Genomic DNA, 90,145 nt, shown 5'->3' on the forward strand with positions numbered 1-90,145 from the left:
TCCTTTCGGGCCTGATTCCCGGTCGAAATCGGGATTGTCTTTCCGGCCCTTCGGCCGTTCCGACGTTTCAAACTCTAGCGGATTTCCCCGGCGACTCATAATCGAGTCTTGGAAATGGATTTCGGCATGCCGAAATCGTTCCCGTTGAGGATGGCCGTGCTGAGTTTGGTTGCCGCATCTGCGGCGGGAGTTGTCATCGCAGAACCGTTACGGCCCCGCGACAACTCGAAGAACCTTACGGAACGATGAACTCCGTGTCAACTTCACCCCACAGCCCCGGCGGAGCCGCCCCTCCCACCTGCGGAATCCTCCGGTTTCAGCGGGGCGCCGGGCTCCTCCGCCGGGCCGCTAGTCCAGATCAGTAAGCCGGCCACCGGCGTCCGGTTGGGTGTGCTCCACCCTGCGAAGCACACGGATCAGTAGCTCCCCCAGCACTCCGCGCTCGTCTGCCGAGAGGTCCTGGAGGAGGTCCTCCTCAAAGCTGGACGCCATTCGCATGGCTTCCAGCCACTTCGTACGACCCTCGTCCGTCAGTTCGACGATCACACGGACCCGGTTGTTCTCGTCCCGGTCGCGCGTAACCAGACCCTCGCTGGCCATGCGGTCGATGCGATGGGTCATGGCCGCCGGGGTGAGGCCCAGGCGCTTGGCCAGTTCCCCCGGTCCCATGCGATAGGGGCTGCCGGCGAGGACCAGGCTCTTCAGCACCTCCCACTCGGCGTTGCTGATGCCGAGGGCGGCGACCTGGCGGCCGTACGCGACGCTCATCCGGCGATTGAGCCTGCCCAGCGCGGAGACCACCTTCTCGACCTGTGGGTCCAGGTCTCCGTACTCCCGCTGGTACGCGGCGATCTGCTCATCGAGGGTCGGTTCAAGTGTGGGGCCGGTCGCTGCTTGGCCTTCGGGGCTCGCGTTAGGCATACGCCGGAGTATCGCATGGCCTCGTTGGCATTGAAGTCCTTCCATGTGTACTCTTAACTGTCGAACTTTAATATTGAAGTCTTCAGGCCTTAGGCCTACTCCTTTGAGGCAGGTGAGTGTGACCAGGGTGATGGGTGCAGCGATGCGCCGAATCCAGGCAGGTAGCGCGCTGAGCGCGTTCGGACTCGGTTTCACGGTCCCGTATCTCTACGTCTATGTGGCGCAGGTGCGGGATCTTGGCGCGACGACGGCAGGTGTCGTCCTCGCGGCCTTCGCAATGGCCGCCCTCGTCGCTCTCCCCTTTACCGGGCGCGTGATCGACCGCCGTGGGCCGCTGCCGGTACTGGTGGTGGCTTCGCTGCTCGCATCGGTGGGGGCGTTGTCGATCGGGCTCGCGAACGGCGTCACGACCGTGGTGCTCTCCGCCGCGCTGCTGGGAGCCGGTACGGCGGTCATTCAGCCGGCACTGGCCACGATGATCGTCTGGTGCTCGGGCGCTTCGAGCCGAACGCGGGCCTTCGCCATGCAGTTCTTCCTGCAGAACCTGGGCCTCGGTCTCGGTGGATTGATCGGCGGCCAGATCGTCGACAAAAGCCGACCGGACAGCTTTCTGCTGTTGTTCGGTATTGAGTCCGTGATGTTCCTGGTGCTGGCCGGAATTGCACTCACCGTACGAATGCCACGGCCGGTGTCGCTCCCAGGGGCACTCCCCGTAGACACCGAGGCCAAGGCCAAGAGCGGTATGCGCGCCGTGCTGGGGCACAAAGCGATGGTTCAGCTGTCGGTACTCGGGTTTGTTCTGTTTTTCGCCTGCTACGGGCAGTTTGAATCAGGACTCGCCGCGTACGGGACGGAGGCAGCCGGGATTGAGCCGTCCACGCTCGGTACGGCGCTTGCCGCGAACACCGCGGTCATCGTGATCGCTCAGTTTGTGGTGTTGAGGTTTGTCGAGCAGCGCAAGCGCTCGCGGATGATCGCCGCGGTGGGGCTGATCTGGGCGGTCGCGTGGGTGATCGCCGGGTATGCGGGTCTTGGGACGAACAGCCAGGCGATGGCGACCGCGGCGTTCATCTCTACCTACGCGCTCTTCGGGCTGGGCGAGGCGATGCTGTCGCCCACCGTCGCGCCGCTGGTCGCCGATCTGGCGCCGGAGTCGATGGTCGGGCAGTACAACTCGGCGTTCGCCCTGGTCAAGCAGCTTGCCTTGGCGCTCGGCCCGGCGGTGGGAGGGCCGATGGGAGCAGCGTTGCACGGCCCGTACATCGTGACGTTCGTGCTCTTCTCGCTCGGTATCACCGTGCTGGCGGTACGGCTGGGCAAGGAGCTCACCCCGCTACAGAATCAGCCGTCCCTCGCGGTGAAGTCTCGGGTCGTGGCGCAGCACAAGCCGAGTGAGCCGGTGGAAGCCGCGGCCTGACGGCCCGTACCCACGCTAGGCGGGCAGGGCGAACTCGCACCAGACCGCTTTGCCCCCGCCCGGGGTCCGGCGGCACCCCCAGGACGAGGCGATCGTCGCGATGATGGAGATACCGCGGCCCGCCTCGTCCTCTGTTTCGGCGCGGCGGCGACGCGGCAGATGGTCATCACCGTCCGTGACCTCGATGATGAGTCGGCGATCGGTGCGGCGGAGTCTGAGGCGCATGGGTGGGGTGCCGTGTTTGAGGGAGTTGGCGACCAGCTCGCTGGTGGCCAGGACGCCCAGGTCATGGAGCTCGGGGGAGAAACGCCAGGAGGCGAGAACTCCGGAGGCGAAGGCACGAGCCCGGGGCGCTGCCTCGGTGCCGCCGAGCAGATCCAGCGCGGCGTTGTGGAAGAGCTCGGCGGAGCCGTCCTTGCGTGCGGGGTGCTGGACCACCAGGACTGCCACATCGTCATCGTGCTCAGCGGTCACGCCGAGCGCGCGAAAGAGCCGGTCACAGACGACTTGGGGCGTACCGGTGGCGCCGGACAGGGCCCGCTCCAGCGCTGCCACCCCCTCGTCGATGTCCTCATCACGGCGCTCGACCAGACCGTCCGTATAGAGGACAGCGCTGGAGCCGGGCGGAAGGGCGATCGTGCCCGAGGTGTGGAGCCAGCCGCCGGTGCCGAGGGGCGGACCGGTCGGATCGGCCGCGCGGCGGACCGTGCCGTCCTCGTCGCGCACCAGGATGGGGAGATGGCCTGCGGAGGCGTAGACCAAGAGGCCTTCGTTGGGGTCGTGGACCGCGTAGACACAGGTGGCGATCTGACTGGCGTCGATCTCGGCGGCCAGTCCGTCGAGCAGTTGCAGTACTTCGTGCGGGGGTAGGTCGAGCCGGGCGTACGCCCGTACGGCGGTGCGTAGCTGGCCCATGACGGCGGCGGCACGCACTCCGCGGCCCATCACATCGCCGATGACGAGTGCGGTACGACCGGCGCCGAGCGTGATCACGTCGTACCAGTCGCCGCCGACCGCGGCGTCTTCGCCGCCCGGCTGGTAGGTGGCGGCGATCCGTAGATCGTCGGGCTGCTCCAGTTCTTGCGGGAGCAGGGATCGCTGGAGCGTCACCGCCATATCGCGCTGACGGCGCTCGCTGGCGCGCAGCCGCTCGGCGGCCTCCGCGTGATCGGTGACATCGGCGGCGAAGACGACCACGCCGGTGATCTCGCCCGCGCGGTGGGGATTCTCGACGGGCAGGCAGGTGACCGTGTACGAACCACCGGTATGGATCTTGCGGGACTTGACCGTGCGCGGCTTGCCGCTGCGAAGGACCTGGTCCATGAGCGGGGGCAGTCCCAGCTCGGCGAGCTCGGGGCAGGCTTCGGCGGCGGGGCTACCGATCGGACGGGGGCCGAAGGCAGCGGTGTACGCGTCATTCACATAGGCGACCCGGTGGTCAGGGCCGTGCATCAGAGCGACCAGCGCGGGCAGCTGGCCGAAAATCCCCCGGGCCGGGAAGTCCTCCAGGGTGGGCGTGTCGCGGACGGGCTCCGGCTGCTGGTCAGACTCACCGCGGGCAGCGGGAACCGACCCCTCGCCACCGCTTTCTCCCCGGCTGTCGGTGCGCTGGGCCGGGCGCGGAGGGGCCGTGGAGATCCCGCGGTCGGTCCTCCGCGAGGCGGCGCGGCGCTGCGTACCGGGGAGCCTTGCGCTCCAACGCGTGAAGTTCACTGACTTTCTAGCCTCAATGGTTGTCGGCAAGGGTCACAGGGTCACTCTGTGCAGATGTGAGCCCACCTATGGTCACACGTCCAGTGTGACCGAACGGACTGACAGTCGGTGTCGGCCAGGTGTCCATCTGGTTCCGGCCAGTGCCCGCCCGCGGTGGTGATCGGGACTGAGCCTGACAGGAAGGGGAGGCGGTCAGCCCTCCCGCGGGTCGACGGACGGTGGTTCATCCGTTGGCCCTGACCGCTGGTCTCGGTCGTTGGCCGGTCGATGTTCCTGGTCGGGGGCTGAGTCCCGGCCCTGTGCCTGGTTTCGGTTCAGGTCGGGGGTGTCCGGCTTCTCCGGCGGCAGGTTCCTCTGCGAGGTGGGAGGCTCTTTCGCCGTCGGCGCGGGGCGGGTGCTCGGTCCTGGGTGGCGGCCCGGCGGCGAGGTCGGCTGGTGGGGGCCGCCATGCGGTCTGCGCGGGGCGCCGTCCGGGCCGTGGCCTGGGCGGTTCCCTCCTGCGGCCACCTCGAACTCGGCGCGTGGGTGCTCCAGCGAACCGAGGGAGACGATCTCCCGTTTGAAGAGACCGGCCAGCGTCCACTCGGCCAGCACCCGTGCCTTCCGGTTGAAGGTGGGCACCCGGCTGAGGTGGTACACCCGGTGCATCAGCCAGGCCGGGTAGCCCTTCACCTTGCGCCCGTACACATGGGCGACGCCTCGGTGCAGACCGAGTGAGGCGACGGATCCGACGTATTTGTGGGCGTACTCCTTCAGTGGCTCTCCGCGTAGGGAGGCCACGATGTTGTCGGCGAGGACCCTGGTCTGACGGACCGCGTGCTGGGCGTTGGGCGCGCATTCCGCTCCCGGCGATGCGGAGGTGACATCCGGTACGGCGGCTGCGTCACCCGCGGCCCACGCATGCTCGGTCCCGGCGATGGCGAGCTCGGCGGTGCAATTCAACCGACCGCGCTCATTGCGGGGCAGATCCGTTGCCATAAGGACAGGGGCCGGTTTGACGCCCGCTGTCCATACGACGGTACGGGTGGGAAAGCGGCTGCCGTCGCTGAGGACGGCAACGCGGTTTGCGCAGGAATCCAGTCGCGTCCTGAGCCGCACGTCGATATTTCGGGAGCGAAGCTCGCGGATGGCGTATTTGCCCATCTCCTCACCGACCTCGGGAAGGATGCGATCGCTGGCCTCGACGAGAATCCACCTCAGGTCTTCTGGCTTGATGTTGTGGTAGTAGCGGGAGGTATAGCGGGCCATGTCCTCCAGCTCACCGAGCGCTTCGACACCGGCGTAGCCACCGCCGACAAAGACAAAGGTGAGAGCAGCGTCTCGGATCGCGGGATCGCGGGTGGACGACGCGATATCCATCTGCTCGATCACATGGTTGCGCAGCCCGATGGCTTCTTCGACGGTCTTGAATCCGACGCCGTAGTCGGCGAGTCCGGGGACCGGGAGAGTACGGGAGATCGACCCCGGAGCGATGACGAGTTCGTCGTAGGGGACCTCGACAGCGCCAGTGCCCTCTTCGGCGCTGGCCAGGGTGTTCACGGTGGCGGTTCGCTTGGCGTGGTCGATGGAGGTGGCCTCGCCGATGAGGATCTTGCACTTGTCCAGAACCCGTCGCAGCGGGACGACGACATGACGGGGGGAGATCGATCCCGCAGCCGCTTCAGGGAGAAAGGGCTGATACGTCATATAAGGCTCAGGGGTGATCACCATGACTTCAACGTCGTTGCGCGCTAGCTCCCGTTTCAGTTTTCGTTGGAGATGGAGTGCCGTATACATCCCGACATAACCACCGCCAATGACGAGAATGCGCGTGCCGTTGGTGCGCGCGGTCGGCGGGGAACCGGGGGCCGAGCCCTGGGAGTCAGCAGCCTTCACCTTCCCATGACGCAACGGTCCCCAGCGTTTGTCCACAGGCGCGGCAAATTGTGTGACCGGAGGCTTAGGGGGCGCGTACTCCAGGAGGGTGTCGAAAAAGGGGAAAGGAGCGCAGGTCAGGGAGGGCGCAAGGGGTGGTGCGAGGAGGCGTAAACCGGAGGCTTCCGGTCCTTGCTCCGATCGGGGGGCGCTCCGTGCGGAACTACCCCCTTCTGAATTGACCCGGGCTCAACTATGTTCGTACCTCGTCGGGGTGCTTGGCCAAGGCTCGCCCGGCAGACCAGGCGGGGAGGTCTCCGGGGGGAGACACAGTGACCGGGGGAACACGTATGACCATTCAGGATTCACATTGGCAGGCCGCCGTTCCGCAGACCGCGGACGGCCATGTACACAGTGGACATCCGTCCGAACTGCACGGCGGAACCGGACGGCTGGGACCGAGTGGCGTCAACCGCTCGGCGCCGCTCCGTGTGGACGCACAGCGCAACCTCGAACACGTACTACGAGCGGCCCGCGAGGTCTTCGGCGAACTGGGTTACGGGGCGCCGATGGAGGATGTGGCGCGCCGGGCCAGAGTAGGCGTCGGGACGGTGTACCGCCGCTTCCCCAGCAAGGACGTGCTGGTACGCCGCATAGCCGCGGAGGAGACCTCTCGGCTGACCGAGCAGGCACGAACGGCGCTGGGCCAGGAGGAGGAGCCTTGGTCGGCCCTCGCCCGCTTCCTCCGTACGTCCGTGGCCTCCGGTGCCGGGCGGCTGCTGCCGCCGCAGGTGCTGCGGGTGGGCGTGGACGCCGATGACCCGGACGGCTCATCGGCGGAGTCCGCTCCTTCCGCGGGAGCCTCGTCCTTGGACGCGGCCAGGGTGCCGCACCAGCGCTCCGGTGTCGGCCCGGAGGGAGTGTCCTCGGCAACGGACCGAAGCGGTTCGACCCAGCCCGATCTACGGGTGGTCGGTCAGCGTCCGGTCCCCGCCAGTGAGCGGGAGGACGGCGGCGCGTCCGATCTGCTGGAGGTCGTGGGCCAGTTGGTCGATCGCGCACGGGCCGCGGGTGAGCTGCGCGGGGATGTGACCGTGGCAGATGTGCTGTTGGTGATAGCCACGGCCGCGCCCGCCCTGCCGGATGCAGCCCAGCAGGCGGCGGCGTCCGCCCGGTTGCTGGACATCCTGCTGGAGGGGCTGCGGCCTAGGTAGGTCGGAGCGGAACACGCCCCGATAGTCATACGGGTTGGTCATACAGGTCAGTAGTAGGGGCGGTTACGGATCTGCGGTCGCCCAGCCGCACGGCGCTCGTCGGCTCTCTTGCGTGTTCTTCGGTAGGGGCGGGGCGGTTCTGGCTGCCTCGCCCAAGACGCCGAGTTCAGAGAACAGCGGGCTTGACCAGCAATCGAGCAGGCGGGTTGCCCTGTGGTGCGGCCGCGTTGACGTGTGTCGCCGTCCAGTCGGCCTGTCGGACCCGTGGGGCGATGGACTGGCAAGCCGTCGCCCGATGGACCGACTGAGCTCCTCGGGGGCCGGGTTGGCTGCCTCATCCATCGCCCCTGCGCCCCCGCCCCGAGCAGCTCCCCTGCCCCTCCTGGCGCTGCCCCGAGCAGAAACGCCGACCGTCGAGGGCGCTGAGGGGCTCTGGTCGGATCGCGGGGTTGCGCCGGAGCTTTCGTGGGCCATTCACAACGAACTTGGAATGGTTTCCATCACAGCGGCTGCCTTGAGGCCGACGCCGCGGGGACCCATCGAGTTGACGCTGGCATGACGTACCGGTCCACCCGGCCAATGTGAACTTCGCCTTGAAGAAGGGGTGTTGGTGACAGGGACTCAAAACTGATGCCCATTCCACCCAAGCATCTTGGATAGCGTACGAATTCGGCCAGATCTCCCCGGATGAGTGGTTGACCCCGATGCGGGGTTGGTGCGCTGTCGCCGTGTGGCACGCTTGCCCGGTGTTCGGGTCTGAGGGTGCTGACGGGAGCTTCCGCGATGAGTAAGGGCTTCCGCGATGAGTGGTGATGGTCGGGATGCAGGGGACGAGCCAACCGGCCACATCAGCGGTACCGGGCATGGGGGGTTGGCCTCCCAGCAGGTGCCTGAGCAGGGCGGCCGGCGAGACGTCAGGGCAGGGTCAGCGGGTGACTTCCCGGATGGCTCCTCGGGCGCGGACGCTCCAGGCCGTCGGCCAGACCCCAGCGGTTCGAACATCGCCCCGACCGATCAGGACACCAGTCACTCCGGCGGCCCGGGGGGAGATCACTCCGGTAGCCGGAGCGAGGGCCCTCCCGGCGGACCAGTCGTGAGCCCCCCGAGCAGTCCCGCCGCTGATCCCGCCAGTGGCGCAGAGGGCGATCGTCTCGAAACCCCGAATGAGACCTCCTCGTACGGGAGTTGCCTTCCCCAGGGTTACGTCCTTCAGGGTGCCGATCCTGGAGTCCGCGAATCCGGGCATCAGGCTGGGTACTCCGAGGCCGGGCGTGCTCCATCCGAAACGAGCGCAGGTGCCGGACCTGGTGCCGGTGCCTCCGCCGGGAGCGGCGCGGCGGGGACGGGGAACTCCAAGGCGTCGGGGGCTGGTTCAACCGAACCCACCGGCGTGGACGCGACAGAGGCAGCCGCCCGCACGGTGCCGGCTCAAGGGCCCCATGGTCCCAGGGCAGATGACTCGTCGGCGTTCAGCGCGACTTCCACCACCCCACTCGGTTCAGCATCAGCTCCCGGTGCCGCGGCTGATGCGGGCCCCTACTCCGAGGCATGGTCGGGAGCGGGCTTCGCGTTCGGAGCAGCGATCGGTTCCGGCGACGCGATCCATGCCGTACCGACCCAACGGGAGGGTGGGAGTACCGGTTTCGGCTCCGTACTGCCACCGCAGCGGGAGCTACCGCCGTCGGACATCGACCTGATCCAGCGGATGAGGGAGGGTGAGGACAGCGCCTATGAGGAGCTCTTTCGCCGCCACTCGGAAGCCGTGCGGCGATATGCCCGATCCTGCTGCCGGGACGCCCACACCGCGGATGACCTCACGGCCGAGGTGTTCGCCCGAACACTCCAGGCCGTACGCGGGGGTTCAGGACCCGAGCATGCCGTCCGGGCCTATCTGCTGACGACGGTTCGCAGGGTCGCCGCGAACTGGACCAAGAGCGCCAAGAGAGAACAGCTGGTCGATGACTTCGCCGTGTTCGCCGCGGAGGCCGCGCGCGGTACGGATGTACTGACCGACGAGACCCTTGATCTGGGTGCCGATGTCCGCGCCATGCATGAGGCGGAGCAGTCCCTGGCCATGCAGGCGTTCCGGTCGCTGCCGGAGCGCTGGCAGGCGGTGCTCTGGCACACCACGGTGGAGGAGGAGTCGCCCAGTGAGGTGGCGCCTCTGTTCGGGCTCACCGCCAATGCCACGGCCGTGTTGGCGAGCCGGGCCCGCGAAGGGCTCAAGCAGGCCTACCTCCAGGCGCATGTGAGCTCCGCGCTCACCTCCGGTGGCGACTGTGCGCAGTATGCCGACCGACTCGGCGCCTATGCCCGGGGCGGGTTGCGGATGCGAGCGGAGCGGGGGCTGCGCAAGCATCTGGAGGAGTGCGTCAAGTGCCGCTTGGCCGCTGGCGAGTTGGCGCATGTCAACGCGGGGATTCCGGCGCTGCTGCCCGTTGCCGTCATCGGCTGGTTGGCGGCTGGATACTCGGTCAAGGCTGCCGGGATCGTGGCCGGCGGTGCGGTGGGAGCCGCGGGAGCGGGTGCGGTGGCTGCGGCCACCGGTTCGGGCACCGCGGCCAGCGGCGCGGCGGCCGGTGGGGCCGCGGGTGGTGGGGCCGCGGGTGGTGGTTCGGGGGGAGCCGCCGGGGGCGCTGCTCTCTCGGAGGGCCTGGGCGCTCCGGCGAAGGCGGGGCTCGCCGCGGTGCTGGCGGTTGCCGCGACGGCCGGGCTGGTGTGGGCGTTTGCCGGGCAGTCGGAGCCCGTCGCCAAGCCGAAGGCCAAGCCGCCAGCCGTTCAGCCCGCCGCCCCCGTCAACCCACCAGCCCCACCGACGCCACAGCCGAAGCCGTCGCCTCCACGGCCGGCGCCCAACCCGCCGGTCAAAGCCGCTCCCCAGCCCAAGCCGCCCCCGAAGGCGGCCCCGACGCCCGCGCCTGCGAGGCCACGGCCCAAACCCGCACAGCCCGCGCCCCAGGAGCCCACTCCAACGCCCTCCAGCTCCCCCAGCCCCACCCCGCCGCCACAGTCGGCGCCGACGCCGAAGCCGACACCAACGCCCAAGCCGAGCCCCACTCCTCCAGCTGCGCCCGAGGTGTACCAGCTCAACAGGCTTCAGTACGGCGCGTTCGGCGACCACACCGGGCCGGAGGTACGGCTGGGTGAGAGCAGCTGGCTCTGGCAGCGCACCGGTCTGAACATCGGCGGCCAGTGGTACGGGCACGGGGCGACCGTGCACGCCAGGTCGTCCGTGAGCATCGACCTCAACCGCGACTGTTCCAGCTATGACGCGCTGGTGGGGATCGACGATATGACGTTGACTCTGGGCGCCGCGCGATTCTCCGTCTACGGAGACGGGGCGCAGCTCTGGAGCTCCCCCGTGATCCGTGGTGGCGATGCCGCCGTGCCCGTGCATGTCTCGCTCGCCGGCCTGAAGACCATCCGGTTGGTCGTGGAACCGCACACGGCATTCGATTCGGTGGCGCTCGCTGACTGGGCGATGTCCCGTATCAGCTGTCGCTGACCTCACGTGAAGCCGTGGGCGGGCCGTGGTGCCGCGGAGTCGGCCCCGTTCGCGGTGGGAAGGCGGTGTCGGGCGCCCGCGGGGTCGTGGGAAGCACCCCGTAGAGGGCGTGGGGGCTGGGCTTCGGTCGGGCCGAGGACCCCCGCGGCGGAGCCCGCTTCCCGGGGCGGGCGCCGGGCAGCGTCCGCTGATGGATGGCCGGCGCAGGCGGGGCGGGCGATGGGGCCGACGGCGGTGGGGGACGTACGCCGGTGCGCCGCCCACCGAAGGCCCCAAAGGGACCGCAGGCATCAGAGAGACCCCAGACCCCAAAGGGACCCCAGGACTCGGAGATGCCCACAGAACCCGATGGCCCCGGAGATCGCCAGGTCATGGCTCGCTCACGACGGAGCGCTCCCGGGCCCACTCCCCGAACCACTCGGGTGGACGGCTGCTAGGTGCGCAGGGTCGGCCGCGGGGGGACCCCGCCGGCCACGGCGCGTTGCCTTGGCGCCGCCGTTCCCGTCCAGCAGGTGCCGCGGCGGGACAGCAGTCGGCGCAGCCACAGCTCCGTCGAGACCAGGTCCGCGAGACCGTCCAGCGGAACGGGTTCGCCCTCGGATGCCGCGCGCAGGGCCTTGCGGATCACCCGTGCCTCCACCAGGCCCGCGTCGGCGAGCAAGGGGGCGTCGAACAGGGCCATCAGTTGGTGCAGTGACACCCGCAGGCCCTTGCGTGCCGTCTCGGCCGAGGTGGCCTGGGTGGTCGCCCCCCACCCGGCGGGCAGATCGTGGATGCCGGCTCCCGCCAGGACCGTACGGAGGATCTCGGCTCGGGCCCCGGGGCGTACGCGCAGCGATTCGGGGAGGTCGCGGCAGGCGCGTACGACCTGGTTGTCCAGATAGGGCGCGTGCAGACGTTGGCTGCGGACCTCGGCGGCCTGCTCCAGGATGCGTTGGTCCGTGGCGTGGCGGGTGAGCGCCGCTCGGGCTCTCGCCTCACCGGGGCGCTGCACCGATACCGGACGGGTCGCCGCTTCCAGCAGGCGAACCGATACTTCTGCCAGCGCCTCACCGGTCAGCCAACGGGCGGCGGGGCCAGGGCGCGACCAGGTCAGGGCGGCCAGGGAGGCGTTGACGGGGCCGACGCCGTTCTTGGTGCGGGTGCCCTGCCGGTTTGCCTCCACGAGCCGGTCGGCGGCGGCCTCCAGACCGGTTCGGTACGGGGTGCGGGCCAGTCGTCGCGCGGCCCGGTAGACGGTCAGCGGGATGAACAGCGACTGTGAGGAGGCGCCTTCGGCGCGGGCCAGCGCCGCCACGGGTCGCAGCAGATGCCTACGCTGCCGGTCCAGCAGCAGATCCGCGAGTCGGGCCGGGTGGGCGTCGAGCACCTGACGGGCCCCGGCACCGGTGAAGTGGTCGGCGCTCCCCGACGCGAGACGTCCGCGGTGCCGTTCGGCCATGACCAGGGAGGGCGCTGGTTCATCGGTGAGCGGCCCGTTCTCCAGGCCCGCGTACGGCAGTCCCTCCTCGCCGACGGCGACCACCACATGGTGCAGCCGGGGGTTCTCGGCGATGGCGCGGGCGCGTTCGAGTTCGGCTTCCTGGCCTTGTTCGGTGAGGTCGTTGTAGGTGACGGCGAGCAGTCGTTCGCCCGCGCCCGCGCCATGCCCGATGACCGTGCCGGGTACCCCTGGCAGTCCTGCCGCGAGGAGCGCGAGGGTGCTGGAGGCGCTACCGCCGGAGAGGTCGGCGCCGATACCGGGCGCGGGTGCGCCACGGCGGGCGCGGCGGTCCGCGGGACCCATTCCCGGTACGGGGCCGGGGTCCTGCGGAAGCGTCTCGGGTGCGTGCCGGGGGGCGGTGAGCCTGGCCCGTACGGCTTCGACCAGTGCGTCCCGTACGCCGTCCACCGCGCGCTGGGGGTCCATCTGGGGGCCGGCGACGGCGAGGGAGGCGACGGGTTCATAGCCGGTGATCTCACGGGACCCCTCGCGCAGGATCAGCGCATGGCCCGGCGGGATGCGCTTGACCCCCTCGTACGGGGTGGAGTCGCGCAGGGCTTCGGGGGTTTCGGGGCAGGCGAGCAGGGCTGCCAGATGGCCGATGTCGAGTTGGGCCTCGATGAGATCGGCCAGGGGGAGGGCCGCGGTGGCGTAGGCGGTTCCGTTGGCCCACGGGGTGTAGAAGACGGGTCTCGCTCCGGCGAGGTCGCCGACGATGGTGATGCGCCGCCCTGCTTGGACGACGGCGGTGTAGCTGCCGGGCCAGGCGGTCAGATGCCGCAGTGCGCCACCGCGGGCGGAGATCAGCCCGGCGCGCAGTTCATCGTCGCTGGCCGCGCAGCAGCCGAGGATGGCGAGCCTGGCGATGGGGGTGCCACCGGTGAAGCCCGGCGGCGCTTCGATGCTGACGACGCGCACCTCGTCGGGGCGCCAGTCGCCGACGGCCCAGAGCGGATCGGGGTCGCCCCAGAGCAGTTGGGAGCCCACGGGATGGACCGAGCGGCCTTCGTCGGACGGACCGACCGCGCCTGCCGTACCGAAGTTAGCGGCGATACTGCTCCATCCCACCAACCACCGCATCGCCGCCTCCACAGGCTGTGGACAAAACATGACTCGTCGAGCCCTGCCGGACTCTGCCGCACCGGCGCACACTACGTCCGGTCGAGGTGTGGACCGCGGATGGTCACACCAACGGACATGGTGCCCGGCAGTGAACAGATGGGCCAGATCCGGCCCCCGGGATCGCGCCATACCCGGTCCATGACCGTGTCACACCTGCCCCAGGACCATGTCACACCCGCCCGTTCGGGAACATGCTGCCACGAAGTCGGCGCAGGGGAACGGCCCCGGGTAGCAGCAGCAAAAAAGCGAAGGCGTCCCCGAAAGGTGCGATTTGACGGTAGTTCAACGGGAAGCGGATTGGTCACGACAACCCCGTACACCGACAAAAGACATAAGCCAGACAGTCGACATTCGGCCAACTTCTCTGCGTCGAAGGGCAGCTGAGGGCGCGCCGCCGGCCGCATAGACCCAATGAACCCGCCCCCGCGGCAATGTCGCCACGTAGTAGCACATGACAGCACATATTCCTACATCGCCAAGGGTCCAGATACGACAGTCCGGGAGGCGCTGTTCGCCTCCCGGACCGATCCGCCGCCCGCGGGGATTGAAGGCGGCGGTATCCCCCAGCCCGCTGGTTCCAGTACGCAGCGGGCCGACCCACGCAGCACCCATGGAAGCCCTCCCCCCATTCCTCGGACAGAGCGCACGCACGGGCGCACGGCCACACGGCCGGGGCACAGCGAGAGCACGCTTCAAGCGACCGGCGCCCGCCGGTCGCTCAGGCGCGCTACTCCAACGCACAACAATCTCGCCATACGGAACTTGGCCCCTTAACGGTCGGGATGCAGCGAACTACGCTGGGTTTACTGATGTTCTCGACAGAGGGGCATATCCCAGAAGACTCCGCCAGGCGCTTTTGCAACCGGGATCGTGTGCGGGACGGGCAGACACCGCAAACGGAATCGCGAGCAGGCCGTGATCGGCACACGCGACAGAACGCGGGTGCCGGCCGCGGCACGTGCAGGGAGGGGCGCAGGGGCCGCCCGTCGGGGAAGGACTCAGTACGAATGCCGTGCGCCGCACAGCGACACGGCGGCCGTCTGTGTGTCGAGGGGTGGGGCGCATGTCCAGAGAGCAACGCGGGCCGAACGAAAAACTCGGCACCGTTCTCGCCCTCGCGGGAATCAGCAACGCCGGCCTCGCCCGGCGCGTCAACGACCTCGGAGCGCAGCGGGGTCTGACGCTTCGCTACGACAAGACCTCGGTGGCCCGTTGGGTGTCCAAGGGCATGGTCCCGCAGGGCGCCGCTCCGCATCTCATCGCGGCGGCGATCGGCGCCAAGCTGGGGCGGCCCGTACCGCTGCACGAGATCGGACTCGCGGACGCCGACCCGGCTCCCGAAGTCGGGCTGGCGTTCCCGCGCGATGTGGCCGCGGCGGTGAAGTCGGCGACCGAGCTCTACCGACTGGACCTGGCGGGCCGGCGCGCGGGAGGCGGCGGGATCTGGCAGTCACTGGCCGGGTCCTTCGCGGTGAGCGCCTATGCCACGCCGGCCTCCCGCTGGCTGATAACCCCCGCCGACCCCTCGGTTGAACGGCTACCGGGCGGTGGGGCCGCGGCGACTGCGGCTCCCAACGGGCCCGGGGGCGCCGTGGAGGTACCCGTGGAGGATGTCTCCGCCCGGGTGGGCCACAGCGATGTCGCCAAACTGCGGGAAGCCGCGGAGGACGCACGCCGCTGGGACTCCAAGTACGGCGGTGGTGACTGGCGTTCCTCGATGGTTCCGGAGTGCCTGCGGGTGGACGCGGCCCCTTTACTGCTGGGCTCCTACTCGGACGAGGTCGGGCGCGCGCTGTTCGGCGCGACCGCCGAGCTGACCCGCCTCGCCGGCTGGATGGCCTTCGACACCGGCCAGCAGGAGGCCGCCCAGCGGTACTACATCCAGGCGTTGCGCCTGGCCCGAGCGGCGGCGGACGTGCCGCTCGGCGGCTATGTGCTGGCATCGATGTCACTTCAATCCATCTACCGCGGCTTCGCCGACGAGGGTGTGGACCTCGCTCAGGCGGCCCTGGAGCGCAACCGCGGTCTCGCCACCGCCCGCACGATGAGCTTCTTCCGTCTGGTGGAGGCACGGGCGCACGCCAAGGCCAATGACGCGGCGGCGGCGGGGGCCGCGCTCAAGTCAGCGGAAGGCTGGCTGGAGCGCTCCCGCGACGGCGACCCGGACCCATCCTGGCTGGGTTTCTACTCATACGACCGGTTCTGTGCCGATGCCGCCGAGTGCTATCGCGACCTCAAGGCCCCCCGCCAGGTCCGGCGCTTCACCGAGCAGGCGCTGTCCCGCCCCACGGAGGAGTTCGTCCGCTCGCACGGGCTGCGGCTGGTGGTCAGCGCGGTCGCGGAGCTGGAATCGGGAAACCTGGACGCCGCCTGTGCGGCGGGTACGCGTGCGGTGGAAGTCGCCGGCCGGATCTCGTCGGCGCGCACCACGGAGTACGTACGTGATCTGCTGCACCGCCTCGAACCGTATGGGGACGAGCCACGGGTGGTGGAGCTGCGGGAAAGGGCCCGCCCCCTGTTGGTGGCCCCGGCGTGAGTGTCTTATGTAACGCTCCTGCACAATTCGACCCGGAGGAACGGTTCCGCGGTTAACCTGCGGCCGAACTGGCCGCAGGGTTCAAGATCGCCATGGTCGAGGATCACTGCGGGTTGGCATCGGTGAGGTCGCGCCGGGACGATCGAGACGGATCGGTCGGGTGCGATCAACCGAGCGGGCCGAGCGGTCAGCACAATGGCCGAGTCGGACCAGTGCTGTTGGATCGGGCTCAGCCGAGTCGGTTCTGACGGGTCGGTTCTGACGGGTCGGTTCTGACGGGTCGGTTCGACGGGTCGGTTCTGACGGGCCAGTGCTGTTGGACCGGTTCTGACGGGTCGGCTTGGGTGCCGCCGTGGGTTCGGGTCGGTTGGGTCCAGTGCGCTGGTCGAACAGCCCGATCGGGTGGCCGGCACCGGTCCGGGTCGGGTCCGTAGGGTTCAGGGTGTCGGGCATCGGGTCGGCAGGCCAGATCCTTGTGGTCCAAGGGCCCAAGGTGCCGGGCCATCTGGACGGGACCGGTGGATCGCCTTCAGGATCAGTGCGGTACAAGATCGGTGCGGTACGGGATCGGTGCTGGGATCGGTACGGGATCAGCCGCCGTGACAGTGGTTCTCCGAGGCTGGCGGTGCAGTATCGGGGTGGGAGGTGGCGTGGTGATGATGGTGTTGCCCAAGCAGGATTTCGACTGCGATGTTCTTGTGGTCGGCGGCGGAATCGTCGGCCTGTCCACCGCCTACGCCCTCACCCGTGCCGCTCCGGGCACCAAGGTGGTCATCCTGGAGAAGGAACCGGGAACGGCACGCCATCAGACCGGGCGGAACAGCGGTGTGATCCACAGCGGGATCTACTACCGACCCGGGTCGCTCAAGGCACGCTTCGCGGTGCGGGGCGCGGCCGAGATGGTGAAGTTCTGCGCCGAGCACGGCATCGCTCATCAGGTCACCGGAAAGTTGATCGTCGCCACCGGCCGCGATGAGCTGCCCAGATTGCACGCCCTGGTCCAACGCGGCCGGGAGAACGGAATCCCGGTCCGGGAGCTGGGTCCGGCCCAGATCATGGAGTACGAGCCGCAGGTGCGCGGTCTCGCCGCGATCCAGGTGGAGACCACCGGCGTGTGTGACTACGTCGCGGTGGCGGCCCGGCTGGGTACCGAAGCGACCGCGGCCGGGGCGGAGATCCGCTGCGGCGAAGAGGTCGTGGCGGTCGACCGCCGCGCTTGGGGTGTGGCGGTGCGCACCTCGTCGGGGGCGATCGTCAGGGCCCGGGCGATGGTGAACTGCGCGGGGCTCTACTGCGACCAGGTGGCCCGGCTCACGGGGGATGACCCGGAGATGCGGATCGTCCCCTTCCGAGGGGAGTACTACGAACTGGCCGATCCCTCCCTCGTCCGGGGACTGGTGTATCCGGTCCCCGATCCCGCCTTCCCGTTCCTCGGGGTACATCTGACCCGGGGCATCGACGGCGGCGTCCATGTGGGGCCGAACGCCGTACCCGCGCTGGCCCGCGAGGGCTACGACTGGTCGACGGTGCGCCCCCGCGAGCTGGCCAGGACCCTGACCTGGCCGGGCTCCTGGCGGATAGCGGCCAGACACTGGCGCTACGGGGCCGGCGAGCTGCACCGCTCCTGGTCCACCGCGGCCTTCACCGCGGCGGTACGCAGACTGCTTCCGGCGGTGACCGAATCGGGGCTGGTCCCGGCCTCGGCCGGGGTGCGGGCCCAGGCGGTCCTGAGGGACGGCACCCTGGTGGATGACTTCCTGATCAAGGAGTCGGTCCGTACCGTCCACGTCCTGAACGCTCCCTCCCCGGCGGCGACGGCCTCGCTCCCGATCGGTCGGGAAGTGGCGCGGCGTGTACTGAAGAAGCTGTGATCTCCACCACACCCCACTCGCTGGCCTTGGGTCCGGGCCGATCGAACAAGGGGCCGATCCGGCGGCGGCCCGGGCAAGGCCGATCAGTGGCTCCGGAGTTCCAGCGCACCGCCCCAGCCCGCACCCGGTAACGCTCCGGCCGAGCGTGCGCAAGGGACGAACAGGGGAGCGCGACCCCGCCCTGCCGGTCCACGCGCCCGGTCGGAGGGGTTGAGCCGCCCAGGTCGTCCAGGAAGCCCAGCCCACCCGGGTCGCCCAGAGGACACGCAGGCCGCTCGGTCTCAGCCAGGGCCGCCCAGCGGGGCCTTGGCGGGGCCCGAGTGCCATCGGAGGCGTCGGTGAGGGGACGTAGAATCGGGGCATTGTGTCCGAGCTTCGCCAGCAGAACCCCAGCGCCCCCACGGCCCCCGTCCCCGTTCGCGACCGCAGCGAGCCGCGATTCCCGGGCGGGCCGATCGCCGACCCCGCGGGGTCCCACCACGAGCGCCGCATTCGCAGCTTCCAGCCGCGGCGCAGCCGGGTCACGACCGGTCAGGGCGACGCCCTCACCCGGCTGTGGCCCGTCTGGGGCTGTGAGATCGACGGGCACGAGATCCTCGATCTCGCGGAACTCTTCGACGGGGCGCCCGTGGTCCTGGAGATCGGTTTCGGGATGGGCGAGGCGACCGCGCAGATGGCCGCAGCCGACCCCGGCACCGGCATTCTCGCCGTCGATGTGCACACCCCGGGGCAGGGCAATCTGCTGGCTCTGGCGGAGCGGAACGGCCTGGACAACATTCGCGTCGCCAACGGGGACGCGATAATCCTGCTCCGCGAGATGCTCCCGCCCGACTCCCTCGACGGGGTACGCGTCTACTTCCCCGACCCCTGGCCCAAGAAGCGGCACCACAAGCGGCGGCTGATCCAGCCGGAGTTCCTCGCCCTCGCCGCCCGCCGGCTCAAGGCCGGAGCGGTGCTGCACTGTGCGACGGACTGGGAGCCCTACGCCGAGCAGATGCTTGAAGTGCTCTCGGCCCATCCGGACTTCGAGAACACCCAGCAGGCCGGCGGATACGCGCCACGCCCTGCGTTTCGGCCGTTGACCCGTTTTGAGTCCCAGGGCCTGGACAAGGGGCACACCGTGCATGACCTTCTGTTTCGCCGTGTCACCGAGCCCGGCTCCCACCAGGCCTAGGGCATTCCGTCCGAGAGGACATCCCGCCTGAGTGGGCGCCCTGTCTGAAACAACGTCGCCAGTTGTCACCGCCCATCGTTAGGGTCGTCGGGTGTCCGAGCCGTTCCCTGACCACCAGCAGCCGCACCCCACCGCCCACCCTCCACCGCAACCGAGATGGGGGCCCGAGTCGGGTCCGCCGCCGTACCCCGGCGCGTCCCCCGCTCCCGCGCCTGAGCAGGCGCGGCACCCGGCACCGGGTCAGGGCGGACCGCACGGGCCGGGCCGGTCGGCGCACCACCACGCCCAGAGCGGCCCCATGGCCCCGCACCAGCCCCCGCGATGGGGGCAGGGCCGCCCCCAGCCCGGACAGGCTCCCGGAGGCTTCCCCGCCGGTCCCGCGGTCCCTGCCTACGATCCACAGCAGCCGGTGTTCGACGCGGTGCCCGATCGCTCCCGCTGGCGCTACAAGCCCCGCCGCGCCTCGCGGCTGTGGCAGAGCAAGGCGGTACAGGCCGGGATTCTGGTCACCGTGCTCGCGCTCTGCGCGCTCGTCATCCTCGCGCTGGTCCGGGAGCAGACCGGGACTCAGGGCTTTCTGGTCGGTCTCGGTCTCGCCACCCTTCCGGTGCCCCTGCTGATCGCCGCGTTCCGCTGGCTGGACCGGGTGGAGCCGGGCCCGTGGCGGAATCTGGTCTTCGCCTTCGCCTGGGGCGCGTTCGCCGCAGCGCTCGTGGCCATCACCGCGAACACCTTCGCGACCCGCTGGATAGCGACCGCCACCGCCGATCCCGCGAGCGCGGACACCCTCGGCGCCACGGTGGTGGCACCGGTCGTCGAGGAGAGCGCAAAGGCCGTGGCGATCCTGTTGATCTTCCTCTTCCGCCGGAGGGACTTCACCGGGATCGTCGACGGCGTCGTCGTGGCGGGCTTCACCTCGACCGGGTTCGCCTTCACCGAGAACATCCTCTACCTCGGCAACGCCTTTGGTGAGGACCAGGCGCTGGGCTCGTCCGGGTTCGCCTCGGTGACCGCGGCGACGTTCTTCGTACGGGTCGTCATGTCCCCCTTTGCGCATCCCCTCTTCACCGTGTTCGCCGGCATCGGCTTCGGAATGGTCGCGCTCGCCACCCGCCGCCAGCGGGTACGGCGCGTGGCGCTGCCGCTGCTGGGGCTCCTGCTGGCCATGGGGGTGCACGCGCTGTGGAACGGCTCGGCCTCGCTCTTCGGGCCATGGGGTTTCTACGCCGTGTACGGGGCGTTCATGGTGCCCGCCTTCGGGTTGCTGACCTGGCTGGTGATCTGGACCCGACAGCGGGAACTGCGCACGATAGCGACGGAGTTGCCCGCCTATGCGGCCGCGGGCTGGCTGGCACCGGCCGAACCGCTCGCGCTCTCTTCGATGAAGGCCCGCGGGATGGCACGCGATGCGGCCCGGCGCGCACAGGGACCGGGCGCGGCCCACGCGGTCGCCGAGTACCAGCGGTTCGCGACCTCGCTGGCCTTTCTTCGCCATCGGGCCAGACGCGGGGCCGCGGGCCCGGACTTCACAGCCCGGGAGCAGGAGCTGCTGCATCACATGTGGCAGCGCAAGGGGGTGGCCGGCCCGGCGCTGACCCACGCCGCCCGCGCGACCGGCAAGGTGTGGATACCGCCGCCGCACCGGGACTACGAGGGCTACAACCCCTACCGCGGCTGACCGCGGCCCGGCCGAACGTCGGCGTGGGAGGGATCTCCTGGGGTATGAGCGGTAGAGGTCGTCCCGGACACGGCCCCCGGCACAAGGGAGGGGAGCTTGAAGCTCGCGTCACCTGGCAGCCAAGGCCCGTGGGCGCTGTCGGAAAAATACCGACAGCCCTGGCGTCGGGGGGTGTGCGCCAGGACTGCCGGAGTTGAGGTACCGGCCGAGTACGCCGGTGGTCGTGCCCCAAGGATGGCGGACGGAGCTGGTGCGGCCCTGGTGCCCGACTGGGGCGGGCGGCCCGCACGGCCGACCGTGCCCAGGCGGATCGACGCACACGGATGCGTCGACGCGCCCGGCAGATCAGCGGCTCAGACGGTGAGGCCCTTGCTTCTCAGCCAGGACAGCGGGTCGATGACCGAGCCACCGGGGGTGGTGACCTCAAGGTGCAGATGCTCGCCGGTCACATTGCCGGTCGCTCCGACCCGTCCGATCATCTGGCCCGTGCCCACCTTCTGGCCGACGCTCGCGGCCATGGACGACAGATGCGCGTACAGGACCTCGGTACCGTCGTTCAGCCTCAGGGTGATGTTGTAGCCGTACGAGTTGTGCCAACCGGCGGCCTTGATGGTTCCGCTGGACACCGCCTTGACGGGGGTGCCGGACGGGGCGGCGAAGTCGAGGCCGGTGTGCTGGCCCGAGGACCACATGGAACCCGACTGGCCGTAGCGGGAGGTGAGGTTGTACGAGGAGGTGGGGAGGGAGAAGCTCTTCGCCAACTTGGCGATGCGCTCGGCTTCCGCCTTCTTCTTGGCCTCTTGCCGGGCTCGTTCCTTCTTCTTCTTCTCTTCGTCGGCCTTCTGCTTGGCCGCGGCCTTGGCTTCGACCGCTGCCTTCTTCGCGTCCTCGGCCGCCTTGTCAGCGGCGGCCTTCTCGGCCGCGGCCTTGGCCGTCGCGATGGCACCGGCCTGCTGCTGATCGGCCTGCTGAAGGATGCGGGAGCGCAGGGCCTCACCGGCGCCGGTCTGTGCGGTGCCGACCTCCTGGCCCGCCAGACCCATCGCCGCGTAGGAGGCGGATTCATCGACCTTGGCGGTGTCGTCGTCAGAGGTCAGGACATCGGGAAGGCTCTCCGAGAGCGCGTCGGGAAGCGATATGGAGACCGCGGGCTTGTTCTGCGCGGTGGCCATGCCACCGGCGCCGACGGCCGCGATCACACCGACTCCGAGCACCGTGGAGCTACGGGCGAATCCGCCCCGCTGCTTCATGACCCGGTGCTTGCGATGACCACGCGGGCGGATGGTCTCCGCGGTGGGGTTCCACTCGCCGGTTGAGCGGGCCGCCCCCTCTTCGCTGAAGACGCCGGTTTTGAACGGTGCTTCCGGGGCAGGGCTGTTGGACGCCACTGAGGCGTGCTCCTTTCCTTCCTTCTCGCCTACCGGGTTAGCTGACGGGTTCGGAGCAGGAAGGTCTCCTACGAGCGCCATCGGCCGCGAACTGCACGGCAAAAGATGCCCGATTCACCCCAATTAGTGGTTCCCCGGTTTCCTTGCGGAATTCGGCGCATGAGCACGGTGCCGTCCTGACGACGGCTGGGACGACCGCGCTGCGTTATCGAACGTTAATAGACACCTGGACTTTATTCCAAGCTGTTCTGAGTGTTCTTTAATCTCTTTGCCACGGACCAACCCGGACACAAGCAGCCGGATTCGGGCGACTTGAACGGGGTAGGAGGTTCCTCAAACTTCTGACAGTTCGTCAAATGTTATGCGCAGCGCTGCCCTTCAACTACGGAGCGTGGGGAAGGGGGAGGGAAGGCCGAATCGCGGGGATGACGAACCGACGGTCTGGACACTCCGGAGCCATGCCGAAAGATCCCGGGACAAGGCCACTGGAGCGGAAACCCGGACCGACGGGGCGCCCTGGACGGGTCAGGGAAGGTCCGTCATCGGGGGACGGGTCAGCCAGGCCCCGGCGACGGGCACCCCTCCGAAGGCCGTGCCACCGCCAGCAGCGCCATGTCATCGACGGTGCCCCCGCCCGTATGCCGCCGCACATCGTCGAGCAGCGCGTCCAGCAACTCCTCCGGGCCCGGAAACAGCCGCCCGGTGAGCCGCCCCACCGGGTCGTAGAAGCCACCTGCCGAGTCCCGGGCCTCGGAGAGCCCATCCGTGTAGAGCAGCAGGGTGGCCCCCGGTGGCAGCGGATACTCCTCCGCCCGGTCAGGCCACAGGCCCAGGTCGCCCATGGACAGCGGTAGCGCCGGCTCGGTGGGCGCCAGCCCCTCAAGCCGGCCGTTCGCGTAGAGCACCAGCGGCTCGGGGTGGCCCCGGTTGACCAGTCGTACGATTCCCGCCCCCCGCGGGATCTCAGCGAGTACGGCGGTGGTGAAGGTCTCCCTGGAGTCCAGGCTGTCCCGCCGGTTGCCTTCACGGTTGAGCGCGCGCTCCAGCCGCTGGGTGACCCCCTCCAGGGAGCTCTCCTGCTCGGCCGCCTCCCGGAACGCGCCGATGGCCACGGCCACCGTCTCCACCGCCCCCAGCCCCTTGCCGCGGACATCGCCCACCACCAGCCGTACGCCGTGCGGGGTGTCCTGTACGGCGAAGAGGTCGCCCCCGATGAACGCGTCCGCGACCGCCGCCTCGTAGCGGGCGGCGACCCGTAGCCCGCCGATCCGCTCGGCGGGGGTGGGCAGCACGGCCCGCTGAGCGGCCTCGGCGATGACCCGGGCGGAGGCGAGCCGCTGGCTGCCACGCTGTACGACCTGGTTGATCAGCAGCGCGAGCCCGGAGACGGTGACCACCGTGATCAACTCCGTGTAGGCGGCGGGCTCGAACATGGTCTCCTTGAAGTGGTGGAGACCGATCACCCCCATGGTCGCCGCGATCCCGGTCAGCAGGGTGGTGAGCCAGGAGAAGAAGGGGGCCGCGATCAGCGGGGCGGCGGCGAACATCGGTGCGGCCGTGAACATCGGCGGAGTCATCGCATCGAAGATCACCCCGCCGAGGATCATCACCACGGGCAACGTACGGACAAAGCGCCGGGCGCCGAATCCGAAGTGCTCCTCCTGCTGCCCCAAGACTGCTCCCTGCCCGGTCCGCCCACGGACGCGGACATGGTTCCCGCGCTCCCCCAGGCTGGCCGCAACCGGACCGCGGGGCGAGCCACCGTCGTCCAACCGGGCTAAACCAACAGAGACCAACCCGTAAAGAGCGCTATTCAGGGCAGACAAGAAAAACAGCGGACAGGAACGACAATGGTCCGGCACTCAATTGAGTGCCGGACCATTGTCTTTAGTAGCGGGGACAGGATTTGAACCTGCGACCTCTGGGTTATGAGCCCAGCGAGCTACCGAGCTGCTCCACCCCGCGCCGTTGAACACAACCTTACGCTACTTGGAGCAAGATCCACTCCATATTCCCCAGCGGTACTCCCGCCGCCCTGGATAACCCCGGTAGAAGGCCCCGAATTCCCTCTGCGAGAGGCTCGCCAGCCAGGTCAGCGAGGCGGTACGAGGGTCCCGGACGCGACCCGATTTCCCGGGGCTCCGGTTGGATCCCGCTCGTGGCGGCCCTCTGGCGGCGGGCTTGGTCCACCGGGCGTGCCTTCCCCAGCCTCTTCGGCGATCGCTCCGGAGCCTTACTCCGGCCCCGGTGCACGGCGGGACCGAAGAAGGGCACCATCGGACTCCTGGCCCGCCGGACGGCTTCATCCTCAGCGGGTTCGGCTCCGTCCGGCCAGGTCAGTCATCGGCGAGATGCCGCTCGCCGTAGACCCGCATCGCATCACGTATGAAGACCGCGGTCCCCGCGCCGTGCTGGTCGTAGGTGGCGGTGAAGCGTTCGTCCGCCGCGTACATCTCGCCCAAGCCGATGAAGTGGCACTTCGAAGGAGCGTCGAACGTCGACAGCCACTCGTACTGTCGCCGGACGATGGACTGCGTCACATCGCTGTCGGCGGCCAGCCCCTCTTTCAGCGCCTGGGCGAAGTCCTTGGCGATGCCGGTCTGCTCGGCGAGGAACTCCCGCCGCCGCACCTCGCTGAGCGAACGCCACCACTGATCACTCCTGCGGTACGCGTCCCGACCCCAGCGCTCGGTCACTTCCTGCTGGTACCGCGTGTGGTCAAAGCCGTCGAGCACTTCCTCGGGCATGAGTTGTTCCCCTCTCTCGGTCTTGTGGAGGGTGGTCCGCACCGAGGCGATCTGTCGCTCGATGCGCTCGCGTTCGCGCTCCAGCAGCCCCAGATGGGTTCGCAGGGCTGCCGTGGTGTCGCGCTGCCCCTCAAGCACCTCGGCAATCGCGGACAGCCCCAGCCCCAGCTCCCGCAGCAGCAGGATTCGCTGGAGCCGGACCAGTGCCTGGGGACCGTAGTAGCGGTAGCCGTTCGTCCCCACCCGGCTGGGCTCAAGCAGGCCGAGATCGCCGTAGTGCCGCAGGGTACGGCTCGTCGTCCCGGCGCGACGGGCTATCTCCTGGATCGACCACTCCATGACTTCCACGGTAGAACTTGACGTTACGTAAAGGTCAAGCCCGGACATCCTGGCTTCCCGGGGTGCGACGTCCAGAGGGTTCCGCCACCGGGAGAAGGGCGATCAGGGCGTGAGACGGGACGCTCTGGTGCGTAGATAGCGGACCTCGGGCTCGCTGAGGGTGTGGCTCGCCGCTCGAAGATAGGCCGCCCGCGCTCCTTCGGTGTCTCCCGATCGCTCCAGCAGATGGGCCCGGACGGATTCGAGTCGATGGTGCCCGCTCAGCCGGTCCGCCACCGTCGCCAGCTCCTTCAGCCCGGCCTCGGGCCCGTGCACCATCGCGACCGCGACCGCCCGGCCCAACTCGGCCATGGGCTCGGGGGTCAGGCGTACGAGCAGGTCGTAGAGCGCGAGGATCTGCGGCCAGTCGGTGTCGTCGGCGGTCGGCGCCTCGTCATGGAGTGCGGCGATGGCGGCCTGAAGCTGGTAGGGCCCGGCCGGCCCCTGGGACAGGGCCTCCTCCACCAGGGTCGTGCCCTCTTCGATGGTCGGCCGATCCCAGAGCGCCCGGTTCTGCTCATCGAGCGGAATCAGCTCCCCCCGCGCTCCGGTGCGGGCGGCGCTGCGGGCCTCGGTCAGCAGCATCAGTGCCAGCAGTCCGGTGACCGCTGCGCTCTGCGGCAGCAGTCTCCGTACCGCCCTGGTCAGCCGGATCGCCTCCCCCGCGAGCTCGGCTCGGTGCAGGGAGCTGCCGGACGTGGCCGTATAGCCCTCATTGAAGATCAGATAGAGCACCTGGAGGACGACGGAGAGCCGCTGATCACGGTCCTTGGGGTTCGGCTGCTGAAAGGGCACCCCCTTGACCTTCTGCTTGGCCCGGCTGATGCGCTGGGCCATGGTCGCCTCGGGGACCAGATGCGCACGGGCGATCTCCGCGGTCGTCAGACCGCCGACCGCGCGCAGGGTGAGGGCGATCTGCGCGGCGGGGCCGAGCGCGGGGTGGCAGCAGAGGAAGAGCAGGGTGAGGGTGTCGTCTTCGGCCGGGCCACGGCCCTCACCGGGTGGTGGAGCGGTGAAGGTGTCGCGGGGGGCGAGGGTCGCGGCGGTCTCCTCACGCCTGCGACGGGCCTCCTCGGCCCGTAGGAGGTCCATCAGCCTGCGCGAGCCGACCTTGATCAGCCAGCCCCGCGGATTCTCCGGGACTCCCTTGACCGGCCACTGCTCGGCCGCGGCGAGGAGCGCCTCCTGAACGGAGTCCTCGGCGAGGCTGAAATGCCCGTACCGCCGTACCAGCGCACCGAGGACCTGCGGCGCGTGGTGGCGCAGCAGGTCCTCGGTCTCTTGCGAACGTCTCATCCGGCCGTGGCTATCACACATCGCCTCCGTCGGCGCCCTGGAGCGGGCGGATGACGACGGGGTAGACGGCGACGCCCTCGGGTTCGGGACAGCGCGCGACCCGGGCCGCGATCTCGGTGACCCGCTCCAGGCTCTCGCAGTCCACCACCCAGTAGCCGGCCAGGACTTCCTTGGTCTCGCTGTAGGGACCGTCGGTGACGACGGGACGTCCCTCAGCGTCGACGGTGACGTGTCGGGCCTGGGCGGGTGCGGTGAGGCCCTGGGAGTCGACCAGCTCACCGGACTCGGCGAGATCGTTACTGATCGCGCCCATGTACTCGAACATCGCCTGGAGGTCCTTCTCGTTCCAGGCCGGGCTGTGGGAGGAGCTCTTGCCGCCCATGCCGTCGTAGTCGGCCTGAGCACCCTGAACCATCACCAGATACTTCATGACGCCACTCCTCTGCAGGGATAGGAATCGCCCTTGCCGGGCGGCTCTCACAGGGGACGTCGGAGCCGATGACGGGTTCTCGACAGACTCGCCGGGATCAGTGCGAAAACTTTTCGCCGGCCGTGTCCCGCGCCCTGCCCACGTGGGCGATCGGCGGTGGCCAAGTGGCCCGGAGGCAGGCACAGCAGCAGCTCAGGGGCAGTCCGCTGGGCCGTTCGGGAGAGCGGGGCACCGTAGGCGTCGGATCGCACGGGCTCTACGCCAGGGGCCGCACTCGGGTGACCGGGCCGTGCTACTGGACCGCTCCGGCGACCATGGCCACCGGCTCAAGGAGGGGGGCGAGGTGCTGGGGAACCGCCATGACCTGGTTCAGCTGGTTGAGCTCCTGCAACTGGTCGAGCTGCTTGAGGGAAGTGGTCTTGGAGGCAGTCTCCTGATCAACGGTGTGGCCCGCGGCGGAGGCACCTGAGACGGCCATGGCGGAGGCGCCGGCGGCGAGGGCGACTGCGGTGAGGAGGCGCTGAGTCTTCGTCATGTCGGAGACAACGGCCGAGCGGAGTAGGGGTCACGGGGCGGCGGCGGGGACAACCCGCAAGGAGCGGGCCGCCCGGGTGCCGAGGAGTCCACCGTCAGGGGAAACGTTCCTCCAAAGGGAGTGTCCACGGACCGGTCTCACTCCTTCGCAACGCCCTCGCCAAGGCCACGTCCTTTCGGGGTGAACCCACGCGCCCATCTGGCGCAGTCGTTCGGTTCACTACCCCCCTCAAGGGTGAAGTGCCCGTATCCCAGTTGAAGTGATCAAGAACCTGTTGCGCGCCACCACGGCTGCCGCACTCGCCCTGGTACCCCTTGCCCTCTTCACCCCGGCCGCGCATGCGGCCGAGACCGTACCGATCGCCGTCGCCGTCAGCCGCCTCGCCGTGGAAACCGAGAGCCGGGCCGGCTACGACCGTGATGCGTTCAAGCACTGGAACTCCGGTCTGAACGCGACCGATGGGTGCAACACCCGGGCGGAAGTACTGATCGCGGAGGCCGTCTCCGCGCCGGCGGTCGGTGCGCGCTGCGCGTTGACCGGCGGCTCCTGGTGGTCGTACTACGACGACACCACGGTCACTTCCGCCTCGGGCCTCGATATCGACCATATGGTCCCGCTCGCCGAGGCGTGGGACAGCGGGGCTTCGGGGTGGACGGCGGCCCGCAGGGAGGCGTACGCCAATGACCAGGGGGCGCAGGCGTCGCTGGTCGCGGTCACCGCCCGGTCGAACCGTTCCAAGTCGGACCAGGACCCGGCCGAGTGGCTGCCGCCGTCGGCCGACGCGCTGTGCCGGTATGTGTCGGAGTGGACGGCGACCAAGCTCCGCTGGAACCTCGCCATCGATGAGTCGGAGCAGGACCGGCTGTACTTCGTGGCTTCGGGCTGCACCGACACCACGGTGACCTACGAGCCCGCCCCCTGACACCACCTCGAAGACTCATGACCCCGTGAACCATCTCGTCCCCCGGCCGGCCCCCAGGGACCGGCAGTGGACTCTCGGCCGGTCCGCCCGCGCCCTGGAGCGGATCGGCCGAGTCCACTGGGCCGGTGGCGGAAGGAAATGAGGGCCATCGCGGCGCGGCGGGACCCATCGCGCCGCGCGGGGGAACCCACTGGCCGTCGGGCGTCGACCACTCCGGGCACGGACAGTGCTGCCGTATGGACCGCCGCTCCGGAATGAACAGAGCTTTCGGTAGACAACTGATGCCAGTGCGACAGTTGGTGCCAGTGAGGTGGAAGGGGCGCTGTGCGTTGTGGAGTCCATCGCCTTGGCTCAGAGACCGCCGGTGGTTCCCGTTGCCCCGTCCCGCTCAACCTCCGCCACCACCACGTACAGCGTCACCGCCGCGAAAAAGGGGCCGTGGGCGAGATGGGCAAGCCACTCCTGGGCGTCCTGGGCGGCGAGATAGCCCGCGGCCACCGCACGGTCCGTATTGCGGCGCAGCCCGAGCACGTCGTCTGCGGCCCTCGCATCGCGGAACACCGAGGTCACCGGGATGACATCGGCCACGGTGAATCCCGCGGCCAGGGCGAGCCGGGGCAGTTCACGGCCGATGACACCATTGCGTACGATCCTGTCGGTGATGTGACGGGTGTAGGCGCGGGAGATCTCCAGCCGGGGAAAGTCGATGGCCAGTGAGTCCCAGTCGGGCTCGCCCATCACCACTCTGCCGCCTGGCCGCAGCACTCGATGGATCTCCGCCAACGCCTGGGCCGGGTCCTCCACATGCTGGAGGGTCCGGTCAGCCCGTGCCCGGTCCGCGCTGCCGTCCGGGAGCGGGAGCGCGTGGACATCCCCCAGCCGTACGTCCACCCCTGGCAGTCCGGCCGTACGCTGGCGAGCCCGCTCCACCATCTCCGTACTGATGTCAACGCCGGTGACGGTGCCGGTCGGACCCACCGCCCGGGCGAGTGCGGCGAGGTTGGTGCCGGGCCCGCAGCCGAGATCGAGCACGGAGAGCCCGGCCCGGGTGTCCAGCGTCTGAAGCATCACCTGCTGATACGAACGGACGATATCGGTCGCGGCCAGTCGATCGAGATAGCCGATCCGGTCGGGTTCGGCCGTCTCAAAGACATGTTCGGTCACCCTGGCCATGGACTGGGCCTCCCGCTCCAGCACGGCGCGCCCCTGCCGGGTGAGGCGTACCGGCCGCCGACGGCCCTGGCCTTCGAGGTGCTCCACCAGGCCCTTGGCTTCCAGTCGGGCCAGTGCCCCATACAGACTGCCGGCGCCCAGACGCTGGCCGGAGAGCTTCTCGATCGCGGTGTTGATGGCGTATCCGTGCAGCGGCCCGTCGGCGAGGGTGCAGAGCACCAGCATCTGGGCGTCATTGGTGCGCATACAGCTCCTGAGCTCCCACATCCGTATCCGGTCCGTGCCCGTATCCATAGCCCGGTCCCGTCCGGGTTGGGGAGTCCGAGCCAGTGGCGCGTTTCCGAAAGGGGCCTACTCACGGCGGGCTCAGCTGACCGACCCGAGGCCGTTGCCCGAAGGCTGTCCCGGGGCCGACCGACTTCTTCCCCTATTTGCTACGCGCCACGTAGTACGCAGCACATACTATGCGCGCATGAATGGCGCCTTCTCGCTCGTACGGCGGACCGGTCATGCCCTCTATGCCCGTCGGCTGCGGCAGCGGATAGCAGGCGGGCCGCTCCCCCGCCATATCGGCCTGATCATGGACGGCAACCGCCGCTGGGCTCGGCGCATGGGACTGACGGAGGCCGGTCTGGGCCACCGCTACGGTGCGGAACGGGCCCGGGAGGTGCTCGGTTGGTGTGAGGCGCTCGGGATCGGCCATGTGACCGTCTTCGTCTGCTCCACCGAGAATCTCGCTCGGCGCGATGACACCGAGGTGGCCCTGCTGATGCGCACGATCGAAGAGATGGTGACGGTCCATCTCGCCCGTCCCGGCAGCCCGTGGCGGGTGAGGATCGCGGGCACGCTCGATGCGCTGCCGACGAGCACGGCCAACGCCCTCAAGTCGGCGGTGGAATCGACTCGGGACCGTGCGGGCGGCTCTGAGGTGACGCTGGCCATCGGCTACGGCGGGCGCCAGGAACTCATCGCCTCCATCCGCGATCTGCTCCTGGAGCAGGCGGCTGGCGGGGCGGACCTCAGGGAGCTCGCCGAACGGCTGACCGTGGACGACATCGGCCGGCACCTGTACACAGCGGGGCAGCCCGACCCCGATCTGGTCATCCGCACCAGCGGTGAGCAGCGGCTGTCCAACTTCCTGCTGTGGCAGAGCGCTCACGCCGAGCTCTCCTTCTGCGAGGCGTACTGGCCTGCCTTCCGTGAGATCGACTTCCTCCGCGCGCTACGGAGCTTCAGCGTCCGGCAGCGGCGCTACGGCGGGTAGGGCGGGGGCCGGGTGGCGACCGCCCGGGCTGAGTCCCCCTGGCGGGGGTGCGGTGAGCCGGTCGATCCATACACCGGCATGGCGTGTTCTCGTCGGCCCGGGTGGCGACCGCCCGGTCTGAGTCCCCCGGCGGGGATGCGGTGAGCCGGTCGATCCATACACCGGCATGGCGTGTTCTCGTCGGCCACTCCGTCGTGGCCGAGGCGCTCCGGAGCGGCCGACCCTGTCTCGCCCCGGTAGGTCTCAGATCCCCTCGCCACGGCCGTACTGGCTGATCAGGGCTACCGACACCCCCAAGGTGACATCCGGGTATCCAGATTGAACTCTTCGGTACGCCGCCATGAAGATCATCTCGATCTTGGCTGGAATCAAGCGATCGATGCCTAGCGTCCGTTGCTATGAAACGTATGAGCACGGCAGCCGGCTTCTGTCTCGGCCTGCTGTTCCTTGCGCTGGGCATAGGGGCCCAGCCCGCGGCCGCCCATGTCGCTCCCGACCAGGCCGAGTTGATCGTCACCACCACGGACCAGGCCTCCACCGGCCGACTCGTCGTCCACCACGAGGTCATCGCCCCCGCGCGAGCGGGTACCTGGGCCGCGGGCCTGCTCTCCGCGGACTGCCCGGCCACCGGTACCGGCACGGCCGGCGACCGGGGCGGTGTCATCGACGGTGTGGTGGTCGAACTGCGCTGGAGCTGCGCCGTGGATCAACTCGACCTCGCTCCGCTGCTGGCCGAGGCAGGGCTCACCCAGGTCATCGTCGAGTTCGACGGCACCACGGTCGAGGCCTCCGGGGCCCTCCCCCTGGTCGACGCCGAGGGTGCCCACGCCCCGCCGACCTTCCCCTGGGCCTCCTCGGTCCCCTGGGCGACGGTCGCACTGATCACCGCGGCCGGCGCGGCCCTGCTGCTCGCCGCGTGGAAGCTCCCCGCGCTGGCACGCCCCCTGAGCCGCCTGCACCACCCGCACCACCTGCACCACCGAACAGCGGACACAGTGCCGTTTGCCGGGGGAGCAGCGGCACGGCGGGCAGAGGCATTGGAGAGGCAACCGGAAGAGCGGAGCGCCCCGCGAGCGATGAGGCGGCTACGGCTGGCGATCACCAGCGCCCTGGCCCTCACCTTCCTGGTCCCGGGGACCGCGGTCGCGGCGGACAGCGCCCCCACCTCATCAGCGTCACCGACGCCCCCTGACACGGTCACCGTCCGGGGCACGGTCTTCAAGGACGCCAACGGCAACGGCAAGCGCGACCGGCGCGAACGGCCCGTGCCAGGCGTCGATGTGACCGATGGGGCCGTCTGGGCGACCACCCGTACCGATGGCTCGTACTCCCTCGCCATCGATCCCCAACGCCGGGAAACGGACCTGGTCCAGATCGTCTCGCCGGACGGCTACACCCCCGTCCTGCGGGACGACTACATCCCCGAGTTCTTCCGGAAGGTCCCGGAGAAGGGCGCCAGCGGCGTCGACTTCGCGCTGGTCCCCGACCGCAACGCCAAGAACCCCACCGAGAAGTGGGTGATGAACTCCGACACCGAGGTCGGCAACCGCACCGACGACGAGGCCCGCCGGGTCCTGCCGCAGTGGACCGGCCAGGTGGAGGCCATGGCCGAGGTCGACGGGGCGACGATGCAGATCGCCACCGGCGACCTGACCGTCACCGACTACGCGGCCGAACCCCGCCGCCAGGGCGGCTACGACCTCTTCCGCGAGGGCCTGAAGAAGGGCGAGCTCGGCCGCCCCTTCTACCCCGTGATCGGCAACCACGACTTCGGCGGCACCGCCACCTCCAAGGGGTACGCGGGGAGCATCGAGTACTGGCGGCAGAACCTCGGCCCCGAGTGGTACAGCTTCGACCGCAACGGCCGCCATATCGTCGTCCTCGAAAACAACTACGACGCCAGCGGCCTCAAGCCCCAGCTGGAATGGCTCCGGCGCGATCTGGCCCGCAACGCCATGGGCAAGCAGGTGCTCGTCTTCGCCCACCGCTCGTTCTTCACCCAGTGGGGTGCGGGCGCGGGAATGCAGCCCACCCTCGACGAACTGGCCAAGTACGACGTGCGCATGATGGCCGCGGGACACAACCAGCAGTCGGAGTTCCGCCGCGGCGCCTTCAAACGGTCCGTCGAGGTCAACAACCAGGGCTCGTACGGCATCGACGGCGCCCGCCCCGACTACAAGGTCCTCGACTTCAGCGGCATCACCGACGACCCCCGCACCCGTCGCAATGAGGACACCGGCCACATCAGCGGCATTCACCGCCAGTTCGAGATCGACGATGACTCGGCGCTCGTCAGCCCGGCGAAGAACAGTGTGCACGGGGTAAAGGCCCGGGTACCCGTGGAGGTGTACGCGGAGGACGACGGCCGTACCCCGGCCAAGGCCACGGTGACCGTGCGCGACTGGCGGCGCGAGGTCGTCAAGCGCGAGACGGTCCGCTTCGGCAACGGCGCGGCGGGCACCGGACGCGAGAACTGCTACACCGCGCCCGGCGGCAAGCCCGAACCCTGCCCCGAAGCCCGCGGCGCGTGGACCCGGGCCAGCGGCGAACTCAAGGGCCTGCGCCCCGGCACCTACACCGCGGAAGTGACCACCCTGGACACCCGGGGCGAGGAGTTCCCGCGGCACAAGAGCAACTTCCGAGTCGTACGCGACGCCGAACTCGCCGAGCCGCGCACCGGACAGGACTGGCTGCGCCAGGGCGGCGACGAGGCCGGGCGCTCGGCCAGCGGCGACACCCCGGGCGCGCAACTGGACCTGAAGTGGGCCCGGCACACCGGCGAACAGTTCAACCTCAACGGGTCCCTCGTCGACGACGGCAGGCTCATCGTCGCCTCGCGCGCCTTCGACTCCCCGTACAGCATGATGCTCGCCTACGACATCGAGTCCGGGCGCGAGCTGTGGCGGACCTATCTGGACGGCGACGCCGAGTCCGCGCCGACCCTGCACGGCGGAAAGGTGTATCTGACCACCGGTGTCGGTCGGGTCTACGCCCTGGACGCCCGCACCGGGCGGATCGCCTGGGAGTCCATCGACCGCGAGCAGCAGGCCGGCGACACCGTACGCCGCTACGGCCGCGCGGGCGGACCGGTCAGCGTCTTCGCCCTGACCACTGCCGGCAAGAAGCCGGCCGAGAAGCGCTCGGTCGCCGTCTACCAGGACTGGAACACCATCCGCTGCCGTGACTCCCGTACCGGCGAACTCCTCCCCGGCGGGTTCGGCGCGGCGGCTTCCTGGGGCCAGACCCACAGCACCGCGATCCGCCAGTCCGGCTCCAACACGGCCTACCTCCACTCGTCGTCGAGCAACACCGTCCTCGCCATGGATCTCGCCACCTGCAAGCAGATATGGGTGCAGGACACCGCGGGCGACATCGACAGCCACTCCTCACCCACCCTCACCGACCCCGCGGTCGGCCCGGCCCAGCTGATCACCCACACCGCCTACGGGACCCGCGGCCACGACCCGAAGATCGGCGCTGTGACCTGGGAGTCCAAGCTCGGCGGCGGCAGCGTCTGCGAACCGGGCAGGGCCCCGCTCACCTCGCCCGCGGCCTGGGGCACGGTGACCTATGTCGCCGGACGTGACGGCGTCATCCGCGCGTACGACACGGCCGCCGCCGACCCCGCCAAGCCGCTCTGGGCAACCAAGGCCGGCTATCTGCCGGGCGAGAGCCCGCTGGATGACAAGTGGCGCAAGGCCATGGGCTGCGCGGTGGGCGACGGCTCCCCCACGATGCATCCGCTGGTGACCAAGTCACATGTCTACGTGGGCACCTGGGACGGCCGCCTGCTGGTCCTCAACCGGACCACCGGCAAGCAGCTCGCCTCCCACAACCTGGGTGCGGGGGTCGCATCGGCCCTCTCCATCAGCGGCAACCACCTCTTCGCCCTGACGGACGACGGCACGGTCCACGCCCTGGCAGCCCGCCGCTAGAAACCCTCCCTTGAGGGACCTACGGCCCTGCTGACCTCCAAGGCCCCCGTGACGCTGGTGAAGCGGTGCGGGGGCTTCGGCCTGTACGAGACGGCAGGTACGCGGCCGGTCTCCCCGCCCCCGGTAGGTGCGTACCACTGGCGCGGGTGCGGGGTGGGGACTTCCGACAGTCGCGGGGTGGCGCTCATCCCACGGGCCGACAGCGTCGATCCACATACTCGACGGAGAACAGCGGGCTCGATTCACCGATGGCCGGCGTGCGCTCAACGCGCTCCTTACTGGCACCGGGTTCCAGCTCCCCCACGACGGTGACCTCGAACTTCCGCTGATCGGGGTCAAGGAACTGGTTGCTCTCCACCTCAAAGCCGTACCGACAGACCGAGTCGGTGCGATTGGTGACCGTGATCTCCAAATCGACCGGCTCGCCTACCCGCCGCTCACTGAGAATCCCAAAGACGATGTCGATGTCGCCCTTGGCCGGCCACTTCTCCTGTAGATGGTCGTCGTAACACCCCCCGGCCTCCACCGGCACCCCCACACACCCCGGGGACTCCCCCACCGCCCTCATCCCCTCCGCCTCCCCTCCACATCCGACCAGCACCCCCGCGACAACACTGACAAGGGCGGTAACGCCGACAGCCCCGCGGCCTCTGTGCGCATGCATCCGCACACTTTCCCTCATGGGGCGTCGGGCGGGGCTGGAACGTCGGGCGAAGGGCTTGTGCCCCTCTGCGACGCCACTCGGGGCCACTGGCGGACGGGCCCCGGATCTATGCGCGTGCGCTGGGCTGACCTTGGGCACGTACCGGCCGTGAGCGGAAAGATGGCGGAGTGGGCGTGGGGGCTGGCCATGGCGGAATTGGCTGAGCCGCTTCCCCTGCGTTGGGCGCACTCGGAAGGGGTCGGTCAGCGCGCGCGGGAAGCGGCTTGGGCCGTGGGGGACGAAGCGGAGCTACTGGCCTCCGCCGCCATCTTGCACGATGTGGGCTACGCACCGCGGTTGGCGACGACCGGCTTCCATCCGCTGGATGGAGCGCGGTTCCTTCGTGACATCCATGCAGCGGATGAGCGACTGGTTCGGTTGGTGGCCCACCACTCGTTCGCGTTGGTCGAAGCGGAGGAACGCGGATTGCGGTCCGTGCTCGAAGCGGAGTTTCCGCTGCTTGACGACCAGCGCCTCGTCGACGCCCTTGTGTACTGCGACATGACGACCACGCCCGATGGCTCGGTCACTTCGGTTGACGCCCGGCTGACGGAAATCACCGCCCGCTACGGCTCCGGCAGCGTGGTGGGGCGGTTCATCCGTCGAGCGTCGCCGGACATCCTCGCGGCGGTGGGACGGATAGAGGCCGCGTTGGCGGCTCAGCCGAGGTAGGGGTAGGTGCCGGCGAGGTAGTCGCCGATCTGCTGGCGCATGCTGGGGTGGATGTCGTACTGGTCCAGGTCGCATGGCTGGACGTAGCGGACGCCGTCGGCTTCGTCGTTGATGGTGGGTTCGCCGCCCACGGGGCGGCCGATGTACGTGTTCTCGTACTGCTGGCGGATCTCGCCGTCCGTGTAGGCCACGATGTGGTTCGGGTTGGTGTAGACCCCCAGGAAACCCGTGACCTCGGCGATGATTCCGGTCTCTTCCACGCATTCCCGCACGGCGCACTGGGCCGCCGTCTCACCGATGTCCTGCGCCCCGCCCGGCAGAGCCCATTGGCCGGTGTCCCGGCGGCGCTGGAGCAGTATGGCGCCGTTGTCGTCGACGACGAGCAGGTTGTTGGCGGGGATGAGCGTGTTCGCCTTGGGGGCCTTGGGGTCGTTGTAGTACTCAGTCCTGCCCATGTGACGAGGGCCCCTCCTGGTCTTGTGTCCAGGGCCGCGCGGTGGCCCAGACAACTTCAAAACTCTGAGCGTAGTTGTCGAACCAACCTGCGGTGTCAGCTCTCCGTAGGTACAGGAGGGGGTTGGCACTGGCCGGCTGGCCCCAGACGTGAGGATTGATCAGGAGGTTGTTGTCGTAGCGGAACATGGAGGTGTAGAGCGTGGTGTCGTGCAGTCTCACCTCGCAGCCCACCTCGGACAGTAAGGGCCGGTAGTAGGTGAGGGAGGCGCGGATCTTGGCGGCAAGGGTGTCGCCAATACCCTCTTCGCGGCCCCGGATTGCCACTGCCTGACCGTTCGAGTCACCGAAGCAGAGCCGAACTCGTACCCCGTCCGCTGCCCGCTCGGCGAGCATCTTGGCGACGTGGGGGTTGGATTGAGCGAAGAAGGTGCCGGAGAAGACGAGGACACCGATCTGCTCCTGTGCACCTTTGAGCAGCGAAAGCCATGTGTCCCGTGGGACGCTCGCCCGGTTCTGGTAGGTCGTGACCAGCTCTCGCTCTGCCCCGGCGGCTTGCTGTTGGGCACTTCGCACCGGCGCTGGCCAAAGGAACAGCTCCTCCACCCGCAGGTGCCGGGCTACGCGGAAGCGGTGGCGAGCGTGGGGTACACGGCCCCCGAGCCATCGGCTAACGGTTTTGGGGTCTACCTCGCAGATCTCGGCGAGTGATTCGGGTGGGATGCCGCGCTGGGCGAGTACGGAGTGCAGCCGCTCGTTCACAGGCGCCATACAAGCTGAAGGGGCTGGGACCGGCAAGGACGTTACGGGACGTTCTACGGAAGGTCGAAGGTACGACCACGGTGCTTACGCTGGGTGGATGGAGCTCATCGTCCTGTGGGACATCGACCACACGCTGATCGAGAATGCCGGGGTGAGCAAGGAGATCTACGCAGCGGCCTTCACGGCGCTGTCGGGCAGGGAGCCCCGGGGACCGGCGCGGACGGAAGGCCGTACGGACCGCCTGATCATGCGTGACATGTTCTCCCGAAACGGTGTGACCGAGCCCGGCTGGACCGCCGTCGAGAAGGCTCTTACCGCCGCAGGGGAGGCGCGTCTCTCCGAGCTCAGCCGACGCGGCACAGCCCTGCCCGGTGTACGTGAAATCCTGAGGGAAGTCTCCGTACGCACTGCTTGGGTGTCTTCGGTGCTCACCGGCAACATCGCGGCCAACGCCCGAGTGAAGGTCTCGGCCTTCGGCCTTGACTCCCTGCTTGATCTGCAAGTTGGCGCCTACGGGGCCGACGCTCTCCAACGGCCGGACCTGGTCGCTGTCGCCCGTGTGCGCGCCCAAAGGCTCCGAGGCGCGCGCCACGACGTGCCCGTCGTGCTCGTCGGCGATACGCCCAGGGACGTTGAGGCCGCGATCGCCACGGGCTCCGAGAGCATCGCGGTCGCCTCAGGCGTCCACAGCGCCGAGGAACTCGCCGCTGCCGGTGCTCAGACGGTTCTACCCGATCTGATGAACACCCCTCGTGTGCTCGGGATTCTGGAGACTCTCGCCGAGCCCCGAAAACGTCCCAGGACGTCCTCGGAGCGTCCCGATACGCGGTGACGGGGTCCGTGCCTATCCCGCCAGTATCAGGTCTCCCACCAGGCAAACGCCCGAAGGAGACCTTCGTGATCAGGGAAGTCACCGGGATCCGCAGGATCCGGATGCTGTACCTGCAACTGCTGTACCGCTGCAACTTCGAGTGCCTGCACTGCTTCCACGGCAAGCGGCTCCAGCACGCCGACGCCTTCACCGCGGACGAGGCGATCAACCTCATCACCCTCGTGCACGACGAGTACGGCACCGAGGCTGTCACCCTGCTGGGCGGCGAACCATTCGTGTACCGGAACCTCACCCAGGTCGTCCAGTACGCCAAGAGAGACCTGGGCATGCGGGTCGAGATCTGCACCAACGGCTACCGGATCGAGCGCCGGCTGACCGAGATCGCCCCCGACCTGGACCTGCTCCGGGTATCGCTGGAGGGCATCGGCTCGACCAATGACCACATCCGCGAGTTCGGAAGCTACCGCAGTGCGCTGAGCGCCCTCGAAACCGCCCAGCGACTCGGAGTCTGCGCCGGAGCCACCATGACGGTCACCTCACGCAACATCGAAGAGGTGCTGCCCCTCGCACGCGTACTTCAGGGCCATGGCGTGGAGCAGCTGAAACTTCACTGCCTCCGACCGGTCGGCAACGCAGCCGATCACCCCGAGCTCCTGATCACCGACCCCGCGGCCTACACCCGCCTTCGAGGCCGACTGACCGCGGCCGACCTTGCGATCGATGTGATCGTCGACGAGGACCTGTCCGAGCACGGGGCCCCGGACGCCTGCGTTCCCGACCGACGCCCCACGGAGATCGAGCGGATCGAGGCCGACCCGCGCGGCGCGCTCACCATGTCCTGCAAGGCGGTCGGCAAGGACTCGCACGCCTTCTGGTACGACAAGCTCGCCAACCACATCGTCCACCGGCCGTCCCCCACCGACGAGCTCACGCTCGCGGTACCGGACGTGGTGTACGCCCGTGTCTGACAGTCCGCTGTTCGAGTGCCTCGAAGGGCTCCGCGGCACCGGAAAGTCAACCATCGCCCCGATGCTGGCAACGGCCCGCCGCGCCATCCTGGTCCCGACTGTGCCTCTCTTCTACCAGCCTCTGCGCCGTGAGGTGGACCGGCGTGGAAACACCGAGGCCCGGATGTGCTTCTACCTGTCCGCGCTGTTCACCGTGACCGATGAGATCCAGCGCCTCCTGGCCGAGGGCACCCCGGTCGTCGTGGAGAGCTACTTCGCCCGTTGCCTGGCCAACCACCAGGCTCTCGGGTCCAGTCTCGGCGTCAGGCTCCCGCCCAACCTGCCTCGGCCAGTGACGTACCAACTGACCTGCGGCAAGGGCGAGCGCGAACGTCGGCTCGTTGGGCGTATCAAGCCGGTCTCCCGCTGGGATGCCCTAGCAGAAGAGGTCGCAGATGGCGTCGCCGACGCCTATGCCCAGTTCCCGACGCACCACGTGGACACCACGCGTCTGGACCCCGCCGAGGTCCTCCAGAGGATCCTCGCCATCGACACGCAAGGAGCCCACCACCGTGCGAACGCGGAGCTTGTGGGAGCACACCCTCACGTTCTTCCCCCAGTTCCTCGCCGCGCTGAAGGAGCGTGCCGCTCCTGACGCCACCGTCACGGTCGTGGGTGCGAGCGACGGCAAGTTCGTCCTGCCTCTGGCCGCCGCCGGCTACCAGGTGATCGCGGTAGAGCACGACCCTCTCGCCCTGCATGGGGGCGAGGTCATCCTCCCGGGTGAGAACAGGGCCCACGCGATGGGCCTAGTCGACCGCCTCAAGCTCGAATCGCTCCACGACCGCGTGCAGATCGTGGAGCAGGACTTCCTCCAATGGGAGCCTCCAGGCACGCCCTGCGATGCCATCTGGACGAGCTGCTCCTGGCATTACAGTGCCAACCGTGATCGCCCGCTCGCTGACTTCATCACCCGCATGCAGTCCTCCGTCGGCCAGAGCGGCCTGTACGGCGCGGAGTTCATGATGCCCGTCACCCAGCGCCAGTACCTGATCGAGCACTACACGTCACCCGAGAAGCTCAGGCGTCACTTCATCGCCGACTGGAACGTCCTGCTGACCCTGCGCACGAACGAGTTCGCCGAGCGAGCCCACATCGGCCAACTCCAGGACCACACTCATCGGATGGGCCTGCTCCTCGCGGCCCGCGCCCCCTCCTAGCGCGAAGGACGAACCCATGAAGCACGAGTACGAGGCCAAGTTCCTCGCCATCGACACTGCGGACCTCCAGAGCAAGTTGACCGCCCTGGGCGCCACGCAAGCATTTCCTCGCACCCTCCTGACCCGCAAGATCTTCGAGAACGACGTGCTCGAAGGGGGTGCCTGGGTGCGGCTGCGGGACGAGGGCACCCGATCGACGCTCACACTCAAGCAGGTCACCGACGCCACCACGATCAACGGCACCACCGAGATCGAGACCGAGGTGACGGACCTGCACGCGATGGCCGAGATCCTGCTCAATCTCGGGATGCGGGAGGTCCGGTACCAGGAGAACTACCGCGAGGAATGGCACCTCGGCGAAATCGCCTTCGACTTCGACACTTGGCCGGACCTCCATACCTTCGTCGAGATCGAGGGACCCGACGAGGCGTCGGTCCGCCAGGCAGCCGCCCTGCTCGACCTCGACTATTCCGAAGCACGTTTCGGTAGCGTCGACGAAATCTACAAGAGCGAGTCCGGCAGGGACATCCTGGCCGAGCCCACACTTCTCTTCGCCGACGCCGAAAAGCAGGATTCGGCCCTGGTAGCCGTCCCTAGCGAGTGATCTTGAAGGCCGAGCGGTGCTTGCAGAACTGGCCGTGCCGCCTCGGGGTGTCCTGGCGTCGCTGATGTTCAGTGCGGCGGTCTGTCCGCTGCCGCTGACGCTCACGACGGCAACAGGTGGACCGACGGCTTCTGCAGGCTCTACTGCGGCCAGCGATGGGCCTGTGTTCCATGGATCGGCCCGTCCTCACAGCCGACAGCCCCTGCAGAACCCCGCCACTAGCGCCCGCTGTCCTGCCGTTCGCTCACGCAAGAGGCGGGGAAAGACGAAGCGCCCCGACCGGCGGAAACCGACCGAGGCGCCAAGTAGCAGCTCAGAGGGGGTTTCCCCTCCTCGCACCAGGTAGGCCGTGTGGGACTCGAACCCACAACCAACGGATTAAAAGTCCGCTGCTCTGCCAATTGAGCTAACGGCCCTCGGCGAGTCATCCCTGAGCATAGCCCGATCAGACCTGTGCGCCGATCGGGTATCCGATCACCGGTGTGGTGAAGTCCGCCGACGTCACCGGTCTGAGGCGCTTCACGAGCGCTAGCTGTGAGATGCCCCACTCTTGAAGTGCTGCCTCAGGAGCCCGCTTCGAGGTCTCCCAGAACGCTCAAGCAGCTCAAGTTTTGCACACAGCCAGGGCCCGTACCCCAGAAGGAGTACGGGCCCTGTTGCTGAGTCAGTTGTCTGCTCAGTGCTCAGTCAGCGGTGGCGTCAGCCGTTGCGCTTCCAGCGCGGCTTGTCGTCGCGGCGGCCGAAGGAGCCGGTGTTGGTGCCGGTGGTGCCAGTGCCAGTGCCGGTTCCGGTGCTTCGGTGGTCGTCACGGCGGCCGTACGGGCGGTCCGTGGAGCCGGAGCGGAAACCACCAGTGGCGGGGCGGTCGTCACGACGGTCGCGGTTGAACGGACGGTCGCTGCCGCGGTGACCGCTCGGGCGGTCGTCACGGCGGAACCCACCAGAGGCCGGACGGTCATCGCGACGCTCGAACGGGCGACCGCTCGGGCGGTCGTCACGGCGGAACCCACCAGAGGCCGGACGGTCGTCACGACGCTCGAAAGAGCGGCCACCGCGGTCGCCACCGCGGTCATCCCGACGGTCGTCACGGCGGAACCCGCCGCCCGACGGACGGTCATCACGACGGAAACCACCACGGTCACCACCGCGGTCGCCGCCACGGCGATCGAAGTTGCCGCGGTCGTCACGACGCTCGGACGACTGCTCGGGCACGGCAGCGGCAGCGGCCTCAAGCTCCGCCTCGGCGGCCGAGGCCATCTCGGCGATCGCCGTCTCGGGGTCGTCGCCACGCTCACGCGCGGCACGGGCCACCAGACGGTCGGCCTCCTCGCGGAGCTCGCCCGCGCGGCGCTGCACGCGCTCCAGCTGCTTGGTCAGATCGGCGACCTCGCGCTCAGCCTGCTTGGCAGCGTTGTTCGCGGAGTCCGCCTGGACCTCGGTGAGCGAACGCGCACCGGTGATCTCGGCGACCTCCGGGTCGAACGCGCCTGCTCCGCCCACGATGTGGCGCGAAGCGTCGACGCCCGCGTCCTCCATCAGACGGAAGATCTGACGGCGCTGGTGCGGCAGTGACAGCGACACGACCACGCCGGACTTTCCGGCTCGGGCGGTACGGCCCGAGCGGTGGAGGTAGTCCTTGTGGTCACCGGCCGGGTCGACGTTCAGTACCAGGTCGATGCCGTCCACGTGGATGCCTCGGGCAGCCACGTCGGTGGCGACGAGCGCGTTGACGTAGCCGTCCTTGAAGTCAGCCAGTGTCCGGGTGCGCGCGCCCTGCGTCATACCGCCGTGCAGCGCGTCGGCCTTCACGCCCGAGTCGCGCAGCTGCTCCGCGATACGGTCCGCGCCCAGCTGGGTCCGGACGAAGATGATCGTGCGACCCTTGCGGGCTGCGATCGCCGCGGTGACCGGGGCCTTGTCCTTCGGCTTCACGACGAGGACGTGGTGGGTCATGGTCGTGACATTGCCCTGGGCGCTGTCGACCTCATGGCTCACCGGGTTGGTCAGGTAGCGCTTGACCAGGGTGCTGATCTCGTTCTCCATGGTGGCGGAGAAGAGCATCCGCTGGCCGCCACCGGGCACCTGGTCGAGCAGCTCGGTGACCTCGGGCAGGAAGCCCAGGTCGGACATCTGGTCGGCCTCGTCCAGGATCGCGACCTGGACGTTCTCCAGGGAGCAGGCGCCACGGTTGATGATGTCGCGCAGTCGGCCCGGGGTGGCGACGAGGATGTCGACGCCGCGCTCCAGGGCGTAGATCTGGTTGCCCATCGACGTACCGCCGCAGACGACCTTCATCTTCAGGCCGAGAACGTCACCGTAGGGCTGGAGAGCGTCCGCGACCTGCATCGCGAGCTCACGGGTCGGGGTGAGGATGATCCCGCGGGGCTTCTTCTTGTCGGTGTGGCCACCGGAGAGGGTGGCCAGCAGCGGGAGGCCGAAGGAGAGCGTCTTGCCGGAGCCGGTGCGGCCGCGGCCCAGGATGTCCTTGCCTGCCAGCGCGTCCGGGATGGTCGCGGCCTGGATCGGGAAGGGGCTCGTCACACCGTTCTGGGCGAGCTTGCGGACGACGCCTTCGGGCAGACCGAGCGTGGTGAACGTGACCTCGGGAACCGAGGGGACCTCAGGGGTCTCGTCGATCTCGACCTCGACAGCCTCGACCTCGACAGCTTCGACCTCTACAGCTTCGACGACCTCGGCCTCGACCACATCGGAGTCAACGACATCGGACAGGACGATGATGGCCGGCGCGTCAGTGTTCTCGGCGGGCTGGACGTTCTCAGGGTTCTCGGGGGTGTCGACCACGGTGGAAGTGGTGTCGACGACTGCCTCGTCCTGGGGCAGGACGGCGTGATCAGTGCTGAAATTGGACATGCGAAATGCGAAACCTTCCGGAGTCTCGGCACGCGCCCAAACTCCGTGATTCGCAATTCGACCGCCTCTATGCGGTCAGCCACGGCTAGGGAGAGTACGCGCCACACGGCGCGCTTCTTTTTCGGCGCCGGGCAATGGGATCAAACGATCTACCACCATACGCACCCTCCCCCGCCCAAGGCAAACCACGTCAGGGTGACCCCCGCAACACCGCCTCACGCGGGCCCCAGCTGCGGTGAGGCCTCCGGCTCCCGGCCCACCTTGCGGCGCGCCGCCTCCGCCATCCGCAGTGCGCCGGCCTGCGCCTCGGGCAGGGGCGAGGCCGTCGGCTCCTCGGTCGGTTCGACCGGCGTTGGGGTGGGGGTTTCCTGGGGCGGCTCGGGCTGCGGTTCCTGTGTGGGGGAGGGCGGCGGTACGGAGGGTGAGGGCACTCCCCTGGTCGGCTCGGGCTCCTTGGAAGGCTGCGGCCGATTCACTCCCACGGTGGGCCGGGGCACCGGTGGCGTGGTCGCGGTGCGCGGGCTGGGGGTGGCCTCCGGGACCCCGGGGGGCCGCGCCGACCTGTCCGGCTCCGCCCTACCGCCGCCAGCGTGGTGCCGCCCAGGACCCGCCTGCCCGCCTTCCGGTTCGATCTCCGCGCCGGACGGGGCCGATGACTTGCGGGGTTCGGGAGCCTCCGCCTTGTCGTCACTCACGCTCATACAGCCCGCAGAGGCGGCAAGCGCCAACGAGGCGGCGAACGCGGCAGCCAGTCGGCCAGGGGTGGGCAATTGACGCACGAGGGCACCTCCGGGGGCAGAACGCGGGTTTCACTGCCCAACTCCCAGCGCCCCACGGGGGACACGCCCATGTGCCTGACAAGTACACGCCCCGTTCGGGCGGCCGTCGGGATCACCCCGTCAGCGCCTGCCCCAACTCGACGCCCACCGCCACCGATCCCAGCCCCACCAACACGGAGACGACCGCATTCGCCGCCATCAGCCGACCGCACCCTCGCTCAGCCAACCGAAACGTCTCGTACGAGAAGGTGGAGTAGGTACTGAGCGCACCGCACAGGCCCGTACCGAGGAGCGCGTACGTCGATGAGGTGACCGACGCCCCCGCCAGCACTCCGAGCAGCAGACAACCGGCGAGATTGACCGTCAGTGTTCCCCACGGAAACAGTGAGTCATGACGGGCCTGCACCGCGCGGTCGGTCAGATAACGCAGCGGCGCACCGACCGCAGCCCCCAGCGCCACCAGCAGCCAGGTCACCGGACGTCCGGTCCGGGCCCGGTCATGCGCCGGGGATGACGACGCGCTGTGACGACCCTTCGGGTCACCGTCACGGTGAGCCACACCGCTCCCACACAGCCGGCCACCGTGCCTCCCGCGTACGCCAGCGCCGTCCAGGCCCGGTCATGGAGCAGGAGTTCGCGGACATCGAACGCGTACGCGGAGAAAGTGGTGAACCCGCCGAGCACGCCGACCCCGGCGAACAACCGGGCCAGTGGACGCTCCTTCCGCCCGCCCTCGGCGACCAAGGGCAGGAGCACTCCGATCAGCGCCGAGCCCGTCACATTGATCCCCAGGGTCACCCAGGGGAAGCCCTCCCCGGCGGGGGGCCAGGTCCGGACGGCCGCGTACCGGGCGAGCGCCCCCACCACTCCGCCCGCCGAGATCACCGCGAGGACCAGCCAGAGCCGGGACCCGGCGATCTCCCCCCGCTGGGCGGCCCGATGCAGATCGACATCAGGATCGATCGGTTCCGATGGCGCAGGGGGGCCATTGATCGCCTCGGGAGGTACGGGGGAGCCGTCCGGGGGGACGGCGAAACCGTCCTCGCCTGGCCGAGGGCCTGGTGAGCCGATCCCGGCGGGGCCGGTGTCGGGCCGAGCCCGGCCCGGCCCGGAAACCTCCGCGTCCCCCGACTCCCCCGCGGGTGGCTCCATGCTCAGCCGTAACCGAGTGCGTGCAGCCGCTCATCGTCGATTCCGAAGTGGTGCGCCACTTCATGAACCACTGTGATCTCAGTCTCCTCGACCACTTCCTCGCGGCTCTCGCACATCCGCAGCGTCGGCCCCCGATAGATCGTGATCCGGTCCGGCAGCACCCCCGCGTACCACTCACCGCGATCGGTCAGCGGAGTGCCCTCGTACAGCCCGAGCAGCTCTGGATCGCCCGGGGCCGGTTCGTCCTCGACGAACACCGCGACGTTGTCCATCAGCCGCGTCAGCTCCGGCGGAATCCGGTCCAGGGCCTCGGCGACCAGTTCCTCGAACTCCTCGCGTGTCATCTCCAGCACCCGGCCATTGTCACGTACAACCCGCAACCGGTCGCCCCGGGTCCGTACCCGCTCCGCCCATCGACCGCACTGATGAGCGACGAACACAGATCCACCTCGCTCGCGGCGCGGCCGGTCGAGATCGCATAGCCGTCCACGAGCGGGGGCATACGGGCCCAATGGCACAAGAAGCCCCGGAACCGATGCGCACCACCTTCACCCGGCTCCGGCGGCACTATCGCTCCCGGCGCACCGACCCCACGCACACGCTGGTGCACCATCCGCATCCGTGGGCCAGGGCGCTGGGGCTCACCACCGTCGTGCTGGTGGGTGCCTGGCTGGGGCTGCTGATCGTGGGGAGCGTCCACACCTCGATCGGGCCCATGGAGACGAGCATGACCCTGCGCCCCGATCTCTCCGGGGGCACCAAGATCAATGTCTCGCCGCTGGGCGCGTTGGAACTCGACTCCCACATCGCGCCCGTCCGGCTCGATGTGGACGTCAACCAACTCGACCCGGTGCGCTCCACCGCCCTGGTCGAACATCCCGAGCGACTCGCCGGCCTCCAGGACGAGGTCGCCCAGGATGTGGCCAGCGGGACCACCGAGTTGGCGGTGCGTTCCTGTGTCGCCGTGGTCTCCGGTGCGACCGCCCTCGGGCTCGCCGTCTACCGTCGCCCGCGCCGCGCCCTGGCCGCTGGCGGCCTGGCGCTGACGCTGCTGGCCGCCTCCGGCGGCGCCGCGGTCGCCACCTGGGACCCGGAGTCGGTACTGGAGCCGAAGTTCTCCGGACTGCTCACCAGCGCGCCATCGGTCGTCGGAGACGCCCGCTCCATCGTTTCGGACTTCGACGTCTACCAGAAGGAGCTGGCCCGGCTGGTCACCAATGTCACCAAGCTCTACGACGCCACCTCCACCCTGCCGACCTACCGCCCGGACCCGCTCACCATGCGGGTCCTGCACGTCTCCGACATCCATCTCAACCCCGCGTCCTGGCATGTCATCGGCTCACTCGTGGAGCAGTACGACATTGATGTGATCATCGATTCCGGGGACACCATGGACCATGGCACCGCCGCCGAGAACGCCTTCCTGGACCCGATCAGCGACCTTGGCGCGCCCTATGTCTGGGTGCGGGGCAACCATGACTCGCGCATCACCCAGTCCTATCTCTCCCGGTTGAAGAACACCCATGTGCTCGACGACGGGAAGGCGGTCACGGTCGCGGGACTGCGGATCGCGGGGATGGGCGACGCCCAGTTCACCCCGGACCGCTCCACGGCCGACGAGGGCGCGGCCGGGATGGGCAAGGACGCCCATCGGATGGCGGGCATCCGACTCGCATCGGCGCTGCGCGCCCAGATCCACGCGGGCACCCCGGCCGATATCGCCGTGGCGCACAATCCGATCTCGGCACGGGAGACCGATGGCGCCGTTCCCCTGGTGCTCGCCGGGCATCTGCACCATCGCAGCACCGAGGTGCTGAAGGACGGCACCAGGCTGAAGATCGAGGGTTCGACGGGCGGCGGCGGACTGCGGGCGCTGGAACAGGAGAAACCGGAGAAGGTGCGCGCATCGGTGCTCTATCTGGACCGGACGACCAAACGGCTCCAGGCCTGGGACGAGATCACCCTGGGCGGACTGGGACTGACGACGGCGGAGATCAGCCGTCGCCTCCCGAAGGGGAACGATCCAGAGCGCAAGCCAGATGCCACGGCGTCCGGCTCCCCCGCCGCCCCCGGGTCGTCGAACACGCCGAAGGCTCCCGGCACCCCCGGCTCCCCGGCGCCCTCAACACCGAGCACACCAGGTCGATCCCCCCAGCCATGACCCGCGTGACCGACCCCCTCAGATCACCCGAACGGCCGCCCCTGGCCAAGTCCCCCCACCCGTCAAGGAAACCGTTTTGGCGATACCTCCCCGCATCCCATATGCTTCTCACGTCCCCGACGCGCTGGAAAGCGCCAGGCGGGCCCTTAGCCCTCATCGTCTAGTGGCCCAGGACGCCGCCCTTTCAAGGCGGTAGCACGGGTTCGAATCCCGTTGGGGGCACGCTTTACCTGTGCGAGACTTGTGCTCGCACAACTTTGGTCCTGTGGAGCAGCTTGGAGTGCTCGCCACCCTGTCAAGGTGGAGGCCGCGGGTTCAAATCCCGTCAGGACCGCTGAAGCTCGTCAGAGCTTCGTGGCTGGGTAGCTCAGTTGGTACGAGCGTCCGCCTGAAAAGCGGAAGGTCGCCGGTTCGACCCCGGCCCCAGCCACCTCGTAAAGGCCCCATCCATCGGATGGGGCCTTTGTCGTTGCCGCTATGCCTCCTCGATCCTCTCCGGTCCGGGACCTCCGGCCGTGGCCCCTGAGGTCTCTCGCCGGCGCCATCCCCGTATCCCGAGGATCATCGCCACGATCGCCATCACACCGATCAGCAGCGCCCAGTCCGGCACCGATTCACCCACCCGGCCGGCCCACTGCTCAGCGGCGAAGGAGTCGTCGACGCTGAGCAGGCCGGGGAGCGCGGTCGTACCGTCGAAGGCCAGGAAGATCGTGCCGAGGGCGATGAAGAACAGGCCCGAGAAGAGCGATGTGGTGTGCAGCCGAAGGCGGCCCAGGCTCAGCGAACGACCACGGAGCCAGCGGCGCCGGCCCAGGTCGAAGCGGTCCCAGAGCAGTGCGAGCAGAAAGAGCGGGACCGCCATGCCCAGGGCGTAGACCGCCAGCAGCAGACCGCCGTAGACCGGGCTGCCGGAGAGCGCCGAGACGGTCAGCACACTGCCGAGGATCGGGCCGGCGCAGAATCCCGCCAGGCCGTAGACCAGGCCCAGGGCGTAGACCGGGGCGGCGGTCGTCGGGCGGATGCGGCCGGAGAGTTCCGCCATCGTGCGGGAGGCGAATCCGAGCCCCAGGATCTGGGCCGCGCCCAGCGCGATGATCAGCCAGCCTCCCGCCGCGACCAGCAGATCGCGGTTGCCGTAGAAGAACCGGCTGGCATAGGAGCCGGCTACTCCCAGCGGTACGAGGGTGGTGGCCAGGCCCGCGTAGAAGATTCCGGTACGCAGCAGGAGTCGGCCGGTCGAGTCGAGTGAGTAGGCGAAGAACGCCGGCAGCAGCAGTGCGCTGCACGGGCTGATCAGCGCCAGCAGACCGCCGAGGAACGCGGCCAGATAGCCGATGTCCGTCATTCGGAGGTGGGCTCCGTCCCCTGGTCGCCCTTGCCGCCCTTGCCGGCCTTGCCGCTGGACTCGGCGGTCCGCTGAGCCGCTTCGATGGCCTGGGTGAAGCTCTCCATGGGCTGCGCGCCGGCCAGCGGGCGGCCGTTGACCAGGAAGGACGGGGTGGAGGTCGCGCCAAGGCCATAGGCCTCCTCCTGGTCCCGGCTCACCGAAGCCTTGGCGGCTTCGCTGTCCAGGTCCTTGGCGAAACGGTTGAGATCGGGCACGCCCGCCCGCTTGGCCAACTCCTTGAGTCGGCCCTTGGAGAAGCCCTTCTCCTTCTCGCCCTCCGCGTACGCGGCGCTGTGGAACTGCCAGAACCGGCCCTGCTGGCCGGCTGCCCAGGCAGCGCGCGCCGAGTCCTCGGACTCCTGGCCGAAGATCGGGAAGTTGCGCCACTCAATGCGCAGTACGCCCTTGTCGACGTACTCCTTGATCAGTTCGGGCTCGGTGTCCCGGGCGAACTTGCCGCAGTAGCCACAGAGGAAGTCCGCGTACTCGATCATCACCACGGGTGCGTCGGCGCGGCCCACGGCGAGCGGGTCCTTGGCCTCGCGACGGGCGAGTTTCGCCAGCTCCGGGTAGACGCCGCTCTGGGCGTCGGCGGAGACCTCCGTCCGTGCGGAAGACGCGGGCGAGTCATCGGGCCTGGTCGCGGTGTACGAGGCGATACCGAGCAGGAGCGCGGCTACGACGACGCCCGCTCCGATGAAGAGCGGTCGACGCGACGAAGGAGAGGGAGAGGGCGGCGAGGAGGGCGCGCGGGAGGGGGAAGCGGAAGAGCGGACAGGCATGGCGGTAGGTCACTCCTGAGCGAAATGCGGATAAAGCGGGCACTGGAGGGAGTGTGGCCGCCTATACGCGCAGGATCGACAGCTCCAACGGAGTGACAGCGGCGATGGGCGGCCCGCGATCCGGTGGCATCACCACCTGGAGGGGGGCGCTGTCCAAGGTGTCCGCGGTGCTGAACACCCCGTGAGGGGCGGGCGGCAACTCCTGGAGAGCGCCACCGCGCGGGGCGGTGGCGGGGTGTGCCCCTCGCTCATCGTCCTGGGCACCCTTGCCGCACCCGGCCAGCTGCCCCTGGGCCGTCGCCACCGCGGCCGTCCCGCTCTCAGCCCGCGCGGACGACGGTGCGCAGAGCACCAGCAGGAGCGCGCAGACCATGCCGAGCAGCGCGGCCGCGGTCGCCAACCGGCGGTACCGACCGTCACGGCTGAGCAGCATGGACGCGCCAACCCTTCGTCAGCGGGGAGAACGACGGAGATCAGACCGTGAGCGTGGGAGAGCGACGGACGACCGCGGAATGATCTACTCCATACTGCACCAGACCAACCCGGCCGCCGCACCGCCCCGCAGCAAGCCCCACCGGTGACGAACGCCCCCTCGCCCAGGGATCGCCTGCCCCCTTGTCCGGGCGACGATGCGGCAGCCCCGCCAGGACGCATGGAGATACCCGCCCGAACCGCCCGGGCAGGACTCGCTCCCCTACCCCGGCGATGACCACCGCTGGCGGGCTCCGCGACCACCACGCACGGTCACCCACGGCGACGCCACCGGCACCCGGGCGAAATGCGGTCGCCAGCGGTTTCCCCGGGGTGCGATCCTGGGGTTCGTATGTCTACTTCCTTCGCCGATCTTCAGACACAGCTGGCCGGGGTCTCGCTGCGCGACGCCCACCGGCTGGGCCGCCGTCTGGAAGGCGCCCGCCGCATCCGTAAGCCCGAAGCGCGGCAGGCCGTGCTGGACGAGATCGCCGCCGAGGCCGAGCAGGCCGCCGCGCGGCTGAGCCGGCGTGCCGCCCGGGTGCCCCAGGTCAGCTACCCGGAGCAGCTGCCCGTCAGCCAGAAGAAGGACACGATCCTGGAGGCGATACGGGACCACCAGGTCGTGATCGTCGCGGGTGAGACCGGGTCGGGCAAGACGACCCAGATCCCCAAGATCTGTCTGGAGCTCGGTCGGGGCGTGCGCGGCATGATCGGCCATACCCAGCCGCGTCGACTCGCCGCACGCACGGTCGCCGAGCGAGTCGCCGACGAGTTGGACACGCCCCTCGGTGAGGCGGTCGGCTGGAAGGTGCGTTTCACCGATCAGGTCGGTGGCGACACCTTGGTGAAGCTGATGACGGACGGCATCCTGCTCGCCGAGGTACAGACCGATCGTGAGCTGCGCGCCTACGACACGATCATCATCGACGAGGCCCATGAGCGGTCCCTCAACATCGACTTCCTGCTGGGCTATCTCGCCCAGCTGCTTCCCAAGCGCCCCGACCTCAAGGTCATCATCACCTCGGCGACGATCGACCCCGAGCGATTCTCCCGGCACTTCAGCGATGCGCCGATCGTCGAGGTCAGCGGGCGTACATATCCGGTCGAGGTGCGCTATCGCCCCCTCCTGGAGGACGACAGCGAAGACAGCGACCGGGACCAGATCACCGCGATCTGCGACGCCGTCGAGGAGCTTCAGGGCGAGGGCAAGGGCGATGTCCTGGTCTTTCTCTCCGGTGAACGCGAGATCCGTGACACGGCGGACGCGCTGAACAAGAGGCAGTACCGGTTCACCGAGGTGCTACCGCTCTACGCCCGGCTCTCCCACGCCGAGCAGCACCGGGTCTTCCAGCAGCACACGGGCCGCAGGATCGTTCTGGCGACCAATGTCGCCGAGACCTCGCTAACCGTTCCGGGCATCAAGTACGTCATCGACCCGGGCACCGCCCGGATCTCCCGCTACAGCCATCGCACCAAGGTCCAGCGGCTGCCGATCGAGCGGGTCAGCCAGGCCAGCGCCAATCAGCGCAAGGGCCGCTGCGGTCGTACGTCCGACGGCATCTGCATCCGGCTCTACTCACAGGACGACTTCGAGGCACGTCCCGAGTTCACGGACGCCGAGATCCTCCGTACGAACCTGGCGTCGGTCATCCTCCAGATGACGGCGGCGGGACTGGGTGAGATCGAGAAGTTCCCCTTCATCGACCCACCGGACCACCGCAATATCCGTGACGGTGTGCAACTGCTCCAGGAGCTCGGAGCCTTTGACACCGCTCAGAAGGACCCCCGCAAGCGGCTCACCCCGCTCGGGCGCAAGCTCTCCCAGCTGCCGGTGGACCCCCGGCTGGCCCGGATGGTCATCGAAGCCGACAAGAACGGCTGTGTGCGCGAGGTCATGGTGATCGCCGCCGCGCTCTCCATCCAGGACCCGCGGGAGCGCCCCGCCGAGAAGCAGACCCAGGCCGACCAGCAGCACGCCCGGTTCAAGGACGAGACCTCCGACTTCCTCGCCTTCCTCAATCTCTGGCGCTATGTCCGTGAGCAGCAGAAGGAACGCGGCTCCTCCAGCTTCCGGCGGATGTGCAAGCAGGAGTATCTGAACTTCCTGCGCATCCGCGAGTGGCAGGACATCTACGCGCAGCTGCGCCAGGTCGCCAAGTCCCTGGGCATCCAGGTCAATGAGGAGGACGCGCCGGAGGCCAGCGTCCATGTCTCGCTGCTGTCCGGGCTGCTGTCCCACATCGGTCTGAAGGACACGGAGAACAAGAACGAGTACCTGGGCGCGCGGGGTGCGAAGTTCGCGGTCTTCCCGGGGTCGGCGCTCTTCAAGAAGCCGCCGCGGCTGGTGATGTCCGCCGAACTGGTGGAGACCTCCCGGCTCTGGGCCCGGGTGAACGCGAAGATCGAACCCGAGTGGATCGAACCGCTCGCCCAGCACCTGATCAAACGCACCTACAGCGAGCCGCACTGGGAGAAGGACCAGGCCGCGGTGATGGCGTACGAGAAGGTCACGCTCTACGGCGTACCGATCGTCGCCCACCGCAAGGTGAACTACGGCCGGATCGACGCCGAGACCTCCCGGGACCTGTTCATCCGGAACGCGCTGGTCGAGGGCGACTGGCGGACCCACCACAAGTTCTTCGCCGACAACCGCAAGCTGCTCACCGAAGTGGAGGAGTTGGAGCATCGGGCCCGTCGTCGCGACATCCTCGTGGACGACGAGACCCTCTTCGACTTCTACGATCAGCGGGTGCCGGCCGATGTGGTGTCGGGCGCGCACTTCGACTCCTGGTGGAAGCGCCAGCGCCACGATGAGCCGGACTTCCTCGACTTCGAGCGCGAGATGCTCATCAACGAGAAGGCCGGGGCGGTCACCAAGGACGACTATCCGGACTCCTGGCGCCAGGGGCGGCTGAAGTTCCGGGTGACGTACCAGTTCGAACCGGGCGCCGACGCGGACGGCGTGACCGTGCACATTCCACTCCAGGTGCTGAACCAGGTCACCGGCGAGGGCTTCGACTGGCAGATCCCGGGACTGCGCCCCGAGGTCGTGACGGAGCTGATCCGCTCGCTGCCCAAGCCGGTGCGGCGGCACTACGTGCCAGCGCCGGACTATGCGTCCAGGTTCCTGGCTCGGGCCGTTCCGCTCCAGGAGCCGCTGCCGTTCACCCTGGCCCGGGAGCTCAAAGCCATTGTCGGTGTCCCGGTCACCGCGGAGGACTTCGACTGGGCCAGGGTGCCCGACCATTTGAAGATCACGTTCCGGATCATTGACGAGCGTCGCCGCAACCTCGCCGAGGACAAGGACCTGGAGGCGCTCAAGGTCAGCCTGCGCCCCAAGGCGCGCCAAGCCCTCTCCCAGGCGGCCGCGGCGACCGCGGGGCCGTCGGGCGAGTCCATCGAGCGGACCGGGCTCACGGACTGGACGATCGGGACGTTGACCAAGGTCTTCGAGACCCGAAGGGCAGGTCAGCCGGTCAAGGCCTACCCGGCGCTGGTGGACGCGGGCGACACCGTCTCCGTACGGCTCTTCGACACGGAGGCCGAGCAACGGCAGGCGATGTGGCGGGGGACCCGGAAGCTGGTTCTGCTCAACATCGCGGTGAACCCGGCGAAGTATGTGTCCGACAAGCTCAGCAACCAGCAGAAACTCGCTCTCTCGGGCAATCCGCACGGGTCGATACAGGCACTCTTCGACGACTGCGCGATGGCGGCGGCGGACAAACTGATCGCGGACCACGGCGGACCGGCTTGGGACGAGGAGTCCTACCGAAAGCTGTACGACAAGGTCCGCGCTGATCTGGTCGACACCACGGTACGGACCGTGAGCCAGGTTCAGCAGGTCCTGGCCGCCTGGCAGGCGTGCGAGCGGCGGCTGAAGGCCACCACGAGCCCGACCCTGCTCAGCAATGTCCAGGACGTCAGGCAGCAGTTGGCGACCCTGATGCCCGCGGGCTTCGTCACCAGGACCGGGCTGCGCCGGCTCCCCGACCTGATGCGCTATCTGCTGGCTGTCGACCGGCGTCTCCAGCAGATGCCGACCTCGGTGCAGCGGGACACCACCCGGATGGAGAAGGTCCAGGAGATGCAGGACGAGTACGCCTGGCTGCTGGAACAGATGCCACAAGGGCGGCCCGTCCCCCAGGAAGTGCTGGATGTGCGCTGGATGGTCGAGGAGCTTCGGGTGAGCTACTTCGCCCACGCGTTGGGCACGGCGTACCCGGTCTCCGACAAGCGGATCGTGAAGGCGATCGATGCCCTGGTGCCGTGATGAGCCTGTCGCCCACAGTGAGTTCGACCGCCGAGGCCACCCTGCTGTAGAGTCTCTTATCGCAGCCCAGCGCGACAAACGGACTGCGAATCTTGGTCCTGTGGAGCAGCTTGGAGTGCTCGCCACCCTGTCAAGGTGGAGGCCGCGGGTTCAAATCCCGTCAGGACCGCAGAGATAGACGAAGAAGGCCCGTACCTTTCAGGTGCGGGCCTTCTTCGTGCTCCCGTCACGCCGTTTTCCCCTCTCCACCGAGCCCGACGTGTTCTTGAGAGCTCTCCCCCACCGGGATCCGCCTGCGTACGAGCGAGAACACCCCTGCGATCCCCGGGGTGGAATCCCGCTGGGGCGAGCGGTTCGGGGCGCGGTCAAAGCACCGCCAGCCACCGGGTATACGGGCACGGCCAGGGCACCGGGAACCTCATGGTCCGCCATTCCCGTGGGGCCCTGCCGAAACGGGATCGCGGCGATGAACTCCTCGGCGCTATTCGGCGGCTCTCTCGGCGCCACAGGGCCGCATTCGAGAAAGTCGAAGGTGCTCAAGAATGGCTGAGACTCATACCCCATGAATACATCGCGGCCCATCAACGGTTGCTCGGGGTACTCCGTCCCCTCCTCATACCGCCCCGCCAGGCACCCCTAAGACGGAACTCCGCTCCCGGTGTCCCCTCTGGCCTCAGAGCGATGCAACCCGCCGCTCCGGGCGTCTTGACGGGCCCCGCCACCGCCGGTACCCACTCTCTAGGGGGCAGGGCTCAAACGGACGCGGAGGTGGCGCACATGGCGGCGCCCACGGCGAGACGGCACGAGACCAGGGCGATGTTGCGGGCACACCTCGCCGCGGCATCCGGCTATCGGCACCTGACCCGGCACTGCCCCATCTGTCATCGCCTGCTGCGGCTCGCGATGGAGCCCGAGGACCCGCCAGGCACCGCCCAAGGGCCGGGCGCGGCAACGCAGTCGGTGGCCGTGCCGGCGCCAGTGCCTGCACTGACGCCGGCAAGCGCGCGGGAAGCGGGCGCCGCGGCTTCCGGGGGTACGCGGGAATCGGGCGCCGTAGCGGCGCCGGAGGACGAGCTGGAGCCCGGGAACCCGCTACCCCTGCCGGAGCCCGCCAGCGGGCCGGCCGGCGCCGTCAACGCGTCCCACAGCGCCGGCATCGAGGGGGGCGCGCCGCCCGTGTCGGGCGGTTCGCCGCCCTGGCAGCGCGAGGGACCCGGGGTGTCGGGGTCAGCCGCGGCCGTGCGGATCACCGCGGTGCCCAGGGAGCCGGCGGTGGCCGAGGCCAAAGGTCCCCCCACTGAGTGACTTCAGCCCGGAGAATCCGCTCCGCGGAAGTGACACGCTGGATGTTGGCAAGACTTGCGCGGTGTGACGGGTGTCACCGTATAGGTTTTTAGAACCTCGGCACTGAGCCCCTACACATAAACAACCAATTTAATATGTGCAATTGCACCACCCCTGGAACGCCTCCATCACCTTCCACTTGACCCTCCCCAGACTCCTGAGTGCCGGCGATCAAGGCTCCCCAACAAACGCCAACATCAGTCTCCCCAGGAGCCCCACGACATCCACACAAAGAAAAAATCGCGCTGGACTCGGCGGAGTCCAGCGCGATCAACGACAGAGGTCTGTTGGGGCAGACACCCATCAATGGAGCTATGGGCGGGCATTACCGGGATGGGGGTCCCAGTCGTGCCCATTCAGCGAGGGTTCTTAGGCCTCGCTACGCTGCTGCGGAATGCCCGCGAGCAGTGCGCGTACTTCTGCCTCGCGGTAACGGCGATGCCCGCCGAGTGTACGAATCGACGTGAGCTTGCCTGCCTTCGCCCAGCGGGTGACCGTCTTAGGGTCCACGCGGAACATCGTGGCAACCTCAGCCGGGGTCAACAGCGGCTCGGCATCAGGGGTGCGAGCGGTCATGAGCGGCCTCCTCGGAGAACCGAACCTTCTCGGTTCATTCCTCTAAATTCTGCACCTTGACCCACGTTGCCCGAAATGGCAGACGCAGGCCGAGTCGGTTATAGGACGAACGGCTTGTCCTCGGCACTACAACTACACCATCTGTCCAGCCACGTCGGCCAAACCGACGGAATTGCCCTCTGAGGTGTTCATCAGTGGCTGAACGACGATGGACCATGCCATAGCGGACAGTCACATGACGGTAACGATCAGTCACACCACAACCAGGAGCCACTAGACCCCCCATAGAGCGCAATGCCGAGCATTCCACCCTTACTTGGGCGGAAGGAACCCTCCCCGGACTCCTTGTCCTATTTTGACACGAGGGTAGGCGATCGACGCAAGGGCCCAGTTAGTGCAGTCCGTCACGCTTGAGGCAAAGGCCCGGATCGGGACTAAGGACCTTTACACCCGGGACCTCAATCATCCACAGGATCGCTCAGTTTGCGAAGCGAAGATCGCGCACGACCCGCCAGCGGTCCACCAGACGGGCATATGCCAAGCCTGCCGCCTCGCTGTCACCGGCCCGTAGCGCCTCGATCCCGGCCGCCACATCGGCCGCCGAGTGATCGTCCGCGAGACTCGGCGCCAAGGCGTGCACCAGGCCGCCGTAATCCAGCTCGACCACGGAACGCGGATGGAACTCCTCCAGCCACCTCCCCACATCGACCAGGCCGTCCGCCAGTCCGCCCGAGTCCTCGGACTCCCGCAGCGCCTTCAGCGCCCGGGCGATCCGGCGGCGGGCCTGCACCATCGGCGTGCGGTAGCGCAGCACCGGCGCCCCGGCCCCGGCCGGCTCGTACTCCCGCTCGTCGTCGGCGAAGAGCACGAACCAGCGCACCGGAACCTGCCAGACCGCTGTCCTGATCCAGGGGCGGGCGTCCGGGTTCCGCTCCCGCCACTGCTCCCAGTCCGCGGCTGCCTGCCCCCGTACTACAGGTGGCAGCACCGCATCGAGCAGAGTGGCCGGAAATTGCTCGGTCACTTCCTGCAGCGCGAGCCACCCCCGCAACCGGGTTCGCCAGGGACAGACGCACACCTCACCGTCGACCAACGCCACAAAGGCGTCCCCACTCTCATGGACGGGGACCGGCACGGGAGGGGTGGGGAGCAAGTCGGCGAGCGAGCGTCGCAGTTCGTCTTGGGCGGTCGGGGTCCGAGCGCGCCGGGCATACCGCTCCCAGTGCTCCCGCTCTAGCGCCGGAAAGGCGGCCAGTGGTTCATAGACCCGCAGATAGGAGGCGTAAGGAACGAGAACCGAGGACACGGCTGGCATGTCGTGAATCCTTCCACGCGGGTGCCGGGCCGTACCCCTCTCGGGGGTGATACTCGGCACTGCTGCGGTACTACGCGCGCGTAGGACTTAATCTCATGCCCAGCTGGTACCTTGCCCGCTCTCCCCCTGCCACAAGCGACAGGGAGAGCCGGGAAGCCTCCACCCGCCGCCTCGTACTTGGGAGTCACCACCGTGACCGATCTGCCCGGCGCTCCTGTCCGTGTACCCGATGGACCCTCCCGGTCCAGCGGACCCAACGGCCCTGCCGTGACCGAAGCACCTGCCGCAGCCGACGTACTGCGCACCCTGTTCCGTTCGGATCAGGGAGGCCATGAGCAAGTCGTGCTGTGCCAGGACCGCGCATCCGGCCTGAAGGCCGTCATCGCCATCCACTCCACCGCGCTGGGCCCCGCCCTCGGTGGCACCCGTTTCTATCCGTACGCCTCCGAGGACGAGGCCGTCGCGGACGCGCTCAACCTGGCGCGCGGGATGTCCTACAAGAACGCCATGGCCGGACTCGACCACGGCGGCGGCAAGGCCGTCATCATCGGCGACCCGGAGACGCTGAAGAGCGAGGAGCTGCTGCTCGCCTACGGCAGGTTCGTGGACTCACTGGGCGGGCGCTATGTGACCGCCTGTGACGTCGGCACCTATGTGGCCGATATGGACGTCGTCGCCCGCGCGACCCGCTGGGCCACCGGCCGCTCACCGGAGAACGGTGGCGCGGGGGACTCATCCGTCCTCACCGCGTACGGGGTCTTCCAGGGAATGCGCGCCTCGGCCCAGCACCTCTGGGGCGAGGACTCGCTCCACGGCCGCCGGGTCGGTATCGCCGGCGTCGGCAAGGTCGGCCACCACCTGGTGGAGCATCTCCTCCAGGACGGCGCCGAGGTCGTGATCACCGATGTCCGTGCCGAGTCCGTGCGCCGGATCCTCGACCGCCATCCGACGGTCACCGTGGCGGCGGACACGGACGCCCTGATCCGCGGCGAAGGACTGGACGTCTACGCGCCCTGTGCGCTCGGCGGCGCCCTCAGCGATGAGACCGTTCCGGTGCTCACAGCCCGGGTGGTCTGCGGCGCGGCCAACAATCAGCTCGCGCACCCGGGTGTGGAGAAGGATCTCGCCGACCGCGGCATCCTGTACGCGCCCGACTACGTCGTGAACGCCGGTGGTGTGATCCAGGTCGCGGATGAGCTCCGGGGCTTCGACTTCGACCGCTGCAAGGCGAAGGCGGCAAAGATCTACGACACCACGCTGGCAATATTCGCACGCGCAAAGGAAGACGGGATTCCGCCCGCCGCCGCGGCGGATCGGATCGCCGAGCAGCGCATGGCGGAGGCCCGTCTGAGCTGACGCGGATGCCGTCCCGCGATCGCTGGTGAGGCGATGGGGATCGGCCCCGACCCGCCGCTTCGGGAGATAAGACTCACCCCGGTCGGCGGGTCGGCCGCCCAGAAGAGGTTAATATCGCAGTTGACCAGCGAGGACGGGGCTCCTCGCGGGTTCTGCGAAGTGGCACGTCATGCGGGCGGCGTACCGTATGGCCGCGGAAGCAGGTACCGTTGAAGCCCTACGGGCCGGTCTCTCCATGGAGAGTCCGTTCCGAATCATGAACGCGTGTCAAGACTCTGGGGCCGTCGAGCCCCGTCACCGAGGGGGTCGAGCCATGGGGCGCGGCCGGGCCAAGGCCAAGCAGACAAAGGTCGCCCGCCAGCTGAAGTACAACAGCGGCGGGACTGACCTGTCGCGTCTGGCCAACGAGCTGGGCGCTTCGACTTCAAGCCAACCTCCGAACGGCGAGCCGTTCGAGGATGACGATGAGGAAGACGACCCGTACGCACACTACGCGGATCTGTACAACGATGACGATGACGAGGACGAAGAGTCCGGTCCGGCATCGCAACATCGCCGCGGTGCTTGACGTTGCAGTGACCACTGACCCGGTCCGGTTTACCCGGACCGGGTTCTGTGCTGTTCAGCTCATCCATCGCCGATGGACCGCGGCTGCGGTCCGAGTCGGCGTGCTCACCGCGCGTACTCACCCGTGAGGGCGGCACCCGTGGTGTGATCACCACGCTCGACGACCTCACCGGCGACCCAGGCATCGAGGCCGCGGTCGGCGAAGAGCTCCATGGCCACGTCCGCCGACTGCTCGGGAACGACGGCGATCATGCCGACACCCATGTTGAGGGTCTTCTCCAGCTCCAGGCGCTCGACCTTGCCGGCCTTGCCCACCAGGTCGAAGACCGGCCCCGGGGTCCAGGTGGAGCGATCGACGATCGCGTGCAGCCCATCGGGGACGACCCGTGCCAGATTGTTGGCGAGGCCGCCACCGGTGACATGGCTGAAGGCGTGTACCTCGGCCGTCCTCGCGAGCGCCAGACAGTCCAGCGAGTAGATCCTGGTGGGTTCGAGCAGTTCCTCGCCGAGGGTGCGCCCGAACTCCTCGACCTTCTGTTCCAGCGCCATTCCCGCCCGGTCGAACAGGACGTGCCGGACCAGCGAGTACCCGTTGGAGTGAAGGCCCGAGGAGGCCATGGCGATGACCACGTCGCCGGTACGGATACGGTCCGGGCCCAGCAGCTGATCCGCCTCGACGACTCCCGTACCGGCGCCCGCGACATCGAAGTCGTCCTCGCCGAGAAGTCCGGGGTGCTCGGCCGTCTCACCGCCGACGAGCGCGCAGCCCGCCAGTACACAGCCCTCGGCGATGCCCTTGACGATGGCGGCGACGCGCTCGGGGTGGACCTTGCCGACACAGATGTAGTCGGTCATGAACAGCGGCTCCGCACCACAGACGACCAGGTCGTCGACGACCATGCCGACCAGGTCATGGCCGATCGTGTCGTACACACCCAGCCTGCGGGCGAGGTCCACCTTGGTTCCGACACCGTCCGTGGCGGAGGCGAGCAGCGGGCGCTCATAGCGCTTGAGGGCCGAGACGTCGAAGAGTCCGGCGAAGCCGCCGATGCCGCCGAGTACCTCGGGGCGACGGGTCCGCTTGACCCATTCCTTCATCAGCTCGACGGCGCGATCGCCCGCCTCGATGTCGACGCCGGCACTCGCGTAGCTGGCTCCTGTGTTCTCTGTCATGACAAAGAGAGCTTTCGTGTCGTTGCTGCCCAGAGTGGGTTCGATGGCTCCGGGAAGGCCTCCGGCGCGGTGCGTGGGGAGACCTCCCGGAGCGGGAGAGGGACCTGCGGTGTGTTCACGGCGATTGCCTAGGGGCGACGGAGCGCGTCGGCTGCGTCCGCACCGCCCGCCAGTTCCGTTTCAAGGAGCTGCTTGCCCAGCAGTTCGGGGTCGGGCAGGTCCATCGGGTACTCGCCGTCGAAGCAGGCGCGGCAGAGATTCGGCTTGTCGATGGTGGTCGCCTCGATCATGCCGTCGAGGGAGATGTACGAGAGGGAGTCCGCGCCCAACGAGGAACCGATCTCCTCGATCGTCATCCCGTTGGCGATGAGCTCCGCGCGGGTGGCGAAGTCGATGCCGAAGAAACAGGGCCACTTCACCGGCGGGGATGAGATCCGGATGTGGACCTCGGCCGCTCCGGCCTCACGCAGCATCTTCACCAGTGCGCGCTGGGTGTTGCCGCGGACGATGGAGTCGTCGACGACGACCAGGCGCTTGCCCCGGATGACTTCTTTGAGGGGGTTGAGCTTCAGACGGATGCCGAGCTGGCGGATGGTCTGGGACGGCTGGATGAAGGTCCGGCCGACATAGGCGTTCTTGACGAGGCCGGAGCCGTAGGGGATGCCGCTGGCTTCCGCGTAGCCGATGGCGGCGGGTGTGCCGGACTCCGGCGTCGCTATGACCAGATCGGCATCGACGGGAGCTTCTTTGGCGAGTTTCCGTCCCATCTCCACACGCGAGAGATAGACGTTGCGTCCGGCGATGTCCGTGTCGGGACGGGCCAGATAGACATACTCGAAGACACAGCCCTTGGGCTTTGCTTCCGCGAACTTTGAGGTGCGGATGCCGTTCTCATCGATGGCGATCAGCTCGCCGGGCTCGATCTCGCGGACATAGACCGCACCGCAGATATCGAGGGCCGCGGACTCGCTGGCCACCACCCAACCGCGGTCGAGCCGCCCGAGGACCAGTGGACGAACGCCCTGGGGATCACGGGCCGCGTACAGGGTGCTCTCGTTCATGAAGACCAGCGAGAACGCGCCCTGGACATCGGGAAGCACCTTGGTGGCGGCTTCTTCCAAGGTCAGCGGCTTGCCGTCGGCGTCGGTCTGGCCGGCGAGCAGCGCAGTGACGAGATCGGTGTCATTGGTGGCAGCGACCTGGGTGGCGCGGCCGTCCTGGCGGGGTAGATCGGCGACCATCTCGGCGAGCTGGGCGGTATTCACCAGATTGCCGTTGTGGCCGAGCGCGATCGAGCCGTTGGCGGTAGCGCGGAAGGTTGGCTGGGCGTTCTCCCAGACGGAGGCGCCGGTGGTGGAGTAGCGGGCGTGGCCAACAGCGATATGGCCGCGCAGGGAAGCAAGGGAGGTCTCGTCGAAAACCTGGGATACGAGACCCATGTCCTTGAAGACGAGGATTTGGGAGCCGTTGCTCACCGCGATTCCCGCGGATTCCTGGCCCCGATGCTGGAGGGCGTAGAGCCCGAAGTAAGTGAGCTTGGCGACCTCTTCGCCCGGGGCCCAGACACCGAAGACGCCACATGCGTCTTGGGGGCCTTTCTCGCCGGGGAGTAGATCGTGATTGAGTCGACCGTCACCACGTGGCACGGCACCGAGTGTAGGCGAGATCGACCACTGGTCCGAATTGGGGAGGGGGTCAAGGCTCTGGGTGACGGTGTCGTCACCGAGTGCCGGAGCGCTCTCGGGGCGCTCCTTGAGTGCCGCTGGGACGCTCGGACGGGCGATTGTCGGCCGTGCGCCCGGGGCCAGCGCGGGAGAGAAGCGGACTAATTCCTTCCGTACCGGCTGGTCAGGGCCGCTGGCCAGCCGGCACAGGCTCCGGTGGCACCGGACGTGATCAATGGCACGGGACCGGGGCCGCTCGCGCGGCCAGCTCCCCTCACCTCCGTTCAGCCCTCCTGCCTTTTCGATCCGGAAGTGACCTTCGTCCCACTGGTGAACAGGAGATCCACGCTGCTGAACACGGAATCCACGGGCCCATGACCTGGCGGATGCCCCCTTGCCCGATCGCACCGGTGTCCCAGGCCCCGGGACGCCGTGGTCCGGGCCAGGAGCCGTCGGCCGTCCTCGCCTTCCGAGGCCGGGGTGCCGGGCGCGGGCTGGAAAGCCGGGGGTGCCCGACCCCGAGCCGGCGCGGGGAACCAGGGCGGCCCCACCGGAGCCGAGGCCGGGGCGGCCCCACCGGGGCTGGGGCCGGCCCGGGCGCGGAATCCCCTGGTCGGCCCCACCCCAGCAGGGTCCAGAACCCCAGGTCGCCCTACCCGGGCCGGGCCGCAGTGCCCGGTTGGCCGGTGGACCGGGGTATCTGGTGTGGCACCTGGTTCAGGCGGTGCTCTTCGCCGCCGAGAAGCCCATCCCCTCCGGGCCGTACAGGAACAGGCCGCGCTGGTGGACCTCGTAGGTGGCCTTGCCCGCCATGGCCTTCATCAGATGGGCCTCCAACTGGCCCGCGGTGCCCGTGCACATCTTGCGGGTGCTGGAGACCGGGCCGAAGGTGAGCTGAGTGCCGCTGATCTTGACCGTGGCGTTGAAGTCATTGCAACCGAGGTTGCCGCTGACCGTGCCGTCCTTGGCGAAGGTCAGATGCGCGTTCTTCTCCGTACCGGCCGGCAGGGACTCGACCATGTCCAGCTCCATCATGGAGTTCACGGTCCACTTGGTGCCGACGAGCGGAGCCGGGGGCTCGGAGGTGAGGGCGATGGTGTCGCCCTTCTCATTGGTGAGGGTGAGCTTCTTCGCCACCAGCTCGGCCTTGAGCTTCCCGACGAAAGCTTCCTTCAACGCCTTCTCAAAGCTCTGAATGGGCTGGGCGCATCCCACCTCGGTCATATGGGACGACCCCACGGTGAGGGTGTCGCCCGCGAGTACGGCCTTGGCGCCGAACTGATTGCAGCCGAAGTTGCCCTGGGCTTGGCCCTTGGTGGTCACCTCGAAGTAGGCGTCGGCGGGTGACTCGGTCTTCTTGCCGTCCACGGTGAGGGTGTTGACGGTCCAGAACACTCCGGTAAGGGGTACATCAGCAGCGGCCGGCTTCCCGCCGTCGCGGGAGCCGGTTCCGGGTCCGGAATCCGATCCGGACTTCGTTTCCGTACCGCACGCGGCAAGCGCGAGAAGGGCCAGGACGGTGGCGGGGACGCTCAGCTGATTACGCATACCCCTGGGACGAGACGGCCCCAGGTCCGGTTCCCGTCCCCGGCAGGGTCGTCTTCCCTGGGTCCGGTCGCGTACCGGCAGGGGTACTTGGGGCTACCCGGCGCGGCACTGGGTGCCGCCGATCAGCCGAGCAGCGGCAGCACCGAGGTGAGGTCCGCCCGCTCCCCGCTCGCGCTGACCTTCGCCGAAGCCAGCGCTTCGGCCCACTCCATCCGCCCGGTGGCGAGCCGGATCCAGGTCAGCGGGTCGGTCTCGACGACATTGGGCGGGGTGCCCCGGGTGTGCCTCGGTCCTTCGACACACTGCACCACGGCATAGGGCGGCACCCGCACCTCCACCGATCCCCCGGGAGCCCGCACGGCAAGCGCGTCGGCGAGCAGCCGCGTACAGGCGGCGAGTGCCTGCCGGTCATAGGGGATGTTCAGATCGGCCGCGGCATTGAGATCGTCGGTGTGGACGATGAGTTCGACGGCACGGGTGACGACGAAGTCACCGAGCCTCATGGCTCCCGGTGGAACGGGCAGCAGTCGATCGGGGGACGCAGCGTCCAGTGCCCGGACGACGCGGTCGGCCGTGCGGCGGTAGAGCTCGGCAAGGTCATCCTCCGTGACGGCAAGGGCCGTCGCCGCCTCATCGATCCGCCCGGTGAGATGGACCGTGGCGAACGGCCACTCCACGAGGCTCAGTTCCGCCTTGGGCGGTGCCGGCCGGTCGAGGTCGCGGGCGATCGCATCGGCCATGAGCGCGATGTGCTCGACCAGTTCCCGTACGGTCCAGTCGCCCAGCGCAGTGGGCAGGGCCAGCTGCGCCGGGGTGAGCGACTCGACCGCCTTCCCGATATGGCCGAACTGGGTGAGGACGGCGGTACGGATCTTGGTGTCGTCGTAGCTGCGGATGCGCTTTCTGGCCGGTGGCATGGGAGCGAGACTAGTCATCCACGGTGAACCTGAACGCACGGTCGCCTGCCGTTGGTTTCGAGTCCCCCTCGTCGGTGAACGGGCCTGCCTCGAAGGACTCGTTGTTGGCCGGGATGCCGATGCCCCGCCAGCGGAAGGGGATACCGCGGGCCACATCCGGATCGGGGTGGTCCATCAGCTGGAAGTGGACATGCGGTTCGGTGGAGTTGCCGGAGTTGCCGCAGCGCGCGATCTCCTGACCGGCCCGCACTCGGTCGCCCTCACGCACCGTGATTGATCCGCGGCGCACATGGGCGTACAACGCATAGGTGCCATCGCCGAGGTCAAGGATGACCTGATTGCCAATGATCTTGGAGACCCCGCCCATCTCCCGGAAGAAGCCCTCGAAGAGCATCAGATAGACCAGCATCGGCAGCGAGCTACGGCTGAGGTGGTCACGCTGACCGTGTTTGGCGCGCACCACCGTGCCGTCGGCGACGGCAAGCAGGGGGGTGCCGAAGGCGGGGAACGCGCTGTTGGGCAGCACCAGCGGCCAGAACCAGGAGAAACCGGGCCGGGCAACCGGCGGGGAGGCCGTTTCCGAGCTCGCCCCGCTCCCGGCGATGGCACCGGCAGCAGCGGCCGGGTCCGCGACGATGTCGATGGCGTAGGTCTGTCCATAGGCGTGCGTGCCATGGCTCGGCACCTTGTCCGCCGGGCTGTTGAGGGCGAGCCAGCGGCCCGTCACCGGGGCCTCCACCTCCACCGTGAAGGGGCGCTCCACCGCTGAGTGCCCCACCCGCGCCCTACGGTTCAGCACCATGGAGAGGCCGATCGCCAGGACTGCGGGCGGAAAGACCCAGGCCCAGTGATAGGGATCGGCCACCACGCTCACCAGGACGAGCGCGACAAACACCATCCAGGAGACCCGGTTGCAGAGCATCAGCAGTTTTTGACGACGTCGCGGCGCATCAGCGGTCACAGGCATTACCTTCTCCCCCAGGAGTTCGTCCTCGGTCATGGCAGGGCGGTGGTGAGCGCCACCAGCAGCGGCACCACACGCACCGGAGGCACCTCATAGCGGCCCCGGCTGGCGGTGTGCAGCCAACCCGCGGCGGTCAGCAGGCGCAGATGGTGGTAGATCTGCCCGGTGGTGCCGAGGCCTTCCAGCTCGGTCAACTCGGCCGCCGTGCGACGGCCGCCGAGGATCTCGCGCAGCAGCCGCAGCCGCACCGGATGCCCCAGCGCGGCGAAGGAGTCGGCCGCCCGGTTCCAGTCCTCGGCCAGGAGGGACTCGGTGAGGGTCCCGTACTGCCATTCGTACCGCTCGTTCGTCGGCAGTCGCACGGCGCCGGTGAACAGCACTCCCCCATCGGCCGCATGGGCCGCGGCGAGCTGCTCCTTGAATCCCTCCAGCGCCCAGAAGTCGCCTTCGCTCCCGACCTGCGGGTGCTCATGCCCCTCCCGCTGCTCCAATACGGCGAGCCTGCGTTCCAGCTCTGCGACCCGCTCCTCCAGCTCCATATTGAGAATATACGTAATTACGTAATCGCATGCAACGAGAGAACGGCAGAGCCCCCGCCCGGACAGCGCCGGACAGGGGCTCGCAGGGTTGCCGAATCAGACCAGCAGAGCCGGAATGGTCCCTTCGTGGGCGGTGCGGAGCTCGCTCAGCGGGATGCTGAACTGCCCCTGGACCTCGATCTCATCGCCGTCCACCACACCGATGCGGGCGACCGGCAGACCACGGGCGCCACACATGTCGTTGAAGCGGAGCTCCTCGCTGCGCGGCACCGACACCACAGCGCGTCCCGCGGACTCGCTGAAGAGGAAGGTGAAGGCGTCGAGACCATCCGGGACGATCAGACGCGCTCCCGTGCGACCGCGGAGACAGGACTCCACGACCGCCTGGACCAGGCCGCCGTCGGAGAGATCGTGCGCCGCGTCGATCATCCCGTCACGGGAAGCGGCGATCAGGATCTCACCGAGCAACTTCTCCCGCGCCAGATCCACCGCCGGGGGCAGTCCGCCCAGATGATCGTGGATCACCTGCGACCAGGCCGACCCACCGAACTCCTCCGCGGTGTCCCCGAGGAGATAGAGCAGCTGCCCCTCCTCGGCGAACGCGATCGGCGTGCGGCGGTTGACGTCATCGATCACACCGAGGACCGCCACCACGGGCGTCGGGTGGATCGCCGTCTCACCGGTCTGGTTGTAGAGCGACACATTGCCGCCGGTGACCGGGGTGCCCAGGGCCAGACAGCCGTCCGCGAGACCACGGGTGGCCTCGGCGAACTGCCACATCACACCCGGGTCCTCCGGCGAACCGAAGTTCAGGCAGTTGGAGATCGCCAACGGGGTGGCCCCGGAGGCGGCGACATTGCGGTACGACTCCGCCAGCGCCAGCTGGGTGCCGGTGTACGGGTCGAGCTTGGCGTACCGACCATTGCCGTCGGTCGCCATCGCCACACCGAGATTGGTCACATCGTCGATGCGGACCATGCCCGCGTCCTCGGGCTGGGCCAGCACGGTGTTGCCCTGAACGAACCGGTCGTACTGGTCGGTGATCCATGCCTTGGAAGCCTGGTTCGGCGATGCCACCAGCCTCAGGACCTGCTCCCGCAGCTCCGGGCCGCTCCCCGGTCGGGGCAGCTTGCCCGCGTCATCGGCCTGAAGGGCGTCCTGCCACTCGGGCCGGGCGTACGGACGCTCATAGACCGGGCCCTCATGGGCGACCGTGCGCGGCGGAACGTCCACGATCTGCTCGCCGTGCCAGAAGATCTCCAGCCGCTCGCCCTCGGTCACCTCACCGATGACGGTGGCGATGACATCCCACTTCTCGCAGATCTCCAAGAAGCGCTCGACCTTGTCGGGCTCGACGATCGCGCACATGCGTTCCTGCGACTCGCTCATGAGGATTTCCTCGGGCGAGAGGGTCGCGTCACGCAGCGGCACGGTGTCCAGCTCGACCCGCATACCGCCCGAGCCGGCGCTCGCCAGCTCACTGGTCGCACAGGACAGCCCGGCACCGCCGAGGTCCTGAATGCCCGCCACCAGCTTCTCCGCGAAGATCTCCAAGGTGCACTCGATCAGGAGCTTCTCCTGGAACGGGTCACCGACCTGCACGGCGGGGCGCTTGGCCGGGCCGGTGGAGTCAAAGGTCTCGGACGCCAGAACGGAGACTCCGCCGATGCCATCGCCACCGGTACGGGCCCCGTACAGAATGACCTTGTTGCCCAGACCGGACGCCTGCGCCAGATGGATGTCCTCGTGCTTCATCACACCGATGCAGCCGGCGTTCACCAGCGGGTTGCCCTGGTAGCAGGGGTCGAAGACGACCTCGCCGCCGATGTTCGGCAGCCCCAGGCAGTTGCCGTAGCCACCGATACCGGCGACCACACCGGGCAGCACCCGCTTGGTGTCGGGGTGATCGGCCGCACCGAAACGCAGCGGGTCCACCACGGCGATCGGGCGGGCACCCATCGCGAGGATGTCGCGCACGATGCCACCGACACCGGTGGCGGCGCCCTGGTAGGGCTCGATGTACGAGGGGTGGTTGTGCGACTCGACCTTGAAGGTCACCGCGTAACCCTGCCCGACGTCGACGACGCCCGCGTTCTCGCCGATCCCGACGAGGAGGGCGTCGCTCTCGGGCGCCTTCTCACCGAACTGCTTGAGATGCACCTTGCTCGACTTGTACGAGCAGTGCTCGGACCACATGACCGAGTACATCGCCAGCTCGGCACCGGTCGGCCGGCGACCGAGGATCTCCCGAATCCGCGCGTACTCGTCCTGCTTGAGCCCAAGCTCGGCCCAGGGCTGCTCGGTCTCAGGGGTCCCCGTGGCGTGCTTCACGGTATCGAGGGTCATGCTGCGCCCCTTTCATTCGCGTCTCCGCACGCAGGGCACAGAGGTACGAAGTTGATCTTCGACTGCCACCCGGCGACCGCGTGCACCTGGCTCATACGGCGACCAGCGCTCATGCGGTGACCAGCCTCTTGATGACCGAGGTGAAGAAGGCCAGGCCATCGGTGCGGCCGGTGCCGATCAGGGGCTCGACGGCGTGTTCCGGGTGCGGCATCAAGCCGACGACATTGCCCTCGGCGTTGGTGATGCCGGCGATATCGCGGAGCGAGCCATTGGGGTTTCCGTAGCCATCAGCCGCCGCGCCGCTGGTGGCATAGCGGAAGGCGACCCGGCCCTCCGCCTCCAGCTCATCGAGCACCCGAGCATCGGCGACATAACGGCCGTCGATGTTCTTCAGCGGTACGGAGATCTCCTGGCCCTGCTCGTAGTCGCCGGTCCAGGCGGTATCCGCGTTCTCCACCCGCAGCCGCTGATCACGGCAGATGAAGTGCAGATGGTTGTTGCGCAGCATGGCACCGGGCAGCAGATGCGACTCGGTCAGGATCTGGAAGCCGTTGCAGATGCCGAGAACCGGCAGTCCCGCCCTGGCCTGATCGATGATCGTCTCCATCACCGGCGAGAACCGGGAAATGGCCCCGGCACGCAGATAGTCGCCGTAGGAGAACCCTCCGGCGAGCACTACCGCGTCGACCTGCTTGAGGTCCTTGTCACGGTGCCAGAGAGAGACAGGCTCGGCGCCCGCGAGGCGTACTGCCCGCAGACTGTCCTGGTCATCGAGCGTGCCGGGAAAAGTGACGACTCCAATACGAGCAGTCACGACTCCACCTTGACGATGAAGTCCTCAATAACGGTGTTGGCGAGGAACGTTTCGGCCATCTCATGGATGCGGGCGAGGGCGGCATCGTCTACCGGTCCCTCCACCTCCAGCTCAAAGCGCTTTCCCTGACGGACGTCCGCGATTCCATCGAACCCGAGGCGAGGTAGTGCACGCTGCACCGCCTGTCCCTGCGGGTCGAGGATCTCGGGCTTGAGCATGACGTCGACTACGACGCGTGCCACGGGCACTCCCGGATTGATGTGTTGCGAGGGCGGTTCCCTCAGCGTACCCGCCCAGAGAATCTACTCGCGTAGATATCTGGAGAAATCCGACACCCAACCGGCGGAACACCCCAAGTATCCAGAAGCAGAAATCCAGGGAAAATAACCCGTCCTTCATTGCCTGGGACACGCGCGCATAATTGGCTGGGCTTCACAATGCGCCGCCCACCGCTGTACAAAGGAATACACAGGAAAGCAGTATGGTCCCTCGACAGCCGGAAAGCCGGTATCACCGCACGTCAGAATCGGTGCCGTGCGGGGCACCGCGGGAAAGGACCGATATCCGTGGCTCAGCGAGTAGTGGTCACACTCTCCGACGACATCGACGGTGGAGAAGCGGCGGAAACGCTCAGGTTCGCCCTGGACGGGAAGTCGTACGAGATCGACCTCAATAACGCCAATGCAAAGAAACTGCGCAAGGCGCTTGCGCCGTACATGGCCGCGGGTCGAAAGCAGACCGGAGCGGGGAAGCGCGGCGGGCCCCGGACCGGCGGATACAAGCACACGACCCTGGAGCCGGCACCTGCCGCCGTACGCGCCTGGGCGCAGTCGAACAAGATGGACGTACCGGCCCGTGGACGCATCCCCAAGGCGGTCTACGAGGCGTTTCGCGAGGCGAGTTGAGGCCTGGGCGGTGTGGCCGTCATCGACTCCGCCACCGGGCCGAAAACGGCTCGCCGCTCACGGCAACCAGCCGGTGATGGTGGCTGGATCGAATCGGTGGAAGTCAGCAGAAGTGGAGTTGGCCCATGGGCGCCCGAAGTCGGCCCATGGGCCTCGTCCGTTGAACGGGGCCATCGCGTCGGACGGCGTACTCCTCCGCTGAGGCCTCACCGAGCACCGAACCGGCTATCGGACCTGGCTCCCGGACCGGCTTCCCGTGGAAGGCACCGCACCGGCTCGTTCCGCGCAGGCCCGAGCGGCGCCCGAGCGGCTTCGGACCCATGCCGGCCAGAGCAGGGGCGTACGCAGCTCACACAGCCCACCCAGGGATGTCCAGGCGTCCAGGCGTCCAGGCGTCCAGGCGTCCAGGCGTCCAGGCGTCCAGGCGTCCAGGCGTCCAGGCGTCCAGGCGTCCAGCGATGGTCGAGGGTGTGCCCTCCGGCCCCACGGACGCCGGACCTCCACGACGAGCCCCCACCGCACGCACCTCACTCGCGCCCACCTCACTGGCGGCCCTCACCCCGCCACGGCGATTCTCCCGTTCGCACTCGGCGGTCCTCGGTCGCCGCACTCTCGACCCCGCCGCTGTCCGGCGCCTTCCGGGGCCGCGCCCCCGCCAACCACGGACTGCCGGCACGGGTCCCACGGCGGGACTTCCAGCACGGGACCCGCGGCGCAGGCGAACGGCGACCGCCGGCCTCGGACCCGTCATCGCCGGGCTTGGACCTGCCATGACAGTCCGCACCCGAGCCGATCGTTCGCCCGGATCATTCGTACAGGGTCGCCCGCCCGGGGCAATCCACACTCGACGGCCCGAGGTCACATCATCCGACGAGTACTACTTGACCCCATCCGTCACAGGCTCCCCAAAGAAGATCCACTCGACCGGCCCGGAAGATCCACTCAATGACCCGCCTCAGGTCAGCGCCTCAGAAGCCCCCGACACCCCTACTCAGGTTCCGAGTTGCGCAGCACCCCCAACCGTCGGCTAGAGTTTGGTTCACGCCGAAGGGCAAGGCCGAAAAGGCCCCACCTCAGCAGCGTGCGGGTGTAGTTCAGTAGTAGAACGTCCCCCTTCCAGGGGGAAGACGCAGTGTGCAATCCCTGTCACCCGCTCTCATCGCCTTACCGGTCATAGAAGTCGATCAGGTAGAGTGGTGCCCGCGCCGCCCGGTGAAAGCCGATCGGTAGCAATGCGGACGTAGCTCAGTTGGTAGAGCGCAACCTTGCCAAGGTTGAGGTCGCCAGTTCGAACCTGGTCGTCCGCTCAATGAGAAAAGGCCCTGGTCTTAAAGACCGGGGCCTTTGTCATGTCGTTAAGCGCATATCTCTCTGGTCCTCATTAACTCCCCCGGCTGATGACAAATGTCATCGCCACCGGTGACAGCCCGCACTGCCTTCTCTTTCCGGTCGGCAACACGCTTGAACCATGACCACAGACCAGTACGTGATCACAGCGAATGAGCTGCGGCGAAGCTATGCGGGGGGCTTCGAAGCTGTGAGCGGGATCTCCTTCTCGGTGGCCCGCGGTGAGATCTTCGCCCTGCTCGGTACCAACGGTGCTGGCAAAACCTCCACCGTGGAACTGCTGGAGGGGCTAGCCGCCCCTACCGCCGGAAGGGTACGGGTACTGGGCCATGACCCCTACCGCGAACGGCCCGCCGTGCGCCCCCGCATCGGTGTGATGCTCCAGGAAGGCGGCTTCCCCTCTGATCTGACCGTGGCCGAGACCGCCCGGATGTGGGCCGGCTGCACATCGGGGGCCCGCCCGGTGCCCGAAGCGTTGGGTCTGGTCGGGCTCGCCGAACGGGCCGGCGTGCGCGTCAAACAACTCTCGGGCGGTGAGCGACGACGACTGGATCTCGCACTGGCGCTGTTGGGCCGCCCCGAGGTCCTCTTTCTCGACGAGCCGACGACCGGGCTCGATGCCGAGGGACGGCGGGACACCTGGGACCTGGTGCGGGCGCTGCGGGACTCCGGCACCACGGTCTTGCTGACCACCCACTATCTGGAGGAAGCCGAGTCACTCGCTGACCAACTGGCGATCATGCACCGGGGCCAGATCGTCACCACGGGCACACCCGCCACGGTGACGGCCTCCCGGCCCGCGCGTATCCGCTTCCTGCTTCCTGATGGAGTCCCAGCGGGACGACTTCCTCTCGGCCTGCACGCCGGGGCGGACGGCCAGCGGATCGAGATCCGCACCCATCAGCTCCAGGAGTCACTGGAGGAGCTGCTGCGCTGGGCGCGGGAGTCACAGATACCGCTGGAAGGGCTGGATGCCCGCTCGGCCTCGCTGGAAGAGGCCTTCCTGGAGATCGCGCAGACGGAAACGGCAGGTGCCTGACATGACGGCAACGACGATCAAGAGCTCTGGGGCTCCGCGGCCGGCGGACCGGTCGCAACCGTCGAAGTCCTCGCCAGCGCGTCGGCTCACCGCCCTGGGGCGAGCCGAGCTGACCTTGTTGATCAGAAACCGAACCGCGCTCTTCGTGGCCCTGCTGATGCCGTTGGTGATGGTGGTCGCGACCAAGTCCTCGTTGGACTCGATGGATCTCGGCAAGGCCGGGATGAGCGTCGTTGAGGCATCGATGACCGCCGCGATCGGGATGGTCCTGGTGCTGGTGGTGCATCTGAACCTCGTCTCCGCCTATGTGGCCAGGCGGGAGGAGTTGGTGCTCAAGCGGCTGCGCACGGGAGAGGTGCCGGACCACGAGATTCTCGCCGGTACCGCGCTCCCCGCGGTCGGCCTGGCGCTGACGCAGTGTGTGTTGCTGGTCGCGGGCGGAGTCGCCTTCATGGACCTGGGTGCGCCGAAGCGGCCTGATCTGCTGATCGCCGGTATCGCCATCGGCGTGGTGCTGCTGGCGGCGCTGGCGGCGGTCACGGCTGCGATAACCCGTACGGTAGAAAGCGCGCAGATCACCACCATGCCGATGTTTCTGGTCTCGGTGGCGGGCTCGGGTCTGCTCGTACCGCTGGAACTGATGCCCGAGAAGATGGCATCGGTGTGCGAGCTGCTGCCGCTGACCGGAGTGATGACCCTGATACGGGCAGGCTGGCTCGGCGGCACCGACTCGGCCGATGTGACGCGCGCCGCGCTGACCGCCCTGGTCTGGTCCGCGGTGTCGCTGCTCGCCGTGCGGCGGTGGTTCCGTTGGGAGCCGCGACGCTGACCATGGATCAGCCGGACCGGGCCTGACGAGCGAGGGATGCACTGGAGTAGTCGCGGTGCCGTCGGTGGGGCCGGCAGGGCCCGGACGGAGCTCTGCGCGGATGGGTCGATGGACACCGGGTCCGGGGATCATTGAGTGCTGTGATGGAGGTGGCTCATGCGGGTGAAGGGTTGGAGCGGGCGCAGCGGCTTGGCCAAGGTGGATCTCTACACCCGCGGCACGCTCTACCTGATCGTCTGGATAGCCGCGATCGGCCTGGCTCTGATGATGCTGAGCCACCCCGTACGGGTCGAGGGCCCTGGGGTACTCGCGGTGGCCGGCCCGCTGCTCGCACTGGTGGTGGGCTTGCTCTGCGCACGGCTCACTCGGCATGGGATGGATGTCTATCTCAGGCGGGCGAGGGCTTCCCGTCGTCAGGTCGGCTGGGCGGCGGGGGTGACCGCGCTGACGACGGGGGTCGTACTGACCCTGTCGTCCATGAAGGTGATCACCGAGGAGCACGGGCTGCTGGCGGGGATGCTCATGGCATCGCTGGCCCCCTTCTTGGCGGCGTACTCCCTGTTCGTGTCGAACCGGGTCACCGCGCTGGTCCAGCTGTCGGTGCTGGCGGTGATGTGCGCGCTGCTCTTGGTGACCGGACACCGAACGGGCGAGGTGGCGGCCGTCACCATCACCATCGGACTGGTCAACGGCTGGATGGCGTTCACGGGCCGGGCGTCCATGTGGATCCTCGGAGTCATGTGGCAGCTTCGTGAGGCGCGCGATGTGGAGGCACGGCTCGCGGTCGCGGAGGAGCGACTGCGGTTCGGCCGCGATCTGCACGATGTGCTGGGCCGCAACCTCGCCGTCATCGCCTTGAAGAGTGAGCTGGCCGTTCAGCTGGCCCGGCGCGGCCGGGCCGAGGCCGTGGACCAGATGTCCGAGGTGCAGCGGATCGCCCAGGAGTCACAGCGCGAGGTACGCGATGTGGTGCGCGGCTACCGCGAGGCCGATCTACGGGTGGAGCTGGCGGGGGCCCGAGGGGTACTGGACGCGGCCGGGATCAACTGCACGGTGGTGGAAGGGGCGCTGGAGTTGCCCGGGGATGTGCAGTCGGCGCTGGCGTGGGTGGTGCGGGAGGCCACCACGAACGTGCTGCGGCACGGGGACGCACGCCGCTGCACCATCTCGGTGGGCCTGGCGGACGGCGGAGCGGTGTTGGTGGTGGAGAACGACGGGGCTGACGATGGGGCGCGCGCCTCGACCGCGTCGCCCTCCTCGGCCCTGACGGGTGCCTCGGCCTCGTCGGGTGCTTCCGGTAGGGGTGGGGAATCGGCTCGGCGACCTGGTTCTGGCCTCACCGGGCTGCGAGAGCGGCTCTCCGCCGTCCATGGCACGTTGGAGGCGGGCCCGGGGCGGAAGGGGCACTATCGACTGACCGCCAGGGTGCCTCTGGATGGCCACCCCGGGCAGCCACCGCACCCTGAGCAGACCCCGCAGACCCCGCAGACCCAGCGAACACCAGCATCGGCCGTCTGGACTCCGGAACCCGTCGAGGCGGAGAGCGCGCCCGAGGAGGCAGCCGCCCCGCCGACGGGCCAGGGATCTGTCCAGGAACCGGCGGGGACGGCGGCCTCTGTCGAGGCAGCGGGATCAGCGGCGGATTCGGTCGCAGTCCCTGTCGAGGCAGCGGGATCAGCGGCGGCTCCTCGTGAAGCAGCGGGATCAGGCGACCGCGCCCTACGGGAGGCAGGATGACCGGGGAAGCCTCACCGAGGGATCGCCCACCCGGCACGGTGCGGGACGGTAGCGGGATGGGCACAGCAGTGGACGGCATGGGCGGAGCACGGCTGGTGACCGCGGTGCGATCTGGGTGGGGTGCGCGATGACCGTACGTGGGCTGTGGGAGACGCCGGATGACCGTATGTCCCCAGGGGGTGCCGGATGACCGTACGCGTGCTGCTCGCTGATGACGAGCATCTGATCAGAGGCGCGCTGGCCGCTCTGCTCGGGCTGGAAGACGATCTAGTGGTGGTCGCCGAGGCGGCTTCGGGCATCGAAGCGCTCGCCATGGCGCGCGCCCATCGCCCCGATGTCGCCGTACTCGATCTCCAGATGCCCGGAGCGGACGGTGTGAGCGTGGCCACATCACTGCGGGCGGAGTTGCCCGAGTGTCGAACCATGATCGTCACCAGTCATGGTCTGCCGGGACACCTCAAGCGGGCGCTTACTGCGGGTGTGCGCGGGTTCGTCCCCAAGACCGTCAGTGCGCAACGGCTCGCCGAGATCATCCGTACCGTGCACGCGGGAAATCGCTATGTGGACCCGGAGTTGGCAGCGGACGCGATCTCGGCCGGGGACTCCCCACTGACCGCCCGCGAGGCAGAGGTACTGGACCTGGCGGCGGATGGCGCACCGATCGCGGAGATCGCCGAGCGGGCGTCACTGTCCCAGGGGACGGTACGGAACTATCTCTCGTCGGCGGCTTCCAAGCTCGGCGCGGAGAACCGGCACACAGCGGTCCGTCTCGCGCGGGAGCGGGGTTGGGTATAGTGGGCTGCGCGCCACGGCGCATGCGGACGTAGCTCAGTTGGTAGAGCGCAACCTTGCCAAGGTTGAGGTCGCCAGTTCGAACCTGGTCGTCCGCTCAGTGTGAAGGCCCCGGTCCTGATGGATCGGGGTCTTTGCGTTTCCAGCGACTGCGTTTCGGCCGTCGAGGTCCTGCCGCCCGCCCGCTCCGGCGCCCGCCCACCCTGGCGTATGGGCTCTACGACGTCTGAGCTCTCCGAAGCCCGTTCGCGCTGACGTCCGGTCTCTCCGGTCTCTCCTGTGCCTCTGGTGCCTCTGGTGCCTCCGGCGTCTGCGGTGCCTCTGATCTCCCTGGGTTTGTCTCCGCTGACGTCTGTTCACTCCCGTAGCCGGGTTGCTGCCGGCTGTTCCCCCAGCCAGCAGCAGCCCAGCTCAAGCGGGCTATGACCAGGGAGTACCGGTCAGCAGCTCATACGCCTCCAGATACTTCGCCCGGGTGGCGTCAACCACTTCCTGCGGCAGTGCGGGCGGGGGCTGCTCGCTTCGACGGTCCCAGCCGGAGGCGGGGGAGGTCAGCCAGTCGCGTACGTACTGCTTGTCGTACGAGGGCTGGGGCTGGCCCGGTTGCCAGGAAGCGGCGGGCCAGAAGCGGGAGGAGTCGGGGGTCAGCACCTCGTCCGCAATGATCAGATCACCGTCGGCGCCCAGGCCGAACTCGAACTTCGTGTCGGCGAGGATGATCCCCCGTTCCCGGGCGATATCGCGAGCGCGGCCGTAGACGGCGAGGGTCGCCTGGCGCAGCAGGGCGGCGGTCTCCACACCGACCTGGCGGGCGACCTCCTCGTAGCTGACGTTCTCGTCATGGTCGCCGACCGCTGCCTTGGTGGCGGGGGTGAAGATGGGGCCCGGCAGTTCGGAACCGTCTGCGAGTCCCTCGGGGAGGCCGATTCCGCAGACCGTGCGGGACTGTTCGTACTCGGCCAGTCCGGAGCCGGCGAGATAGCCGCGGGCGACGCATTCAACGGGGATCATCTGCAACGACTTGCAGACCAGGGTGCGACCGGCCCAGTCGGCGGGGGCGCCGGCGGGGAGTTCGGTGCTCAGTACGTGGTTGGGGACCAGATCGGTGAGGCGGTCGAACCACCAGAGGGAGAGCTGGGTGAGCACACGGCCCTTGTCGGGAATCTCGGTGGGCAGCACCCAGTCGTAGGCGGAGATGCGGTCACTGGCGACCATGACGAGCTCGCCAGCCGCGTTCTGGTACAACTCACGCACCTTGCCGGTGTGCAGATGGACCAGACCCGGCACCTGAAGCGGTTCGGGCTTTTCTACGAAACCGGACATGGTTCCTCCCCGTAGCTCTGACTGATACTTCCGATTCTCCCGTATGGAAGCGGACGCTCCGGTACAGGGGCGGAGCCCAGGAGGGAACCCGGCCGATCGAGAGGCACCAGCCCGAGGCGGAGTTCGACCCTCGTCCCTCAGTCGCGCGCACCCTCAATCACGCTGGGCCAGTAGTCACGCTCACCTCTCAGGCGCCCCTCGGCTCTCCGTCGCGCTGGTTCCTCAGTCGCGCTTGCAGATGCGGTCGAGGAGGTTGGCGGTCGCGCGCTGGATACGGCTGTCCACATGGCCCGGCCGGTCCAGCGCGGGCGACCAGGCAAAGGTGCCGGAGGCAAAGACGAGCGCGCCGGAAGGCGCGCGGTAGAGCGAGGTCTCCTGGTGGCGGAGCGCCCCTGAACCATCCCGATACGGGGAGTGTGCGAGGAGGATGCGCCGCCGGTGCTCGGGCAGCGCGGTGCGCGGGAAGTAGCGGTCGGCCTCGCCCGCGACCAGCCCGGTCAGTTCGTCCCCTTCCCCGGCGCCGGTCGCCTCCCAGAGCCAGTGCTCGGCGTTCCGCACGACCAGGGGGTGGGGTTCGGGTACCTGGCCGGCGTACTGGATGCCCAGCAACTGTTGCTCCGCGCGGTCGATCTCACGCCAGAGGCTGGCCTTCCCCGGGCCGCGACGCTTGCGGCAGCTCAGCAGCCGGTCGGGGACGCCGGAGGGAGAAGGGCCGAGCTCGACCTGCCAGTAGAGCGAGTTGGCGGAGAGGAAGACCAGCGAGGTGCCCTGGTCGCGGGCTGACTCGACGGTCCGACGCATGGGGACCGACCAGTACTCGTCATGGCCGGGGAAGACCAGTCCGCGGTAGCGGGTGGCATCGACCCTCCCGGCATGGAGGTCACGAGCGTCCGCGTAGGCGATGTCATAGCCGTACCGCTCGGCCCAGCGGATGAAGTCGTAGGCGTGGCCGACGTGAAGGGGCAGTCCGGCGCCGGCGTAGGGGCGGTCGAAGGACACCGTGACGGCAGCGTCCCGCTCGCCGAGGAGCCGGCCGTTGTCATCCCAGGCGTGGTAGAAGCTGGCGCCGGTGCGACCGTCCTCGGGATAGAGGTTGTAGGCCTGCCAGGTGATGTCCGGGAGGACGAGGAGCAGATCGGCCGGTCGGTCATCGCGGACGGTGAAGGGGATGTGCGAGCGGTAGCCGTCGGCCGTGGTCAGAACGGCGACATGCGCGCCGACCGCCCAGTGGGAGGGGACCTGAAGCCGCCAGGAGAGCCACCAGTGGTGGCAGGAGACGGTCCGATCGGCGGCGAGCGGAGCCGGCTGGACGATTCCAGCGAGCCGAGGGCTGGTGATGATCTTGAACGCCCCAGCGCCCGCGTAGTGCCCGATGCGATAGATGTCGACGGAGAACTGCTGGGGTGGATCGACTGTGATGTGGAAATCGATCGCCTGACCGGGAGCCACGGCACCGGAGGCCGCAAAGCCCTTGATCTGGCGGTGCACATCATCAGCGGTACGAGGGCCCCGGGCGCCACGGTCGCGATCGGGCTCGGCATACCAGGGGACGACCTGACCGGTGGCATCGACATAGTGCTCAGAGCCGCGCAGCCAGGGCAGCGGGCCTTGCCCGAAGGGGTCGGTCACAGCATGGGCGAGCGCGCCCGACTCCCACCGTCGGATCTGCTCCGCCCCCATGCGCCCTCCCTTGATGCCCCCGGACAACCGCGGTACGCCGAACGGTCGGCGCCGATCCCCAGCACATCACATAACGCACGCGGACCGTCACCCTTCGTCGTGAATTGTTGAGGGAGTGAGCTTTTCGCTGAGAGGGTGCGCCAAGTGACCGTTTTGGTGCTGAGGGACGGGAGTTACGAGGGCAACTGCGGGGGTTTTCGAGGGCCTCCGTGACCGCGGCCTTGCGGGTGCCTTCGAGGGGCCCAGGGGACGCGGGACTCTGCGGGCGGGGGCCGAGGTGCCAGGGGACGCCATGGTTGGCATTCAACGGGCGGGGATACGGAGAAACGGGATGCGGGCACGGGGGTCCGCGCACCGGGAACTGTCGACCTGCGCTTGCCCACCGGGCCGCACGGCGGTGGGGGCGCGAGGAGCGGGTGGGGGCGCGAGGAGTGAGGGAAGGGGGCGGGGGTCCGCGGGCGGTTGGAGCATCCCGGGCCCGGAGCGCCTTAGACGAGCCGGACGGGCTTCTCCGGGCGCACACCCGTCTTGGTGAGCCAGGCACGCAGCGGGCCCGCATCGCCGTCCTCGGTAAGGCTGAGGACCGGTGACATCAGATCGGCCGAACGCGCGCCACCTATCAGCAGCGCGGGCCCGTCGAGCCAGTCGAGGCCGGGGGCCGCACCGGCCGTGTCAACAGCGGCACAGCAGACCATCGCGGTGACATGGTCCGCCAGCAACTCCCGCCCGGTACGAGGTGGCTGCAGGGGGAACAGGGGCAGCGGATCGGCTCCCCAGCCGTTCAGGGCGTCTCCCTGACTCCTGACGACGGGAACGCTCGCCGCCGCCTCCTCACGAGCGACCTCGGCGCTGATGCCGGCCGCGAGGTTCTCTCCCACCTCTGGCGCGGGTCGCCCCAGATGGGCGATGACCCGCGCGAGCGTCGGACCGTGAGGGCCCTCTGACGGTGGCACTCCAAGATCGTCGAGAACCCGGTGGAGCCGGGCGGCCTCGGTACGCCACTTGCGGTCCACCACCTCCTCCGGATACTGCTGCCAACCCACCGGGGACCAGCCGGCACCCGTCTCGGCGGGGCCACCGTGGAAGAGGCGGGCGGCCAGCAGGGAGGCTGCCTCGTCGATGGTGCCCGGCTCCTCCAGGAGATCGCAGGCGGGACGCTCACCGAGTCGCGAGGCGAACCCCTCGGCCAAGCGGTCGCGGCGGGAGAGCTCGGTGAGCGCGGAGACAACACCGGCATCCAGACGGGATGGCCAGCGGCCCATCCGCCAGGCCGGCAGCGCGACGCGGGTCAGCAGCCGGTCCCACCCCGCATAGGCCAGCCCCACCTGCTCCTGGGCGACGATCCGCAGACCGTAGTCCACCGCCTGCGCCCGCTCGGACGCGGCTGCGGCGACTCCGCGCTCCATCTCCCCGGCATGTGTCTGACAGCCGCGCAGCAGCAGTCTGGCGATCTGGCCGACGAGCACGAGCGGCACCCTGCGCAACTGCCGCAGAGGCCCGAATCGCCCAGGTCGCTGACCGGAGTCGGACGCCAGCGCGACCGCCGCGTCAAGCCCCCGGACGAACCGCCGGGCCGCGGCTATGTCGGGTTGCGCCGAGGACGCGGTCCCGGCGACCACCGGGGCGAGCACGGCCCTCAGCTCGGCAACCCGCATCCACCAGAGGAAGGGTGAGCCGATCACGAGCACCGGGGCCTCCCCCGACCGTCGTCTACCGGCCTTCGGCCCCATCGCCCTGGGCACGGCGTGCGCGGGGTGGGTGCGATCCTCAAGCCAGCTGTCGCAGTCGGGAGTGAGAGCCACGGTGGAGGGCGCGGGCACCTCAAGGCGCTCGGCGAGATCCCTGACCAGTCGGTAGAGATCCGGGGCGGAGCGCTCCGAGATCTCCACGGTGGGGCTGAGGGCGGGCTTGGCCCGCACGATCACGGCGGCCACCACCACGGTGACCAGCAGCACGACCAACGCACAAGCCGACACGGCCCAGCGCGCTGAGTCCCAGCCGCCTCCGCTCATATGGCCGGTCACACCACCCGCGAACAACACGACCGCCACCGCTGCGGGCAGCAGGGCGACCGCCAGTGCCCTGCTGCGGATGCGCAGCACGGCGAGCGCGCGCAAACGCGCGGCCTGCGAGCCGATCGACTCGCCAATGCCGGTACTGGACACGCCGGTGCTCACCCCCTCTGCCCTGCGACGGTGAAGGTCACTCCCCCACTGTGACACCCGCCACTGACATCGCAATGCCGATGAGCCAAGTGCCCGAACGCCTGGGCCGCACCATAGTTGGGGCGTCGGCGGACGTCATCCAGATGGCTCAGTCGTCACTCAATGGAATGGCCTTGGGCAAAGGTGAGGACGGGTGAACGGGGCTCTGGGTTCACTCCAGGACCGGGTGGACCTGGCCGCTGAGGCCTTCGTCCCCATTCAGCACCCGGCCTCCCCGCCATCCCCCGCTCGGCCCTCGGCGCGGAAAGCCCTTCCGCACCGCTCCTGCCCACACCGTGCGGGGTCGGAACCTGTTCTCGCGCGGCGGGACGGGGCAGGTGGGGAACGGCAGGGCGGGACGGGGCAGGTGGGGAACGGCAGGGCGGGACGGGGCAGGTTGGGGAACGCCGGGCGGCACGGTCGCACCCGCGGCTCGCTTCAGTGCCGGTAGCCGGTGGGGCGTGCGGGACGGGGGGCTTCGGTGTCACCGGGGATGATCCCTGAGGGCCCACCCAGCTCTCGTGATCTCAACCGCTCGGTTCCGGGCGAAGCCCCACGCATGAGCCCGGAGGGGCAGAAACGTCAAGCTCCCGGCGCGAGGCGCATACACCCTGCCCGGGAGCTTCAGCCGACCGAACGCCGGGTGAGGGCCCCAGGTCCTCGGGCCGTTGTCGGCCCACCTCTGCGATACGGCAGCGCCCAAAGGGGCGGCGCCGCCTCCACAACGACCGGCTTGGTGACTCTCGGCCTAGCCCTCGGCCACCGTATGCGCGATATCGGTCCGGTACTGGGCCCCATCGAGCCGAATGCGGTCCACCGCACGGTAGGCGCGCTCCCGCGCCTCGCGCAGGTCCTTCCCGGTCGCGGTGATCGACAGCACGCGTCCGCCCGCGCTCAGGACCGCGTCGCCGTCCTGCTTGGTGCCGGCGTGCAGAACGTACGCATGAGGCGCATCCTGTGCCGCGACCTCGTCCAGCCCCTCGATGGGGTCGCCGGTGCGCGGAGTGCCGGGGTAGTTGTGGGAGGCGATGACCACGGTCACGGCGGCCTCGTCGTGCCAGCGCAGCGGGGGCTCATCGATCAGGGTTCCCCTGGCCGCGTTCAACAGCACACTCGCCAGCGGGGTGCGCAGTCGGGCCAGGACGACCTGGGTCTCGGGGTCACCGAAGCGGGCATTGAACTCGATGACCCGCACGCCGCGCGAGGTGATCGCCAGCCCCGCGTAGAGCAGCCCCGAGAACGGCGTACCGCGGCGGCGCATTTCGTCGACGGTCGGCTGGAGGACGGTGGTCATGACCTCGTCGACAAGCTTGGGGTCGGCCCAAGGGAGTGGGGAGTAGGCACCCATTCCACCGGTGTTGGGGCCTTCGTCGCCGTCCAGGGCGCGCTTGAAGTCCTGGGCGGGGGTCAGGGGCAGCACGGTGTTGCCATCGGTGATGGCGAAGAGGGAGACCTCGGGACCGTCGAGGAACTCCTCGATGACGACTCGGCCGGCGCAGGCGATGGCGTGCTCCCGGGCGGCGGCCAGATCGGATGTGACGACCACGCCCTTGCCGGCGGCGAGACCGTCGTCCTTCACCACATAGGGAGGACCGAAGGCGTCCAGCGCGTGGTCGATCTCCTCGGCGTTCGTGCAGACGTAGCTACGGGCCGTGGGAACTCCGGCCGCGGCCATCACGTCCTTGGCGAACGCCTTGGAACCCTCCAGCTCGGCGGCCTCGCGCGAGGGACCGAAGCAGGGGATGCCGACGGTGCGTACGGCATCGGCGACTCCGGCGACGAGCGGCGCCTCCGGGCCGACGACGACGAGTCCGACCTCCAATGCGGCGGCCAGCTCGGCGACGGCGTCGCCATCAAGGGCGTCGACCGGGTGCAGCTCCGCGATCTCGCCGATGCCGGCGTTTCCGGGCGCGCAGTGCACAGCGGTGACGTCGGGGTCGAGGGAGAGAGAGCGGCACAGGGCATGTTCGCGGGCGCCGCCGCCGATGACAAGGACCTTCACGTCCGTCAGCCTAACCGCCGTGGACGGTGGTCCTGTACGGGCGTCCGAAGCGGGCGGCCCTATTCGTTTGTGTATTCCTCCACGACGGTGGCTCCCAGCTCACGGACGATGAGGTCATGGCCGGAGAGCGCGGAGTCCACCAGATCCGGGTCGTCGTCTTCGGGCACATCGTCCTCGGGGGAGACCGGGGGCGGTGAGTGCACCGGTACGGGGGCGGCGCGCGGGGGCTCGGAAGAAGGGGAGCGAGAGGGGCCCGACGGAGCGGCGTGAGGTGGCTGCCCCGACTGTCCGGACGGTCCCGAGGACGGCTGGTGGTGCTGAGCGCTCGGCGCTGGGGGCTGCGAGGCGGGCCCGGGCCGGGATTCGGCCGGCCCGGGGTTGTAGGAGGTCTGAGTCGTCGAGGACTGCGGGGGCCGACCGCCGCCGTACCCCGGTCCCCCGCTCGGTCCGGATGAACCGGGTCCTCCCGTACCCCCCGAGGGGTCGACGATCGCTTCGATCTTCCACTGGACCTGGAACTGCTCGGCGAGGGCTTGGCGCAGCACTTCCTCGCTGCCGCTGCTGGCGAAGTTGTCCCTGGCACCGGCATTGATGAAACCCAGTTGGAGGGTGGTGCCGTCAAAGCCCGCCACCTGCGCGTTCTGGCTGAGGAGAATCCAGGTGAAACGGCGGCGGTTCTTCACCACCTCCAGGATCTCGGGCCACATGTTTCGCACCTGACCGGCGCCCTGCCCCATGGCGGGAGCGGGGGCCTGGGGTGGTGCTGCCGCGGGGGTGGGTGCCTGCGGCTGCGGGGTGGGCGCGGGGGACCGGGGTCCCTGCCCGGGAGCGGACGCGGTGGGCCAGGCACCGGGCCGCGGTCCGGCGGCCGCTGGGGCCTGGGCGGGCTGTGGTTCAGCGGGGGCCGCGGCCGGCGGTGCTACGGAATGCGCGGGGGGTGCGGCAGGTGCAGCCGGCGCGGCGTGAGTAGCGGGCGCCGCTGGCTGGGGTGCGACTCCCGGAGCGGCACCGGGATGCGAACCAACGGGGCCGTCAGGCCCGGGCATATGCGCCTGGACCTGGGGACCGGGGATGTACCCCATGGGAGGCGCGCCTGCGGGCCCGCCAGCCGAGAACGCCATCCCGCGCTCCAACTTGTCGAGCCTGGCCTGGGTGGAACGCTCATCGTCGTACGCGGCGGGCAGCAGCACCCGCGCACAGATCAGCTCCAGTTGCAGCCTCGGGGAGGTGGCCCCGCGCATCTCGGTGAGACCGGTGTTCACCAGATCCGCGGCCCGGCTCAACTCGGCGGCGCCGAAGACGGATGCCTGGGCCTCCATCCGCGAAACCACATCCACCGGGGCATCGATCAGGCCCTTCTCCCCCGCGTCGGGCACAGCGGCGAGGATCACCAGGTCGCGCAGCCGCTCCAGCAGGTCGGCAACGAAGCGCCGCGGGTCGTTGCCACCCTCGATGATGCGGTCGACCACCTCGAACGCGGCGGCCCCGTCACCCGAGGCAAAGGCATCCACGACGGCGTCGAGCAGCGAACCGTCCGTGTAACCGAGGAGACCGGTGGCCATGGCATAGGTCACACCCTCCTCGGTGGCCCCGGCGAGAAGCTGATCCATCACGGACATCGAATCCCGCACGGACCCGGCTCCCGCCCGCACGACGAGGGGCAGCACGCCTTCGGCGACGGGGATGCCCTCCTTGCCGCAGACCTCACCGAGATAGTCGCGAAGGGTCCCGGGGGGCACCAGCCGGAAGGGGTAGTGGTGCGTACGCGAACGAATGGTGCCGATGACCTTCTCGGGCTCAGTCGTCGCGAAGATGAACTTGAGGTGCTCGGGCGGCTCCTCAACGACCTTCAGCAGGGCGTTGAATCCCTGCGGCGTGACCATGTGGGCCTCGTCGATGATGTAGATCTTGTACCGGCTGCTGGCCGGACCGAAGAACGCCTTCTCCCGAAGGTCACGGGCGTCGTCCACACCACCATGGGAAGCGGCGTCGATCTCGATGACATCGATCGACCCCGGCCCGTTTCTCGCGAGGTCCTGACAGGACTGGCACTTACCGCACGGCTGCGGCGTCGGCCCCTGCTCGCAGTTCAGACAGCGGGCCAGGATGCGCGCGCTGGTCGTCTTGCCACAGCCCCGCGGCCCGCTGAACAGGTACGCGTGATTGACCCGGTTGTTCCGCAGGGCCTGCTGCAACGGGTCAGTGACATGCTCCTGCCCGATGACCTCGGCGAAGGACTCGGGACGATAGCGGCGATACAGCGCAAGGGACGACACACCTACGAGGTTATCGGGGCCCACTGACAACCGGAGCCCACCCGCTCCAACCTCCCCCACCAACGCAAGCGCCCCCCACGCACCCGCCAGAGCCAACCTACCCTTGCTGCCTTCCGGCCCTGGGGGAGTTCAGTCAGATAGCGCCACGTGAGGGGCTGCGCTCAGGGTACCTGATGACGAGGGGTGCGAACGAGTTCGCGAGCATCCCCCGGCGTCTTGTATTGTTTGCCGCGGAGGATTCGCCTAGTGGCCTAGGGCGCACGCTTGGAAAGCGTGTTGGGGGCAACCCCTCACGAGTTCGAATCTCGTATCCTCCGCCAGTGCCTCACCGGGCACTAACGTTGAAGGGCCCCGTCGCAAGACGGGGCCCTTCGCGTTTGTAGTCTCATCTACAGTCTCAACGAGACCCTTCGGCGCCTTCCGGGCCGCTCTCGTCCAGGTCTTTGGCTACCTCCCAGATGAGCCCGCCGACCCGCTGTGCGACGTCAGCGAGGATGCCGCCCGTCACGTGCTGGTACCGGGCCGCCATGGCCGTGGACGACCAGCCCATGATCTGCATCACGACCCGTTCGGGTACTCCGAGGATGAGCAGAACCGTCGCTGCGGTGTGCCGGGCATCGTGCAGGCGCCCGTCCCGGACTTTTGCGTCAGCGAGGAGCCGCTTCCAGGTGTCGTAGTCCGTGCTCGGCACCAAGGGCGCGCCCACAGGGGAAGTGAAGACGAACCCAGATTCGCGCCAGTCCTCCCCCGCGATCGCTCGCTCGCGCGCCTGCTCTCTGCGGTGGAGCTCCAGCAGTCTCCCCAGTTCGTCAGGGACCCCGATGACGCGTCGGCCGGCGCGCGACTTCGTATTGGCCGTGTCCTCGTTCTTTCGGACCCGCTTCTTGCAGTAACCCGGCTTGGTGCCGCAGTCGCCGCCGCAGCCGTGCAGGTACTTCGGCCGCAGCCGGTTCTTCCTGACCCGCAGAACTCCGCTTGCGGTATCGAGGTCCGCCCACCGCAGCCCGAGTGCTTCCCCCTGCCTCAGCCCCAGTGCGAGCGCGATGGACCATCGGGCGCTGTTCCGGAGCTTCGCGGCCTCGATAAGGAGCCGCTGCACCTCCTCGATGTCGTACGGCTCCACCTCCTCTTCCTCGATCCTTGGAGGCACCGCGAGAGTGGCAACGTTCCCAGTGACGTGGCCGCGGCGCATGGCATGGTTCAGTGCCGTACGGATCGTGCGGTGCGTCTGATGTGCGGTGGCGGGCTTGCTGCCGTTGGCCAACATCCGACCGTAGAAGCGCTCCAGGTGCTCCGGCTCCAGCTTGTCGAGCCGGTGAGCCCCCACACCAGGCACGAGGTGCACCCGCACCGCCACCTCGTAACCGGCGTACGTGTTCTCTCGCACCGACGGCTTGGCGATCTCCTCCACCCAGTGCAGCAGCCATGCCTCCACAGTCCACGACCGTCCGGGCTTTCGGACCTTGCCTTCGTCCCGCTGCTTTTCCAGGGCCCGGACTTTCTTGATCACCTCCCCTTCGCCGATCTTGCTCATGACGTGGCGCCGGTCCGGCTTGCCGTCATCACGGATGCCCACGGTCACGCGACCGTGCCAGTAGCCGTCACTGCCGAGATAGATGGACGACGCCCCATCAGGACGCTTGGCCCGCTTGGTCATTGAGGCTCCCTATGCGGCTACGTGGTTGTTGCTGTTCTGCGTGTTCTGGGTCAGGTAGTCGATGAGCACTTGAACGGGAACCCGTCGGCTACGGCCGAAGGGAACCGTCCGGACAGCTCCGTCGCGGATCAGGCCGTACATCGTGGTGCGGCCGATGCTCAGGCGGCGGGCGGCTTCCTCCACCGTCACGGCGAGAAGGGAGGGATCGAAGTCGGCGCGGCTCGCGCCGGCCTTGCGCATCTGGACGAGTGCCACGGCTGGGACTCCTCTGCGGGGTTCTTGGGTGTGGTTGGCGTCACAATGCTGTGGGTCGCGGCCCATCGCGGCCCAAGGCTGTGACCTGCGGTTTCATCCCGCGCTTGTGCGGCCCATTGCGGCCCACCCTGCTCGGGGCATGGGCCGCGATGGGCCGCAGCGTGGTGCGGTAAGAACCGCAGGTCAGGGGTGGTGGGTCGCGATGGGCCGCGACCTGGCGGATTGTGGGCTCAACCGCTGACGGCGATGCCGTTGTAGAGGGCGGTCCGTTCGCCCGAAGGGCCGCGGGGGCGGGAGCGGTTGAGCTGCGGAATCACGGACAGCAGGTTGCGGCCGAAGACCTGTTTGGTTCCGGCTCGGACGCCGTTGTCCTCGGCCCATTCCCGCCAGACGGTCCACAGGTGATCGACCGGAACAGTGCAGGTCGGGCCTGTGGTGCACCGTTCGCGGACGAACGCGCTGGTGGGGGATGCTGTGTCGCGCATGGTGGTGACGGCGTCACGGCTGGAGGCGGGTTCGGTGATCCGGCGTGTGCGCTGGAGGCGGGCGAGTCCTTCCAGGGCCCAGTTGAGGATGCCGGGCATCTCGGCGATGAGGCGGTCGGTGAGGGTGGGGTCTTCCCGGCCCAGCCAGGACACCCGCATGCTGAGCAGGATGAATCGGTTGGCGATGACCCCGGAGGAGTCCCCGAAGTGGGGGAGTTCGTTGGACAGGATCATCAGACGGGAGGGCAGCTTGCCGGTCCATTGCTCGCGGTACTTGCGGTCAACGTCGATCGTGTCGTCACCGGAGATCGTGAGCAGGCGTTCCACGACCTGGCTGTTGTCGTTCCCGGACAGCCGTGCGTCGGAGATGACTGCCAGCGACTTCCCGACCAGGGTCGACAGTCCGAAGTTCGTGCCCAATCCGGCAAGCGTCGGCCCGGCCAGGTTCTCCTTGCCGACCAGCGCTTTCAGCACCCGCGCGATCGTCCCCTTGCCAGAGCGGGAAGGACCGACCATGAGCAGGATCTTCTGGAGGTCGGTGCGGCCGGACAGGATGTAGCCGAACCACTCCTGAAGTGCGGTGATCGCGTCGGAGTCGTCGGGCCAGACCTCGGACAGGAACTGTTCCCATTCCGGCGCCGTGGCGGCCGGATCGTAGGCGAAGGGGACGGATACGAGGTTGAAGAACCCGGGGGTGTGCGGCAGCAGAGCGCGGTCCCGGATGCGGAGCAGGCCGTTCTCGCACGCGACGATCGGACCACCGTCCGTCTCACTCGCGCCGGTACCGTCCAGCCACGCGGGAGCGTCGGTGTCGGTCGGCAGCAGGGTGATAGCGCTGAGGGCATCCAGAAGATTGCTGATCTTCGGCTTAGTGGGTGCCCAGTCGCGTTCCTCGGTCTCGCCATCCTTGGTCGGTGTCCGATAGATGGCGTACTCAAGACGCGCGTACATCGCCGCACGCACCTGGGCTTCGTCGATCTCTCGCCAACAAGTGCCATTCCAGCGCATCCAGGACGCACGCCAGCGCCTGTACATCAGCTGCCCATCCGCAGTCTGCCAATCAGGCAGCAAACGGCGTGCCACGGCCATGGGGTGCGAGGGTGCGGGAAGTTCCTCCGAAGCAGTCACGCTGCGGCCCGTCCTTCCTGATCCCAACGGAGCGGGCACAAGTCGCGGTGCTCGGTGTGGTCGGTGATCAGGGCGAGTACGCGTCCGTGCCCGATGGCGCTGCGGTCACGTCCGCACGCGCACCAGCTGGCGGCGGTCGGGGTGGCCCCGCGACCGGGAGCACGGATGGTGAGCCAGGCGATCGGCCGCCGCCCGTCAGGGGTCGGGTGCGGGTCAGGGCGAACAGATGAAAGGACGCCTACGGCGACGTCTTTCGAGGCGCCCACGGTTGCGGACAGGGGACCGATCACGCGGCTGCTCCTGACTGGGCGGAGCGGCGGATGCCGTCACGGATGCTGGCTGTGATGCGGGAGGGTGCCAGTCCCTTGGGCAGGGCCGCTTCGGTGAGAGCGCTGGTGACGTCGTGCTCGGTGAGGGTTCCCGCCGCGATGAGCCTGCCGAGGGCGTAGGCCGCGTTGTACAACGTCGTGTTCTGGGTGCCGGTTGCGGCGGCAGTGACCTTGGCGATCTCGCCGTTGAGAGCGGCGGTCGCGTACCGGTCTGCTTTCCCAATGCGGGAGCGGAGAACAGCTACGGGCACGGGGGCGGGTGCGGGCGGCGGGGTGAGGAGGTCACCAAGCCACGTGGGGAGGGGGGCCGGGGGCGCGTCGTGAATGATCTCGTACGACCCTGTGTGTTGAGCGTCATTGAAAATGCCTATGAGTGCGGCAGTTTGGGCAGCTTGGTGCCGACAAGATC

Annotated in this window: 67 protein-coding genes, 10 tRNA genes, 1 other RNA gene, 1 pseudogene and 1 riboswitch; of the genes and pseudogenes, 34 read left to right on the forward strand and 45 right to left on the reverse strand. The window is 68.7% G+C overall.

Annotation, left to right across the window (positions count from 1 at the left end):
• Positions 1–348 precede the first annotated feature (348 nt).
• Positions 349–921 carry a MarR family winged helix-turn-helix transcriptional regulator gene (locus NBG84_RS21770; protein WP_250921241.1) on the reverse strand — a complete coding sequence of 191 codons (573 nt, stop codon included), beginning with the start codon at positions 919–921 and terminating at the stop codon, positions 349–351.
• Between the two features lie 142 nt (positions 922–1,063).
• Here NBG84_RS21770 and NBG84_RS21775 point away from each other — a divergent pair, with 142 nt between their 5' ends.
• Positions 1,064–2,338: an MFS transporter gene (locus NBG84_RS21775; RefSeq protein WP_250921242.1), complete on the forward strand. Its 1,275-nt coding sequence runs from the start codon at positions 1,064–1,066 to the stop codon at positions 2,336–2,338.
• Positions 2,339–2,353: 15 nt separating this feature from the next.
• Here NBG84_RS21775 and NBG84_RS21780 read toward each other — a convergent pair whose 3' ends face one another.
• On the reverse strand, positions 2,354–4,051 hold the full coding sequence (locus tag NBG84_RS21780) for an ATP-binding SpoIIE family protein phosphatase (RefSeq protein ID WP_250921243.1): 1,698 nt from the start codon (positions 4,049–4,051) through the stop codon (positions 2,354–2,356).
• 192 nt (positions 4,052–4,243) lie between these two features.
• Entirely contained in the window at positions 4,244–5,962 is a 1,719-nt protein-coding gene (locus tag NBG84_RS21785; protein ID WP_308312099.1) for an FAD-dependent oxidoreductase, read from the reverse strand.
• A gap of 293 nt (positions 5,963–6,255) precedes the next feature.
• On the opposite strand from NBG84_RS21785, the gene NBG84_RS21790 reads away from it, so the two are divergent.
• Together NBG84_RS21790 and NBG84_RS21795 are read left to right on the forward strand one after the other, a co-directional pair.
• Positions 6,256–7,119: a TetR/AcrR family transcriptional regulator gene (locus NBG84_RS21790; protein WP_250921244.1), complete on the forward strand. Its 864-nt coding sequence runs from the start codon at positions 6,256–6,258 to the stop codon at positions 7,117–7,119.
• 1,705 nt (positions 7,120–8,824) lie between these two features.
• On the forward strand, positions 8,825–10,624 hold the full coding sequence (locus tag NBG84_RS21795; protein ID WP_425608679.1) for a sigma-70 family RNA polymerase sigma factor: 1,800 nt from the start codon (positions 8,825–8,827) through the stop codon (positions 10,622–10,624).
• Positions 10,625–11,057: 433 nt separating this feature from the next.
• Here NBG84_RS21795 and NBG84_RS21800 read toward each other — a convergent pair whose 3' ends face one another.
• The gene (locus NBG84_RS21800) at positions 11,058–13,187 is read right to left on the reverse strand and encodes an asparagine synthase-related protein (RefSeq protein WP_250921246.1); all 2,130 of its coding nucleotides are present in this window, start codon (positions 13,185–13,187) and stop codon (positions 11,058–11,060) included.
• Positions 13,188–14,292: 1,105 nt separating this feature from the next.
• Here NBG84_RS21800 and NBG84_RS21805 point away from each other — a divergent pair.
• The 4 genes from NBG84_RS21805 to NBG84_RS21820 all read left to right on the forward strand — a co-directional run bounded on the left by NBG84_RS21805 (position 14,293) and on the right by NBG84_RS21820 (position 20,488).
• Complete coding sequence (locus NBG84_RS21805) at positions 14,293–15,765, forward strand: NsdA family TPR-like regulatory protein (RefSeq protein ID WP_250921247.1); 1,473 nt, start codon at positions 14,293–14,295, stop codon at positions 15,763–15,765.
• A 656-nt stretch (positions 15,766–16,421) separates the two neighbouring features.
• Positions 16,422–17,636: an L-2-hydroxyglutarate oxidase gene (gene lhgO / locus NBG84_RS21810; protein ID WP_250921248.1), complete on the forward strand. Its 1,215-nt coding sequence runs from the start codon at positions 16,422–16,424 to the stop codon at positions 17,634–17,636.
• 364 nt (positions 17,637–18,000) lie between these two features.
• The gene (gene trmB / locus NBG84_RS21815; protein ID WP_250921249.1) at positions 18,001–18,810 is read left to right on the forward strand and encodes a tRNA (guanosine(46)-N7)-methyltransferase TrmB; all 810 of its coding nucleotides are present in this window, start codon (positions 18,001–18,003) and stop codon (positions 18,808–18,810) included.
• A 298-nt stretch (positions 18,811–19,108) separates the two neighbouring features.
• Positions 19,109–20,488, forward strand: coding sequence for a PrsW family intramembrane metalloprotease (locus tag NBG84_RS21820; RefSeq protein WP_285367339.1), 1,380 nt, complete (start codon positions 19,109–19,111; stop codon positions 20,486–20,488).
• Between the two features lie 353 nt (positions 20,489–20,841).
• On the opposite strand, the gene NBG84_RS21825 is transcribed toward NBG84_RS21820, so the two are convergent.
• From NBG84_RS21825 to NBG84_RS21855, 7 genes are all read right to left on the reverse strand, one after another.
• Positions 20,842–21,876 carry a M23 family metallopeptidase gene (locus NBG84_RS21825; RefSeq protein ID WP_250921251.1) on the reverse strand — a complete coding sequence of 345 codons (1,035 nt, stop codon included), beginning with the start codon at positions 21,874–21,876 and terminating at the stop codon, positions 20,842–20,844.
• Positions 21,877–21,887: 11 nt separating this feature from the next.
• Positions 21,888–22,044, reverse strand: a riboswitch (cyclic di-AMP (ydaO/yuaA leader).
• A gap of 386 nt (positions 22,045–22,430) precedes the next feature.
• Positions 22,431–23,549 carry a PP2C family protein-serine/threonine phosphatase gene (locus tag NBG84_RS21830; RefSeq protein WP_250921252.1) on the reverse strand — a complete coding sequence of 373 codons (1,119 nt, stop codon included), beginning with the start codon at positions 23,547–23,549 and terminating at the stop codon, positions 22,431–22,433.
• Positions 23,550–23,767: 218 nt separating this feature from the next.
• Positions 23,768–23,841: transfer RNA gene (locus NBG84_RS21835), tRNA-Met, on the reverse strand.
• 371 nt (positions 23,842–24,212) lie between these two features.
• The gene (locus NBG84_RS21840; protein WP_250921253.1) at positions 24,213–24,962 is read right to left on the reverse strand and encodes a MerR family transcriptional regulator; all 750 of its coding nucleotides are present in this window, start codon (positions 24,960–24,962) and stop codon (positions 24,213–24,215) included.
• A 102-nt stretch (positions 24,963–25,064) separates the two neighbouring features.
• Complete coding sequence (locus NBG84_RS21845) at positions 25,065–26,297, reverse strand: RNA polymerase sigma factor (protein WP_250921254.1); 1,233 nt, start codon at positions 26,295–26,297, stop codon at positions 25,065–25,067.
• A gap of 13 nt (positions 26,298–26,310) precedes the next feature.
• The gene (locus tag NBG84_RS21850; RefSeq protein WP_250921255.1) at positions 26,311–26,727 is read right to left on the reverse strand and encodes a YciI family protein; all 417 of its coding nucleotides are present in this window, start codon (positions 26,725–26,727) and stop codon (positions 26,311–26,313) included.
• Positions 26,728–27,019: 292 nt separating this feature from the next.
• A complete protein-coding gene (locus NBG84_RS21855) occupies positions 27,020–27,262 on the reverse strand; it encodes a hypothetical protein (protein WP_250921256.1) in 243 nt (80 codons plus the stop codon).
• A gap of 259 nt (positions 27,263–27,521) precedes the next feature.
• Here NBG84_RS21855 and NBG84_RS21860 point away from each other — a divergent pair, with 259 nt between their 5' ends.
• Complete coding sequence (locus NBG84_RS21860; RefSeq protein ID WP_250921257.1) at positions 27,522–28,184, forward strand: HNH endonuclease family protein; 663 nt, start codon at positions 27,522–27,524, stop codon at positions 28,182–28,184.
• 351 nt (positions 28,185–28,535) lie between these two features.
• Here the strand turns inward: NBG84_RS21860 and NBG84_RS21865 are convergent, their stop codons facing one another.
• Positions 28,536–29,603, reverse strand: a complete 1,068-nt coding sequence (locus NBG84_RS21865) for a methyltransferase domain-containing protein (protein ID WP_250921258.1) — start codon at positions 29,601–29,603, stop codon at positions 28,536–28,538.
• A gap of 226 nt (positions 29,604–29,829) precedes the next feature.
• Between NBG84_RS21865 and uppS the strand changes: the two genes are divergently transcribed.
• A complete protein-coding gene (uppS, locus tag NBG84_RS21870) occupies positions 29,830–30,621 on the forward strand; it encodes a polyprenyl diphosphate synthase (protein WP_250921259.1) in 792 nt (263 codons plus the stop codon).
• 398 nt (positions 30,622–31,019) lie between these two features.
• Positions 31,020–34,556, forward strand: coding sequence for an outer membrane protein assembly factor BamB family protein (locus NBG84_RS21875; RefSeq protein WP_250921260.1), 3,537 nt, complete (start codon positions 31,020–31,022; stop codon positions 34,554–34,556).
• A 184-nt stretch (positions 34,557–34,740) separates the two neighbouring features.
• Here the strand turns inward: NBG84_RS21875 and NBG84_RS21880 are convergent, their stop codons facing one another.
• Entirely contained in the window at positions 34,741–35,220 is a 480-nt protein-coding gene (locus NBG84_RS21880; protein WP_250921261.1) for a hypothetical protein, read from the reverse strand.
• Between the two features lie 159 nt (positions 35,221–35,379).
• Here NBG84_RS21880 and NBG84_RS21885 point away from each other — a divergent pair, with 159 nt between their 5' ends.
• Positions 35,380–35,931: an HD domain-containing protein gene (locus tag NBG84_RS21885; RefSeq protein WP_250921299.1), complete on the forward strand. Its 552-nt coding sequence runs from the start codon at positions 35,380–35,382 to the stop codon at positions 35,929–35,931.
• Here NBG84_RS21885 and NBG84_RS21890 read toward each other — a convergent pair.
• The gene (locus tag NBG84_RS21890; protein WP_250921262.1) at positions 35,919–36,386 is read right to left on the reverse strand and encodes an NUDIX hydrolase; all 468 of its coding nucleotides are present in this window, start codon (positions 36,384–36,386) and stop codon (positions 35,919–35,921) included. The two genes, NBG84_RS21885 and NBG84_RS21890, sit on opposite strands and share 13 nt — an antisense overlap.
• The gene (locus NBG84_RS21895) at positions 36,373–37,146 is read right to left on the reverse strand and encodes a helix-turn-helix domain-containing protein (protein ID WP_250921300.1); all 774 of its coding nucleotides are present in this window, start codon (positions 37,144–37,146) and stop codon (positions 36,373–36,375) included. The genes NBG84_RS21890 and NBG84_RS21895 overlap by 14 nt, the downstream gene beginning before the upstream one ends.
• A 97-nt stretch (positions 37,147–37,243) precedes the next feature.
• Between NBG84_RS21895 and NBG84_RS21900 the strand changes: the two genes are divergently transcribed.
• The 5 genes from NBG84_RS21900 to NBG84_RS21920 all read left to right on the forward strand — a co-directional run bounded on the left by NBG84_RS21900 (position 37,244) and on the right by NBG84_RS21920 (position 40,749).
• Positions 37,244–37,978, forward strand: a complete 735-nt coding sequence (locus NBG84_RS21900; RefSeq protein ID WP_250921263.1) for an HAD family hydrolase — start codon at positions 37,244–37,246, stop codon at positions 37,976–37,978.
• 65 nt (positions 37,979–38,043) lie between these two features.
• The gene (locus NBG84_RS21905; RefSeq protein WP_250921264.1) at positions 38,044–38,946 is read left to right on the forward strand and encodes a radical SAM protein; all 903 of its coding nucleotides are present in this window, start codon (positions 38,044–38,046) and stop codon (positions 38,944–38,946) included.
• The gene (locus NBG84_RS21910) at positions 38,939–39,580 is read left to right on the forward strand and encodes a P-loop nucleotide/nucleoside kinase family protein (protein WP_250921265.1); all 642 of its coding nucleotides are present in this window, start codon (positions 38,939–38,941) and stop codon (positions 39,578–39,580) included. The genes NBG84_RS21905 and NBG84_RS21910 overlap by 8 nt, the downstream gene beginning before the upstream one ends.
• Positions 39,498–40,145 (forward strand): class I SAM-dependent methyltransferase, encoded by a 648-nt coding sequence (locus tag NBG84_RS21915; protein ID WP_250921266.1) that lies wholly within the window; start codon positions 39,498–39,500, stop codon positions 40,143–40,145. Before NBG84_RS21910 ends, NBG84_RS21915 begins: the two co-directional genes overlap by 83 nt.
• A 16-nt stretch (positions 40,146–40,161) precedes the next feature.
• The gene (locus NBG84_RS21920) at positions 40,162–40,749 is read left to right on the forward strand and encodes a class IV adenylate cyclase (protein WP_250921267.1); all 588 of its coding nucleotides are present in this window, start codon (positions 40,162–40,164) and stop codon (positions 40,747–40,749) included.
• A gap of 343 nt (positions 40,750–41,092) precedes the next feature.
• On the opposite strand, the gene NBG84_RS21925 is transcribed toward NBG84_RS21920, so the two are convergent.
• The 6 genes from NBG84_RS21925 to NBG84_RS21950 form a co-directional block, all read right to left on the reverse strand.
• Positions 41,093–41,165: transfer RNA gene (locus tag NBG84_RS21925), tRNA-Lys, on the reverse strand.
• A gap of 283 nt (positions 41,166–41,448) precedes the next feature.
• Positions 41,449–43,620 carry a DEAD/DEAH box helicase gene (locus tag NBG84_RS21930; RefSeq protein ID WP_250921268.1) on the reverse strand — a complete coding sequence of 724 codons (2,172 nt, stop codon included), beginning with the start codon at positions 43,618–43,620 and terminating at the stop codon, positions 41,449–41,451.
• A gap of 215 nt (positions 43,621–43,835) precedes the next feature.
• Positions 43,836–44,399: a hypothetical protein gene (locus tag NBG84_RS21935; RefSeq protein ID WP_250921269.1), complete on the reverse strand. Its 564-nt coding sequence runs from the start codon at positions 44,397–44,399 to the stop codon at positions 43,836–43,838.
• Between the two features lie 112 nt (positions 44,400–44,511).
• Entirely contained in the window at positions 44,512–44,874 is a 363-nt protein-coding gene (locus NBG84_RS21940) for a fluoride efflux transporter FluC (protein ID WP_250921270.1), read from the reverse strand.
• Positions 44,871–45,551, reverse strand: a complete 681-nt coding sequence (locus NBG84_RS21945) for a fluoride efflux transporter FluC (RefSeq protein ID WP_308312100.1) — start codon at positions 45,549–45,551, stop codon at positions 44,871–44,873. The genes NBG84_RS21940 and NBG84_RS21945 overlap by 4 nt, the downstream gene beginning before the upstream one ends.
• Positions 45,552–45,553: 2 nt before the next feature.
• Positions 45,554–45,904 (reverse strand): metallopeptidase family protein, encoded by a 351-nt coding sequence (locus NBG84_RS21950; protein ID WP_250921271.1) that lies wholly within the window; start codon positions 45,902–45,904, stop codon positions 45,554–45,556.
• Between the two features lie 182 nt (positions 45,905–46,086).
• Here NBG84_RS21950 and NBG84_RS21955 point away from each other — a divergent pair, with 182 nt between their 5' ends.
• The 4 genes from NBG84_RS21955 to NBG84_RS21970 all read left to right on the forward strand — a co-directional run bounded on the left by NBG84_RS21955 (position 46,087) and on the right by NBG84_RS21970 (position 48,142).
• Complete coding sequence (locus tag NBG84_RS21955; RefSeq protein ID WP_425608675.1) at positions 46,087–47,712, forward strand: metallophosphoesterase family protein; 1,626 nt, start codon at positions 46,087–46,089, stop codon at positions 47,710–47,712.
• A 149-nt stretch (positions 47,713–47,861) separates the two neighbouring features.
• Positions 47,862–47,934: transfer RNA gene (locus NBG84_RS21960), tRNA-Glu, on the forward strand.
• A gap of 37 nt (positions 47,935–47,971) precedes the next feature.
• Positions 47,972–48,046: transfer RNA gene (locus NBG84_RS21965), tRNA-Asp, on the forward strand.
• A 22-nt stretch (positions 48,047–48,068) separates the two neighbouring features.
• Positions 48,069–48,142: transfer RNA gene (locus NBG84_RS21970), tRNA-Phe, on the forward strand.
• 45 nt (positions 48,143–48,187) lie between these two features.
• Here NBG84_RS21970 and NBG84_RS21975 read toward each other — a convergent pair.
• The 3 genes from NBG84_RS21975 to NBG84_RS21985 form a co-directional block, all read right to left on the reverse strand.
• Positions 48,188–49,057: a cytochrome c biogenesis CcdA family protein gene (locus NBG84_RS21975; RefSeq protein WP_250921273.1), complete on the reverse strand. Its 870-nt coding sequence runs from the start codon at positions 49,055–49,057 to the stop codon at positions 48,188–48,190.
• Complete coding sequence (locus NBG84_RS21980; protein ID WP_250921274.1) at positions 49,054–49,881, reverse strand: DsbA family protein; 828 nt, start codon at positions 49,879–49,881, stop codon at positions 49,054–49,056. The genes NBG84_RS21975 and NBG84_RS21980 overlap by 4 nt, the downstream gene beginning before the upstream one ends.
• A 61-nt stretch (positions 49,882–49,942) precedes the next feature.
• A complete protein-coding gene (locus tag NBG84_RS21985) occupies positions 49,943–50,314 on the reverse strand; it encodes a hypothetical protein (protein ID WP_250921275.1) in 372 nt (123 codons plus the stop codon).
• A 390-nt stretch (positions 50,315–50,704) separates the two neighbouring features.
• Between NBG84_RS21985 and hrpA the strand changes: the two genes are divergently transcribed.
• From hrpA to NBG84_RS41585, 3 genes are all read left to right on the forward strand, one after another.
• Entirely contained in the window at positions 50,705–54,625 is a 3,921-nt protein-coding gene (hrpA, locus tag NBG84_RS21990; protein WP_250921276.1) for an ATP-dependent RNA helicase HrpA, read from the forward strand.
• A gap of 94 nt (positions 54,626–54,719) precedes the next feature.
• Positions 54,720–54,794, forward strand: a tRNA-Asp gene (locus tag NBG84_RS21995).
• Positions 54,795–55,402: 608 nt separating this feature from the next.
• Positions 55,403–55,930 (forward strand): DUF6274 family protein, encoded by a 528-nt coding sequence (locus tag NBG84_RS41585; protein ID WP_425608676.1) that lies wholly within the window; start codon positions 55,403–55,405, stop codon positions 55,928–55,930.
• 408 nt (positions 55,931–56,338) lie between these two features.
• Here NBG84_RS41585 and bldC read toward each other — a convergent pair whose 3' ends face one another.
• Entirely contained in the window at positions 56,339–56,545 is a 207-nt protein-coding gene (gene bldC, locus NBG84_RS22005; RefSeq protein WP_003949541.1) for a developmental transcriptional regulator BldC, read from the reverse strand.
• 478 nt (positions 56,546–57,023) lie between these two features.
• Complete coding sequence (locus NBG84_RS22010) at positions 57,024–57,860, reverse strand: DUF8083 family protein (protein WP_250921277.1); 837 nt, start codon at positions 57,858–57,860, stop codon at positions 57,024–57,026.
• 177 nt (positions 57,861–58,037) lie between these two features.
• Between NBG84_RS22010 and NBG84_RS22015 the strand changes: the two genes are divergently transcribed.
• Entirely contained in the window at positions 58,038–59,216 is a 1,179-nt protein-coding gene (locus NBG84_RS22015) for a Leu/Phe/Val dehydrogenase (RefSeq protein ID WP_425608677.1), read from the forward strand.
• A 313-nt stretch (positions 59,217–59,529) separates the two neighbouring features.
• Positions 59,530–59,784, forward strand: coding sequence for a DUF3073 family protein (locus NBG84_RS22020; protein ID WP_250921278.1), 255 nt, complete (start codon positions 59,530–59,532; stop codon positions 59,782–59,784).
• 104 nt (positions 59,785–59,888) lie between these two features.
• Here NBG84_RS22020 and purM read toward each other — a convergent pair whose 3' ends face one another.
• From purM to purS, 9 genes are all read right to left on the reverse strand, one after another.
• Positions 59,889–60,956 (reverse strand): phosphoribosylformylglycinamidine cyclo-ligase, encoded by a 1,068-nt coding sequence (gene purM / locus NBG84_RS22025; protein ID WP_250921279.1) that lies wholly within the window; start codon positions 60,954–60,956, stop codon positions 59,889–59,891.
• A 128-nt stretch (positions 60,957–61,084) separates the two neighbouring features.
• Complete coding sequence (gene purF / locus NBG84_RS22030; protein ID WP_250921280.1) at positions 61,085–62,602, reverse strand: amidophosphoribosyltransferase; 1,518 nt, start codon at positions 62,600–62,602, stop codon at positions 61,085–61,087.
• Between the two features lie 735 nt (positions 62,603–63,337).
• Positions 63,338–64,168, reverse strand: coding sequence for an META domain-containing protein (locus NBG84_RS22035; RefSeq protein WP_250921281.1), 831 nt, complete (start codon positions 64,166–64,168; stop codon positions 63,338–63,340).
• A gap of 122 nt (positions 64,169–64,290) precedes the next feature.
• Positions 64,291–65,085, reverse strand: a complete 795-nt coding sequence (locus NBG84_RS22040) for a sterol carrier family protein (RefSeq protein WP_250921282.1) — start codon at positions 65,083–65,085, stop codon at positions 64,291–64,293.
• A 10-nt stretch (positions 65,086–65,095) separates the two neighbouring features.
• Positions 65,096–66,052, reverse strand: a complete 957-nt coding sequence (locus NBG84_RS22045; RefSeq protein WP_425608680.1) for a M23 family metallopeptidase — start codon at positions 66,050–66,052, stop codon at positions 65,096–65,098.
• 29 nt (positions 66,053–66,081) lie between these two features.
• Entirely contained in the window at positions 66,082–66,588 is a 507-nt protein-coding gene (locus NBG84_RS22050; protein ID WP_250921283.1) for an ArsR/SmtB family transcription factor, read from the reverse strand.
• 96 nt (positions 66,589–66,684) lie between these two features.
• Positions 66,685–68,934, reverse strand: coding sequence for a phosphoribosylformylglycinamidine synthase subunit PurL (gene purL, locus NBG84_RS22055; protein ID WP_250921284.1), 2,250 nt, complete (start codon positions 68,932–68,934; stop codon positions 66,685–66,687).
• A 109-nt stretch (positions 68,935–69,043) separates the two neighbouring features.
• Entirely contained in the window at positions 69,044–69,748 is a 705-nt protein-coding gene (purQ, locus tag NBG84_RS22060) for a phosphoribosylformylglycinamidine synthase subunit PurQ (protein ID WP_250921285.1), read from the reverse strand.
• A complete protein-coding gene (gene purS, locus NBG84_RS22065) occupies positions 69,745–69,990 on the reverse strand; it encodes a phosphoribosylformylglycinamidine synthase subunit PurS (RefSeq protein ID WP_250921286.1) in 246 nt (81 codons plus the stop codon). The genes purQ and purS overlap by 4 nt, the downstream gene beginning before the upstream one ends.
• A gap of 324 nt (positions 69,991–70,314) precedes the next feature.
• Between purS and NBG84_RS22070 the strand changes: the two genes are divergently transcribed.
• The 8 genes from NBG84_RS22070 to NBG84_RS22105 all read left to right on the forward strand — a co-directional run bounded on the left by NBG84_RS22070 (position 70,315) and on the right by NBG84_RS22105 (position 76,495).
• Complete coding sequence (locus tag NBG84_RS22070) at positions 70,315–70,653, forward strand: histone-like nucleoid-structuring protein Lsr2 (RefSeq protein ID WP_308312102.1); 339 nt, start codon at positions 70,315–70,317, stop codon at positions 70,651–70,653.
• 1,083 nt (positions 70,654–71,736) lie between these two features.
• Positions 71,737–71,808: transfer RNA gene (locus NBG84_RS22075), tRNA-Gly, on the forward strand.
• 79 nt (positions 71,809–71,887) lie between these two features.
• Positions 71,888–71,960, forward strand: a tRNA-Gly gene (locus tag NBG84_RS22080).
• Positions 71,961–72,121: 161 nt separating this feature from the next.
• Complete coding sequence (locus NBG84_RS22085) at positions 72,122–73,039, forward strand: ABC transporter ATP-binding protein (protein ID WP_250921287.1); 918 nt, start codon at positions 72,122–72,124, stop codon at positions 73,037–73,039.
• A gap of 1 nt (position 73,040) precedes the next feature.
• A complete protein-coding gene (locus NBG84_RS22090; protein ID WP_250921288.1) occupies positions 73,041–73,868 on the forward strand; it encodes an ABC transporter permease in 828 nt (275 codons plus the stop codon).
• 156 nt (positions 73,869–74,024) lie between these two features.
• Positions 74,025–75,605: a sensor histidine kinase gene (locus tag NBG84_RS22095; RefSeq protein WP_250921289.1), complete on the forward strand. Its 1,581-nt coding sequence runs from the start codon at positions 74,025–74,027 to the stop codon at positions 75,603–75,605.
• Positions 75,606–75,791: 186 nt separating this feature from the next.
• On the forward strand, positions 75,792–76,400 hold the full coding sequence (locus NBG84_RS22100; protein WP_250921290.1) for a response regulator: 609 nt from the start codon (positions 75,792–75,794) through the stop codon (positions 76,398–76,400).
• A gap of 22 nt (positions 76,401–76,422) precedes the next feature.
• Positions 76,423–76,495, forward strand: a tRNA-Gly gene (locus NBG84_RS22105).
• Between the two features lie 322 nt (positions 76,496–76,817).
• Here the strand turns inward: NBG84_RS22105 and NBG84_RS22110 are convergent.
• The 6 genes from NBG84_RS22110 to ffs all read right to left on the reverse strand — a co-directional run bounded on the left by NBG84_RS22110 (position 76,818) and on the right by ffs (position 86,042).
• Entirely contained in the window at positions 76,818–77,720 is a 903-nt protein-coding gene (locus NBG84_RS22110) for a phosphoribosylaminoimidazolesuccinocarboxamide synthase (RefSeq protein ID WP_250921291.1), read from the reverse strand.
• 222 nt (positions 77,721–77,942) lie between these two features.
• Positions 77,943–79,400: a N,N-dimethylformamidase beta subunit family domain-containing protein gene (locus NBG84_RS22115; protein WP_250921292.1), complete on the reverse strand. Its 1,458-nt coding sequence runs from the start codon at positions 79,398–79,400 to the stop codon at positions 77,943–77,945.
• 488 nt (positions 79,401–79,888) lie between these two features.
• Positions 79,889–81,565, reverse strand: a complete 1,677-nt coding sequence (locus tag NBG84_RS22120; protein ID WP_250921293.1) for a M48 family metalloprotease — start codon at positions 81,563–81,565, stop codon at positions 79,889–79,891.
• Between the two features lie 787 nt (positions 81,566–82,352).
• Entirely contained in the window at positions 82,353–83,606 is a 1,254-nt protein-coding gene (purD, locus tag NBG84_RS22125) for a phosphoribosylamine--glycine ligase (RefSeq protein ID WP_250921294.1), read from the reverse strand.
• A gap of 59 nt (positions 83,607–83,665) precedes the next feature.
• Complete coding sequence (locus NBG84_RS22130) at positions 83,666–85,882, reverse strand: DNA polymerase III subunit gamma and tau (protein ID WP_250921295.1); 2,217 nt, start codon at positions 85,880–85,882, stop codon at positions 83,666–83,668.
• Positions 85,883–85,943: 61 nt separating this feature from the next.
• Positions 85,944–86,042: signal recognition particle sRNA small type (ffs, locus tag NBG84_RS22135), an RNA gene on the reverse strand.
• A 72-nt stretch (positions 86,043–86,114) separates the two neighbouring features.
• Between ffs and NBG84_RS22140 the strand changes: the two genes are divergently transcribed.
• Positions 86,115–86,202 (forward strand) — tRNA-Ser (locus NBG84_RS22140).
• Between the two features lie 77 nt (positions 86,203–86,279).
• Here the strand turns inward: NBG84_RS22140 and NBG84_RS22145 are convergent.
• The 4 genes and pseudogenes from NBG84_RS22145 to NBG84_RS22160 form a co-directional block, all read right to left on the reverse strand.
• Positions 86,280–87,539: a tyrosine-type recombinase/integrase gene (locus tag NBG84_RS22145; protein WP_250921296.1), complete on the reverse strand. Its 1,260-nt coding sequence runs from the start codon at positions 87,537–87,539 to the stop codon at positions 86,280–86,282.
• 9 nt (positions 87,540–87,548) lie between these two features.
• On the reverse strand, positions 87,549–87,794 hold the full coding sequence (locus NBG84_RS22150; protein ID WP_425608678.1) for a helix-turn-helix domain-containing protein: 246 nt from the start codon (positions 87,792–87,794) through the stop codon (positions 87,549–87,551).
• Positions 87,795–88,024: 230 nt separating this feature from the next.
• Entirely contained in the window at positions 88,025–89,407 is a 1,383-nt protein-coding gene (locus tag NBG84_RS22155; RefSeq protein ID WP_250921297.1) for a DNA primase family protein, read from the reverse strand.
• 286 nt (positions 89,408–89,693) lie between these two features.
• Positions 89,694–90,145, reverse strand: a pseudogene (locus NBG84_RS22160) (hypothetical protein); the annotation flags it as partial.

It is taken from the genome of Streptomyces albipurpureus (genome assembly GCF_023701525.1).
Classification (GTDB): Bacteria; Actinomycetota; Actinomycetes; order Streptomycetales; family Streptomycetaceae; genus Streptomyces; species Streptomyces albipurpureus.

Excerpts from the sequence above, each read along its gene's own strand:
- hrpA (WP_250921276.1), top strand. The coding sequence starts at position 50,705 with ATGTCTACTTCCTTCGCCGATCTTCAGACACAGCTGGCCGGGGTCTCG.
- NBG84_RS21875 (WP_250921260.1), top strand. The coding sequence starts at position 31,020 with ATGAAACGTATGAGCACGGCAGCCGGCTTCTGTCTCGGCCTGCTGTTC.
- NBG84_RS21850 (WP_250921255.1), bottom strand. The coding sequence starts at position 26,727 with ATGAAGTATCTGGTGATGGTTCAGGGTGCTCAGGCCGACTACGACGGC.
- NBG84_RS22050 (WP_250921283.1), bottom strand. The coding sequence starts at position 66,588 with ATGGAGCTGGAGGAGCGGGTCGCAGAGCTGGAACGCAGGCTCGCCGTA.
- NBG84_RS21920 (WP_250921267.1), top strand. The coding sequence starts at position 40,162 with ATGAAGCACGAGTACGAGGCCAAGTTCCTCGCCATCGACACTGCGGAC.
- NBG84_RS22115 (WP_250921292.1), bottom strand. The coding sequence starts at position 79,400 with ATGGGGGCGGAGCAGATCCGACGGTGGGAGTCGGGCGCGCTCGCCCAT.
- NBG84_RS21880 (WP_250921261.1), bottom strand. The coding sequence starts at position 35,220 with ATGCATGCGCACAGAGGCCGCGGGGCTGTCGGCGTTACCGCCCTTGTC.
- NBG84_RS22040 (WP_250921282.1), bottom strand. The coding sequence starts at position 65,085 with ATGCCACCGGCCAGAAAGCGCATCCGCAGCTACGACGACACCAAGATC.
- NBG84_RS22035 (WP_250921281.1), bottom strand. The coding sequence starts at position 64,168 with ATGCGTAATCAGCTGAGCGTCCCCGCCACCGTCCTGGCCCTTCTCGCG.
- bldC (WP_003949541.1), bottom strand. The coding sequence starts at position 56,545 with ATGACCGCTCGCACCCCTGATGCCGAGCCGCTGTTGACCCCGGCTGAG.
- purL (WP_250921284.1), bottom strand. The coding sequence starts at position 68,934 with ATGACCCTCGATACCGTGAAGCACGCCACGGGGACCCCTGAGACCGAG.
- NBG84_RS21790 (WP_250921244.1), top strand. The coding sequence starts at position 6,256 with ATGACCATTCAGGATTCACATTGGCAGGCCGCCGTTCCGCAGACCGCG.
- NBG84_RS21800 (WP_250921246.1), bottom strand. The coding sequence starts at position 13,187 with ATGCGGTGGTTGGTGGGATGGAGCAGTATCGCCGCTAACTTCGGTACG.
- NBG84_RS21985 (WP_250921275.1), bottom strand. The coding sequence starts at position 50,314 with ATGCTGCTCAGCCGTGACGGTCGGTACCGCCGGTTGGCGACCGCGGCC.
- NBG84_RS21885 (WP_250921299.1), top strand. The coding sequence starts at position 35,380 with ATGGCGGAGTGGGCGTGGGGGCTGGCCATGGCGGAATTGGCTGAGCCG.
- NBG84_RS21820 (WP_285367339.1), top strand. The coding sequence starts at position 19,109 with ATGGCCCCGCACCAGCCCCCGCGATGGGGGCAGGGCCGCCCCCAGCCC.
- NBG84_RS22045 (WP_425608680.1), bottom strand. The coding sequence starts at position 66,052 with ATGCCTGTGACCGCTGATGCGCCGCGACGTCGTCAAAAACTGCTGATG.
- NBG84_RS22085 (WP_250921287.1), top strand. The coding sequence starts at position 72,122 with ATGACCACAGACCAGTACGTGATCACAGCGAATGAGCTGCGGCGAAGC.
- NBG84_RS21955 (WP_425608675.1), top strand. The coding sequence starts at position 46,087 with ATGCGCACCACCTTCACCCGGCTCCGGCGGCACTATCGCTCCCGGCGC.
- NBG84_RS21890 (WP_250921262.1), bottom strand. The coding sequence starts at position 36,386 with ATGGGCAGGACTGAGTACTACAACGACCCCAAGGCCCCCAAGGCGAAC.
- NBG84_RS22145 (WP_250921296.1), bottom strand. The coding sequence starts at position 87,539 with ATGACCAAGCGGGCCAAGCGTCCTGATGGGGCGTCGTCCATCTATCTC.
- NBG84_RS22100 (WP_250921290.1), top strand. The coding sequence starts at position 75,792 with ATGACCGTACGCGTGCTGCTCGCTGATGACGAGCATCTGATCAGAGGC.
- NBG84_RS21840 (WP_250921253.1), bottom strand. The coding sequence starts at position 24,962 with ATGGAGTGGTCGATCCAGGAGATAGCCCGTCGCGCCGGGACGACGAGC.
- NBG84_RS21795 (WP_425608679.1), top strand. The coding sequence starts at position 8,825 with ATGAGGGAGGGTGAGGACAGCGCCTATGAGGAGCTCTTTCGCCGCCAC.
- NBG84_RS22020 (WP_250921278.1), top strand. The coding sequence starts at position 59,530 with ATGGGGCGCGGCCGGGCCAAGGCCAAGCAGACAAAGGTCGCCCGCCAG.
- NBG84_RS22010 (WP_250921277.1), bottom strand. The coding sequence starts at position 57,860 with ATGCCAGCCGTGTCCTCGGTTCTCGTTCCTTACGCCTCCTATCTGCGG.
- lhgO (WP_250921248.1), top strand. The coding sequence starts at position 16,422 with ATGATGGTGTTGCCCAAGCAGGATTTCGACTGCGATGTTCTTGTGGTC.
- NBG84_RS22110 (WP_250921291.1), bottom strand. The coding sequence starts at position 77,720 with ATGTCCGGTTTCGTAGAAAAGCCCGAACCGCTTCAGGTGCCGGGTCTG.
- NBG84_RS21865 (WP_250921258.1), bottom strand. The coding sequence starts at position 29,603 with ATGCGCACCAATGACGCCCAGATGCTGGTGCTCTGCACCCTCGCCGAC.
- NBG84_RS21900 (WP_250921263.1), top strand. The coding sequence starts at position 37,244 with ATGGAGCTCATCGTCCTGTGGGACATCGACCACACGCTGATCGAGAAT.
- NBG84_RS41585 (WP_425608676.1), top strand. The coding sequence starts at position 55,403 with ATGGCGGCGCCCACGGCGAGACGGCACGAGACCAGGGCGATGTTGCGG.
- NBG84_RS21975 (WP_250921273.1), bottom strand. The coding sequence starts at position 49,057 with ATGACGGACATCGGCTATCTGGCCGCGTTCCTCGGCGGTCTGCTGGCG.
- NBG84_RS21845 (WP_250921254.1), bottom strand. The coding sequence starts at position 26,297 with ATGAGACGTTCGCAAGAGACCGAGGACCTGCTGCGCCACCACGCGCCG.
- NBG84_RS22095 (WP_250921289.1), top strand. The coding sequence starts at position 74,025 with ATGCGGGTGAAGGGTTGGAGCGGGCGCAGCGGCTTGGCCAAGGTGGAT.
- NBG84_RS22090 (WP_250921288.1), top strand. The coding sequence starts at position 73,041 with ATGACGGCAACGACGATCAAGAGCTCTGGGGCTCCGCGGCCGGCGGAC.
- NBG84_RS21775 (WP_250921242.1), top strand. The coding sequence starts at position 1,064 with ATGCGCCGAATCCAGGCAGGTAGCGCGCTGAGCGCGTTCGGACTCGGT.
- NBG84_RS21980 (WP_250921274.1), bottom strand. The coding sequence starts at position 49,881 with ATGCCTGTCCGCTCTTCCGCTTCCCCCTCCCGCGCGCCCTCCTCGCCG.
- purM (WP_250921279.1), bottom strand. The coding sequence starts at position 60,956 with ATGACAGAGAACACAGGAGCCAGCTACGCGAGTGCCGGCGTCGACATC.
- NBG84_RS21805 (WP_250921247.1), top strand. The coding sequence starts at position 14,293 with ATGTCCAGAGAGCAACGCGGGCCGAACGAAAAACTCGGCACCGTTCTC.
- NBG84_RS21770 (WP_250921241.1), bottom strand. The coding sequence starts at position 921 with ATGCCTAACGCGAGCCCCGAAGGCCAAGCAGCGACCGGCCCCACACTT.
- NBG84_RS21855 (WP_250921256.1), bottom strand. The coding sequence starts at position 27,262 with ATGACGAAGACTCAGCGCCTCCTCACCGCAGTCGCCCTCGCCGCCGGC.
- uppS (WP_250921259.1), top strand. The coding sequence starts at position 29,830 with ATGAATGGCGCCTTCTCGCTCGTACGGCGGACCGGTCATGCCCTCTAT.
- NBG84_RS21930 (WP_250921268.1), bottom strand. The coding sequence starts at position 43,620 with ATGTCCAATTTCAGCACTGATCACGCCGTCCTGCCCCAGGACGAGGCA.
- NBG84_RS21945 (WP_308312100.1), bottom strand. The coding sequence starts at position 45,551 with ATGGAGCCACCCGCGGGGGAGTCGGGGGACGCGGAGGTTTCCGGGCCG.